At 66.2% G+C, this 111,536-nt stretch carries 106 protein-coding genes, 1 tRNA gene and 1 pseudogene (2 of these 108 cut by a window edge); 71 read left to right on the forward strand and 37 right to left on the reverse strand.

Features of this window, described 5'->3' with window-relative positions:
* A protein-coding gene (locus BLR75_RS03580) for a glutaredoxin family protein (RefSeq protein ID WP_084310162.1) crosses the window boundary here: on the forward strand, positions 1-122 show its 3' portion. 118 nt of this gene lie to the left of the window's left edge; 122 of the gene's 240 nt are visible here — the last part of the coding sequence; its start codon lies beyond the left edge, outside the window; the stop codon is at positions 120-122.
* Positions 123-215: 93 nt separating this feature from the next.
* Here the strand turns inward: BLR75_RS03580 and BLR75_RS03585 are convergent.
* The 3 genes from BLR75_RS03585 to mobA form a co-directional block, all read right to left on the reverse strand.
* Positions 216-292 (reverse strand) — tRNA-Pro (locus BLR75_RS03585).
* 143 nt (positions 293-435) lie between these two features.
* A complete protein-coding gene (locus BLR75_RS03590) occupies positions 436-657 on the reverse strand; it encodes a YgdI/YgdR family lipoprotein (protein ID WP_084309992.1) in 222 nt (73 codons plus the stop codon).
* Between the two features lie 91 nt (positions 658-748).
* Complete coding sequence (gene mobA, locus BLR75_RS03595; protein ID WP_084309993.1) at positions 749-1,336, reverse strand: molybdenum cofactor guanylyltransferase MobA; 588 nt, start codon at positions 1,334-1,336, stop codon at positions 749-751.
* A gap of 70 nt (positions 1,337-1,406) precedes the next feature.
* Here mobA and moaB point away from each other — a divergent pair, with 70 nt between their 5' ends.
* Both moaB and BLR75_RS03605 read left to right on the forward strand, forming a co-directional pair.
* On the forward strand, positions 1,407-1,946 hold the full coding sequence (gene moaB, locus BLR75_RS03600) for a molybdenum cofactor biosynthesis protein B (RefSeq protein ID WP_084309994.1): 540 nt from the start codon (positions 1,407-1,409) through the stop codon (positions 1,944-1,946).
* Positions 1,943-3,160, forward strand: a complete 1,218-nt coding sequence (locus tag BLR75_RS03605) for a molybdopterin molybdotransferase MoeA (protein ID WP_084309995.1) — start codon at positions 1,943-1,945, stop codon at positions 3,158-3,160. The genes moaB and BLR75_RS03605 overlap by 4 nt, the downstream gene beginning before the upstream one ends.
* 131 nt (positions 3,161-3,291) lie before the next feature.
* On the opposite strand, the gene gliR is transcribed toward BLR75_RS03605, so the two are convergent.
* On the reverse strand, positions 3,292-4,311 hold the full coding sequence (gene gliR / locus BLR75_RS03610; protein WP_084309996.1) for an AraC family transcriptional regulator GliR: 1,020 nt from the start codon (positions 4,309-4,311) through the stop codon (positions 3,292-3,294).
* A gap of 110 nt (positions 4,312-4,421) precedes the next feature.
* Here gliR and BLR75_RS03615 point away from each other — a divergent pair, with 110 nt between their 5' ends.
* The 5 genes from BLR75_RS03615 to BLR75_RS03635 all read left to right on the forward strand — a co-directional run bounded on the left by BLR75_RS03615 (position 4,422) and on the right by BLR75_RS03635 (position 11,205).
* Entirely contained in the window at positions 4,422-6,017 is a 1,596-nt protein-coding gene (locus BLR75_RS03615; RefSeq protein ID WP_084309997.1) for an FAD-binding oxidoreductase, read from the forward strand.
* A gap of 4 nt (positions 6,018-6,021) precedes the next feature.
* Positions 6,022-7,602 carry a glycerol-3-phosphate dehydrogenase/oxidase gene (locus tag BLR75_RS03620; protein ID WP_084309998.1) on the forward strand — a complete coding sequence of 527 codons (1,581 nt, stop codon included), beginning with the start codon at positions 6,022-6,024 and terminating at the stop codon, positions 7,600-7,602.
* 183 nt (positions 7,603-7,785) lie between these two features.
* The gene (locus BLR75_RS03625; protein ID WP_084309999.1) at positions 7,786-9,345 is read left to right on the forward strand and encodes an FGGY-family carbohydrate kinase; all 1,560 of its coding nucleotides are present in this window, start codon (positions 7,786-7,788) and stop codon (positions 9,343-9,345) included.
* 67 nt (positions 9,346-9,412) lie between these two features.
* Complete coding sequence (gene yegS / locus BLR75_RS03630; RefSeq protein ID WP_084310000.1) at positions 9,413-10,321, forward strand: lipid kinase YegS; 909 nt, start codon at positions 9,413-9,415, stop codon at positions 10,319-10,321.
* Between the two features lie 74 nt (positions 10,322-10,395).
* On the forward strand, positions 10,396-11,205 hold the full coding sequence (locus BLR75_RS03635) for an MOSC domain-containing protein (RefSeq protein WP_084310001.1): 810 nt from the start codon (positions 10,396-10,398) through the stop codon (positions 11,203-11,205).
* A 184-nt stretch (positions 11,206-11,389) separates the two neighbouring features.
* Here BLR75_RS03635 and BLR75_RS03640 read toward each other — a convergent pair whose 3' ends face one another.
* Positions 11,390-13,318 (reverse strand): transglycosylase SLT domain-containing protein, encoded by a 1,929-nt coding sequence (locus tag BLR75_RS03640; RefSeq protein ID WP_084310002.1) that lies wholly within the window; start codon positions 13,316-13,318, stop codon positions 11,390-11,392.
* Between the two features lie 163 nt (positions 13,319-13,481).
* On the opposite strand from BLR75_RS03640, the gene BLR75_RS03645 reads away from it, so the two are divergent.
* On the forward strand, positions 13,482-15,395 hold the full coding sequence (locus BLR75_RS03645; protein WP_084310003.1) for an ATP-binding cassette domain-containing protein: 1,914 nt from the start codon (positions 13,482-13,484) through the stop codon (positions 15,393-15,395).
* A 46-nt stretch (positions 15,396-15,441) separates the two neighbouring features.
* Here BLR75_RS03645 and BLR75_RS03650 read toward each other — a convergent pair whose 3' ends face one another.
* A complete protein-coding gene (locus BLR75_RS03650; protein ID WP_084310004.1) occupies positions 15,442-15,882 on the reverse strand; it encodes a universal stress protein in 441 nt (146 codons plus the stop codon).
* Between the two features lie 81 nt (positions 15,883-15,963).
* Between BLR75_RS03650 and BLR75_RS03655 the strand changes: the two genes are divergently transcribed.
* The 7 genes from BLR75_RS03655 to BLR75_RS03685 all read left to right on the forward strand — a co-directional run bounded on the left by BLR75_RS03655 (position 15,964) and on the right by BLR75_RS03685 (position 24,151).
* Positions 15,964-16,404 (forward strand): hypothetical protein, encoded by a 441-nt coding sequence (locus BLR75_RS03655; protein ID WP_245726097.1) that lies wholly within the window; start codon positions 15,964-15,966, stop codon positions 16,402-16,404.
* A 371-nt stretch (positions 16,405-16,775) separates the two neighbouring features.
* Positions 16,776-18,923 (forward strand): fatty acid oxidation complex subunit alpha FadB, encoded by a 2,148-nt coding sequence (gene fadB, locus BLR75_RS03660; RefSeq protein ID WP_084310006.1) that lies wholly within the window; start codon positions 16,776-16,778, stop codon positions 18,921-18,923.
* 30 nt (positions 18,924-18,953) lie between these two features.
* On the forward strand, positions 18,954-20,129 hold the full coding sequence (gene fadA / locus BLR75_RS03665) for an acetyl-CoA C-acyltransferase FadA (protein WP_084310007.1): 1,176 nt from the start codon (positions 18,954-18,956) through the stop codon (positions 20,127-20,129).
* Between the two features lie 153 nt (positions 20,130-20,282).
* Entirely contained in the window at positions 20,283-20,546 is a 264-nt protein-coding gene (locus BLR75_RS03670) for a DUF1653 domain-containing protein (RefSeq protein ID WP_090415984.1), read from the forward strand.
* 80 nt (positions 20,547-20,626) lie between these two features.
* Positions 20,627-23,233 carry a type I DNA topoisomerase gene (gene topA / locus BLR75_RS03675; RefSeq protein WP_084310008.1) on the forward strand — a complete coding sequence of 869 codons (2,607 nt, stop codon included), beginning with the start codon at positions 20,627-20,629 and terminating at the stop codon, positions 23,231-23,233.
* Positions 23,234-23,299: 66 nt separating this feature from the next.
* On the forward strand, positions 23,300-23,821 hold the full coding sequence (locus tag BLR75_RS03680; protein ID WP_084310009.1) for a DUF6586 family protein: 522 nt from the start codon (positions 23,300-23,302) through the stop codon (positions 23,819-23,821).
* Positions 23,822-23,914: 93 nt separating this feature from the next.
* A complete protein-coding gene (locus BLR75_RS03685; protein ID WP_084310010.1) occupies positions 23,915-24,151 on the forward strand; it encodes a hypothetical protein in 237 nt (78 codons plus the stop codon).
* Positions 24,152-24,154: 3 nt separating this feature from the next.
* Here BLR75_RS03685 and sulA read toward each other — a convergent pair whose 3' ends face one another.
* Both sulA and lexA read right to left on the reverse strand, forming a co-directional pair.
* Positions 24,155-24,619 carry an SOS-induced cell division inhibitor SulA gene (gene sulA / locus BLR75_RS03690; protein ID WP_084310011.1) on the reverse strand — a complete coding sequence of 155 codons (465 nt, stop codon included), beginning with the start codon at positions 24,617-24,619 and terminating at the stop codon, positions 24,155-24,157.
* A 19-nt stretch (positions 24,620-24,638) separates the two neighbouring features.
* Positions 24,639-25,250: a transcriptional repressor LexA gene (gene lexA, locus BLR75_RS03695; protein ID WP_084310012.1), complete on the reverse strand. Its 612-nt coding sequence runs from the start codon at positions 25,248-25,250 to the stop codon at positions 24,639-24,641.
* A 252-nt stretch (positions 25,251-25,502) separates the two neighbouring features.
* On the opposite strand from lexA, the gene BLR75_RS03700 reads away from it, so the two are divergent.
* The 4 genes from BLR75_RS03700 to BLR75_RS03715 are packed head-to-tail and all read left to right on the forward strand — an operon-like array spanning position 25,503 to position 28,527.
* Positions 25,503-26,204 (forward strand): TetR/AcrR family transcriptional regulator, encoded by a 702-nt coding sequence (locus BLR75_RS03700; RefSeq protein WP_084310013.1) that lies wholly within the window; start codon positions 25,503-25,505, stop codon positions 26,202-26,204.
* A gap of 43 nt (positions 26,205-26,247) precedes the next feature.
* The gene (locus BLR75_RS03705) at positions 26,248-26,772 is read left to right on the forward strand and encodes a L,D-transpeptidase (protein ID WP_084310014.1); all 525 of its coding nucleotides are present in this window, start codon (positions 26,248-26,250) and stop codon (positions 26,770-26,772) included.
* Between the two features lie 9 nt (positions 26,773-26,781).
* Entirely contained in the window at positions 26,782-27,780 is a 999-nt protein-coding gene (gene nagZ / locus BLR75_RS03710) for a beta-N-acetylhexosaminidase (protein ID WP_084310015.1), read from the forward strand.
* A gap of 9 nt (positions 27,781-27,789) precedes the next feature.
* Complete coding sequence (locus tag BLR75_RS03715) at positions 27,790-28,527, forward strand: S-methyl-5'-thioinosine phosphorylase (RefSeq protein ID WP_084310016.1); 738 nt, start codon at positions 27,790-27,792, stop codon at positions 28,525-28,527.
* A 25-nt stretch (positions 28,528-28,552) separates the two neighbouring features.
* On the opposite strand, the gene BLR75_RS03720 is transcribed toward BLR75_RS03715, so the two are convergent.
* Positions 28,553-31,153 (reverse strand): glycosyltransferase, encoded by a 2,601-nt coding sequence (locus tag BLR75_RS03720; protein ID WP_084310017.1) that lies wholly within the window; start codon positions 31,151-31,153, stop codon positions 28,553-28,555.
* A 206-nt stretch (positions 31,154-31,359) separates the two neighbouring features.
* Here BLR75_RS03720 and tcdA point away from each other — a divergent pair, with 206 nt between their 5' ends.
* Complete coding sequence (tcdA, locus tag BLR75_RS03725; protein ID WP_084310018.1) at positions 31,360-32,157, forward strand: tRNA cyclic N6-threonylcarbamoyladenosine(37) synthase TcdA; 798 nt, start codon at positions 31,360-31,362, stop codon at positions 32,155-32,157.
* A 319-nt stretch (positions 32,158-32,476) separates the two neighbouring features.
* Here the strand turns inward: tcdA and BLR75_RS03730 are convergent, their stop codons facing one another.
* The 5 genes from BLR75_RS03730 to BLR75_RS03750 form a co-directional block, all read right to left on the reverse strand.
* Positions 32,477-32,887, reverse strand: a complete 411-nt coding sequence (locus BLR75_RS03730; protein ID WP_084310019.1) for a SufE family protein — start codon at positions 32,885-32,887, stop codon at positions 32,477-32,479.
* Positions 32,884-34,089: an aminotransferase class V-fold PLP-dependent enzyme gene (locus BLR75_RS03735; RefSeq protein WP_084310020.1), complete on the reverse strand. Its 1,206-nt coding sequence runs from the start codon at positions 34,087-34,089 to the stop codon at positions 32,884-32,886. The genes BLR75_RS03730 and BLR75_RS03735 overlap by 4 nt, the downstream gene beginning before the upstream one ends.
* Before the next feature lie 75 nt (positions 34,090-34,164).
* Positions 34,165-35,199, reverse strand: coding sequence for a 2,3,4,5-tetrahydropyridine-2,6-dicarboxylate N-succinyltransferase (dapD, locus tag BLR75_RS03740; protein WP_084310021.1), 1,035 nt, complete (start codon positions 35,197-35,199; stop codon positions 34,165-34,167).
* Positions 35,200-35,224: 25 nt separating this feature from the next.
* Positions 35,225-35,848, reverse strand: a complete 624-nt coding sequence (locus BLR75_RS03745; RefSeq protein WP_084310022.1) for a LysE family translocator — start codon at positions 35,846-35,848, stop codon at positions 35,225-35,227.
* Positions 35,849-35,858: 10 nt separating this feature from the next.
* Complete coding sequence (locus BLR75_RS03750; RefSeq protein WP_084310023.1) at positions 35,859-36,206, reverse strand: ArsC family reductase; 348 nt, start codon at positions 36,204-36,206, stop codon at positions 35,859-35,861.
* Positions 36,207-36,420: 214 nt separating this feature from the next.
* Here BLR75_RS03750 and BLR75_RS03755 point away from each other — a divergent pair, with 214 nt between their 5' ends.
* Positions 36,421-36,636: a hypothetical protein gene (locus BLR75_RS03755; RefSeq protein ID WP_084310024.1), complete on the forward strand. Its 216-nt coding sequence runs from the start codon at positions 36,421-36,423 to the stop codon at positions 36,634-36,636.
* Between the two features lie 173 nt (positions 36,637-36,809).
* Here BLR75_RS03755 and dapC read toward each other — a convergent pair whose 3' ends face one another.
* The 3 genes from dapC to map all read right to left on the reverse strand — a co-directional run bounded on the left by dapC (position 36,810) and on the right by map (position 41,626).
* The gene (gene dapC / locus BLR75_RS03760) at positions 36,810-38,006 is read right to left on the reverse strand and encodes a succinyldiaminopimelate transaminase (RefSeq protein ID WP_084310025.1); all 1,197 of its coding nucleotides are present in this window, start codon (positions 38,004-38,006) and stop codon (positions 36,810-36,812) included.
* 11 nt (positions 38,007-38,017) lie between these two features.
* A complete protein-coding gene (locus tag BLR75_RS03765) occupies positions 38,018-40,720 on the reverse strand; it encodes a [protein-PII] uridylyltransferase (RefSeq protein WP_084310026.1) in 2,703 nt (900 codons plus the stop codon).
* A 123-nt stretch (positions 40,721-40,843) separates the two neighbouring features.
* On the reverse strand, positions 40,844-41,626 hold the full coding sequence (gene map, locus BLR75_RS03770; protein WP_084310027.1) for a type I methionyl aminopeptidase: 783 nt from the start codon (positions 41,624-41,626) through the stop codon (positions 40,844-40,846).
* Between the two features lie 266 nt (positions 41,627-41,892).
* Here map and rpsB point away from each other — a divergent pair, with 266 nt between their 5' ends.
* The 24 genes from rpsB to ispD all read left to right on the forward strand — a co-directional run bounded on the left by rpsB (position 41,893) and on the right by ispD (position 69,072).
* A complete protein-coding gene (rpsB, locus tag BLR75_RS03775; protein ID WP_084310028.1) occupies positions 41,893-42,633 on the forward strand; it encodes a 30S ribosomal protein S2 in 741 nt (246 codons plus the stop codon).
* 125 nt (positions 42,634-42,758) lie between these two features.
* Positions 42,759-43,628 (forward strand): translation elongation factor Ts, encoded by an 870-nt coding sequence (gene tsf, locus BLR75_RS03780; protein WP_084310029.1) that lies wholly within the window; start codon positions 42,759-42,761, stop codon positions 43,626-43,628.
* Between the two features lie 204 nt (positions 43,629-43,832).
* Positions 43,833-44,570 (forward strand): UMP kinase, encoded by a 738-nt coding sequence (gene pyrH, locus BLR75_RS03785; protein ID WP_084310030.1) that lies wholly within the window; start codon positions 43,833-43,835, stop codon positions 44,568-44,570.
* Between the two features lies 1 nt (position 44,571).
* Complete coding sequence (gene frr, locus BLR75_RS03790) at positions 44,572-45,129, forward strand: ribosome recycling factor (RefSeq protein WP_084310031.1); 558 nt, start codon at positions 44,572-44,574, stop codon at positions 45,127-45,129.
* Positions 45,130-45,145: 16 nt separating this feature from the next.
* Positions 45,146-45,907, forward strand: a complete 762-nt coding sequence (uppS, locus tag BLR75_RS03795; RefSeq protein WP_084310032.1) for a polyprenyl diphosphate synthase — start codon at positions 45,146-45,148, stop codon at positions 45,905-45,907.
* The gene (locus tag BLR75_RS03800) at positions 45,901-46,716 is read left to right on the forward strand and encodes a phosphatidate cytidylyltransferase (protein ID WP_084310033.1); all 816 of its coding nucleotides are present in this window, start codon (positions 45,901-45,903) and stop codon (positions 46,714-46,716) included. The genes uppS and BLR75_RS03800 overlap by 7 nt, the downstream gene beginning before the upstream one ends.
* Entirely contained in the window at positions 46,713-47,903 is a 1,191-nt protein-coding gene (gene ispC / locus BLR75_RS03805; protein WP_084310034.1) for a 1-deoxy-D-xylulose-5-phosphate reductoisomerase, read from the forward strand. Before BLR75_RS03800 ends, ispC begins: the two co-directional genes overlap by 4 nt.
* Positions 47,904-47,916: 13 nt before the next feature.
* Entirely contained in the window at positions 47,917-49,269 is a 1,353-nt protein-coding gene (rseP, locus tag BLR75_RS03810; RefSeq protein ID WP_084310035.1) for an RIP metalloprotease RseP, read from the forward strand.
* A gap of 74 nt (positions 49,270-49,343) precedes the next feature.
* Positions 49,344-51,734, forward strand: coding sequence for an outer membrane protein assembly factor BamA (gene bamA / locus BLR75_RS03815; RefSeq protein ID WP_084310036.1), 2,391 nt, complete (start codon positions 49,344-49,346; stop codon positions 51,732-51,734).
* A gap of 55 nt (positions 51,735-51,789) precedes the next feature.
* A complete protein-coding gene (locus tag BLR75_RS03820; protein WP_084310037.1) occupies positions 51,790-52,293 on the forward strand; it encodes an OmpH/Skp family outer membrane protein in 504 nt (167 codons plus the stop codon).
* Between the two features lie 2 nt (positions 52,294-52,295).
* Positions 52,296-53,354: a UDP-3-O-(3-hydroxymyristoyl)glucosamine N-acyltransferase gene (gene lpxD, locus BLR75_RS03825; RefSeq protein ID WP_084310038.1), complete on the forward strand. Its 1,059-nt coding sequence runs from the start codon at positions 52,296-52,298 to the stop codon at positions 53,352-53,354.
* A 48-nt stretch (positions 53,355-53,402) separates the two neighbouring features.
* Complete coding sequence (gene fabZ, locus BLR75_RS03830) at positions 53,403-53,843, forward strand: 3-hydroxyacyl-ACP dehydratase FabZ (RefSeq protein ID WP_084310039.1); 441 nt, start codon at positions 53,403-53,405, stop codon at positions 53,841-53,843.
* The gene (gene lpxA / locus BLR75_RS03835; RefSeq protein ID WP_084310040.1) at positions 53,840-54,616 is read left to right on the forward strand and encodes an acyl-ACP--UDP-N-acetylglucosamine O-acyltransferase; all 777 of its coding nucleotides are present in this window, start codon (positions 53,840-53,842) and stop codon (positions 54,614-54,616) included. Before fabZ ends, lpxA begins: the two co-directional genes overlap by 4 nt.
* A 2-nt stretch (positions 54,617-54,618) precedes the next feature.
* Complete coding sequence (gene lpxB, locus BLR75_RS03840) at positions 54,619-55,752, forward strand: lipid-A-disaccharide synthase (RefSeq protein ID WP_084310041.1); 1,134 nt, start codon at positions 54,619-54,621, stop codon at positions 55,750-55,752.
* Positions 55,752-56,363: a ribonuclease HII gene (gene rnhB, locus BLR75_RS03845; protein WP_084310042.1), complete on the forward strand. Its 612-nt coding sequence runs from the start codon at positions 55,752-55,754 to the stop codon at positions 56,361-56,363. The genes lpxB and rnhB overlap by 1 nt, the downstream gene beginning before the upstream one ends.
* Before the next feature lie 170 nt (positions 56,364-56,533).
* A complete protein-coding gene (locus tag BLR75_RS03850; protein ID WP_084310043.1) occupies positions 56,534-57,946 on the forward strand; it encodes an alanine/glycine:cation symporter family protein in 1,413 nt (470 codons plus the stop codon).
* 109 nt (positions 57,947-58,055) lie between these two features.
* Complete coding sequence (dnaE, locus tag BLR75_RS03855) at positions 58,056-61,586, forward strand: DNA polymerase III subunit alpha (protein ID WP_084310044.1); 3,531 nt, start codon at positions 58,056-58,058, stop codon at positions 61,584-61,586.
* Positions 61,587-61,703: 117 nt separating this feature from the next.
* A complete protein-coding gene (gene accA / locus BLR75_RS03860; protein WP_084310045.1) occupies positions 61,704-62,654 on the forward strand; it encodes an acetyl-CoA carboxylase carboxyl transferase subunit alpha in 951 nt (316 codons plus the stop codon).
* A gap of 71 nt (positions 62,655-62,725) precedes the next feature.
* Positions 62,726-64,039, forward strand: a complete 1,314-nt coding sequence (tilS, locus tag BLR75_RS03865; protein ID WP_084310046.1) for a tRNA lysidine(34) synthetase TilS — start codon at positions 62,726-62,728, stop codon at positions 64,037-64,039.
* Positions 64,040-64,206: 167 nt separating this feature from the next.
* The gene (locus tag BLR75_RS03870; RefSeq protein ID WP_084310047.1) at positions 64,207-65,835 is read left to right on the forward strand and encodes a CTP synthase; all 1,629 of its coding nucleotides are present in this window, start codon (positions 64,207-64,209) and stop codon (positions 65,833-65,835) included.
* A 2-nt stretch (positions 65,836-65,837) separates the two neighbouring features.
* Positions 65,838-66,683 (forward strand): 3-deoxy-8-phosphooctulonate synthase, encoded by an 846-nt coding sequence (gene kdsA / locus BLR75_RS03875; protein ID WP_084310048.1) that lies wholly within the window; start codon positions 65,838-65,840, stop codon positions 66,681-66,683.
* A 45-nt stretch (positions 66,684-66,728) separates the two neighbouring features.
* On the forward strand, positions 66,729-68,018 hold the full coding sequence (gene eno / locus BLR75_RS03880) for a phosphopyruvate hydratase (protein WP_084310049.1): 1,290 nt from the start codon (positions 66,729-66,731) through the stop codon (positions 68,016-68,018).
* A gap of 62 nt (positions 68,019-68,080) precedes the next feature.
* Positions 68,081-68,365: a cell division protein FtsB gene (ftsB, locus tag BLR75_RS03885; protein ID WP_084310050.1), complete on the forward strand. Its 285-nt coding sequence runs from the start codon at positions 68,081-68,083 to the stop codon at positions 68,363-68,365.
* Positions 68,362-69,072, forward strand: coding sequence for a 2-C-methyl-D-erythritol 4-phosphate cytidylyltransferase (gene ispD / locus BLR75_RS03890; RefSeq protein ID WP_084310051.1), 711 nt, complete (start codon positions 68,362-68,364; stop codon positions 69,070-69,072). Before ftsB ends, ispD begins: the two co-directional genes overlap by 4 nt.
* 373 nt (positions 69,073-69,445) lie before the next feature.
* Here the strand turns inward: ispD and yedF are convergent, their stop codons facing one another.
* The 3 genes from yedF to BLR75_RS03905 all read right to left on the reverse strand — a co-directional run bounded on the left by yedF (position 69,446) and on the right by BLR75_RS03905 (position 71,862).
* Positions 69,446-69,694 (reverse strand): sulfurtransferase-like selenium metabolism protein YedF, encoded by a 249-nt coding sequence (yedF, locus tag BLR75_RS03895; RefSeq protein ID WP_084310052.1) that lies wholly within the window; start codon positions 69,692-69,694, stop codon positions 69,446-69,448.
* The gene (gene yedE, locus BLR75_RS03900) at positions 69,648-70,886 is read right to left on the reverse strand and encodes a selenium metabolism membrane protein YedE/FdhT (protein WP_084310053.1); all 1,239 of its coding nucleotides are present in this window, start codon (positions 70,884-70,886) and stop codon (positions 69,648-69,650) included. The genes yedF and yedE overlap by 47 nt, the downstream gene beginning before the upstream one ends.
* Before the next feature lie 70 nt (positions 70,887-70,956).
* Positions 70,957-71,862 carry a LysR substrate-binding domain-containing protein gene (locus BLR75_RS03905; protein WP_084310054.1) on the reverse strand — a complete coding sequence of 302 codons (906 nt, stop codon included), beginning with the start codon at positions 71,860-71,862 and terminating at the stop codon, positions 70,957-70,959.
* Between the two features lie 208 nt (positions 71,863-72,070).
* Here BLR75_RS03905 and BLR75_RS03910 point away from each other — a divergent pair, with 208 nt between their 5' ends.
* From BLR75_RS03910 to rpoS, 8 genes are all read left to right on the forward strand, one after another.
* The gene (locus BLR75_RS03910; protein ID WP_084310055.1) at positions 72,071-73,183 is read left to right on the forward strand and encodes an S-(hydroxymethyl)glutathione dehydrogenase/class III alcohol dehydrogenase; all 1,113 of its coding nucleotides are present in this window, start codon (positions 72,071-72,073) and stop codon (positions 73,181-73,183) included.
* Positions 73,184-73,235: 52 nt separating this feature from the next.
* Entirely contained in the window at positions 73,236-74,081 is an 846-nt protein-coding gene (fghA, locus tag BLR75_RS03915; RefSeq protein WP_084310056.1) for an S-formylglutathione hydrolase, read from the forward strand.
* A 54-nt stretch (positions 74,082-74,135) separates the two neighbouring features.
* On the forward strand, positions 74,136-74,609 hold the full coding sequence (ispF, locus tag BLR75_RS03920; protein ID WP_084310057.1) for a 2-C-methyl-D-erythritol 2,4-cyclodiphosphate synthase: 474 nt from the start codon (positions 74,136-74,138) through the stop codon (positions 74,607-74,609).
* Positions 74,606-75,664 carry a tRNA pseudouridine(13) synthase TruD gene (gene truD, locus BLR75_RS03925; RefSeq protein WP_084310058.1) on the forward strand — a complete coding sequence of 353 codons (1,059 nt, stop codon included), beginning with the start codon at positions 74,606-74,608 and terminating at the stop codon, positions 75,662-75,664. Before ispF ends, truD begins: the two co-directional genes overlap by 4 nt.
* The gene (gene surE, locus BLR75_RS03930) at positions 75,652-76,404 is read left to right on the forward strand and encodes a 5'/3'-nucleotidase SurE (protein WP_084310059.1); all 753 of its coding nucleotides are present in this window, start codon (positions 75,652-75,654) and stop codon (positions 76,402-76,404) included. Before truD ends, surE begins: the two co-directional genes overlap by 13 nt.
* 29 nt (positions 76,405-76,433) lie before the next feature.
* Positions 76,434-77,069: a protein-L-isoaspartate(D-aspartate) O-methyltransferase gene (locus BLR75_RS03935; RefSeq protein ID WP_090416000.1), complete on the forward strand. Its 636-nt coding sequence runs from the start codon at positions 76,434-76,436 to the stop codon at positions 77,067-77,069.
* A gap of 88 nt (positions 77,070-77,157) precedes the next feature.
* Complete coding sequence (locus BLR75_RS03940) at positions 77,158-77,976, forward strand: peptidoglycan DD-metalloendopeptidase family protein (protein WP_371858104.1); 819 nt, start codon at positions 77,158-77,160, stop codon at positions 77,974-77,976.
* A gap of 95 nt (positions 77,977-78,071) precedes the next feature.
* Complete coding sequence (gene rpoS / locus BLR75_RS03945) at positions 78,072-79,076, forward strand: RNA polymerase sigma factor RpoS (RefSeq protein ID WP_084310062.1); 1,005 nt, start codon at positions 78,072-78,074, stop codon at positions 79,074-79,076.
* A 414-nt stretch (positions 79,077-79,490) separates the two neighbouring features.
* Here the strand turns inward: rpoS and fdxA are convergent, their stop codons facing one another.
* Complete coding sequence (gene fdxA / locus BLR75_RS03950; RefSeq protein WP_074985513.1) at positions 79,491-79,814, reverse strand: ferredoxin FdxA; 324 nt, start codon at positions 79,812-79,814, stop codon at positions 79,491-79,493.
* A gap of 66 nt (positions 79,815-79,880) precedes the next feature.
* Positions 79,881-82,454: a DNA mismatch repair protein MutS gene (mutS, locus tag BLR75_RS03955; RefSeq protein ID WP_174688556.1), complete on the reverse strand. Its 2,574-nt coding sequence runs from the start codon at positions 82,452-82,454 to the stop codon at positions 79,881-79,883.
* 80 nt (positions 82,455-82,534) lie between these two features.
* On the opposite strand from mutS, the gene BLR75_RS03960 reads away from it, so the two are divergent.
* The 3 genes from BLR75_RS03960 to recX all read left to right on the forward strand — a co-directional run bounded on the left by BLR75_RS03960 (position 82,535) and on the right by recX (position 84,680).
* A complete protein-coding gene (locus tag BLR75_RS03960; RefSeq protein ID WP_084310063.1) occupies positions 82,535-83,047 on the forward strand; it encodes a CinA family protein in 513 nt (170 codons plus the stop codon).
* An 86-nt stretch (positions 83,048-83,133) separates the two neighbouring features.
* Entirely contained in the window at positions 83,134-84,195 is a 1,062-nt protein-coding gene (gene recA / locus BLR75_RS03965) for a recombinase RecA (RefSeq protein ID WP_084310064.1), read from the forward strand.
* Positions 84,196-84,203: 8 nt separating this feature from the next.
* Complete coding sequence (recX, locus tag BLR75_RS03970) at positions 84,204-84,680, forward strand: recombination regulator RecX (protein ID WP_084310065.1); 477 nt, start codon at positions 84,204-84,206, stop codon at positions 84,678-84,680.
* A 134-nt stretch (positions 84,681-84,814) separates the two neighbouring features.
* Here the strand turns inward: recX and BLR75_RS03975 are convergent, their stop codons facing one another.
* Together BLR75_RS03975 and BLR75_RS03980 are read right to left on the reverse strand one after the other, a co-directional pair.
* On the reverse strand, positions 84,815-85,894 hold the full coding sequence (locus tag BLR75_RS03975; protein ID WP_084310066.1) for an LOG family protein: 1,080 nt from the start codon (positions 85,892-85,894) through the stop codon (positions 84,815-84,817).
* Between the two features lie 83 nt (positions 85,895-85,977).
* Positions 85,978-87,381, reverse strand: coding sequence for an MBL fold metallo-hydrolase RNA specificity domain-containing protein (locus BLR75_RS03980; protein ID WP_084310067.1), 1,404 nt, complete (start codon positions 87,379-87,381; stop codon positions 85,978-85,980).
* Between the two features lie 123 nt (positions 87,382-87,504).
* Between BLR75_RS03980 and BLR75_RS03985 the strand changes: the two genes are divergently transcribed.
* Positions 87,505-89,910, forward strand: coding sequence for a phosphoketolase family protein (locus tag BLR75_RS03985; RefSeq protein WP_084310068.1), 2,406 nt, complete (start codon positions 87,505-87,507; stop codon positions 89,908-89,910).
* A gap of 45 nt (positions 89,911-89,955) precedes the next feature.
* Here the strand turns inward: BLR75_RS03985 and BLR75_RS03990 are convergent, their stop codons facing one another.
* Complete coding sequence (locus BLR75_RS03990; protein ID WP_084310069.1) at positions 89,956-90,168, reverse strand: DUF3820 family protein; 213 nt, start codon at positions 90,166-90,168, stop codon at positions 89,956-89,958.
* Positions 90,169-90,173: 5 nt separating this feature from the next.
* Positions 90,174-90,581 (reverse strand): quorum-sensing-regulated virulence factor family protein, encoded by a 408-nt coding sequence (locus tag BLR75_RS03995; RefSeq protein WP_084310070.1) that lies wholly within the window; start codon positions 90,579-90,581, stop codon positions 90,174-90,176.
* Between the two features lie 213 nt (positions 90,582-90,794).
* Between BLR75_RS03995 and BLR75_RS04000 the strand changes: the two genes are divergently transcribed.
* Positions 90,795-91,511 carry a tRNA-uridine aminocarboxypropyltransferase gene (locus BLR75_RS04000; RefSeq protein ID WP_084310071.1) on the forward strand — a complete coding sequence of 239 codons (717 nt, stop codon included), beginning with the start codon at positions 90,795-90,797 and terminating at the stop codon, positions 91,509-91,511.
* On the opposite strand, the gene BLR75_RS04005 is transcribed toward BLR75_RS04000, so the two are convergent.
* Positions 91,488-92,399: a DMT family transporter gene (locus BLR75_RS04005; protein ID WP_084310072.1), complete on the reverse strand. Its 912-nt coding sequence runs from the start codon at positions 92,397-92,399 to the stop codon at positions 91,488-91,490. The two genes, BLR75_RS04000 and BLR75_RS04005, sit on opposite strands and share 24 nt — an antisense overlap.
* 198 nt (positions 92,400-92,597) lie before the next feature.
* On the opposite strand from BLR75_RS04005, the gene erdR reads away from it, so the two are divergent.
* A complete protein-coding gene (gene erdR / locus BLR75_RS04010; protein WP_084310073.1) occupies positions 92,598-93,248 on the forward strand; it encodes a response regulator transcription factor ErdR in 651 nt (216 codons plus the stop codon).
* Positions 93,249-93,330: 82 nt separating this feature from the next.
* Positions 93,331-93,702: a diacylglycerol kinase gene (locus BLR75_RS04015; protein WP_090415985.1), complete on the forward strand. Its 372-nt coding sequence runs from the start codon at positions 93,331-93,333 to the stop codon at positions 93,700-93,702.
* Positions 93,703-93,899: 197 nt separating this feature from the next.
* Here BLR75_RS04015 and BLR75_RS04020 read toward each other — a convergent pair whose 3' ends face one another.
* A complete protein-coding gene (locus tag BLR75_RS04020; RefSeq protein WP_084310074.1) occupies positions 93,900-94,826 on the reverse strand; it encodes a LysR family transcriptional regulator in 927 nt (308 codons plus the stop codon).
* A gap of 223 nt (positions 94,827-95,049) precedes the next feature.
* On the opposite strand from BLR75_RS04020, the gene fpr reads away from it, so the two are divergent.
* Positions 95,050-95,826, forward strand: a complete 777-nt coding sequence (fpr, locus tag BLR75_RS04025; RefSeq protein ID WP_084310075.1) for a ferredoxin-NADP reductase — start codon at positions 95,050-95,052, stop codon at positions 95,824-95,826.
* Between the two features lie 106 nt (positions 95,827-95,932).
* Here the strand turns inward: fpr and BLR75_RS04030 are convergent, their stop codons facing one another.
* Positions 95,933-96,355, reverse strand: a complete 423-nt coding sequence (locus tag BLR75_RS04030) for a VOC family protein (RefSeq protein WP_084310076.1) — start codon at positions 96,353-96,355, stop codon at positions 95,933-95,935.
* 60 nt (positions 96,356-96,415) lie between these two features.
* Between BLR75_RS04030 and BLR75_RS04035 the strand changes: the two genes are divergently transcribed.
* A complete protein-coding gene (locus BLR75_RS04035; RefSeq protein WP_084310077.1) occupies positions 96,416-96,718 on the forward strand; it encodes a heme-binding protein in 303 nt (100 codons plus the stop codon).
* Between the two features lie 7 nt (positions 96,719-96,725).
* On the opposite strand, the gene tsaA is transcribed toward BLR75_RS04035, so the two are convergent.
* Positions 96,726-97,424 carry a tRNA (N6-threonylcarbamoyladenosine(37)-N6)-methyltransferase TrmO gene (tsaA, locus tag BLR75_RS04040; protein WP_090415986.1) on the reverse strand — a complete coding sequence of 233 codons (699 nt, stop codon included), beginning with the start codon at positions 97,422-97,424 and terminating at the stop codon, positions 96,726-96,728.
* Between the two features lie 39 nt (positions 97,425-97,463).
* Positions 97,464-97,835, reverse strand: a complete 372-nt coding sequence (locus BLR75_RS04045) for a DUF2784 domain-containing protein (protein ID WP_084310079.1) — start codon at positions 97,833-97,835, stop codon at positions 97,464-97,466.
* 93 nt (positions 97,836-97,928) lie between these two features.
* Here BLR75_RS04045 and BLR75_RS04050 point away from each other — a divergent pair, with 93 nt between their 5' ends.
* Complete coding sequence (locus tag BLR75_RS04050; protein WP_084310080.1) at positions 97,929-98,720, forward strand: helix-turn-helix transcriptional regulator; 792 nt, start codon at positions 97,929-97,931, stop codon at positions 98,718-98,720.
* 29 nt (positions 98,721-98,749) lie between these two features.
* On the opposite strand, the gene BLR75_RS04055 is transcribed toward BLR75_RS04050, so the two are convergent.
* The 4 genes from BLR75_RS04055 to BLR75_RS26290 all read right to left on the reverse strand — a co-directional run bounded on the left by BLR75_RS04055 (position 98,750) and on the right by BLR75_RS26290 (position 102,603).
* Positions 98,750-99,979 carry an acyl-CoA dehydrogenase family protein gene (locus BLR75_RS04055; protein WP_084310081.1) on the reverse strand — a complete coding sequence of 410 codons (1,230 nt, stop codon included), beginning with the start codon at positions 99,977-99,979 and terminating at the stop codon, positions 98,750-98,752.
* 35 nt (positions 99,980-100,014) lie between these two features.
* Entirely contained in the window at positions 100,015-100,926 is a 912-nt protein-coding gene (locus tag BLR75_RS04060; protein WP_084310082.1) for an SMP-30/gluconolactonase/LRE family protein, read from the reverse strand.
* 270 nt (positions 100,927-101,196) lie between these two features.
* Complete coding sequence (locus BLR75_RS04065; protein ID WP_084310083.1) at positions 101,197-101,658, reverse strand: YehS family protein; 462 nt, start codon at positions 101,656-101,658, stop codon at positions 101,197-101,199.
* Between the two features lie 369 nt (positions 101,659-102,027).
* Positions 102,028-102,603, reverse strand: a complete 576-nt coding sequence (locus BLR75_RS26290) for a hypothetical protein (protein WP_139206988.1) — start codon at positions 102,601-102,603, stop codon at positions 102,028-102,030.
* Positions 102,604-102,810: 207 nt separating this feature from the next.
* Between BLR75_RS26290 and BLR75_RS26925 the strand changes: the two are divergent.
* Positions 102,811-103,046, forward strand: a pseudogene (locus tag BLR75_RS26925) (phage integrase N-terminal SAM-like domain-containing protein).
* Between the two features lie 218 nt (positions 103,047-103,264).
* Here BLR75_RS26925 and rimO read toward each other — a convergent pair.
* On the reverse strand, positions 103,265-104,587 hold the full coding sequence (gene rimO / locus BLR75_RS04075; protein ID WP_084310084.1) for a 30S ribosomal protein S12 methylthiotransferase RimO: 1,323 nt from the start codon (positions 104,585-104,587) through the stop codon (positions 103,265-103,267).
* Between the two features lie 223 nt (positions 104,588-104,810).
* Here rimO and BLR75_RS04080 point away from each other — a divergent pair, with 223 nt between their 5' ends.
* Positions 104,811-106,721, forward strand: a complete 1,911-nt coding sequence (locus tag BLR75_RS04080) for a potassium transporter Kup (protein ID WP_084310085.1) — start codon at positions 104,811-104,813, stop codon at positions 106,719-106,721.
* Between the two features lie 145 nt (positions 106,722-106,866).
* On the opposite strand, the gene BLR75_RS04085 is transcribed toward BLR75_RS04080, so the two are convergent.
* On the reverse strand, positions 106,867-107,076 hold the full coding sequence (locus BLR75_RS04085) for a DUF6316 family protein (RefSeq protein WP_084310086.1): 210 nt from the start codon (positions 107,074-107,076) through the stop codon (positions 106,867-106,869).
* 258 nt (positions 107,077-107,334) lie between these two features.
* Here BLR75_RS04085 and BLR75_RS04090 point away from each other — a divergent pair, with 258 nt between their 5' ends.
* The 5 genes from BLR75_RS04090 to ssuB all read left to right on the forward strand — a co-directional run.
* The gene (locus tag BLR75_RS04090) at positions 107,335-107,973 is read left to right on the forward strand and encodes a peroxiredoxin (RefSeq protein WP_084310087.1); all 639 of its coding nucleotides are present in this window, start codon (positions 107,335-107,337) and stop codon (positions 107,971-107,973) included.
* Positions 107,974-108,145: 172 nt separating this feature from the next.
* Positions 108,146-109,111: a sulfonate ABC transporter substrate-binding protein gene (locus tag BLR75_RS04095; RefSeq protein ID WP_084310088.1), complete on the forward strand. Its 966-nt coding sequence runs from the start codon at positions 108,146-108,148 to the stop codon at positions 109,109-109,111.
* 182 nt (positions 109,112-109,293) lie between these two features.
* The gene (ssuD, locus tag BLR75_RS04100) at positions 109,294-110,442 is read left to right on the forward strand and encodes an FMNH2-dependent alkanesulfonate monooxygenase (RefSeq protein ID WP_084310089.1); all 1,149 of its coding nucleotides are present in this window, start codon (positions 109,294-109,296) and stop codon (positions 110,440-110,442) included.
* Positions 110,443-110,559: 117 nt separating this feature from the next.
* A complete protein-coding gene (ssuC, locus tag BLR75_RS04105; protein WP_084310090.1) occupies positions 110,560-111,351 on the forward strand; it encodes an aliphatic sulfonate ABC transporter permease SsuC in 792 nt (263 codons plus the stop codon).
* Positions 111,348-111,536, forward strand: the start of a protein-coding gene (gene ssuB / locus BLR75_RS04110; protein ID WP_084310091.1) for an aliphatic sulfonates ABC transporter ATP-binding protein. The gene runs 618 nt beyond the window's last position; only the first 189 of its 807 coding nucleotides appear in the window; the start codon lies at positions 111,348-111,350; its stop codon lies beyond the right edge, outside the window. The genes ssuC and ssuB overlap by 4 nt, the downstream gene beginning before the upstream one ends.

Genomic DNA, 111,536 nt, shown 5'->3' on the forward strand with positions numbered 1-111,536 from the left:
AGCGGGAGGAGTGGGTAGAGCGCTACGGACTGCTCATACCGGTCCTGCGCCGCTGCGATACCGGGGCGGAACTGAACTGGCCGTTCGACGCCGAGCAGGTGGCCGATTTCCTCAGCCGCTGAAGAAGGGGCCGGCGCGGGTGACCGGGCCGGCAGCCTGCCATGAAAAATCGCAGGCAATAAAAAACCCGCCGTTGAGGCGGGTTTTTCGGGATTTGGTCGGAGCGACTGGATTCGAACCAGCGACCTTCTCGTCCCGAACGAGACGCGCTACCAAGCTGCGCTACGCTCCGTTTGATGGCGCGCATTCTACCGAAAAACTTTTGATGCACAAGGGGTTAGCGAAATTTTTTTTGCTGGCGGTTTTTTCACCAGCGGAAAAAACGACGCCCCGCGGGATGCTGGCATCCGGCGGGGCGTGCTGGAGAAGGACGGGTCAGAGTTCCTTCACGGTGCGGACCTGGTCCTTGTTGACGCGGACTTCCTTGCCGTCCAGCTGCTGGAATTCATAGAAGCCGGATTCGTCGTCGTAACGGGGAGTGTCGACCGCCTGGATCTCGCGCCCGTCGTTCAGGGTGATGACGGTGGGGCTGGAGCAGCCAGCGAGTGCGCCGAGGCCCAGGGTCAGCAGAAAGGCCGGAAGCAGCCGTTTGTTCATCGGTATATCTCCTGTGGAAACCGGGGCAAATAGATACCCAATTCCGACCGAAGTTCCCCGGCCCGAGTTCCAGGCTTTTCCTAAAAACGCTCTAGCCCGGTCTTTGCAGCAGCTCGGGCGTGTTCAGATTGGCCAGTCGCGGGTCGTCCGCGGCGCAGTCCACGGGCTGCACGCCGAAGCGCAGGAACACGTGGCGCGGGCTGCGCTCGCCGCGTTGCCAGGCTTCCTCCACGTGGGGGGCGATGGCCCGCGGCAGTAGGCAGAACAGCGGCTCCCACTGCGCGCCGGTGCGCAGCATCTGCACCCGGTCCGGCGCGGCGAGGGCGGAGCGGCGCAGGCTGTCGAGAAGAGCGCGATCCAGCCGCGGCGCGTCGCAGGGCAGCACCAGCAGCCAGGGGTGACGGGCCGCGGCCAGGCCGGCGCGGATGCCGGCGAGCGGGCCGGGGAAGTCGGCGCTGTCGTCGCTGACCAGGCGGTCGGCGAAGGCCGCATAGCGCTCGGCGTTGCGGTTGCAGGAGATGATCAGGTCGTCGGTCAGCGGCCGCACCAGATCGTGCAGATGGCTGACCAGGGGACGCCCGCGCCACTCCAGCAGCCCCTTGTCCTGTCCGCCCATGCGCTGGCCGCGGCCGCCGGCGAGAATCAGCACGGAGCAGGGCGGGAAGAGGGCGTCGGGCATGGCGGAGTCTCCGGAAAGGGCCTGTGATATAACACCCCGGATTCCCACCTCACAAGCAATGGAGCGCTCCATGAGCCACAAGGCCGAGCAGGCATTCGTGCCGCTGAACATCGCTGTCCTCACCGTCAGCGATACCCGCACGCTGGAAACCGACACCTCCGGCCAGCTGTTCGTCGATCGCCTGCAGGCCGCCGGTCACAACCTGGCCGCGCGCGTGCTGCTGAAGGACGACCTCTACCGCATCCGCGCCCAGGTCGCCGCCTGGATCGCCGAGGATGACGTGCAGGTGGTGCTGGTCACCGGCGGCACCGGCTTCACCGGCCGCGACAGCACCCCCGAGGCCGTCGCCTGCCTGCTGGACAAGATGGTCGATGGCTTCGGCGAACTGTTCCGGCAGATTTCCGTGGCCGACATCGGCACCTCCACCGTGCAGTCCCGCGCCCTGGCCGGCATGGCCAACGGCACCCTGGTGTGCTGCCTGCCGGGCTCCACCAACGCCTGCCGCACCGCCTGGGACGGCATCCTCGCCGAGCAGCTGGACGCCCGTCACCGCCCGTGCAATTTCGTCGCGCACCTGAAGCCGCTGCCGCTGTGCGAGAGCCGCGGATGAGCGGCTGCTGCGACAAGCCCGGCCTGCTGCCGGTCGAACAGGCCCTGGAGCGCCTGCTGGCGCTGGCCGAACAGGCGCCGATCGGCGAAGTGGAAAGCGTCCCGCTCAACCAGGCGGACGGCCGCGTACTGGCCGAGCCGCTGCTCGCCGGCCTCGACCTGCCGCCCTGGCCGAACAGCGCCATGGACGGCTACGCGCTGCGCCATGCCGACTGGCAGGGCGAGGCGCTGGCGGTGAGCCAGAAGGTCTTCGCCGGCCAGTCGCCGCAGCCGCTGCAGCCGGGCACATGCGCGCGCATCTTCACCGGCGCGCCGGTGCCGGAAGGCGCCGATACGGTGGAGATGCAGGAAAACGTCGAACTGCTGGACGACGGCCGCGTGTCGTTCCGCGAGCCGCTGAAGGCCGGCCAGCATATCCGCCCGATGGGCCAGGAAACCCGCAAGGGCGACTGCGTGCTGGATGCCGGGACCCTGCTGGGGCCGATCACCATCGGCCTCGCCGCGACCCTCGGCCAGGCCGAGCTGCGCGTGCGCCGGCGGCCGCGGGTGGCGCTGCTGTCCACCGGCGACGAACTGGTCGAACCGGGCATGCCGCTGGGCGCCGGGCAGATCTACAACAGCAACCGCTACCTGCTGCGCAACTGGCTGGTCCGTCTGGGCTGCGAAGTGATCGACGCCGGTATCCTCCCCGACGACCTGGCGCGTACCCGCGAAGCCCTCGGCGCGCTGGCGGATGTCGACCTGATCCTCAGCACCGGCGGCGTTTCGGTCGGCGAGGCGGATTATCTCGGCCAGGCCCTGCGCGAAGCCGGCGAGCTGGCGTTGTGGAAGCTGGCGATCAAGCCGGGCAAGCCGCTGACCGTCGGCCATTACCAGGGCGTACCGGTGATCGGCCTGCCGGGCAATCCGGCCTCGGGACTGGTGACCTTCGCCCTGCTGGCGCGCCCCTACCTGCTGCGCCGCCTCGGCGTGCAGACGGTCGAACCGCTGGGCTTCAGCGTTCCGGCCGGCTTCAGCTGGAGCAAACCGGGCAACCGCCGCGAATACCTGCGCGCGCGCCTGGAGAACGGCCGCGCCGTGCCCTATTTCAACCAGAGCTCCGGCGTGCTGCGCAGCGCCGCCTGGGCCGAAGGGCTGGTGGAAGTGCGCGAGGGCAGCACGCTGGCGGAAGGCGATGCGGTGACCTTCATTCCGTTCAGCGAAGTGTTGGGCTGATCGGATCGCATACACGCACGCTCCCGCTCTTCGTAGGAGCGAGCTTGCTCGCGAACCCCGGATGTACAAGCGGGCCATGCCCGCGAATCGCACGCATGGCGTGCGCCTCCTGAGCGCCAGCAAGCTCGCTCCTACAGGGATTGGCGCTGCTGGCGATATTCCCCGGGCGTCCGTCCGGTCCACGCCTTGAAGCTGCGGTGGAACGAGCGCGGCTCGCTGAAGCCCAGGCGCAGGGCGATTTCCTGGATCGGCAGGTCGCTGTCCGCCAGGTATCGCCCGGCCAGTTCCTGGCGCAGCTCGTCGAGAATCCGCTGGTAGCTGGTGCCGGCCTGCTGCAGGTGGCGCTGCAGGGTGCGCAGGTTCATGCCGAAGCGCTCGGCGACGCGCTCCTTGCGCGGCAGGCCGTCCTTCAGCAACTGACGCAGCGTATTGCGGACCTGTTGCGGAAACGGCTCGTCGCCATCCAGTTCGGCGATCAGCGATGCCGCGTGTTCCTCCAGGGTGCGCAGCAGATCGGGATCGGCCTGGCGCAGCGGCTGGGCGAGCAGTTCCAGCGGCACCAGCAGCGCGTTGCAGGATTGCCGGAAGCGCACCGGGCAGCCGAACAGCCGCTGGTACTCGCCAATATCCACGTCCGGCTGCCCATGCTCGAACCAGACTTCCCGCGGCGACGCCTCGCTGTCGGCGATCCAGCGCGCGTACAGCAGCCAGGATGCCAGCACGTTTTCCACCATGTGCCGGCGGACTTCACCCGGCCGGTGGCGGCAATCCCAGATCAGTCGAACGTGGTCGTCGTCCGGCTCCAGACGGCTTACGCCCATGTCGCCGACAAGTTTTTCGTAAGGCACGATGCGCGCCATCGCCTCGCCGAGATTGGCGCAGTTCATGGTGATGTAGCCGAGCACGCTCCACGAGCCGGGCTGCACGAACTGCGCGGCGCGAAGGCCGAACAGCGGATCGCCGGAGCGCTCGCTGAGCTGGCCGAGCAGGCGTTCGTGGGCCTCGCCGGGCAGGCGCTGGCGGTTGTCGTCGAGCTGGGCGCGGGTCAGGCCGATGGATTGGAGGATGACGTCGATATCCATGCCGAGGCGCTCGGCATGGCGCAGATAGCGGTGCAGGGCGGGAACGGAGGTCTGGCCGAGGCTATGCATTCTTCTTGTGTCCCGATCGGCAACTCATGCTGTCCTGATCCGCCAGTGACAGGCGCGGGCGGCTGGCTAGTATAGGCAGCCATCGGGACGCATCGGAACAGGAGTGCAGCATGCGACGCTGGAACGGATGGGGCGAGGAAAGCACCTGGGTGGAACTGCCCGCCACGGGGCGCGAATTCCTCGGCGAACGGGTCGGCCCGGGCAGTCCGCTGCCGGACGCCAGTCTCGACAGCGTGCTGGCCAAGGTGCCGCCGTCGCGCCTGCCCGAGCACCCGCTGATCGTCCGCGAGGCGCGCGATCGCGTGCTGCACGCCCGCGGCCAGAGCCTGCCGGACTGGCTGGCGATGCGCGAAGGCGAGTTCGGCGTGTTCCCCGATGGCGTCGCCTATCCACAGACCGCCACGCAGATCCGCGAACTGCTGCAGTTCGCCGAAATCCACGACTGCCTGCTGATTCCCTATGGCGGCGGAACCTCTGTCGCAGGGCATATCAATCCGCCGGACGCAGCCCGGCCGGTGCTGACCGTCTCCCTGGAACACATGAACCGTCTGCTGGAGCTGGACGAGGAAAGCCTGGTCGCCACCTTCGGCCCCGGCGCCAATGGCCCGCAGGTGGAAAGCCAGCTGCGCGCACGCGGCTTCACCCTCGGGCATTTCCCGCAGTCCTGGGAGCTGTCCACCCTCGGCGGCTGGGTCGCCAGCCGCTCCAGCGGCCAGCAGTCTCTGCGCTACGGGCGCATCGAGCAGCTGTTCGCCGGCGGCACCCTGGAAACCTTCGCCGGCAGCCTGGAAATCCCCACCTTCCCGGCATCCTCCGCCGGGCCGGACCTGCGCGAGCTGGTGCTCGGCTCGGAAGGCCGCTTCGGCATCATTTCCGAGGTGAAGGTGCGGGTCAGCCGGCTGGCCGATGACGAGCGCTTCTACGCGGTGTTCCTGCCCGACTGGGAGCAGGCGCTGCGGGCCATCCGCACTCTCGCCCAGGCGCGCGTGCAACTGTCCATGCTGCGCCTGTCGAACCCCGTCGAGACCGTCACCCAGCTCGCCCTGGCCGGGCACCCGCGGCAGATCGCCTGGCTGGAGCGCTACCTGAACTGGCGCGGCGCGGGGGAGGGCAAGTGCATGCTGACCTTCGGCGTCACCGGCTCGCGGGCGCAGAATGCCGCCGCCCTGCGCATCGCCCGCAATCTGCTGGGCGAATTCGGCGGCGTGTTCACCGGCACGCTGCTCGGACGCAAATGGGCGGAGGGCCGCTTCCGCTTTCCCTACCTGCGCGAAACCCTGTGGCAGGCCGGCTACGTGGTGGACACCCTGGAGACCGCCACCGACTGGTGCAACGTCGACAACCTGCTCGGCCGCATCGAAACGAGCCTGCGCAACGGGCTGGCGGACGAGGGCGAGCGGGTGCACGTGTTCACCCACCTGTCCCACGTCTATGGCGAGGGATCGAGCATCTACACCACCTACGTGTTCCGCCCGGCGGCGAGCTACGCGGCAACCCTGGAGCGCTGGCGCCGGCTCAAGTACGCCGCCAGCCAGGCGATCGCCGACAACCGCGGCACCATCAGCCACCAGCACGGCGTCGGCAAGGATCACGCGCCCTGGCTCGTGGCGGAAAAGGGCGAGTTGGGGATGGCGGCGCTGAAGGCCATGGCCACGCATTTCGACCCGGCCGGGCGCCTCAATCCCGGCACGCTGCTGCAGGACTGACGCCATGCCGGCCTGGAACGCCGCCTGGCGCGAACGGGCGCTGCCGGAACTGGCGGCGCGGGAATGGGACCTGGTCGTGGTCGGCGGCGGCATCAGCGGCGCCGGCATCCTCCTCGAAGCGGCACGGCGCGGCTGGCGTTGCCTGCTGGTCGAGCAGCGCGATTTCGCCTGGGGCACGTCGAGCCGCTCGTCGAAGATGGTCCACGGCGGATTGCGCTACATCGCCAAGGGCCAGTTCGGCCTGACCCGCGATTCGGTGCGCGAACGCCAGCGCCTGCTGGCCGAGGCGCCGGGGCTGGTCGAGCCGCTGAGCTTCATCCTGCCGCACTACCGCGGCGAATTTCCCGGGCCACGGGTATTCGGCGGCCTGCTGACGCTGTACGACGCGCTGGCCGGCCGGCGCGACCATCGCTTCCATCCGCGCCAGCAACTGCGCTACCTGGCGCCGGGCCTGCGCGAGGACGGCCTGCTCGGCGGCAGCCAGTTCGCCGATGCGGTCACCGACGATGCGCGGCTGGTGCTGCGCGTGCTGGACGAGGCGCGGGCCGAGGGCGGGGAAGCGCTGAACGGCATGCGCGTGGTCGAGCTGATCCGCGAGAACGGCAAGGTCTGTGGGCTGGTCGCCGAGGATCGCGAAAGCGGTGAGCGCTTCCACCTGCATGCCGGCGCGGTCGTCCTGGCCACCGGCGCCTGGGCTGAAAACCTGCGCCAGCCCGGCGGCGGCGAGCGCATCCGCCCGCTGCGCGGCAGCCACCTGCTGCTGCCGGCCTGGCGCCTGCCGGTGGCGCACGCCTTCAGCTTCATGCACGGCGAGGATCGCCGGCCGGTGTTCGTCTTCCCCTGGGAGGGCGCCACGGTGGTTGGCACCACCGATCTCGATCACGACGAGAGCCTCGACCAGGACGCGCGCATCAGCCGGCGCGAGTTCGACTACCTGCTGGCGGCCTGCGCCCAGCAGTTTCCCGGCGCCCGGATCTGCGCGGAGGATGTGCTCTCGACCTGGGCCGGCGTGCGCCCGGTGGTCAGCGATGGCGCGACTAAGAAGCCGTCCGACGAGAAGCGCGAGCATGTGCTGTGGACGGATCCGGGCTGCGTGACGCTGGCGGGCGGCAAGCTCACCACCTTCCGCCTGCTCGCCCTGGAAGTGCTGCGCGCCTGCGCGCCGATGCTCGGTCGTGAGCTGGAGGAGCGCGGCGATGCGCTGTTCTTCGCGCCCGCATCGGTGGACTGCCCGGGATCGAGCGCAGCGCAAGTGCGGCGTCTGGCTGGCCGTTATGGCCGCGCCCTGCCCAGGCTGGCCGCTCTGCTGAAGGAGTTGGGCCTGGGGAAGGTCGGCGACACCGACTATCTATGGGCGGAACTGGCCTGGGCGGCGGAAGGCGAGCTGGTGCTGCATCTGGACGACCTGCTGCTGCGCCGCACCCGGCTTGGCCTGCTGCTGCCGCATGGCGCGGCGGATGAGTTGCCGGCCGTCCGGGCGATCTGCCAGCCGCGCCTCGGCTGGGACGATGCGCGCTGGGAGCGGGAAGAGCGGGAGTATCTGGAATTATGGCGACGCTGCTACAGCCTGCCGGTGACGGGGTGATGTACGACTATGTACGACTGTAGGGCGAATGAAGCGGAACGCTTCATCCGCCGATGGAGCTGTGCCATGCGTTGGCGGATAACGCTGGCGCGTTATGCACCCTACATCCCGGATGGGTATCGGTAGGATGGGTTGAGCGAAGCGATACCCATCGGTGGAACAGACAACGATAAGGACCGCATCTTGAGCGAACCGAACTACCTGCTCGCCATCGACAACGGCACCCAGAGCGTGCGCGCGCTGCTGTTCGACCTGCAGGGCAACCTGCTGGGCAAGGGGCGGGTGGAGCTGGAGGCCTATCGCTCGCCGCAGCCCGGCTGGGCGGAGCAGGACCCGGAGTACTACTGGCAGAAGCTCGGCGAAGCCTGCCAGGCATTGTGGCGCAGCGTCGATATCGACCGCAGCCGGGTCCGCGGAGTGGCGCTCACCACCCAGCGCGCCACGGTCATTCATGTCGACGAGGAAGGCCGGCCGCTGCGCCCGGCCATCGTCTGGCTGGACCAGCGCCGGGCGGATGTGGAGGGGCGCATCAGGGGACCCTGGGGCTGGCTGTTCAGGCTGGCCGGGGCGGAAGGGGCTGTGGATTATTTCCGCAGCCAGGCGGAGGTCAACTGGGTCGCCCAGCAGCAGCCGGAAATCCATGCGCGTACGCACAAGGTGCTGCTGCTCTCCGGCTATCTCACCCACCGGCTGTGCGGGCGCTTCGTCGATTCGCTGGCGAGCAGCGTCGCCTACCTGCCGCTCGACTACAAACGCCTGCGCTGGGCCGGGCCGCGCGACTGGAAGTGGCAGGCGGTGAAGGTCCGCCGCGAGCAGTTGCCGGAGCTGTTCAAACCCGGCGAACGACTCGGCAGCATCAGCGCCGAGGCCAGCCGGCACACCGGCATTCCCGAGGGGCTGCCACTGATCGCCGCGGGTGCCGACAAGGCCTGCGAAGTGCTCGGCGCCGGCGCCATCGAGCCGAACGTGGCCTGCCTGTCCTACGGCACCACGGCGACCATCAACACCACCCGCAGCCGCTACCTGGAGACCATCCCGCTGATCCCGCCCTATCCGGCGGCGATTCCCGGTCGCTTCAACACCGAGGTGATGATCTACCGCGGCTTCTGGATGGTCAGCTGGTTCAAACGCGAGTTCGGCCTGCGCGAGATGCAGCGCGCCGGGGAGCTGGGCATCGAGCCGGAACAGCTGTTCGACGAGCTGGTGCAGTCGGTGCCACCCGGTTCCATGGGGCTGATGCTGCAGCCCTACTGGACGCCGGGCATCCGCGAGCCGGGGCTGGAAGCCAAGGGCGCGATCATCGGTTTCGGCGACGTGCACACCCGCGCGCATATCTATCGCGCCATCCTCGAAGGCCTGGCCTACGCGCTGCGCCAGGGCAAGGAGCGCATCGAGAAGCGCTCCGGCACGCGCATCGAGCGCCTGCGTGTGGCCGGCGGCGGTTCGCAGAGCGACGCGGCGATGCAGCTCACCGCCGACATCTTCGGCCTGCCGGCGGAGCGCCCGCATGTGTACGAGGCGTCCGGGCTGGGCGCGGCCATCGACTGCGCGGTGGGGCTGGGCCTGCACGCGGATTTCCCCACGGCGATCGCGGCGATGACCCGCGTCGGCGAGGTCTTCCATCCGCGGCCCGAGGCGCAGCGCACCTACGAACGGCTGTATCGCGAGGTCTACCTGCGCATGTACCGCCAGTTGAAGCCGCTGTACCGCAGCATCCGCGAGATCACCGGCTATCCGGCCTGAAAGGCGCGGAGTTTCCTGGCACCCGCGACGGTCCATAGTGAATGCACCGCGAAAAGGGGGACGAGCGATGACTGAACGCAAGGCGATGCTGGTGCTGCACGGCAAGCAGGCGGCCAACGAACAGGTGCGCGAGGCGGTGCAGGCCCGGCGCGAGGCCGGCTGGGAACTGGCCGTGCGGGTCACCTGGGAGAACGGCGACGCCGCGCGGATCGTCGGCGAGGCGCTGGCTGCCGGGTATCCGACATTGATCGCCGGCGGCGGCGACGGCACCGCCCGCGAAGTGGCCGAGGCGCTGGCGCAGGCGGGTGCGCCGGCCAGCCTGGCGCTGCTGCCGCTGGGCACGGCCAACGATTTCGCCCGCGCCGCCGGCATCCCGCTGGAGCCCGACGCGGCGCTGGCGCTGCTGGATGCGCCGGCCTGTCCGGTGGACATGGGCGAGGTGGAGGGGCGGCTGTTCCTCAACATGGCGACCGGCGGCTTCGGCTCGAAGGTCACCGCCAATACGCCCGAGGACCTGAAGAAGGTCCTCGGCGGCCTGGCCTACCTGCTCACCGGCCTGACGCGCTTTCCCGAGGTGCACGCCGCCGAGGGGCATTTCCGCGGGCCGGATTTCGACTGGAGCGGCGAATTCCTCGCCCTCGGCATCGGCAACGGTCGCCAGGCCGGCGGCGGGCATCTGCTCTGTCCGCTGGCGCTGGCGGATGACGGCCTGCTCGACGTGAGCATCCTGCCGACCCCGCAGGACATGCTCGGCACCCTGGGCGCGCTGCTCGGCGGCGGGCTCGGCAACGACGACCTGTTCATCCGCGCGCGCCTGCCGTGGCTGGAACTGGATGCCGGCGAAGGGCTGGACGTGAACCTCGACGGCGAGCCGCTGGAGGCGCAGCGCATGCGCTTCTCGGTGCGCCCCGCGGCCTTGCGCCTGCATCTGCCGGCCGATTCGCCGCTGCGCTCGGACACTCCGGCGCTGCCCTGAACGGAGCGGCTTGCCGCTCCGCCCGGGGCGCCGTATAAGGGCGTTTTGTCGCTTGCCAGAAAGGACGCCGCCCCATGTTCAGCCTCAGCGCGCTTTACCGCTACCCGCTCAAGTCCGGCCAGTACGAGCCGCTGCAGGACATCCGCCTGGACGCCCTGGGGCTGGAAGGCGATCGCCGCTGGATGGTGGTGGAGGCGGGCAACGGGCGCTTCCTCACCCAGCGCCTGCTGCCGCAGATGGGGCGCATCCAGGCGCGCTGGATGGACCAGGGCCGGGCGCTGCAGCTGCGCGCACCGGGCATGCCGGAGCTGGACGTGCCGGTGCCGGGCGTCGATGACGACCTGCGCGGCGTGACCATCTGGCGCGACAGCCTGCTGGTGCCGGATGCCGGCGACGCGGCGGCGCAGTGGCTGAGCGCCTTCCTCGAACGGCCGTGCCGCCTGGTGCAGGTTCCCGAGCAGCGCGCGCGGCAGGTCGATACCGCCTATGCCGAGCCGGGCGAGAAGGTGCATTTCGCCGACGGCTTCCCGCTGCTGCTGATCGGCCAGGCGTCGCTGGACGATCTTTCCGCCCGCGTCGGCCGGCCGCTGGAGATGGAGCGCTTCCGCCCGAACCTGGTGGTCAGCGGCGCCACGCCCTTCGCCGAGGACGGCTGGAAGCGCATCCGCATCGGCGAACTGGAATTCCGCGTGGCCAAGCCCTGCTCGCGCTGCATCCTCACCACCATCGACCCGCACACCGGCGAACGCTCCGCCGACCGCGAACCCATGACCACCCTCAGGACCTACCGCCAGCGCGATGGCGAGCTGCACTTCGGGCAGAACCTGGTCGCGCTGGGCAGGGGCGAGCTGAAGGTGGGGATGGCGGTCGAAGTGCTGGAATAACCGGCGCTGCCGCTCTTTCGCTTTTTGTAGGAGCCAGCTTGCTGGCGATCCACCGTGCGAACCGGCAGCTCTCAGGGTGCCGGTAATTCCGGGATCGCCAGCAAGCTGGCTCCTACAGGTCCGGCAGAGGATTCAACCGTAGAATGGAAAACCGCGAAGCGTTTTCCACCAATCCCGGCTCGACTCACATCTCGTCGAAGAACCGCTCGTGCCAGTCCACCAGCGGCTGCGGGGCGTTGAGTTTCTGGCCGTAGATCACCGAGTAGGACAGCACGTTCTGCACGTACTGGCGGGTCTCGTCGAAGGGGATGGTTTCCACCCAGACGTCGAACGACAGGTGCCTGGTGTTGCGCAGCCATTGCCGCACGCGGCCGGGGCCGGCGTTGTAGGCGGCGGTGGCGAGCACGCGGTTGCCGTTGAACTGGCCGTGGATCTGGCTGAGGTAGGCGGCGCCGAGCTGGATGTTCAGGTCGGGCACGATCAGCTGCTGCGGCGAGCCCAGCGGGATGCCGAACTTGCGCGAGGTTTCCCTGGCGGTGGCCGGCATCAGCTGCATCAGGCCGGTGGCGCCGACGCTGGAGCGCGCGTCGGTCATGAACGCGCTTTCCTGGCGGGTGATGGCGAACACCCAGCTCGAATGCAGGCCGCGGGCGTTCGCCTCGCGCACCAGGCTGTCGCGGTGCGCCATGGGGAAGCGGATTTCCAGGTCGTCCCAGTACTGCGCCTGGCTGATCGAGCGGATCGCCGGGAAGTACCAGCGCATGTCGTAGGCCAGCTTGGCCTGGGCCAGCAGTTCGTCATGACTGAATAACCGCGCGGCGTGATACCACTCGCGCCGGGCGTTGATCACCTCGCCACGGTTGTAGAACTCCATGGCGCGCCGGGTGCTGGCGGCGTTGCGCACGCGCTGCATGGTGCGCGGATCGGGCGAGACCGGGCGGTTGTTCAGCTTGTAGGGCGCGTTGATGCGGTCGGCGGCGAGGAAGCCGTAGAAGTCGCGTTCCTGGGAAACCGGCTGGTAGAGGCTGACGGCGGCCTTGTTCTGCGGCTGCGCCAGTTGCAGCGAGCGCGCCTGCCAGTAGCGCCAGCGGTTGGTGTCGGCGAGGTCCTTGGGCAACTGGCGGGTCAACTGGTAGGCGTCGTCCCAGCGGCCGAGGCGCAGCAGCAGGCGCAGGCGCCATTCGGTGACGGTGTTGTCGCGCAGCTGCGGGTCGTACTTGGTCATCAGCGGCAGGGCGCGCGGGTCGAAGCTCTTGGCCAGGCTGAGGCCGATTTCCCGGGCGATGGCGACCTTCTCGTCGCTGGAGAACGGCAGGATGCCGGCGTAGTAGTCGAGCAGGTCCAGCGCCCGTTCCGGATTCTGCCTCGCCAGCCGGCGCAGGCCGAGGCCGACGATGTCGGCGGTGACGTGGTCGCGGCGGGCGAAGCGGTCGGTCTGGCCGACAAGCGACGGATTCTGCGCGACCTTGATCATCAGCTCGCCGCGCTCGCCGAGGGTCGGCAGGCGCCGCGAGAGGGTGGTCGCCAGCCCGTAGTTGCGCGCCTGGGCGGCCAGCTTGAGGCGTTGCCAGACCTTTTCCTCGGTCATCTGGCCGTCGGCCTGCCAGAGGCCGAACAGGGTGTCGCAGGCGTCCGGCTGCGACTTGCCGACCAGCCACAGGCGCTCGGCGGTGGCGTAGCCGTCCTGCTTCTGGCCGCGGGTGATCTGGTACTGGCCGTAGCGGCAGTCCAGCTCGGTGAAGTTCATCTTCGGGTCGTAGTAGTTGACGAAGGTCTGCCAGTCGCCGCGTTCGGCCGACCAGCGCAGCCAGCGCAGCTTGAGCCAGTTGATCTGCGGCAGGTCGCCGTGTTCGGTGAGGAAGCGCTCGATCTCCTCGTTGCTGGCGTACTTCAGGCGGTTGGTCAGCTCGTCGTAGGCCAGGTAGGGTTCCAGCGGATAATCGGCGAGCGCCTGGCGATAGCGCATGTACGGGCCGCTGTCGCCCTTGCCCAGGGCCTTCCTGGCCTCGTCGTACATCTGGCGCTGCTGAGTGAGGGAGGCGGCGTGGGTCGTTTCCACGGCGGCCAGGCTGAAGAACAGGCAGGAAATCAGGGTAACGAGACGACCGCGCATGGTACTTCCGGACAGGTGAACTACGAGGACGCCGGATACCAGCGTCAGCTTGGTTAAGCTTAGCCTGTTGCGTGATCGCGGAGAAAGATTCGCCGGCCGCTCGGCGCTCTGACTTTCGGCCGCTTTCCCGTACACTGCGCGGCCAGTTTTCCGGAGATCGCCCATGACCCTGCTGAAGTTCACCGATGTGTCTCTCGCCTTTGGCGCCATGCCGCTGCTGGACAAGGTGTCCTGGCAGATCGCCAGGGGAGAGCGGGTGTGCATCATCGGCCGCAACGGCACCGGCAAGTCGAGCATGCTGAAGCTGGTGAAGGGCGAGCAGATGCGCGATGACGGCGACATCTGGCGGGCTCCTGCGCTGAAGATCGGCGAACTGCCGCAGGAACTGCCGCGCGCCGACGAGCGCACGGTGTATGACGTGGTCGCCGAAGGGCTCGCCGAAGTCGGTGAGCTGATCGCCCGCTACCACCACCTCAGCCTGCATATCGAGAACGACGACGATCTGGCGAAGCTGGCCCGCGTCCAGCAGGAGCTGGAAGCCCGCGACGGCTGGCGCCTGCAGCAACTGGTGGAAAGCACCCTGAGCCGCCTGCAGCTGCCGGCGGACAAGACCCTGGCCGAGCTTTCCGGTGGCTGGCGCCGCCGCGTGCTGCTGGCCCAGGCGCTGGTGGCCGAGCCCGACCTGCTGCTGCTCGACGAACCGACCAACCATCTCGACATCGGCGCCATCGCCTGGCTCGAGGAGGCGCTGGCCGGTTTCCCCGGCGCGGTGCTGTTCATCACCCACGACCGTGCCTTCCTGCAGGCGGTGGCCACCCGCATCCTTGAACTGGACCGTGGCCACCTGATCGACTGGAACGGCGACTACGCCAGCTTCCTGGTGCACAAGGAACAGCAACTGGCGGCGGAAGAGGCGGCCAACGCGCTGTTCGACAAGCGCCTGGCCCAGGAAGAAGTGTGGATTCGCCAGGGCATCAAGGCCCGCCGGACCCGCAATGAGGGCCGCGTGCGCGCCCTGAAGGCGATGCGCTCCGAACGCTCCGAACGCCGCGAGCGGCAGGGCAAGGCGAGCTTCCAGCTGGAAGGCGCGGAGAAATCCGGCAAGCAGGTGATAGTCGCCGAGAAGGTCAGCTTCGCCCATCCGGGCGGCGAGCCGCTGATCCGCGATTTCTCCCTGGTGCTGCAGCGCGGCGACCGCATCGGCCTGCTCGGCGCCAACGGCACCGGCAAGACCACGCTGCTCAAGCTGCTGCTCGGTGAGCTGGAGCCGACCAGCGGCAGCATCAAGTTCGGCACCAAGCTGGAAGTCGCCTATTTCGACCAGTTGCGCCTGCAACTGGAGCCGGAAAAGACCGTCATCGACAACATTTCCGAAGGCCGCGAGTTCATCACCATCGACGGCCAGAACCGCCACATCCTCAGCTATCTCGGCGACTTCCTGTTCACCCCGCAGCGGGCGCGCACGCCGGTGAAGGCGCTGTCCGGCGGCGAGCGCGCGCGCCTGCTGCTGGCCAAGCTGTTCAGCAAGCCGGCCAACCTGCTGGTGCTCGACGAACCGACCAACGACCTCGACGTGGAAACCCTGGAGTTGCTGGAGGAAGTGCTGCTCGGCTTCCAGGGCACCGTGCTGATGGTCAGCCACGACCGGGCCTTCCTCGACAACGTGGTGACCAGCACCCTGGTGTTCGAGGGCGAAGGGCGCGTGCGCGAATACGTCGGCGGCTACCAGGACTGGCTGCGCCAGGGCGGCTCGCCGCGCCTGCTGGGCGTGGGCGAGCTGAAGGACACGGCGGAAAAGGCCGAGCCGGCTGCCGCCGCGCCGGTCGCGCAACCCACCGCCAGCGCCGCGCCGGAAGCGAAGAAGAAGCTCAGCTACAAGCTGCAGCGCGAGCTGGATGCGATTCCCGGGCAGATCGAGAAGCTGGAGGCGGAACTGGCGGCGCTGCAGGAAGAAACCGCGTCGCCGACCTTCTACCAGCGGCCGCAGGAAGAGACGCGCATCGCCCTGGAGCGCCTGACTTCGCTGCAGCAGGAACTGGACCGGCTGATCGAGCGCTGGGCCGAACTGGAAGACTGAGAAGGGAAGGGCGGCAGGCTCTCTCGAAGAGCCTGCCGCCAGCGAGTCACTCGTGTTTCTGCAGGCGCACGGCGAGTACGTCGCACGGCGCACCATGCAGCACGTCGTTGGCGGTGGAGCCGAGCAGCAGGGCGAGGCCGTGGCGGCCGTGGCTGCCGACCACGATCAGGTCGCAGGTCTGTTCCGCGGCCAGGCGGTGGATTTCCTGGCGCGGCTGGCCGTAGACCAGGTGGCATTGCGACGTGGTGATCTGCGGATAGCTGACGGTGAACTGGTGCAGGCGCTCCTTGGCCTGGTCGAACTGCTGCTGCTGGAGCATCGACAGGTCCATCGGCACGTCACCGCCGAAGGCCATGGCCATGGGTTCCACCACATGCACCACCGACAGCTTCGCTTGCGTGCTGGTGGCCAACGCGACGGCTCGCTTCATCACCGGATCGCACTCTTCGGTGAGATCGACTGCGACGAGAATGTGTTGGTAGAGCATGGAGCGTCTCCTTCTGGGGACTGAATAAGTACAAGTATGGCCTTGTCGGCCGCACATGGCCTGCCTGGCCGGAGAATTGCCGTGACGAACACCTGGATCCTGATCCTGCTCCTCGGTCTGTTGCTCAGTCCGCTGGCCTGGCTGCTGCCTTCGCGCAACCAGCGCGGGCAGATGGCACTGCGCCTGGAAGCGCGGCGCCTGGGCCTGGCCATGCAGCTCTCGCGCCAGGAATGGCCGCACTGGCTGGAACAACAGCCGCCGGTGTCCTGCGCCCAGTACCACCGCGGCCGCAGCAAGGGCCGCAGCGACGCCTGGCAGTACTGGCAGAGCGCTCCCGGCCAGTGGCTGGACCGCTGGCGCGAGGATAGTGCCGCGCCCGAGCTGGCCAGCGCATTGGCGAATCTGCCGAAGGACGTCTACATGGTCGAGGCGACGCCCCAGTACATCGCACTCTACTGGGGCGAACGCGGCGACAGCGCCGATCTGCAGCGGATCGCCGACTTCCTTTCCCGCCACGCCTGATCCCGCCGTCCGCCCGGTTCCCGCCGGGCTTTGCATCCCCCTCGGTTTCCTACACTTCGTCCTACAGGCTCCAGGCCTTGCAAGGGACCGTGCGGTCATTTCCGAACGCCTCGGTCCAGAGGCATTCCTGCCATTTCCCCGCCTCTTTGTGCCGATTGACAATCGGACGCTTTTCCACGATGGTGTTCGCACCCGAATCAAACGGGCGTATGAATCGAGCGTTTGTATCGCGTGGAACGCTCGGAATACAGCCCGGCTATCGCGTCGGCGGGTATGCCGCAGGCCTCGGGACTATGCTCGGCAAAGCCGGCAGGCCCGGTAAACGGCGTCCGATGTGCAAGTCAAAGCTACCTTAGCGTGGAGATCAGTTGATGATTTACCAAGGTAAAGCCATCACGGTTAAGGCTCTTGAAAACGGCATGGTCGAGCTGAAGTTCGACCTCGAGGGCGAGTCCGTCAACAAGTTCAACCGGCTCACCCTGAACGAACTGCGTCAGGCCGTGGACACCCTCAAGGCCGACCCGTCCGTGAAGGGCGTGCTCGTGACCAGCGGCAAGGACGTCTTCATCGTCGGCGCCGACATCACCGAATTCGTCGAAACCTTCAAGCTCCCCGATGAAGAACTGCTGGCCGGCAACCTCGAAGCCAACAGGATCTTCAGCGACTTCGAAGACCTCGCTGTCCCGACCGTAGCCGCGATCAACGGCATCGCCCTCGGCGGCGGCCTGGAAATGGCCCTCTCCGCGGACTTCCGCGTGATGAGCAGCAACGCCGTGATCGGCCTGCCGGAAACCAAGCTGGGCATCTACCCGGGCTTCGGCGGCACCGTGCGCCTGCCGCGCCTGATCGGCTGCGACAACGCCGTCGAGTGGATCGCTTCCGGCAAGGAGAACAAGGCCGAGGACGCGCTGAAAGTGCGTGCCGTCGATGCCGTGGTCGCTCCCGAGCAACTGCGCGCCGCCGCCCTCGACCTGCTGCGGCGCGCCATCGCCGGCGAGCTCGACCACAAGGCCCGCCGCCAGCCCAAGCTGGAGAAGCTGAAGCTCAATGCCATCGAGCAGATGCTCGCCTTCGAGAGCGCCAAGGGCTTCGTCGCCGGCCAGGCCGGTCCGAACTACCCGGCGCCGCTGGAAGCCATCAAGACCATCCAGAAGGCCGCCAACTTCACCCGCGACAAGGCGCTGGAAGTCGAGGCCCAGGGCTTCGTCAAGCTGGCCAAGACCTCGGTCGCGGAGAGCCTGATCGGCCTGTTCCTGAATGACCAGGCGCTCAAGCACAAGGCGAAGATCCACGACGAAGCCGCCCGCGACATCAAGCTGGCCGCCGTGCTCGGCGCCGGCATCATGGGTGGCGGCATAGCCTACCAGTCGGCGGTGAAGGGCACCCCGATCCTGATGAAGGACATTCGCGAGGAAGCCGTGCAGCTCGGCCTGAACGAGGCCTCCAAGCTGCTCGGCAAGCGCGTCGAGAAGGGCCGCCTGACCCCGGCGAAGATGGCCGAGGCGCTGAATGCGATTCGTCCGACACTGTCCTACGGCGATTTCGGCAACGTCGACATCGTGGTCGAGGCCGTGGTCGAGAACCCGAAGGTGAAGCAGGCCGTGCTCGCCGAAGTGGAAGGCCAGGTGAAGGAAGACGCGATCCTCGCCTCCAACACCTCGACCATCTCCATCAGCCTGCTGGCCAAGGCGCTGAAGCGTCCGGAAAACTTCGTCGGCATGCACTTCTTCAACCCGGTGCACATGATGCCGCTGGTGGAAGTGATCCGCGGCGAGAAGTCCGGCGAAGTGGCCGTCGCCACCACCGTCGCCTACGCCAGGAAGATGGGCAAGAGCCCGATCGTGGTCAACGACTGCCCGGGCTTCCTGGTCAACCGCGTGCTGTTCCCGTACTTCGGCGGCTTCGCCAAGCTGCTCGGCTTCGGCGTCGACTTCGTGCGCATCGACAAGGTCATGGAGAAGTTCGGCTGGCCCATGGGCCCGGCCTACCTGTCCGACGTGGTCGGCATCGACACCGGCCACCACGGCCGTGACGTGATGGCCGAGGGCTTCCCGGAGCGCATGGCGGTCGAGGGCAAGACCGCCGTCGACGTGATGTACGAGGCCAACCGCCTGGGCCAGAAGAACGGCAAGGGCTTCTACGCCTACGAGACCGACAAGCGCGGCAAGCCGAAGAAGGTCACCGACCCGCAGGCCTACGAGATCCTCAAGCCGATCGTCAGCGAGCAGCGCGAGCTGAGCGACGAGGACATCGTCAACATCATGATGATCCCGCTGTGCCTGGAAACCGTGCGCTGCCTGGAGGACGGCATCGTCGAGAGCGCCGCCGAGGCCGACATGGGCCTGATCTACGGCATCGGCTTCCCGCCCTTCCGTGGTGGTGCGCTGCGCTACATCGACTCCATCGGTGTGGCCGAATTCGTCGCCCTGGCGGACAAGTACGCCGACCTGGGGCCGCTGTACCAGCCGACTGCGAAACTGCGTGAAATGGCGGCCAACGGCCGGAAATTCTTCGGTTGAGTGCGGAACGATTAGAGCGAGAGTGAATTTATGAGCCTGAATCCGAGAGACGCTGTCATTGTCGACTTCGGCCGCACCCCGATGGGTCGTTCCAAGGGCGGCATGCACCGCAACACCCGCGCCGAGACCATGTCCGCGCAGCTGATCAGCAAAGTGCTGGAACGCAACGCGAAGGTCGACCCGGCGGAAGTCGAGGACGTGATCTGGGGCTGCGTCAACCAGACCCTGGAGCAGGGCTGGAACATCGCGCGCATGGCGTCGCTGATGACCCAGATCCCGCACACCAGCGCCGGCCAGACCGTCAGCCGCCTGTGCGGCTCGTCGATGAGCGCGCTGCACACCGCCGTGCAGGCGATCCAGACCGGCAACGGCGACGTCTTCGTCGTCGGCGGCGTCGAGCACATGGGCCACGTCGGCATGATGCACGGCGTCGACCCGAACCCGCAGCTGGCGCTGTATGCCGCGAAGGCCTCGGGCATGATGGGCCTGACCGCCGAGATGCTCGGCAAGATGCACAACATCAGCCGCGAGGCCCAGGACCAGTTCGGCTACCGTTCGCACCAGCTGGCGTGGAAGGCCACCCAGGAAGGCCGCTTCAAGGACGAGATCATCCCGATGGAAGGGTATGACGAGAACGGCTTCCTGAAGGTCTTCGACTTCGACGAGACCATCCGCCCGGAAACCACCGTGGAAGGCCTGGCCGAGCTGAAGCCGGCGTTCAACCCGAAAGGCGGCACCGTGACCGCGGGCACCTCCTCGCAGATCACCGACGGCGCTTCCTGCATGATCGTGATGTCCGCCCAGCGCGCCCAGGACCTCGGCATCCAGCCGCTGGCCAAGGTGCGCGCCATGGCCGTGGCTGGCGTCGATCCGGCGATCATGGGCTACGGTCCGGTGCCGTCCACCAGGAAGGCGCTCAAGCGCGCCGGCCTGAGCATCGAGGACATCGACTTCGTCGAGCTCAACGAAGCCTTCGCCGCCCAGGCCCTGCCGGTGCTGAAGGACCTCAAGCTGCTGGACAAGATGGAGGAGAAGGTCAACCTGCACGGCGGCGCCATCGCCCTCGGCCATCCGTTCGGCTGCTCCGGTGCGCGCATCTCCGGCACCCTGCTGAACGTGATGAAGCAGCGTGGCGGTACCCTCGGCGTGTCCACCATGTGCGTGGGCCTCGGCCAGGGCATCACCACTGTCTTCGAGCGCGTCTAAGCTAAACCGGGTGAACGAGCCGGGGCCTTGTGCCCCGGCTTTTTGTTTCATGATCCGTTTGCCCTGTGCGAATCGGATGAACGCGGAAGCCGGGATTGCCCGGCACGCACTCAAGCTGCAGAATCGCCGCTTTTTTGCCGGAGGAGGCGGAACATGCCATTGCAGACGGGACTCTATCGACACTACAAGGGGCAGCACTACCGCGTCGTCGGGTTGGCCCGGCACTCGGAAACCGAGGAAGAACTGGTCATCTACCAGGCGCTGTACGGCGAATTCGGTCTCTGGGCGCGTCCGCTGCGCATGTTCACCGAGGCGGTGGAAGTGGACGGCGAACTGGTTCCGCGCTTTGCTCTGGTGAGCGCGGAAGAGGACCCGCTGGGCTTGACCCAGGTCGTCTCCGGGGAAGGCCAAGCTTGACCTCGGTGCGAACGCCACTATATATAGCGGCGCCTCCCTCCTTTTAATTTCATCTATTCGACGCAGGAATCTTCCGATCCATGGGTAAATCGCTGGTCATCGTGGAATCACCGGCCAAGGCCAAGACCATCAACAAGTACCTGGGCAGCCAGTACGTGGTGAAGTCGAGCATCGGCCACATTCGCGACCTGCCCACCAGTGGTTCGTCGGCTTCGAAGGAACCTGCGGCCAAGGGACGCAAGAGCACGGCCGAAGCGCCGGCGCTGTCGCCCAAGGAGAAGGCCAAGCGCCAGCTGTTCGCGCGCATGGGCGTCGACCCCGAGCACGGCTGGAAGGCCAAGTACGAGATCCTGCCCGGCAAGGAAAAGGTCATCGACGAACTGCGCCGGCTGGCCAAGGATGCCGACACCATCTATCTCGCAACCGACTTGGACCGCGAAGGGGAGGCCATCGCCTGGCACCTGCGCGAGGCCATCGGCGGCGATGACGGTCGCTACAAGCGCGTGGTGTTCAACGAGATCACCAAGAAGGCGATCCAGGAAGCCTTCTCCAGCCCTGGCGAACTCGACATCAACCGGGTGAACGCGCAGCAGGCGCGGCGCTTCCTCGACCGCGTGGTCGGCTACATGGTGTCCCCGCTGCTGTGGCAGAAGATCGCCCGCGGCCTCTCCGCCGGCCGCGTGCAGTCGGTGGCGGTGAAGCTGGTGGTCGAGCGCGAGAAGGAAATCCGCGCCTTCGTGCCGGAAGAATACTGGGAAGTGCACGCCGACCTCGGCTCGCCGAAGGGCGAGAAGGCCCGCTTCGAAGTGGTGCGCGAGAAGGGCGAGGCGTTCAAGCCGCTCAACGAAGCCCAGGCCATGGCTGCCCTGGAGAAGCTCAAGGCGTCCGCCTACAGCGTCGCCAAGCGCGAGGACAAGCCGACTTCCAGCCGCCCCTCGGCGCCGTTCATTACCTCCACCCTGCAGCAGGCGGCGAGCAACCGCCTCGGCTTCGGCGTGAAGAAGACCATGATGATGGCCCAGCGTCTCTACGAGGCCGGCTACATCACCTACATGCGTACCGACTCGACCAACCTGTCGGCCGACGCCATCGACATGGTGCGCGGTTTCATCGACAGCGAGTTCGGCACGAAATACCTGCCGGCCAAGCCGAACTTCTATTCCAGCAAGGAAGGCGCCCAGGAAGCGCACGAGGCGATCCGCCCGTCCGACGTCAACCTGCGGCCGACCCAGCTGTCCGGCATGGAGCGCGACGCCGAGCGCCTGTACGACCTGATCTGGCGCCAGTTCGTCGCCTGCCAGATGCCGCCGGCGGAATACCTGTCGACCACCGTCAGCGTCGCCGCCGGCGACTTCGAGCTGCGCGCCAAGGGCCGCATCCTCAAGTTCGACGGCTACACCAGGGTGCTGCCGCAGCAGAGCAAGCCGGGCGAGGACGACGTGCTGCCGGTCATGAACCAGGGCGACGCGATGAAGCTGCTCAAGCTCGACCCGAGCCAGCACTTCACCAAGCCGCCGGCGCGCTATTCCGAAGCCAGCCTGGTCAAGGAGCTGGAGAAGCGCGGCATCGGCCGTCCGTCCACCTATGCGGCGATCATCTCGACCATCCAGGAGCGCGGCTACGTCACCACCCATAACCGCCGTTTCTACGCCGAGAAGATGGGCGACATCGTCACCGAGCGCCTCGACGAGAGCTTCGCCAACCTGATGAACTACGGCTTCACCGCCGCCATGGAAGAGCACCTGGACGACGTGGCCCAGGGCGAGCGCGACTGGAAGCACCTGCTCGACGAGTTCTACGGCGACTTCAAGAAGAAGCTGGAACTGGCCGAGGGCAGCGATGCCGGCATGCGCGCCAACCAGCCGACGCTGACCGACATCCCCTGCCGCGAGTGTGGCCGGCCGATGATGATCCGCACCGCCTCCACCGGCGTGTTCCTCGGCTGCTCCGGCTATGCGCTGCCGCCGAAGGAGCGCTGCAAGGCGACCATCAACCTCATCCCGGGCGACGAGATCGCCGCGGACGACGAGGGCGAGTCGGAATCCCGCGTCCTGCTCAACAAGCACCGCTGCCCGATCTGCAGCACGGCGATGGACGCCTATCTGCTGGACGAGAAGCGCAAGCTGCACATCTGCGGCAACAACCCGGACTGCGCCGGCTACGAGATCGAGGAAGGCCAGTACCGCATCAAGGGCTATGAAGGCCCGAGCCTGGAATGCGACAAGTGCGGCAGCGAGATGCAGCTCAAGACCGGCCGTTTCGGCAAGTTCTTCGGCTGCACCAATCCGACCTGCAAGAACACCCGCAAGCTGCTGAAGAACGGCGAGCCGGCACCGCCGAAGATGGATGCCATCCGCATGCCCGAGCTGAAGTGCGAGAAGGTCGACGACGTCTACGTGCTGCGCGACGGCGCCTCCGGCCTGTTCCTCGCCGCCAGCCAGTTCCCCAAGAACCGCGAGACCCGCGCCCCGCTGGTCAGCGAACTGCTGCCGCACAAGGACGAGCTGGATCCGAAGTACCACTTCCTGCTCTCCGCGCCAGCGAAGGACCCGGATGGCCGCCCGGCGGTGATCCGCTTCAGCCGCAAGACCAAGGAGCAGTACGTGCAGTCCGAGGTCGAGGGCAAGCCCACCGGCTGGCGCGCCTTCTACGACGGTGGCAAGTGGAAGGTCGAGGACAAGCGCTGACGCATGGTGCGCCCCGCCTGGCGGGGCGATGCCATAATGCCGAAGGACTTTCATGAGGGCGTTGTGATGGCGCAGGAACTCTATACCCGTACCAACCAGAAGCTGTATTTCGCCGGCCTGGCCCTGGAAGCCTGGCGCAAGGCCGAAGCGGCGCGCCCGATGAACGCCCAGGCGCTGATCCAGGCCGAACGCGAAGCGGCGCTGTTCCACCTGTACGGCGCGGTCCTGGGCATCGCCCACGAGATCGCCGGCTACTACCGGCTGCCCCAGGCCGGTGCGCCGCGGGTCGAGCAACTGCTCAACAAGGAAGTGCTGGCCGCCGCGCCGAGTCCGGAGCTGGCCGAACTGGTCGAACTGGCGCAGCAGCCGGAAGCCTGGCTCGGGCAGTTGCTGGCGGGCTACGCCGGGCTGTTCGTGCCGCCGAGCGAGCCGAAGAAGGCCAAGGCTGATCCGACCCAGCCGCTGATCCAGGCCGTCAGCCTGGATGATGAGGCGCCCGAGCCGCTCAGCCATGTCGAACTGGAAGAGTGGCGCAAGTCCCTGAAGGAAATGGTATTGCGCTTCCGCGCCAGCCTGACCGAGCTTTGACGGCCCTGCCACAGGGCAGGCCAGCGGCAGATGTACTAGGGCGTCGAGGTTGCGGCTGTTACAATACGCGTTCTGCTCTGGAGAACGCCTGCTATGCCAACCTCATTTCTGGAAATCGTGGAGTTGCCCGACGGGCGCATCGTCTTGCGCCGCGCGGATGACGAGGAGGCGCTGGTGACGCTGGAGTTCTCCGCCGATGCCAAGAGCTTCCTGCATGGCCAGCACATCGAGATCGCCAAGGCGATGTTCAATATCGGCGTGCAACTGGCCGGCCGTCTCGCCGAAGGCGGCGACGTGATGCCGGAAGACGCCCCCCGCGTCCTGCACTGATTCCTATCCCAGACGGATATTCAGACTTTTCGCCTGCCCGGCCAGGGCAGCGCGGGACAGTTGCTCGCGCGTGCTGCTGCCCGGGTCCTGTAGCCAGCTGACCACCGTGTGGCTGCGGCCCAGGCGCAGGGCTTCGCAGCTCAGGCTCAGCGCCGCCGCCTGATCGCGGGCCTGCAACAGCAGGATGCGCTCGCGGTTCAGTCCGGCCTTGCGCAGCCAGTCGTGGGTCAGGGCGGCAGGCGGGGCGATCAGCGTCAGCCAGCGGCCATCCTCTTCCTCGCTCAGTTCCCTGAGTACCGGCGCCAGCAGCGTCAGGCATTGCCCGGGCAGGCCGTGCAGCGATATCTCGCTGAAGGCGTGGGTCGGGTTTTCCGGCTGCGGCTCGGGCAGCGGCATGTCGCCGCTGGCCCAGAGCGCTTCCTGGAACAGGGGGAGTTGCGGCAGGTTCAGCGGATGTGGGTGCTGCATGGCGACTCCTGTGGGACGGTCAGCGGCGGATGACGCCGACGCTCAGCCCTTCGATGGTCAGTTCCTGTTCCTTGAGGTCCACCTCGATCGGTGCGAACTCGGGGTTCTCCGCGATCAGCCAGACCTTGTTGCCTTCGCGCTTGAAGCGCTTCACGGTGACGTCCTCGCCGAGGCGGGCGACGACGATCTGGCCGTTGCGCGCTTCCCGCGTGACATGCACGGCCAGCAGGTCGCCGTCGAGGATGCCGACGTCCTTCATGCTCATGCCGCGTACCCGCAGCAGGTAGTCGGCGCGCGGGTTGAAGAATTCCGGATTGATCCGGCAGGAGTCCTCGACGTTCTGCTCGGCGAGGATCGGCGCACCGGCGGCGACCCGGCCGATGATCGGCAGTTCGCCTTCGTTCGCCGCGCTCGGCTCGAAGCCGGGGATGCGGATGCCGCGCGAGGCGCCCGGGGTCATTTCGATGGCGCCCTTGCGCGCCAGGGCCTTCAGGTGTTCTTCTGCGGCGTTGGGGGATTTGAAGCCGAGTTCCTGGGCAATCTCCGCCCGGGTGGGGGGATAGCCGTTGGCCTCCAGGCAGCGCTTGATGAAGGCGAGGATCTCGGATTGACGCGGCGTCAGCTTCAGCATGTCCCTTCTCTGTTTTTTTATACAGTTGCTGGGATTATATACAGTGAATGCCGGCTGGCAACGAACAATTTGCCGACCTGGAGAATGGATGTAACTCCTTGTCTGCAGGAAACGTCTTCTGGGAAATTCGAAATATCGATTTCCCTGCATCGATTCCGGTGATGCTTCTGTCGGGAATGTCCGGTAGCGTGCTTGACAAAGAGACTTTATGAAACGTATGTTTCAAACAAGTGTTTGTCAGGCGGAGTAGCCATGGCCCAGTCAGAAACCGTCGAACGCATCCTCGATGCCGCTGAACAGCTGTTCGCGGAAAAGGGCTTCGCGGAGACTTCGCTGCGCCTGATCACCAGCAAGGCCGGGGTGAACCTGGCCGCGGTGAATTACCATTTCGGCTCGAAAAAGGCGCTGATCCAGGCGGTCTTCTCGCGCTTCCTCGGGCCTTTCTGCGCCAGTCTCGAAAAGGAACTGGACCGACGCCAGGCCCGGCCGGACGCGCCGCGCGCAACCCTGGAAGAGCTGCTCGAACTGCTCGCGACCCAGACCCTGGCGGTCACGCCGCGCAGTGGCAACGACCTGTCGATCTTCATGCGCCTGCTGGGGCTGGCGTTCAGCCAGAGCCAGGGGCACCTGCGCAAGTACCTCGACGAGGTGTACGGCAAGGTGTTCCGCCGCTACCTGGCGCTGGTGAACGAAGCCGCTCCCCGTCTCCCCCCCATCGAGCTGTTCTGGCGCATCCACTTCATGCTCGGCGCCGTCGCCTTCAGCATGTCCGGGATCAAGGCGCTGCGCGCCATCGCCGAGAACGACTACGGGGTGAGCACCTCGATCGAGCAGGTGATGAAGCTGATGGTGCCGTTCCTCGCCGGCGGCATGCGCGCCGACAGCGGCGTGACCGACGCCGCCCTGGCCGAGGCCCAGCTCAAGCCGAAGAACAAGGTCCCGGCCAAGGCCTGACCACGCTGGGCGCAGCCTGGCCGATCGGCTAAGCTAGCCGCCCATGGATACCCTCGATTTCCTGCATATTTCCCTTGCGGATCAGATGCTTTACGGCTTTTCCGGAGAGCGTCTGGTACTGCGCATGAGCGTTTCCACCGCGGCCAACGGAGCGGGTGAACGCAACGGTTCCGGCTGCACCCCGCGCGGCCTGCACCAGGTCCGCGCGAAGATCGGCGCCGGGCTGCCCAGCGGAGCGGTACTGCGCGGCCGGCGCTGGACCGGCGAGGTCTGGACGCCGGAACTGCACCAGGCATTCCCCGGGCGCGACTGGATACTCACCCGCATCCTCTGGTTGAGCGGCCGCGAGCCCGGACGCAACCGCCTGGGCGACGTGGACACCTTCCGCCGCTACATCTACCTGCACGGCACGCCGGACAGCGAGCCCATGGGCGTGCCCGGCTCCCACGGCTGCGTGCGCATGCGCAACGACGACCTGCTGGAACTCTTCCCCCGCGTGCCCCTCCATTGCCCGGTGCGTATCGAAGAAGCGCCCTGTCCCGAGTGGCGCGCGACCGACATCGATTAAGGAATTCACATGCAAGGCTCTCTGATGCTCGACATCGGCGGCACCTGGCTGACCGCCGAGGACCGCCGGATCCTGCGCCATCCCGAGGTGGGCGGGCTGATCGTCTTCGCCCGCAACATCGAACACCCGCGCCAGGTGCGCGAACTCTGCGCGGCCATTCGCGCCGTGCGTCCGGACCTGCTGCTGGCGGTGGACCAGGAAGGTGGCCGCGTGCAGCGCCTGCGCCAGGGCTTCGTCAGGCTGCCGGCGATGCGCGCCATCGCCGACAACGCCAATGCCGAGCGCCTGGCCGAGCAGTGCGGCTGGCTGATGGCGACCGAGGTGCTGGCCTGCGGGCTGGACCTCAGCTTCGCCCCGGTGCTCGACCTCGATCACCAGCGCAGCGCCGTGGTCGGCAGCCGTGCCTTCGACGGCGATCCGCAGCGCGCCGCGCAACTGGCCGGCGCCTTCATCCGCGGCATGCACGCCGCCGGGATGGCCGCGACCGGCAAGCATTTCCCAGGACACGGCTGGGCCGAGGCGGATTCCCACGTGGCGATCCCCGAGGACGAGCGCAGCCTGGAGCAGATCCGCGCCAGCGACCTGATTCCGTTCCGGCAGCTCTCCGGGCAGCTCGACGCGCTGATGCCGGCGCATGTCATCTATCCACAGGTCGACGCGCAGCCGGCGGGCTTCTCGCGGCGCTGGCTGCAGGACATCCTGCGCGGCGAACTGGGCTTCGACGGGGTGATCTTCAGCGACGACCTGTCCATGGCCGGCGCCCACGTGGCCGGTGACGCCGCCAGCCGCATCGAGGCGGCGCTGTCGGCCGGCTGCGACATGGGGCTGGTGTGCAACGACCGCGCCGCCGCCGAACTGGCCCTGAGCGCCCTGCAGCGCCTGAAGGTCACCGCGCCGGCGCGTCTGGCGCGGATGCGCGCGCGCAACTGGCCGGGCACCGAATGCAAACAGTCGCCGCGCTGGCAACAGGCGGTGGCCGAGCTGCGCACGGCTCAACTGATCGACTGAGGACTTGAAATGACTGTCTACGCCATCATCGGCGGCACCGGCCTGACCCAGCTGGAAGGCCTGACCCTGAAGGATTCCCTGCCGCTGGATACCCCCTACGGCGCGCCCTCGGCGCCGGTCCAGCGCGGCGAGTATGCCGGCCGCGAGGTGCTGTTCCTCGCCCGCCACGGCCACCCGCATCGCTTCCCGCCGCACCAGGTCAACTACCGCGCCAACCTCTGGGCGCTCCAGCAGGCCGGCGCCGAGGCGGTGCTGGCGGTGAACGCGGTCGGCGGCATCCATGCGGCCATGGGCAGCGGCCACCTCTGCGTGCCGCACCAGATCGTCGACTACACCTGGGGCCGCGAGCACACCTATTTCGAGGGCGACATCAACCACGTCACCCACATCGACTTCAGCCATCCCTATGACGAAAGCCTGCGCCAGCAGCTGATCGGCGCGCTGCAGGCGCTGGGCCTGCCGCACAGCAGCCACGGCGTCTATGCCGCGACCCAGGGCCCGCGCCTGGAGACGGTGGCGGAGATCGCCCGCCTGGAGCGCGACGGCTGCGACATCGTCGGCATGACCGGCATGCCCGAGGCGGCGCTGGCCCGCGAACTGGAGCTGCCCTACGCCTGCCTGTCGCTGGTGGTGAATCCGGCGGCCGGCAAGTCCAGCGGCATCATCACCATGGAAGAGATCGAGCAGGCCCTGCACGAGGGCATCGGCAAGGTCCGCGCGGTGCTCGCCCGAGTACTCGGCGCCTGATTCCACCAGGCGCCGCCTTCCCGCCTCAACCGGCCTGCGCCGAGCCGCTCAGCGCCTCCTCCTCGTGCGGCTTCGGCGCCGAGGAGAGCAGGGCCATCACCAGCGCGGCCAGGTATGGCAGCGACTGCACCAGCAGCATGCAGACCCAGAACATCAGGTCCGGGCTGCGCTGCGGCTGGACCAGCACTATCCCCAGCGCCGCGCCCCACAGCAGCAGCATGATGAACACCTCTTCGCGGGCCTCCGCCAGCGCCACCAGGATGCCGTGGTTGGAGGCCATCTTCGGCGTGCGGAAGAACGGGATGGTTCTGGTGAACGCCCCGTAGAGCACCGCCTTGGCGATGGTGTGCGACAGCGCCAGGCCGGCGACGGCCGCCTGGAACGAGCGCGCCAGCCCCACGCCGACGGCGCGGCGGTAGAGGAACATGATCTTGCCGAACTTGAAGAAGAACAGCGCCAGCGGCGGGATGGCGAAGATCATCAGCGGCGGGTCGACCCGCTGCGGGACGATGATCATCGCCGCCGACCAGAGCAGCGCGCCGATGGTGAAGAAGATGTTCATGCCGTCGGCGATCCACGGCAGCCAGCCGGCGACGAAGTGGTAGCGCTGGCCCATCTTCAGCTCCGAATCCTTGCCGAGGAACAGGCTGCGGGCGTGGCCCTTCATGATCTGGATGGCGCCGTAGGCCCAGCGGAAGCGCTGCTTCTTGTAGTCGATGAAGGTGTCCGGCATCAGCCCGCGGCCGAAGCTCTGGTGCGAGTAGGCGGCGGAATAGCCCTTCTCGAACACGCGCAGGCCCAGCTCGGCGTCCTCGCAGATGGTCCAGTCGGCCCACTGCAGTTCGTCCATCACCGTGCGGCGGATCATGGTCATGGTGCCGTGCTGGATGATCGCGTCGCGGTCGTTGCGGGTGACCATGCCGATGTGGAAGAAGCCCTTGTACTCGGCGTAGCAGAGCTTCTTGAAGGCGCTTTCCTCGCCGTCGCGGTAGTCCTGCGGCGACTGCACCACGGCGATCTTCGGATCGGCGAAGTGCGGCACCATGTGCTTCAGCCAGTTGCGGTCGACGCAGTAGTCGGAGTCGATCACCGCGATCACGTCGGCGTCCGCCGCGGTGTGCGGCAGGATATGGTTCAGCGCGCCGCCCTTGAAGCCGGCCAGTGGCGCGACGTGGAAGAAGCGGAAGCGCGGGCCGAGCTGTTCGCAGTAGGCCTGCACCGGTTCCCACACGGCCGGGTCCCTGGTGTTGTTGTCGATGATGATGACTTCGAAGTCCGGGTAGTCGAGGTTGGCCAGGGCGTCGAGGGTCTGCTTCACCATCTCCGGCGGCTCGTTGTAGCAGGGCACGTGGATCGATACCTTGGGCCGGTAGCCGGTGTCCTCCAGCACCGGCTGGAACGGCCGGCGGCGCGTGCGCACCCATACCGTCTCGGCCAGCTCGTGGGCCTCGGTGAGCAGTACGATGAACACGCCGAGCGCGCCGATGCCGAGCAGGGCGCCGACGGTCAGGCTGAACCAGGTGCTGTACTGCTGGCTGTAGTCGTAGCCGATCCACACCAGCACCGAGCCGGCGACGAAGGCGACGAAGGTCAGGAAGGTGCGGCCGCGCTGGCGCAGGGCGCTGCTGTCGATCATCAGCAGGGTCAGGGCGAGCAGCGCCAGCACCACCGAGGCCACGGCCAGCACCCGCCATTGCGGGATCGCCACCACCGGCCCGTCGAAGCTGAACTTCGGCTGCCGCGCGGCGTTGTACACGCCCCAGTAGGCGCCCACCGAACCTTCCTCGGTAGCCTTCCACGGCTGGTCGAAGGCTTCGATGACGAAGTAGTTGTAGCCCTTGGCGTTCAGCTCGTGCAGCAGGGTGCGCAGGTAGATGGCCTGGTCGGCCTGGGTGGCGTTCGCGCCGCCGCGCATGCGGCCGTTGCTCGGCCAGCCGACCTCGGACAGCAGCAGCGGCTTCTTCGGGAACAGCTGCCGCAGGTCCCTGGCGCGCTCGAGGACGAAGTCGGTGGAGTCCTCCATGGGGATGAACTCCCAGTAGGGCAGCACGTGGGCGGCGATCAGGTCGACGTGGCGGGCCAGCTCCGGATATTCCTGCCAGATGTGCCACTGCTCGGAAGTGCTCACCGGCACCTTCACCGCGGCGCGCACCCGGTCGAGATAGCCGATCAGCTTTTCGGGGGTGACCTCGCGGCGGAACAGCGCTTCGTTGCCCACCGTCACCCGCACCACGCTGCGCGAGTCGTTGGCCAGCTCGATGGCCTTGGCGATCTCGCGCTCGTTGCGTTCCTCGTCCTTGCTGATCCAGACGCCGAGGGTCACGCGCAGGCCGAACTCCTCGGCCAACTGCGGGATGTCCGCCAGGGTGCCTTCCACCGAGTAGGTGCGGATGCTTTCGGTGCGCTTGCTGACCAGCTCCAGGTCCTTGCGGATTTCCTCGTCGCTCGGGTACTGGTTCTTCTGCGGAGCCTGGTTCAGGCGGAACGGCGAGAAGGAGAAGCCGGAAATCTGCTCGGGCCAGTCGGGCGCGCTGACGGGGCGGTTGATCAGCGCCCAGAAGCCGGTGAACAGCGCCGCCAGGGCGACTATCACCACCAGATTGAGACCGAGTTTGCTTGCAGGCATAGGGCGATGGATTCTCTGGTCGGGAGGGGCGGCCGGCATGCTACCCCGCGTCCCCGGGACTGTATAGCACCCGCCCGGCGGTGGGCGCGGGCTCGGGGGATTGGATCGCCAGGGCTTAGAATGGTTGCTTCGAGCAAGGTTGCAGGGGCCGACGCGGGAGCCGCTTCCCTATAGAATGCGCGGCCGGTTTTCTGGAGGGGTGGAATATGCAGTTGGACGATCAGCGTTTCGGTGGCATCGCCCGCCTGTACGGGCGCGAAGGCCTGCAGCGCCTGGCTGCCAGCCATGTGGCGGTGGTCGGTATCGGCGGCGTCGGCTCGTGGGCGGCCGAGGCGCTGGCGCGCAGCGGGATCGGCGAGATTTCCCTGTTCGACCTGGACGACGTCTGCGTGACCAACACCAACCGGCAGATCCACGCCCTCGATGGCGCGGTGGGCAAGCCCAAGGTCGAGGCGATGGCCGAGCGCATCCGCGCGATCAACCCGGCCTGCCGGGTGCATGCCGTGGCCGACTTCGTCACCCGCGAGACCATGGCCGACTACATCACCCCGGAAATGGACGCGGTGATCGACTGCATCGACAGCGTGGCCGCCAAGGCGGCGCTGATCGCCTGGTGCAAGCGGCGCAAGATTCTCATCGTCACCACCGGCGGCGCCGGCGGGCAGGTCGACCCGACGCAGATCCAGGTCGCCGACCTGAACAAGACCTTCAACGACCCGCTGGCGGCCAAGGTGCGCTCGACCCTGCGTCGCGACTATAACTTCTCGCGCACTCCGGGGCGGCATTACAGCGTGCCCTGCGTGTTCTCCACCGAGCAGCTGCGCTACCCGAAGCCGGACGGCACGGTGTGCCAGTCGAAGAGCTTCGTCGGCGAAGGCGTGAAGCTGGACTGCGCCGGTGGTTTCGGCGCGGTGATGATGGTCACCGCGACCTTTGGCATGGCCGCGGCGGCGCGGGCTGTGGACAAGCTGGTGGCCGGCGCGCGGCGGCCATCGGAGCGGTAGGAACTCCAGGGGCGGCGGCCGTCGGGGCGGAGGCGGTCCGTAGGGTGGATGGTGATTTTCCATCCACCATGTCGAGGTTCCGTGCCGAGTGATGGCGGATAACGCTGGCGCGTTATGCGCCCTACCCGGATGTCCCGTCGAAGCGTAGGGGCCATGCCCGCGACCGGTCGCGCCCAGGTGCGCTCCTACAGGGGAGGGCTGGCCAGCGTGGAGCTATGTCTCGTAGGGTGGATGAGGCTTTTTTCATCCATCGTTGCGCGGCCATGGTGGATCGATGGATCTTATCCACCCTACGCATGGCTCCACGGCGCAGGTTGAATTACGTACCGGCAGTCAGTTCGCGCATGCGCTTGAGCACGGCATTCAGGCCGTTGCTGCGCGACGGCGAGAGCTGGCGGCCGAGGCCGAGCTGGTTGAACCAGTCGGCCAGGTCGATTTGCGCCAGCTCGTTGCCATCAAGCCCGTCGACTCTGGCCAGCAGAACCGCCAGCAATCCGCGCAGCAGGCGCGCATCGCTGGTCGCGCGGAAGTGCCAGGCAGTGTCGTGGCGCTCGGCGACCAGCCAGACCAGGCTTTCGCAGCCATGCACGCGGTTGTCGTCGGTGCGTTCAGCGTCGTCCAGTGGTTCCAGGCGCTCGCCCCACTGCATCAGCAGGCGCGCGCGCTGTTCCCAGCCGGGTTCGCGGGAGAAGGCCTGCAGGGCTTCCCCGGCAGCGGCGGGCAGGCTCATCGCAGCAGCTCCAGGGCGCGGTCGAGGGCGTTGAAGAAGCGCTCCAAATCGCTGGAGTCGTTGTACAGGCCGAGGGAAACCCGTACCGCGCTGCCGACGCCGAGGCTCTTCAGCAGCGGCATGGCGCAGTGATGGCCGGTGCGTACGGCGATGCCCTGCTCGGTGAGCAGGTGCGACAGATCGGCGCTGTGCACGCCGTCCACGGTGAAGCTGGCCAGCGCGATCTGCGGCTCGCCGAGGATGCTCACGCCATCGCGGGCTTCCAGCCCGGCGAGCAGGGCGGCGTGCAGGAAGTCCTCATGGGCGGCCACTTCCACTTCGTCCTGCGCCATCAGCCAGTCCAGGCTGGCGCCGAGCCCGATCACCGCGTCGATCGGCGGGGTGCCGGCCTCGAAGCCCATAGGCGCGGCGTGGAACTCGGCCGTCTGGTAGTCCGCCACGCGCACCATCTCGCCGCCGAACTGCCAGTGCGCCAGGCGTTCCAGCGCTTCCGGCCGTCCCCAGAGCACGCCGAGGCCGTCCGGGCCGTAGAGCTTGTGACTGGAGAAGGCGTAGAAGTCGAAGCCCAGTGCCGACAGGTTGTGCCGGCCATGGACCGCGCCCTGCGCACCATCCACCACCGTCAATGCACCTTGGGCGCGGGCCAGGGCGAGCAGCTCCGGCAGCGGCTGCCAGGTGCCGAGCACGTTGGACAGCTGGCTGACCGCCAGCAGCTGGGTGCGCGGGCCGATCAGGCGGGCGGCTCCCGCCAGGTCGACGATGCCGCGGTCGTCCAGCGGCAGCACCACCAGTTCCAGGCCACGGCGTTGTGCCAGGCGCTGCCAGGGCAGCAGGTTGGCGTGGTGTTCCAGGGCGCTGATGACGATCTGCCCGCCGGGCCGGAGCTGGGCCTCCAGGCCATAGGCCAGCAGGTTGATGGCCTCGGTGGTGCCGCTGGTGAAGACGATCTGCGCCGGGCTGCCGCCGTTCAGCCAGTTGGCCAGCTTGCCGCGGGTCGCCTCGAAGGCGCGGGTGGCGCGTTCGCCGGGCAGGTGCTGGGCACGATGCACGTTGGCCGCGCCGGTGCGGTAGTAGGTGCACAGCGCATCGATCAGCGCCTGCGGCTTCTGCGCCGTGGCGGCGCTGTCGAGGTAGGTCTGGCCTTCGGCGGCGAAAGCGGCGAGGGCGGGGAAGGCGGAACGCCAGGGAGAGGTGAGAGCCATAAGCTACGAGCCTCAGGCTGCAAGTCAGGGCTGCGGGGTGACTTGCAGCTTATGACTTGCAGCCCGTGGCTTCCATCAGTTGTTCGCGTGCAGCGCTTCGTTCAGCTCGACGGCGGTCTTGTTGGTCTTGCACTCCACCGCGCCGGTCTGCGAATTGCGGCGGAACAGCAGGTCCGGCTGGCCGGCCAGGTCACGGCCCTTGACCACCTTGACCAGCTCGTTCCGGTCGTCCAGCATGGCGACCTTGGTGCCGGCGGTGACGTACAGGCCGGCTTCGACGATGTTGCGGTCGCCCAGCGGGATGCCGATGCCGGCGTTGGCGCCGATCAGGCAGCCTTCGCCGACGCTGATGACGATGTTGCCGCCGCCGGACAGGGTGCCCATGGTCGAGCAGCCGCCGCCGAGGTCGGAGCCCTTGCCGACGAACACGCCGGCGGAGACGCGGCCTTCGATCATGCCCGGGCCTTCGGTGCCGCCGTTGAAGTTGACGAAGCCTTCGTGCATCACGGTGGTGCCTTCACCGATGTAGGCGCCCAGGCGCACGCGGGCGGTATCGGCGATGCGCACGCCGGCCGGGACCACGTAGTCGGTCATTTTCGGGAACTTGTCCACCGAGAAGACTTCCAGCAGTTGGCCCTTCAGGCGTGCTTCCAGTTGCAGCTCGGCCAGTTCTGCGAGGTCGACGGCGCCCTGGTTGGTCCAGGCGACGTTCGGCAGCAGGGCGAAGATGCCGGCGAGGTTCAGGCCGTGCGGCTTGACCAGGCGGTGGGAGAGCAGGTGCAGCTTCAGGTAGGCCTCGGGCGTCGAGGACGGACCCGCGTCTTCGGCGAGCAGGGTGGCGACCAGCGGCTTCTGGCTTTCCGCCAGGCGGTTGAGCAGGGCGGACTGGGCGGCATCGACGCCCTTCAGCGCGTCGGCCAGCTGGTAGGCCTGCTGGGTGCTGAAGGCGATGGCCTGGTTGCCGCCTTCGTAGGCGAGCAGCGGAGCGACGGCGGCGACGACTTCGGCGGCGGGATTGAGCAGCGGCTGCTGGTAGAAGACTTCCAGCCAGGCGCCCTGGCGGTTCTGGGTGCCGACACCGAAGGCCAGGCTGAACAGGGATTGGGACATGGATGATTCCTCGAAATGAAAGGGGTCAGGCCGGACGGCGGCTGAGCAACAGGCCCAGGCCGGCGCTGCCGAGCAGCGCGGCACAACCACGGTTGAACAGGCGCCGGGCGCGAGCGCCGGCGAGCAGCTTGCCGAGATGAACCCCGGCGAGCCCGTAAAGGGCGATGGCCAGCCATTCCAGGACCAGGAAGGCTGCGCCGAGCTGGGCGAACTGGGCGCCCACGGGTTGCCGCGGATCGACGAACTGCGGCAGGAAAGCGGTGAAGATCAGGATTGCCTTCGGGTTGCCCGCCGCCACCCAGAACTCCTGGCGCGCCAGGCGCCAGAGGTTGGCGGAAGCCTGCCCATCGCCGGCGACGAGCGGCTGCGCCGGTGCGCGCCAGAGCTGCAGCGCCAGCCACAGCAGGTAGGCGGCGCCGCCGACCTTGATCGCCAGGAACAGCCAGGCAGAAGCCTGCAGCACCAGCGCCAGCCCGGAGGCGGCGAGCGCCAGCATGCCGGCGAAGGCCAGCAGACGGCCGCTGCCGGCAAGGCTGGCGCGGGGCAGGCCGAAGCGCGCGGCATTGTTCAGCGACAGCAGGTTGTTCGGTCCCGGCGCCATGTTCAGGGCGAAGCAGGCGGGGAGGAACAATGCCCAGGAGATCGTCACCGGACAGTCCTCAGCTCAATGCCTGGGCATAGGCGTCGGGCTTGAAACCGACCAGGGTACGCTCGCCGAGGTCGAGCACCGGGCGCTTGATCATCGACGGCTGGGCGAGCATCAGCTCGATGGCCTTCGCCTCGTCGAGATCGGCCTTCTGCGCGTCGTCGAGCTTGCGGAAGGTGGTGCCGGCGCGGTTCAGCACGGTTTCCCAGCCGTGCTCGCGGCACCACTGCTGCAGGTGCTCGCGGTCGATGCCGCTGGCCTTGTAGTCATGGAAGGCATAGTCGACGCCACGTTCTTCCAGCCAGGTGCGGGCCTTCTTCATGGTGTCGCACGCCTTGATTCCGTAAATCGTGTAAGCCATTTCGTTCCTGGGTTCAGGCGATGCCGAAACCTCGTCCTCGATATCCTGGAAAGTCGGTCGGCGATTATGCCATGGGCTGCCGCATTCGCACGTCAAAGCGTCCCTGCGCTGCGGTAAATTGCCTCATGTGCCGTTTGTCCGAACCCAAGTCACTGAAATCTCTCGGAAATATTGTTGTCCTATGGTGCACGCAGTTTTCAGAAGGAGTATCGAAGTGCACCGCGCAACGAAAAACCTGCGCAAGGTCCTGGATTCCGTGGCGGCCAGCAACGAGGCGGCGGCGATCGAGGCCATGCGGGCGGCGGACCAGATAAAGGACGAACTGCTGCGCCAGCGCCTGCTCAAGGCGGTCCATGAGCTCAACCAAGGCGCCGCCGAGCTGCGCAGGGTCCGGGAGGATGTGCCCGGCCGGGAGATCAGGCTGGCCTGAGACAGCCGCTCAAGAAAAGCCGGCGACGATTCGCCGGCTTTTCTTTTCCCTGGTCGAAACAGATGGGGATCAGCGAAACGTAGGGTGGATGGCGCTTTTCCATCCACCATTCCGGGGCCGCCTGCGCGGCCGTGGTGGATCGGTGAAGCGTGATCCACCCTACGGAGTCCTGCTTAGAGGGACTGCACGAAGGTACGGATCCGCTCCGCCGCTTCCACGCACTCCGCCAGCGGCGCGACCAGCGCCATGCGCACCCGGTTGGCGCCCGGGTTCTCGCCATCCACCTCGCGCGAAAGATAGGAACCCGGCACCACGGTGACGTGCTGGCGGGCGAACAGTTCGCGGGTGAATTCGGTGTCGCTCACCGGCGTCTTCGGCCACAGGTAGAAGCTGCCGTCCGGGCGTTGCACGTCGAGCACGCCGGAAAGGATCTGCAGCACCGCATCGAACTTCTCGCGATAGAGCACGCGGTTGGCGCGCACGTGGACCTCGTCGTCCCAGGCGGCGATGCTGGCCAGTTGGGTCTGCACCGGCATGGCGCAGCCGTGGTAGGTGCGGTAGAGGAGGAATTTCTTCAGCACCTCGGCATCGCCGGCGACGAAGCCGGAGCGCAGGCCCGGCAGGTTGGAGCGCTTGGACAGGCTGTGGAACACCACGCAGCGGCGGAAGTCCGAGCGACCCAGTTCGGCGCAGGCGGTGAGCAGGCCGGGCGGCGGGTTGTGCTCGTCGAAGTACAGCTCGCTGTAGCACTCGTCGGCGGCGATGACGAAATCGTGCTGGTCGGCCAGGGCGATCAGCTTCTTCAGGGTTTCCAGCGGCACCAGCGCGCCGGTGGGGTTGCCCGGGGAGCAGAGGAAGAGGATCTGGCAGCGCTGCCAGACGTCCGCCGGCACCGCGTCGAAGTCCGGATTGAAGCCGTTCTCCGCGCGGCACGGCAGGTAGTGCGGCTGGGCGCCGGCGAGCAGCGCCGCGCCTTCGTAGATCTGGTAGAAGGGGTTGGGGCTGACCACCAGGCCGTTGGCTTCGCGATCGACCACCGCCTGGGTGAAGGAGAACAGCGCCTCGCGGGTGCCGTTCACCGGCAGCACGTGGCGGGCGGCATCCAGCCAGCCGGCCGGGACCCTGAAGCGGTTTTCGCACCAGCGAACGATGGCCTCGCGCAGGGCGGGAAGGCCGGCGGTGGTCGGGTAGACCGCCAACTGGTCGAGGTTGGCGCTCAGGGCTTCGGCGACGAAGCTCGGCGAGCGGTGCTTGGGCTCGCCGATGGACAGGGCGATCGGCTTCAGCCCGGCCGGCGGCTGGGCGCCCGCCAGCAGGGCGCGGAGCTTTTCGAAAGGATAGGGCTGAAGCAGGTCGAGGGCGTGGTTCATGCGGCTTCTCTTCAGATGCTGATACGGACGGGCATGGTGTCCTGCCCGTTGGCCTGTGACAGTTGTTCGACCAGCGCCGCTTGCAGGCGCTGGCAGAGTTCCGGATCGGAAAGCGGCTGGTTGCGCGCGTCGGTGACGAAGAACACGTCTTCCACCCGTTCGCCGAGGGTGGCGATCTTGGCGTTCTGCACCGACAGGTCGAAGTCGAGGAAGATGCGCCCGACCCGCGCCAGCAGGCCCGGGCGGTCGGGGGCGGTCAGTTCGAGCACGCTGACCTGGCGCATCGCATCGGTGGAAATGGTCACCCGCGGCTCGAAGGCGAAATGCTTGAGCTGGCGCGGTACGCGGCGCTGGATGATCGACGGGTATTCGTCCGGGTTCTTCAGCACGTCGACCAGGCCCTGGCGAATCTCGGCGATCCGCTGGGGATCGTCGCCGATCGAGCCGCCGTCGGCATCCAGCACTATGTAGGTGTCGAGGGTGAACTGGCTGGTCGAGGTGATGACCCTCGCGTCCTGGATGTTCAGGTTGAGCTGGTCCATCGCCGCCACGGTCACGGCGAAGAAGTCGTGCTGGTCGGCGGCATAGATGAAGATCTGCGTGCCGCCCTCGAATTCGCGCTGGGTGATTTCCTTGATCAGCACCAGCGGCGCGCCATCGTGCGGGTGCTGGAGGATCGCCTCGGTGTGCCAGGCCACGTCGCTGGCGGTGTGGCGCAGGAAGTAGTCGTCGCCGAGCTGGCTCCACAGCTGCTCGGCGTCGTCCTGGTCGGTGCCGCTGCGCACCAGGATGTCGATCGCCGCGCTCTGCGTCTGGCGGATCTGCTCCTCGCGGTCCACCGGGTTCTCCAGGCCGCGGCGCAGGGCGCGCTTGGTCTCGGTGTAGAGCTGGCGCAGCAGGCTGGCGCGCCAGGAGTTCCACAGGCTCGGGTTGGTGGCGTTGATGTCGGCCACGGTGAGCACGTAGAGGTAGTCCAGGCGGGTCTGGTCGCCGACCAGCTGGGCGAAGTCGAAGATCACCTGCGGGTCGGAAAGGTCCTTGCGCTGGGCCGTGGTGGACATCACCAGGTGGTTCTTCACCAGCCATGAGATCAGGTGGGTGTCCCACTGCGGCAGCTGGTGCCGCTGGCAGAAGCGCTCGGCGTCGTCGGCGCCCAGCTCCGAGTGGTCGCCGCCGCGGCCCTTGGCGATGTCGTGGTAGAGCCCGGCGAGGTAGATCAGCTCGGGCTTGGGCAGGCGCTCCATGATCTTGCTGGCCAGCGGGTACTTTTCCGCCATGTCCGGACGCTGCAGCTTGCGCAGGTGCTTGATCAGGTTGAGGGTGTGCGCGTCCACCGTATAGATGTGGAACAGGTCGTGCTGCATCTGTCCGACGATCTGGCCGAACTCCGGCAGGTACAGGCCGAGGATGCCGTAGCGGTTCATCCGCCGCAGGTTGCGGTGGATGCCCTCGCGGCACCTGAACAGCTCGATGAACAGGCTGGTGTTGCGGATGTCGTGGCGGAAGTCTTCGTCGATCAGGTGCCGGCTGTCGCGCAGCAGGCGGATGGTGTCGGTACGCAGGCCCTTGATGGTCGGGTTCTGCGCCAGCAGCACGAAGACTTCCAGCAGGGCGAACGGGGTGCGCTTGAAGACGTTCGGGTGGGTCACTTCCAGGTAGCCGTCGCGCAGCTGGAAACGGCTGTTCAGCGGCTGGATATGGCCCTTCTCGCCGACCCGCAGGATCACTTCCTCGAAGTGTTGCATGATCAGGTCGTTGAGCTCGGAAATCGCCATCACCACCCGGTAGTACTTCTGCATGAACAGCTCGACGGCCAGCTTGGCGTTGTTGCCTTCGTAGCCGAGCAGGCTGGCGATGCGCCGCTGGTGGTCGAACAGCAGGCGGTCCTCGGCGCGCCCGGCGAGCATGTGCAGGGCGTAGCGGACCTTCCAGAGGAATTCCTGGGAGGAGGCGAGGGTGCTGCACTCGCTTTCCACCAGGAAGCCTTCCTTCGCCAGGGCGTGCAGGTTGAGGCTGCCGAAATGCCGGCGGGCCACCCAGAGCAGGGTCTGCAGGTCGCGCAGGCCGCCGGGCGAGCCCTTGATGTTGGGTTCGAGGTTGTACTCGGTGTCGTTGTACTTGGCGTGGCGGTGGATCTGCTCCTTGCGCTTGGCCAGGTAGAACTGCCCGCTCGGCCACATGTGCTCGGTGCTGGTGGCTTCCAGCATGCGCAGGCGCAGGCTGTCGGGGCCGGAAATGGTGCGGCACTCCATCAGGTTGGTGACCACGGTGAGGTCGGCGCGCGCCTCCTCGGCGCATTCGTTCACCGAGCGCACGCTCTGGCCGACTTCCAGGCCGATGTCCCAGAGCAGGGTGAGGAAGCCCTCGATCGGCTCGCGGAAGGCTTCCTGGTCCTCGCTGTCGAGCAGGACGAGGATGTCGATGTCCGAATGCGGGTGCAGTTCGCCGCGCCCGTAGCCACCCACGGCGACCAGCGCGATGTCGGCGTCGTCGCCCCAGTCGAAGCGCTGCCAGGCCTGCTGCAGGATCTGGTCGACGAACCAGGCGCGGTCCTCGATCAGGCGGCGGATGTCGCGTCCGCCGAGAAAGCGGGCGTTGAGCACTTCGTCGGCCTGGCGAATGGCCTTCTTGAAGGCGGCGATGGGGCTGGACTTGAGGGCCAGTTCCGCCTGGAACTGCCCACGGTCGAACAATTCGGGATCCACCTGGGGCATTGGCGGCCTTCCTTTGGGCTGGGGGAGGAGGGCAGGGGCAGGCTGCGTGCCGGGCGTGGCCTGGCGCAGCGCCGGGCTGGGCTTTCTACGTTCTACCCAGCCGTCGGCGATATTGCAAACCGGTCAGGCCGAAGTGCGCGGGAACGTCTCGTCGTTGCGCAGGGTGAGGATCTCGTAGCCGTCGGCGGTGACCAGCACGGTGTGCTCCCATTGCGCGGACAGCTTGCGGTCCTTGGTGATGGCGGTCCAGCCGTCGCCGAGCAGGCGGGTTTCCGCGCGGCCCTGGTTGATCATCGGCTCGATGGTGAAGGTCATGCCTTCCTTCAGTTCCATGCCGGTGCCGGCGCGGCCGTAGTGCAGCACCTGCGGCTCCTCGTGGAACACCTTGCCGATGCCGTGGCCGCAGTATTCGCGGACCACCGAGAAGCCGTTCTTCTCGGCGTACTTCTGGATCACTTCGCCGATGTCGCCGAGGCGCGCGCCCGGGCGGACCAGGGCGATGCCCTTGTACAGGCATTCCTGGGTGATCTGGCAGAGGCGGTCGGCCCATTCCGGGGTCTTGCCGACCAGGAACATCTTGCTGGTGTCGCCGTGGTAGCCGTCCTTGATCACCGTGATGTCGATGTTGACGATGTCGCCGTCCTTCAGCGGCTTGTCGTTGGGGATGCCGTGGCAGACGACGTGGTTGATCGAGGTGCAGATCGACTTGGGGAAGCCCTTGTAGTTCAGCGGCGCCGGAATGGCCTTCTGCTCGTTGACGATGTAGTCGTGGCAGATGCGGTCCAGTTCGTCGGTGGTGACGCCGGGCTTGACGTGCTCGCCGATCATTTCCAGTACTTCGGCGGCCAGGCGGCCGGCGATGCGCATTTTCTCGATTTCATCGGGCGTCTTGATGGTGACGGTCATGGGAGCTCTCGGACGCAGGCGGAAAAGCCGGTATCTTATCAGTTTCCGGCCTCTTTTATGAGTGGTGCCATCATCCAGGCCCGCTTCGGGCCGGTAGCCGAGGGGCGCTTTCTGTGGTATAAAGCGCCCCGCTTTGGAGGCTGTGAGTCATCCGGAGCACTAAACCCACACATGCATCGACACGATGGCCTGGGTGCCTTCCGACTGAATCGGGGGTTGGTCATTGGGATGCATGGAGGCCCAACCCGACTTATAGAGGAATCATCATGTCCCAAGTCAACATGCGCGATATGCTGAAGGCCGGTGTGCACTTCGGCCACCAGACCCGTTACTGGAACCCGAAAATGGGCAAGTTCATTTTCGGCGCGCGCAACAAGATCCACATCATCAACCTGGAAAAGACTCTGCCGATGTTCAACGAGGCCCTGACCTTCGTTGAGCGCCTGGCCCAGGGCAAGAACAAGATCCTGTTCGTCGGCACCAAGCGTTCCGCCGGCAAGATCGTTCGCGAAGAAGCTGCCCGTTGCGGCATGCCGTATGTCGACCACCGCTGGCTGGGCGGCATGCTGACCAACTACAAGACCATCCGTCAGTCGATCAAGCGCCTGCGCGAACTGGAAACCCAGTCCCAGGACGGCACCTTCGCCAAGCTGACCAAGAAAGAAGCCCTGATGCGCAGCCGTGATCTGGAAAAACTGGATCGCAGCCTGGGCGGCATCAAGGACATGGGTGGCCTGCCGGACGCGCTGTTCGTGATCGACGTCGACCACGAGCGCATCGCCATCACCGAAGCCAACAAGCTGGGCATCCCGGTCATCGGCATCGTCGATACCAACAGCAGCCCGGAAGGTGTTGACTACGTCATCCCGGGCAACGACGACGCCATCCGCGCCGTTCAGCTGTACCTGGGCTCGATGGCCGAAGCCGTTCTGCGCGGTCGTCAGAACGCTCAAGGCGGTGCTGACGAGTTCGTCGAAGAAGCGCCGGCCGAATCCGCCGAAGGCTGATCGCGGGACGTCCAGACGTCCGACGGTGCGCAGGAAGGGGGCTAGGCCCCCTTTTTGCCACCCCTGAATTCCCGCCCGGCCCGCCGGGCGATCTGGTTTTGAGAGCAACTCAAGAGGGTTTCGAAATGGCAGAGATTACTGCAGCACTGGTCAAGGAACTGCGCGAGCGTACCGGCCAGGGCATGATGGAATGCAAGAAGGCGCTGGTAGCTGCCGGTGGCGACATCGAGAAGGCCATCGACGACATGCGCGCTTCCGGTGCCATCAAGGCTGCCAAGAAGGCCGGCAACATCGCCGCCGAAGGCTCCATCGCCGTCAAGGTTTCTGAAGACGCCAAGGCTGCCACCATCATCGAAGTCAACTCGCAGACCGACTTCCTGGCCCTGCAGGACGACTTCAAGGGCTTCGTCGCCGCCAGCCTGGACAAGGCTTTCGAGCAGAAGCTGACCGACGTGGCTCCGCTGGTCGCCGAACAGGAATCCGCTCGCGAGGCGCTGGTAGCCAAGTGCGGCGAGAACGTCAACATCCGTCGTCTGGCTCGCGCCGAAGGCGACGTGGTTGGTGCCTACCTGCACGGTCACCGCATCGGCGTTCTGGTCACCCTGAAGGGCGGCAACGTCGAGCTGGCCCGTGACATCGCCATGCACGTGGCTGCCAGCAACCCGGCCGTTCTGAGCCCGGCCGACGTCTCCGAAGAGCTGGTCGCCAAGGAAAAGGAAATCTTCCTGCAGCTGAACGCCGACAAGATCGCCGGCAAGCCGGAGAACATCGTGGAGAACATGGTCAAGGGCCGTATCTCCAAGTTCCTCGCCGAAGCCAGCCTGGTCGAGCAGGCCTTCGTCAAGGATCCGGAAGTCAAGGTCGGTGATCTGGCCAAGAAAGCTGGCGCCGAAATCGTTTCCTTCATCCGCTTCGAAGTGGGCGAGGGCATCGAGAAGGTCGAGGCCGACTTCGCTGCCGAGGTTGCTGCTCAAGTAGCCGCTTCCAAGCAGTAAGACAGTCAGCGACTGTCGCCCCGCAAGAGGCTGCCCGCTCACGCGCGCGGCCTCTTCGTCAAACTGGGGAGGCCATCGGGGCGGCTTCCACGGCGCATGCCCGCACGGCGGGTCGCAGGCGCCGCAAGCCTGGCTGGTCCATGCTTCCGAAATCGGCACCATGAGGGTGCCTAGCATTCAAAATCGCCGCAGGAGAAAAAGGTCATGGCTCAGCAGTTGGGCTCTCGTCAACCTCGCTATAAACGCATTCTTCTAAAACTGAGCGGCGAAGCCCTGATGGGATCTGAAGAGTTCGGCATCGATCCGAAGGTGCTGGACCGCATGGCGCTGGAAATCGGCCAGCTGGTCGGCATCGGCGTCCAGGTCGGCCTGGTGATCGGCGGCGGCAACCTGTTCCGCGGCTCGGCGCTGTCCGCCGCCGGCATGGACCGGGTGACCGGCGACCACATGGGCATGCTCGCCACCGTAATGAACGCACTGGCCATGCGCGACGCCCTGGAGCGTTCGAACATCACGGCCATCGTCATGTCGGCCATCACCATGGTCGGCGTCACCGATCACTACGATCGCCGCAAGGCCATGCGTCACCTGGCCAGTGGCGAGGTGGTGATTTTCTCCGCCGGTACCGGCAATCCCTTCTTCACCACCGATTCGGCCGCCTGCCTGCGGGCGATCGAGATCGATGCCGACGTGGTTCTCAAGGCGACCAAGGTCGACGGCGTGTACACTGCCGATCCTTTCAAGGACCCGAACGCCGAGAAGTTCGACCGTCTGACCTATGACGAAGTGCTTGATCGCAAGCTGGGCGTGATGGACCTGACCGCCATCTGCCTGTGCCGCGACCAGAAGATGCCGCTGCGGGTGTTCAACATGAACAAGCCGGGCGCGTTGCTGAATATTGTTGTTGGTGGTGCGGAAGGCACCCTGATCGAGGAGGATTGAGATGATCAACGAGATCAAGAAGGACGCCCAGGAACGCATGGGCAAGAGCCTGGAAGCCCTGGGCCACGCTTTCGCCAAGATTCGTACCGGCCGTGCTCACCCGAGCATCCTGGACAGCGTGATGGTCTCCTACTACGGCGCTGACACTCCGCTGCGCCAGGTGGCCAACATCACCGTCGAGGACTCCCGCACCCTGGCCCTGAGCGTGTTCGACAAGAGCATGATCCAGGCCGTGGAAAAGGCCATCATGACCTCGGACCTGGGCCTGAACCCGGCTACCGCCGGCACCACCATCCGTGTGCCGATGCCGGCCCTGACCGAGGAAACCCGCAAGGGCTTCACCAAGCAGGCCCGCGCCGAAGCCGAGCAGGCCCGCGTTTCCGTGCGCAACATCCGTCGCGATGCCCTGGCCCAGCTGAAGGACCTGCAGAAAGAGAAGGAAATCAGCGAGGACGACGAGCGCCGCGCCGGCGACGAGATCCAGAAGCTGACCGACAAGTTCGTCGCCGAGATCGAGAAGGCACTGGAAGCCAAGGAAGCGGACCTGATGGCCGTCTGACGGCCGGGCCTACGTCATGGACAAGACCAAGCAAGCGATGCCTGTGGCCGTGCCCCGTCACGTGGCGATCATCATGGACGGCAACAACCGCTGGGCGAAGAAGCGCCTGATGCCGGGCGTTGCCGGGCACAAGGCCGGGGTGAGCGCGGTTCGCTCGGTGATCAAGACCTGCGTCGAGGCGGGCGTCGAGGTGCTGACGATTTTCGCGTTTTCCAGCGAGAACTGGCAGCGCCCGGCCGACGAGGTCGGCGCGCTGATGGAGCTGTTCCTCATGGCCCTGCGCCGCGAGGTCCGCAAGCTCAGCGAGAACGGCATCCGCCTGCGCGTGATCGGCGATCGCGCGCGCTTCCATCCGGAGCTGCAGGCAGCGATGGTCGAGGCCGAGAACCTGACGGCGGGCGGCACGCGCTTCCTGCTCCAGGTGGCGGCGAACTACGGCGGCCAGTGGGACATCACCCAGTCCGCCCGGCATCTTGCGCGCGAAGTCCAGGCCGGGCGCCTGACGCCGGAGCAGATCACCCCCGAGCTGCTCCAGCGCAACCTGGTCACCGGCGACCTGCCGCCGCCCGACCTGTGCATCCGCACGGGCGGCGAGCGTCGCATCAGCAACTTCCTGCTCTGGCAGCTGGCCTACGCCGAGTTGTACTTCTCCGATCTGTACTGGCCGGACTTCAAGCGCGCCGCGATGCGCGAAGCCCTGGCCGACTATGCCTCACGCCAGCGTCGCTTCGGCAAGACCAGCGAACAGGTCGAGGCCGAGGCGCGTACTTCATGCTGAAACAACGAGTCATCACGGCGCTGGTGCTGCTGCCCATCGCCCTCGGTGGTTTCTTCCTGCTCGACGGTGCGGCGTTCAAGCTGTTCATCGGCTTGGTGGTGGCGCTGGGCGCCTGGGAGTGGGCCCATCTGTCCGGCTATGGCCGGCAGGTCGAGCGCTGCGCCTACGCCGGCGTGGTCTGCCTGCTGATGCTGGTGTGCGCCCTGCTGCCGCAACTGGCGGGTGCGGTGCTGCTGCTCGCGCTGTTCTGGTGGCTGCTGGCCACGGTGATGGTGCTGACCTACCCGGACAGCAGCTATTTCTGGGGCGGCCGCTGGCGGCGCCTGGCGATCGGCCTGCTGGTGCTGGTTCCGGCCTGGCAGGGGCTGGTGGTGCTCAAGCAGTGGCACCTGGACAACTGGCTGATCGTGGCGGTGATGGTGCTGGTCTGGGCGGCCGACATCGGCGCCTATTTCTCCGGCAAGGCCTTCGGCAAGCGCAAGCTGGCGCCGCGCGTCAGCCCCGGCAAGAGCTGGGAAGGCTTCTATGGCGGTCTTGCGCTGAGCCTGGCGATCACCTTCGGCGTCGCCATCTATTTCAACTGGAGCGTGCGCGGTCTGCTCCTGGCGCTGCCCTGCGCGGCGCTGGTGGTCGCCCTGTCGGTGGTCGGCGACCTGACCGAAAGCATGTTCAAGCGCCAGGCCGGCCTCAAGGACAGCAGCAACCTGCTGCCCGGCCACGGCGGGGTGCTCGATCGCATCGACAGCCTGACCGCGGCGATTCCGGTCTTCACCGTCCTGCTCTGGGCCACCGGCTGGGGGACGCCATGAGCAATGTGCAACAGGTCTGCGTGCTGGGCGCCACCGGTTCCATCGGCCTCAGCACTCTGGATGTGCTGGCGCGTCATCCGGATCGCTACCGGGTCTTCGCGCTGAGCGGTTTTTCCCGTCTGGCCGATCTCGAAGCCCTGTGCGTGCGTCATCGGCCGCGTTTCGCCGTGGTTCCCGGCGAGGATGCGGCGCGCCACCTGCAGGGCGTGCTGCAGGGGATGGGGCTGGATACCCGTGTCCTGGCCGGCGAAGCCGGGCTCTGCGAAGTCGCCGGGCATCCCGATGTCGACGTGGTGATGGCGGCGATCGTCGGCGCGGCCGGCCTCAAGCCGACCCTGGCGGCGGTGCAGGCCGGCAAGCGCGTCCTGCTGGCCAACAAGGAAGCCCTGGTGATGTCCGGGGCGCTGTTCATGGATGCGGTCAGGGCCAGCGGCGCGGTGCTGCTGCCGATCGACAGCGAGCACAATGCGATCTTCCAGTGCCTGCCTTCCGACTACGCGCGGGGGTTGTCCGCCGTGGGCGTGCGCCGAATCCTGCTGACCGCTTCCGGCGGTCCGTTCCGCCAGACGCCGCTGGAGGAGCTGGAGCGGGTGTCGCCCGAGCAGGCCTGCGCCCATCCGAACTGGTCGATGGGGCGGAAGATCTCCGTCGACTCGGCCAGCATGATGAACAAGGGGCTCGAGCTGATCGAGGCCTGCTGGCTGTTCGACGCCCAGCCGGCGCAGGTCCAGGTGGTGATCCATCCGCAGAGCGTGATCCATTCGCTGGTCGACTACGTGGACGGCTCGGTGCTGGCGCAGTTGGGCAATCCGGACATGCGCACCCCCATCGCCCACGCCCTGGCCTGGCCGCAGCGGATCGACTCGGGCGTTTCGCCTCTCGATCTGTTCAGCGTCGCCCGTCTCGATTTCCAGGAACCCGACGAGCAGCGTTTCCCCTGCCTGCGCCTGGCGCGCGAGGCGGCGGAAGCGCGGGGCAGCGTGCCGGCCATGCTGAACGCGGCCAATGAAGTGGCGGTTGCGGCATTTCTCGAGCGGCGGATTCGCTTCACCGAGATCGCGGTTATCATCGAGGAGGTGTTGAACCGCGAGCCCGCCGCTTCGGTCGAAACACTCGAAGCCGTGCTGGCAGCGGACCAGCGGGCACGCGGTGCGGCGCAGGAATGGTTGCGCCAACGCGGGCGTTAATCCGGAGGTAGCGATGAGCGCGCTATACATGGTCGTCGGGCTGCTGGTTGCCCTGGGCGTCCTGGTCACCTTCCACGAGTTCGGCCATTTCTGGGTCGCCCGCCGTTGCGGGGTGAAAGTCCTGCGCTTCTCGGTAGGCTTCGGCACGCCGCTGGTGCGCTGGTACGACCGGCATGGCACCGAGTTCGTGGTCGCCGCCATCCCCCTGGGCGGCTACGTGAAGATGCTCGACGAGCGCGAGGGCGACGTACCGCCGGAGCTGCTCGAACAGGCATTCAACCGCAAGAGCGTATTGCAGCGGATCGCCATAGTGGCGGCCGGGCCGGTCGCCAACTTCCTGCTGGCGATCCTGTTCTTCTGGGTTCTGGCGATGCTCGGCAGCCAGCAGATCAGGCCGGTGATCGGCTCGGTCGTGCCGGACAGCCCGGCGGCGGTCGCCGGGCTTGCCGCAGGGCAGGAACTGGTGGCGGTGGACGGCGAGCCCGTCGACGGCTGGGGCGCGGTCAATCTGCAACTGGTCCGCCGCCTCGGTGAAAGCGGCGAACTGCGGGTGACGGTGCGCGAGTCCGGTTCGAGCGTCACCGAGGTATACCGGCTGCATATCAGCGCCTGGCTGAAGAATGCCGACAATCCCGATCCCATTGCCGGGCTCGGCATCCAGCCGTGGCGGCCCGCGGTGCCGCCGCTGGTGGCGCAACTGGACGACAAGGGGCCGGCCAAGGCTGCCGGGCTGGCGGTAGGCGACCTGCTGGTGCGGGTCGACGGGCAGGCTGTGGATGACTGGCAGCAGGTGGTCGACCGGATTCGTGCCCGCCCCGCTGAAAGGGTGATCCTGAGCGTACGACGCGGTGGCGAAGAGCGCGATATCGCCCTGACTCTCGGTGTCAGGGGAGAAGACAAGGCACGTACAGGTTATCTCGGTGCCGGTGTCGCGGGCGGCGAATGGCCCGCGGAAATGCTTCGCGAAGTGAGCTACGGACCGGTCGCCGCAGTGGGGGAGGCACTCTCCCGAACCTGGTCGATGAGTCTGCTAACTCTTGATTCTCTAAAGAAAATGGTGCTCGGGCAGCTCTCGGTAAAAAACTTGAGCGGGCCGATAACCATTGCTAAAGTGGCGGGCGCTTCGGCTCAGTCCGGCGTAGGGGAGTTCCTGCATTTCCTCGCCTACCTGAGTATAAGTTTGGGGGTTCTCAACCTGTTGCCGATTCCCGTTCTAGATGGCGGGCATCTGCTGTTCTACCTGGTCGAGTGGGCGCGTGGCCGTCCATTGTCCGAGCGGGTCCAGGCTTGGGGAATGCAGATCGGCATCAGCCTTGTGGTGGGGGTCATGTTGTTGGCCTTGGTCAACGATCTGAGTCGACTGTAACTTGCCGTTGAATTTCGGATCTGCCGCCTCATGCGGCAGATTCTTTATTTGCCAGATGGAATAAAAAGGACTCCATGAAACGCTTTCTGTTATCCGCGGCCATTTCCGCGACGATGATCGCCCAGGTTCACGCCGAGTCCTTCACAATTTCCGATATCCGGGTCAACGGACTGCAACGGGTATCCGCCGGTAGCGTGTTCGCTGCCCTGCCGCTGAACGTGGGCGACCAGATCGACGACCGCCGCCTGGTCGAAGCGACCCGCTCGCTGTTTCGCACCGGCTTCTTCCAGGACATCCAGCTCAATCGAGACGGCAACGTCCTGATCGTCAACGTCGTCGAGCGTCCGTCCATCTCCACCATCGAGATCGAAGGCAACAAGGCGATCACCAAGGACGACCTGATGAAGGGCCTGAAGCAGTCGGGCCTGGCGGAAGGCGAGATCTTCCAGCGTGCCACCCTCGAAGGTGTGCGCAACGAGCTGCAGCGCCAGTACGTCGCCCAGGGCCGCTATTCCGCGGTGATCGAGACCGAGGTCATTCCCCAGCCGCGCAACCGCGTCGCGCTGAAGATCAACATCAACGAGGGTACGGTCGCCGCCATCGCCCACGTCAACGTGGTCGGCAACACGGTGTTCTCCGAAGAGGAACTCACCGACCTGTTCGAGCTGAAGACCACCAACTGGCTGTCGTTCTTCAAGAACGACGACAAGTATTCCCGCGAGAAGCTGTCCGGCGACCTGGAGCGTCTGCGTTCCTACTACCTGGACCGCGGCTACATCAACATGGACATCGCCTCGACCCAGGTGTCCATCACCCCGGACAAGAAGCACGTCTACATCACCGTCAACGTCAACGAAGGTGACAAGTACAGCATTCGCGACGTGCGCCTCAGCGGTGACCTGAAGGTTCCGGAGGAAGAGGTCAAGAAACTCCTGCTGGTGAAGCAAGGCCAGGTGTTCTCGCGCAAGGTGATGACCACCACCTCCGACCTGATCACCCGCCGCCTGGGCAACGAGGGCTACACCTTCGCCAACGTCAACGGCGTGCCGGAAGCCCACGAGGAAGACAAGACCGTCACCGTGACCTACGTGGTCGACCCGGGCAAGCGCGCCTACGTCAACCGCATCAACTTCCGCGGCAACACCAAGACCGAAGACGAAGTGCTGCGCCGCGAGATGCGCCAGATGGAGGGCGGCTGGGCGTCGACCTACCTGATCGACCAGTCCAAGCGCCGCCTCGAGCGCCTCGGCTACTTCAAGACGGTCAACGTCGAGACTCCGGCAGTGCCCGGCACTGACGACCAGGTGGACGTGAACTACAGCGTGGAAGAGCAGCCGTCCGGCTCGATCACCGCCAGCGTCGGTTTCGCCCAGAGCGCCGGCCTGATCCTCGGCGGCTCGATCAGCCAGAACAACTTCCTCGGTACCGGCAACAAGGTCAGCCTCGGCCTGACCCGCAGCGAATACCAGAGCCGCTACAACTTCGGCTTCGTCGACCCCTACTGGACCGTCGATGGCGTCAGCCTCGGCTACAACGCCTTCTACCGCGAGACCGACTACGACGAGCTGGATGTCGACGTTTCCAGCTACTCGGTCAACAGCCTCGGCGCCGGCGTGAGCATCGGCTATCCGATCAGCGAGACGTCGCGCCTGACCTACGGTCTGACCGCCCAGCGCGACGAGATCGACACCGGTTCGTTCACCGTTGACGAGATCTTCGACTTCATCGAGAAGGAAGGCGACAGCTTCACCAACTTCAAGGCGTCCGTCGGCTGGTCCGAATCGACCCTGAACAAGGGCGTGCTGGCCAACCGCGGTCATTCGCAGAGCCTGGTGCTGGAAACGACCATCCCGGGCAGCGACCTGTCGTTCTACAAGCTCGACTACCGCGGCCAGATCTTCGCGCCGCTGTCCGACAACTACACCATGCGCTTCCACACCGAGCTGGGTTACGGCGACGCCTACGGTTCCACCGAGCGCCTGCCGTTCTATGAGAACTACTTCGCCGGCGGCGTGAACTCCGTGCGCGGCTTCAAGGACAGTTCCCTCGGCCCGCGCAGTACGCCGAGCAAGGTCACCCAGCCGCTCGACCCGAACTTCCCCGAAGGTCCCGACGCCCAGGGGCGCTTCACCGACCCGGACCAGGATCCCGAAGCCTTCGGTGGTAACATCCTGATCACTGGCGGCGCCGAGCTGCTGTTCCCGATGCCGTTCGTCAAGGACCAGAGCCAGCTGCGCACCGTGCTGTTCTGGGACGTGGGTAACGTGTTCGACAGCGACTGCCCGCTGTCCACCACCCAGGGCTGCGACGGGGTGAAGATGAGCGAACTCGCCAGCTCGGTGGGTGTGGGCCTGACCTGGATTACCGCCCTCGGCCCGCTGAGCTTCAGCCTCGGCATGCCGATCAAGAAGCCGGACAATGCCGAGACCCAGGTCTTCCAGTTCTCCCTGGGGCAGACTTTCTGATTGCTTATTGGCCGTTTCGTCGTAAAGACAGTCCTAATTCCTGCAGGAGTACATCGTGCGTAAGTTGACCCAGTTCGTTCTGATCACCGCGGCCTTGATGGCGACCCCGGCATTCGCCGACATGAAGATCGCGGTGCTCAACTATCAGATGGCGCTCCTCGAATCCGATGCGGCCAAGCAGTACGCCGTGGATGCCGAGAAGAAATTCGGCCCGCAACTGAACAAGCTGAAGAACCTGGAGAAGGACGCCAAGGCCCTGCAGGACAAGCTGGTCAGCGGTGGCAGCAAGATGTCCCAGGCCGATCGCGAGAAGGCCGAGCTGGATTTCAAGCAGAAGGCGCGTGACTTCCAGTTCCAGTCCAAGGAACTGAACGAGTCCAAGGCCGCCGCCGACCGCGAGATGCTGAAGAAGCTGAAGCCGAAGCTGGATCAGGCCGTCGAGGAAACCATCAAGAAGGGTGGTTATGACCTGGTGCTCGAGCGCGGTGCAGTGGTCGACGTGAAGCCGCAGTACGACATCACTCGCCAGGTCATCGAGCGCATGAACCAGCTGCGTTGATCATGACCGCGCCTACCTTTTCCCTGGCCGATCTGGCCGCGCAGCTCGGTGCCGAGCTGCGCGGCGATGCAACCCTGGTGATCCGGGGGCTGGCCACGCTGCAGGATGCGGCGCCGGATCAGCTGAGCTTCCTGGCCAACCCGCAGTACCGCAAGTTCCTTCCCGGCAGCCAGGCGGGCGCCGTCCTGCTGACGGCAGCCGATGCCGACGGCTACGCCGGCAACGCGCTGGTGGTGGCCAATCCCTATCTGGCCTACGCCAGCCTTTCCCATCTGTTCGATCCCAAGCCCAGGGCCGCGGCCGGAATCCATCCGACGGCGATAGTCGACAGCTCTGCCAGCGTCGATCCGAGCGCCAGCGTCGGCCCCTACGTGGTGATCGAGGCGGGCGCCAGCATCGGCCCGGGCGTCACGCTCGGCGCCCACTGCTTCATCGGCGCGCGCAGCAGCATCGGCGAAGGCGGCTGGCTGGCCCCGCGCGTGACCCTCTACCACGACGTCAGGATCGGCAAGCGCGTGAGCATCCAGTCCGGCGCCGTGCTTGGCGGCGAGGGCTTCGGTTTCGCCAACGAGAAGGGCGTCTGGCAGAAGATCGCGCAGATCGGCGGCGTCAGCATCGGCGACGACGTCGAAATCGGCGCCAACACCACCATCGACCGTGGCGCGCTTTCCGACACCCTGGTCGGCAACGGCGTCAAGCTCGACAACCAGATCATGATCGCGCACAACGTGCAGATCGGCGACCACACCGCCATGGCCGGCTGCTGCGGGATTTCCGGCAGCGCCAAGATCGGCAGCCACTGCATGCTGGCCGGCGGCGTCGGCCTGGTCGGACACATCGAAATCTGCGACAACGTTTTCGTTACCGGCATGACCATGGTGACCCGCTCGATCACCGAGCCGGGCTCCTATTCGTCCGGTACCGCCATGCAACCCGCGGCCGAGTGGAAGAAAAGCGCCGCGCGCATACGTCAACTGGATGACATGGCCCGTCGTCTGCAGCAGCTGGAAAAACGCCTGGCTGCCGTGACCTCGGATGGAGACACTCCATCAGATGCGTGAGCAGCGCATTTTTTGGCGTTCCCTTTTTTTGAACAGGCTCCCCTGAACATGATGGACATCAACGAGATTCGCGAATACCTGCCTCATCGCTATCCTTTCCTGCTGGTGGATCGGGTGGTGGAGCTGGACATCGAGGGCAAGCGCATTCGCGCCTACAAGAATGTCAGCATCAATGAGCCGTTCTTCAATGGCCATTTCCCGCAGCACCCGATCATGCCCGGTGTACTGATCATCGAGGCCATGGCCCAGGCTGCCGGGATCCTCGGCTTCAAGATGCTCGATGTGAAGCCGGCCGACGGCACCCTGTACTACTTCGTCGGCTCCGACAACCTGCGTTTCCGCCAGCCGGTGCTGCCGGGCGACCAGTTGAACCTGCATGCGCAGTTCATCAGCGTCAAACGCGGAATCTGGAAGTTCGACTGCCATGCGACCGTCGATGAGAAGCCGGTCTGCTCGGCCGAAATCATCTGTGCGGAACGCAAACTATGAGTTTGATCGATCCTCGCGCCATCATCGACCCCCGCGCAACGCTGGCTGACGACGTCCAGGTAGGTCCCTGGTCCATCGTCGGCCCGGATGTGGAGATCGGAGAAGGTACGGTGATCGGTCCTCACGTGGTGCTCAAGGGCCCCACGAAGATCGGCAGGCACAACCGGATTTTCCAGTTCTCCAGCGTCGGCGAGGACACTCCCGACCTGAAGTACAAGGGCGAGCCTACCCGGCTGGTCATCGGCGATCACAACGTGATCCGCGAAGGGGTGACCATCCACCGCGGGACCATCCAGGATCGTTCCGAGACCACCATCGGCGATCACAACCTGCTGATGGCCTACGTGCATATCGGTCACGACAGCGTGATCGGCAATCACTGCATCCTGGTCAACAACACCGCGCTGGCCGGCCACGTGCACGTCGACGACTGGGCGATCCTTTCCGGCTACACCCTGGTCCACCAGTTCTGCCGGATCGGCGCGCACAGCTTCTCCGGCATGGGCAGCGCCATCGGCAAGGACGTGCCGGCCTACGTCACCGTCTTCGGCAACCCGGCCGAGGCGCGCAGCATGAACTTCGAGGGCCTGCGCCGTCGCGGTTTCAGCGCCGAGGCGATCCAGGCGCTGCGCCGCGCCTACAAGGTGGTCTATCGCCAGGGGCTGACCGTCGAGGAAGCGCTGGCCGAACTGGCCGCCGCTGCCGACGAGTTCCCCGAAGTCGCCGTATTCCGCGATTCCATCCAGAACGCCACGCGCGGCATCACCCGCTGACCATGGCCGCGCCGTTGCTCGTCGCCCTGGTCGCCGGCGAGGCGTCCGGGGACATCCTCGGCGCCGGCCTGATGCAGGCTCTCAAGGCTCGCCATCCGGACATTCGTTTCATCGGAGTCGGCGGCCCGCGCATGCAGGCGGAAGGGCTCGATCCGTATTTCCCGATGGAGCGCCTGGCGGTGATGGGCCTGGTCGAGGTGCTTGGCCGCCTGCCCGAGCTGCTGCGCCGCCGCAAGGACCTGATCCGCACCCTGATCGACGCCCGTCCCGACGTGTTCATCGGCATCGATGCCCCGGACTTCAACCTCGGCGTCGAGCTGAAGCTGCGCCGCGCCGGCATTCGCACCGTGCACTACGTCAGCCCTTCGGTATGGGCCTGGCGGCAGAAGCGCGTGCTGAAGATTCGCGACGCCTGCGACCTGATGCTGACGCTGTTCCCCTTCGAGGCGCGCTTCTACGAAGAGCATTCGGTGCCGGTGCGTTTCGTCGGCCACCCGCTGGCCAACACCATTCCCCTCGAGGCGGACCGGAGCGCCGCGCGCGCGCAGCTCGGCCTTTCCCCGGAGGCCCCGGTGGTCGCGCTGATGCCGGGCAGCCGCGGCGGCGAAGTGGGCAAGCTCGGCGCGCTGTTCCTCGACAGCGCCGAACGCCTGCTGCAGCGGCGCCCGGAGCTGCGTTTCGTGTTGCCGTGCGCCAGTCCCGAGCGGCGCGCGCAGGTCGAGCAGATGATCGACGGTCGCAAGTTGCCGCTGCAATTGCTCGACGGGGCGTCCCACGAGGCCCTGGCGGCCTGCGATGCGGTGCTGATCGCGTCCGGCACCGCTACCCTCGAGGCGCTGCTCTACAAGCGGCCGATGGTGGTCGCCTACAAACTGGCGCCGCTCACCTACCGCATCCTGCGGCGGCTGGTGAGGAGCCCGTATTTCTCGCTGCCCAACCTGCTCGCCGGGCGCGCCCTCGTACCCGAACTGATCCAGGATGCGGCCACCGCCGACGCCCTGGCGCAGACGCTGCTGCCGTTGCTGGACGATGGCAGCGTACAGACCGATTCCTTCGACGCCATCCACCGGGCGCTGCGCCAGGATGCCTCGGCGCAGGCGGCGGAGGCGGTACTCGACCTGCTGGAGAAGCGCTGATGCAGATGGGCCTGGATTTCACCCTGGTCGAGGAACTGGTCGCCGGTGTCGACGAAGTCGGGCGCGGGCCGCTGTGCGGGCCGGTGGTCACGGCGGCGGTGATCCTCGATCCGGCCCGGCCGATCCAGGGGCTGAACGACTCCAAGAAGCTTTCCGAGGCGCGCCGCGAGGCGCTGTTCGAGGAGATTCGCGAGAAGGCCCTGGCCTGGTGCATCGCCCGCGCCGAGGTGCATGAAATCGACCGGCTGAACATCCTGCACGCCACCATGCTGGCGATGCAGCGCGCGGTCGAGGGCCTCAGCGTCACGCCGAAGCTGGCGCTGATCGACGGCAACCGTTGCCCCAAACTGAAGGTGCCCAGCGCGCCGGTGGTCAAGGGCGACAGCCAGGTGCCGGCGATCGCCGCCGCGTCGATCCTGGCCAAGGTCAGCCGCGACCGGGAGATGCAGGAGATGGAGCTGCTCTATCCCGGCTACGGCATCGGCGGGCACAAGGGCTACCCGACGCCGGTGCACCTCGAAGCGCTGAAGCGCCTGGGGCCGACGCCGATTCATCGCCGCTCCTTCGCGCCGGTGCGCGAGCTGCTGGAGCCCGCCGGCGCGATCCTCTGATTTCCGCCTGACTGCCTGAGCGCTGTTTTCGCCCGCCGGTTCCGCGGCGGGCACTCCTTCCGTGCGTCAAATCCGCCGCTTTTCGCCGGCTACACTCCCAGGGGAAAGCCGATCCCGGCCGACGGGCCGTCGAATGGACAAGCCGCGACCTGCGGCACGGGAGATATCACATGCAAGAAGCTGCCACGCTGACCGTCGACTTTCTCAACGGGCTGATCTGGGGAAAGATCCTGATCTGGCTGCTGGTGGGTTGCGGTCTCTACTTCAGTGTCCGCCTCGGGCTGATCCAGTTTCTCCACTTCGGGCATACCTTCAGCGTGCTGAAGGGCAGCCGCAACGCCGACGAATCCGGCATTTCCTCCTTCCAGGCGCTCTGCACCTCCCTCGCTGCGCGGGTCGGCACCGGCAACGTGGCGGGGGTTGCCGTGGCCATCTCGCTGGGCGGACCGGGTGCGGTGTTCTGGATGTGGATGATCGCCCTGGTGGGGATGGCCACCGGTTTCGTCGAGGCGACCCTGGCGCAACTGTTCAAGGTGCGTGACGACAGGGGGCAGTATCGCGGCGGGCCGGCCTACTACATGGAGAAGGGCCTCGGCGCGCGCTGGATGGGCGTGCTGTTCTCGCTGTTCCTGATTCTCACCTTCGGTTTCGTCTTCAACTCGGTGCAGGCCAACACCATCACCGGCGCCATGCAGGGGGCCTTCGGCCTGCCGACCTGGCTGGCCGGCATCGCAGTGGTGATCCTTACCGCCCTGATCATCTTCGGCGGCCTGCGCTCCATCGCGCGTTTCTCCGAGCTGGCCGTGCCGTTCATGGCGGTGGCCTACCTGCTCATGGCGATCGGCATCATTCTGGTCAATCTCGACGAGCTGCCGGGCGTGCTTTCGCTGGTCGTGCAGAGCGCCTTCGGCTGGCACGAGGCGGCGGCCGGCGGCATGGGCGCGGCGATCCTCAACGGCTTCAAGCGCGGCCTGTTCTCCAACGAGGCGGGGATGGGCTCGGCGCCCAACGCCGCGGCCTCGGCCGCTCCGTACCCGCCGCACCCGGCGTCCCAGGGCTACGTGCAGATGGCCGGGGTATTCATCGATACCATCCTGATCTGCACCGCGTCGGCGGCCATCATCCTGCTTGCCGGCGACCAGCCGGGCGAGGGCGTCATGCTGGTGCAGAATGCGCTGACCAGCCAGGTCGGCGACTGGGGCAAGTATTTCCTCGCGGTGATCATCCTGTTCTTCGCCTTCACCTCGATCGTCGCCAACTACTTCTACGCGGAGAACTGCCTGGTGTTCCTCGAACACAACCACCCGGCCGGCCTGCTGATCTTCCGCCTGGCGGTCCTGGTCATGGTGATGTTCGGCGCGATGGCGTCGCTGCCGTTCGTCTGGAACCTCGCCGACGTTTCCATGGGGCTGATGGCCATCACCAACCTGATCGCGATCCTGCTGTTGTCCAACCTGGCCTTCAAGCTGGCGCGCGACTACAACGCCCAGCGCAAGGCGGGAAAACTGCCGACCTTCGATGCCACCCAGTATCCGGAAGTGCTGGAGAAACTGGAGCCGGGCATCTGGGATTCACGCAAGTGATGCGGCTCCACGCGCCGGCGTCGCCGCCGATGCGCTCCAACCTGTAGCTTTGCGGACAGGCCCGGTACAATCCGGGCCTTGTCGTTTTCGCGCCCTGCATAGGAACCCCATGACCGTATCCTTCGTCCACCTGCGTCTGCACACCGAGTTCTCCCTGGTCGACGGTCTGGTGCGGGTCAAGCCGCTGGTCAAGGCCGTGGCCGGAGCAGGGATGCCGGCGGTGGCGGTCACCGACCAGAGCAACATGTGCTCGCTGGTGAAGTTCTACAAGGCCGCCATGGGCGCCGGTGTGAAGCCGATCTGCGGTGCCGACATCTGGCTCGCCAGCACCGACGAGGACGGTCCGCTCAGCCGCATGACCCTGCTGGCGATGAACGCGCGGGGCTACCGCAATCTCACCGAAATGATCTCCCGCGGCTGGAGCGACGGCCAGCGCAACGGCGAGATCATCATCGAGCGCGAGTGGGTGAAGGAGGCCGCCGAAGGCCTGATCGCCCTGTCCGGCGCCAAGGAAGGAGAGATCGGCCGCGCCCTGCTGGAGGGCGACCCGGCCCGCGCCGACGCCCTGCTCGCCGAATGGCAGGCGGTGTTCCCCGAGCGCTTCTACCTGGAGGTGCAGCGCACCAGCCGGGTCAACGACGAGGAGCATGTGCACGCCGCCGTCGCGCTGGCCGAACGCAGCGGCGTACCGCTGGTGGCGACCAACGACGTGCGCTTCATCAAGCAGGACGACTTCGATGCCCACGAGACCCGCGTGTGCATCGGCGAAGGCCGCGCGCTCGACGATCCGCGCCGTTCGCGCAACTACTCCGACCAGCAGTACCTGAAGTCGCCGGCGGAAATGGCCGAACTGTTCAGCGACCTGCCGGAGGCCCTGGAAAACACCGTCGAGATCGCCCGGCGCTGCAACATCGAGGTGCAACTGGGCAAGTACTTCCTGCCCAACTTCCCGATCCCCATCGAAGGGATGGACATCAACGACTACCTGCGCCACGTCTCCTACGAGGGCCTGGAAGAGCGCCTGGCCGTGCTCTGGCCGAAGGAAACCACGCCGGACTACGAGGAAAAGCGGCAGATCTACATCGACCGCCTGGAGTTCGAGCTGGGTACCATCATCCAGATGGGCTTCCCCGGCTACTTCCTGATCGTGATGGACTTCATCAAGTGGGCCAAGAACAACGGCGTGCCGGTGGGCCCCGGCCGGGGCTCGGGCGCCGGCTCGCTGGTGGCCTACGTGCTGAAGATCACCGATCTCGATCCGCTGGCCTACGACCTGCTGTTCGAACGCTTCCTCAACCCCGAACGGATCTCCATGCCCGACTTCGACGTCGACTTCTGCATGGAAGGCCGCGACCGGGTCATCGACTACGTGGCCGACGCCTACGGGCGCAACGCGGTGAGCCAGATCATCACCTTCGGCTCGATGGCGGCGAAGGCGGTGGTGCGCGACGTGGCGCGGGTGCAGGGCAAGTCCTACGGCCTGGCCGACAAGCTGTCGAAGATGATCCCCTTCGAAGTCGGCATGACCCTGGACAAGGCCTACGAGCAGGAGGAAATGCTCCGCGACTTCCTCAAGTCCGACGAGGAAGCCCAGGAAATCTGGGACATGGCCCTGAAGCTGGAAGGCATCACCCGCGGCACCGGCAAGCACGCCGGCGGCGTGGTGATCGCGCCGACCAAGCTCACCGACTTCGCGCCGATCGCCTGTGACGAAGAGGGCGCCGGCCTGGTGACCCAGTTCGACAAGGACGACGTCGAGGCCGCCGGCCTGGTGAAGTTCGACTTCCTCGGCCTGCGTACCCTGACCATCATCAAGTGGGCGATGGAGATCATCCATCGCATCCAGCGCAAGGCCGGCGAAGAGAACCTCGTCGACATCGACCGCATCCCGCTGGACGACAAGAAGACCTACGACCTGCTGCAGCGGGCGGAAACCACCGCGGTGTTCCAGCTCGAATCCCGCGGCATGAAGGAGCTGATCAAGAAGCTCAAGCCGGACTGCCTGGAAGACCTCATCGCACTGGTGGCGCTGTTCCGTCCCGGCCCGCTGCAGTCGGGCATGGTGGACGACTTCATCAACCGCAAGCACGGTCGCGCGGAGGTTTCCTATCCGCACCCGGACTACCAGTACGCCGGCCTGGAGCCGGTGCTCAAGCCCACCTACGGCATCATCCTGTACCAGGAACAGGTGATGCAGATCGCCCAGGTCATGGCCGGCTACACCCTCGGCGGCGCCGACATGCTGCGCCGTGCGATGGGCAAGAAGAAGCCCGAGGAGATGGCCAAGCAGCGCGGCGGCTTCATCGAGGGCTGCGCGAACAACGGCATCGACGGCGAACTGGCGGGCAACATCTTCGACCTGGTGGAGAAATTCGCCGGCTACGGCTTCAACAAGTCGCACTCGGCCGCCTACGGCCTGGTCTCCTACCAGACCGCCTGGCTGAAGACCCACTACCCGGCGCCCTTCATGGCCGCGGTACTCACCGCGGATATGCAGAACACCGACAAGGTGGTGACGCTGATCGAGGAGTGCCGCAGCATGAAGCTGCGCATCCTCGCCCCGGACGTGAACAACTCCGAGTTCCGCTTCACCGTCGACGACGATGGCCAGATCGTCTACGGCCTGGGCGCGATCAAGGGCGTCGGCGAGGGTCCGGTGGAAGCCATCACCGAGTGCCGTGCCGAGGGCGGACCGTTCAAGACGCTGTTCGACTTCTGCGACCGCGTCGATCTCAAGCGCATCAACAAGCGCACCCTGGATGCGCTGATCCGCTCCGGCGCGCTGGACCGCCTGGGCCCGTACTTCCATGAGGAGGTCAAGGCCTACCAGGCCAACGTCGACCGCAATCGCGCGGTACTGCTGGCGGCCATGGAAGAGGCGATCCAGGCGGCCGAGCAGACCGCGCGCAGCCACGACAGCGGGCACATGGACCTGTTCGGCGGCCTGTTCGCCGAGCCCGAGGCCGATGTCTACGCCAACCATCGCAAGGCCAGGGAGCTGAACCTCAAGGAGCGCCTGAAAGGGGAGAAGGACACCCTCGGCCTCTACCTCACCGGCCACCCGATCGACGAGTACGAGAGCGAGGTGCGGCGCTTCGCCCGCCAGCGCATCGTCGAGCTGAAGCCGGCGCGGGACACCCAGACCGTGGCCGGCCTGATCGTCAACCTGCGGGTGATGAAGAACAAGCGCGGCGACAAGATGGGCTTCGTCACCCTCGACGACCGCTCCGGACGCATCGAGGCCTCGCTGTTCGCCGAGGCCTTCGCCGCCAACCAGGCGCTGCTGCAGACCGATGCGCTGGTGGTGATCGAGGGCGAGGTCAGCCTGGACGACTTCTCCGGCGGCCTGCGCCTGCGCGCCAAGCGCGTGATGGGCCTGGAGGAGGCGCGCACCGGCCTGGCCGAGAGCCTGCGGGTGAAGGTCCATGCCGATGCATTGAAAGGCGATCGCCTGCGCTGGCTGGCCGATCTGTGCACGCGCCACCGCGGCAGTTGCCCGGTGACCGTCGACTACACCGGCAACGAGGCACGCGCCTTGCTGCAATTCGGCGACGCCTGGAAGATCGATCCCGCGGATGCGCTGATTCAGGCATTGCGTGACCAGTTCGGACGCGACAACGTCTTCCTCAACTACCGCTAGCGCGGGAGGCGGCGAAAAGCCGCTCTTGCGCCAGCCTCGACCCTGAGCGCCCGATGCCGTAAGGTAGGGCGCCGAACGGACCAGGCCCAGCCGCCATTAGTGCACGACGGATAGCCCATGAACCCGAATTTCCTCGATTTCGAACAGCCGATCGCCGACCTGCAAGCCAAGATCGAAGAGCTGCGTCTGGTCGGCAACGACAACGCTCTGAACATCACCGACGAAATCTCCCGTCTCGAGGAGAAGAGCAAGGCGCTCACCGAGAACATCTTCGGTAACCTCTCCAGCTGGCAGATCGCCCAGCTCGCCCGTCATCCGCGCCGTCCCTATACCCTGGACTACATCAACCTGCTGTTCACCGAGTTCGAGGAACTGCACGGCGACCGCCACTTCTCGGACGACCCGGCGATCGTCGGCGGCGTGGCCCGCTTCGACGACCAGCCGGTCATGGTCATCGGCCACCAGAAGGGCCGCGAAGTGCGCGAGAAGGTTCGCCGCAACTTCGGCATGCCGCGTCCGGAAGGCTATCGCAAGGCCTGCCGCCTGATGGAAATGGCCGAGCGCTTCAAGATGCCGATCCTCACCTTCATCGACACCCCCGGCGCCTACCCGGGCATCGATGCCGAGGAGCGCGGCCAGAGCGAAGCGATCGCCTGGAACCTGCGGGTGATGGCGCGCCTGAAGACCCCGATCATCTCCACCGTGATCGGCGAAGGCGGTTCCGGCGGTGCGCTGGCCATCGGCGTCTGCGACAACCTGAACATGCTGCAGTACTCCACCTACGCGGTGATCTCGCCGGAAGGCTGCGCCTCGATCCTCTGGCGCACCAACGAGAAGGCCCCGGAAGCGGCCGAGGCGATGGGCATCACCGCCGAGCGCCTGAAGGACCTGGGCATCGTCGATACCGTCATCGACGAGCCGCTGGGTAGTGCCCACCGCGCTCCGGAAGCGATGGCCGCGAACATTCGCGACGCGCTGAAGTCCCAGCTCGCCTCGCTGAAGGCGCTCAGCACCGACGAACTGCTGGCCCGCCGCTACGACCGCCTGATGAGCTACGGCATGGTCTGATCCCGCCGGGAGTCATGGATGGCAGGCAGCGTATATTCTTGCTGCCTGCCCACCGACTTCCTTCCGCTCCGATGTCCCTCGAATCCCGCCTGCTCGAAACCCTCTCTCCCTGGCGCACCGCGCCGGCCTGGCGTGTCGGATTTTCCGGCGGACTGGATTCCACCGTTCTCCTGCATCTTCTGGCGCGGCTCGCGCGACGCGAGAGCCTGCCGCCGATCTCCGCCATCCATGTGCACCACGGCCTGCAGGCTGTCGCCGACGCCTGGCCGGGGCATTGCCAGCGGTTCTGCGACTCCCTCGGCGTGCCCTTGCTGGTCGAGCATGTCGAAGTTGGCAAAGGCGCCAGCCTGGAGCGCGCGGCGCGGGATGCGCGCTATGCGGCGTTCATCCGCAACCTGCAGGCCGGCGAATGCCTGCTCACCGCCCAGCATCGCGACGACCAGGCTGAAACCGTGCTGTTCCGCCTGTTCCGTGGCGCCGGTGTGCGCGGCCTGGCGGGGATTCCCGCTGTTCGCCGGTTGGGGCGTGGAATCTTGCTGCGGCCGCTGCTCGACGTATCGCGGGCGGAGCTGGAAGCCTACGCCCGGTCCCGCGGGCTGAGCTGGATCGACGACCCTTCCAATACCGACAGCGGCTTCGATCGCAATTACCTCCGTCGGGAAGTGCTGCCGGTGATCGCCCGGCGCTGGCCGCAGGCATCGGCGAATATCGCCCGCAGCGCGGCGCACCTGGCCGAGTCCGAGGCGCTGCTCGCGGAGCTGGCGCAACTCGATCTGGTTGCCGCCGATGCGTGCGCCAGCCATGGCGGCTGGGGCGTGCCGTCGCTGTGCATGGAGTCGTTGCGCCAGCTCGGCGAGGCGCGCCAGCGCAATGCGCTGCGCAACTGGCTGGCGCCCTGGACGGCGATGCCCGACAGCGCGCACTGGGACGGCTGGGTCGCGTTGCGCGATTCGGCGCGGGATGCGCAGCCGGTGTGGCGTCTCGCCGCTGGCGAGCTGCACCGCGCGCAGGGTCGGCTCTGGTGGCTTTCCGGCGACTGGCTGCGGGCGCCCGCCGATCCGCCGGGCTGGACGGACCCGCGCGTGCCCCTGGCATTGCCCGGCAATGGCTTGTTGCGTTTTTCCGGCGAGCCGCCGCAAGGCGCGCTCGAAGTGCGCTACCGGCGCGGCGGCGAAATGCTGGAGCTGCCGGGAAGAGGGCGGCGGGATATCAAGCGCCTGCTCAACGAGGCCGGCGTGCCGGTATTCCTGCGCGGCCGCCTGCCGCTGCTCTGGCGATCCGACGAGTTGCTCGCGGTCGCCGGGCTGCCATTCCTGCGCTCCGTTTCCGACGCAACCTGGACGCTGCTCTGGGAGGCGCCGACGAATGACCCGGGTTTGAGCTGAAACGCCCTTTCCGGTAGACTACGCTCCCGTCTTGTACCGCTCCCGCCGATTCCCCCGGAATCAGTGGGAGTTCGCTATTGATCACGACCTTTGTCGTGAACCGGGCTCCGGCCCAATCTTCTTCCCCGGCGGCAGAGCCGCCTAAACGCAGACATTCAGGGCTTTTCATGACGCGCTACATCTTCGTCACGGGTGGTGTTGTTTCTTCATTGGGGAAAGGCATCGCCTCGGCTTCCTTGGCTGCCATTCTGGAAGCGCGTGGCCTGAAGATCACGATGCTCAAGCTGGATCCCTACATCAACGTCGATCCGGGCACCATGAGTCCGTTCCAGCACGGTGAAGTGTTCGTCACCCACGACGGCGCCGAGACTGACCTCGACCTGGGCCATTACGAGCGCTTCGTTCGTACCACCATGACCCAGAACAACAACTTCACCACCGGCCGCGTCTACATGGACGTGCTGCGCAAGGAGCGTCGTGGCGACTACCTCGGCGCCACCGTGCAGGTGATCCCGCACATCACCGACGAGATCAAGCGTCGCATCATCAAGGGCGCCGGCGATGCCGACGTGGCCCTGGTGGAAGTCGGCGGCACCGTGGGTGACATCGAGTCGCAACCCTTCCTCGAGGCGATCCGCCAGCTGCGCGTGGAAGTCGGAGCCAAGCGCGCGATGCTGATGCACCTGACCCTGGTGCCGTACATCGCCACCGCCGGCGAGACCAAGACCAAGCCGACCCAGCATTCGGTCAAGGAGCTGCGCTCCATCGGCCTGCAGCCGGACATCCTGGTCTGCCGCTCCGACCATCCGGTCGACGTGTCCTCGCGCCGCAAGATCGCGCTGTTCACCAACGTGGAAGAGCGCGCGGTGATCTCCCTGGAAGACGTCGACACCATCTACCGCATTCCGTCCGTCCTGCACGCCCAGGGCGTGGATGACATCGTGGTCGAGCGCTTCGGCCTGGAATGCCGTCCGGCGGATCTGTCCGAGTGGGACCGCGTGGTCGACGCCAAGCTCAACCCCGAGCGCGAAGTCACCATCGCCATGGTCGGCAAGTACATGGAACTGCTGGATGCCTACAAGTCGCTGATCGAAGCCATGACCCACGCCGGCATCCAGAGCCGCACCAAGGTCAACCTGCGCTACATCGACTCGGAAGACATCGAGCAGCAGGGCACCGGCCTGCTCGACGGCGCCGACGCCATCCTGGTCCCGGGCGGCTTCGGCCTGCGCGGCGTGGAAGGCAAGATCACCGCCGTGCAGTACGCCCGCGAGAACAAGATTCCCTACCTCGGCATCTGCCTCGGCATGCAGGTGGCGGTCATCGAGTACGCCCGCAACGTGCTGGGCTGGAAGGACGCCAACTCCACCGAGTTCGACAAGTCCAGCGGACATCCGGTGGTCGGCCTGATCACCGAGTGGCAGGACGCCACCGGCGCCACCGAAGTGCGCACCGAGAGCTCCGACCTCGGCGGCACCATGCGCCTGGGCGCCCAGGACTGCCAGCTGCTGGCGGATACCCTGGTGCACCAGTGCTATGGCAAGGACGTCATCGTCGAGCGCCACCGCCACCGCTACGAAGTGAACAACAACCTGCTGCCGCAACTGCAGGACGCCGGCCTGAAGGTTTCCGGCCGTTCCGGCGACGGCGCCCTGGTCGAAGTGGTCGAGGCCCCGGATCATCCGTGGTTCGTCGCCTGCCAGTTCCACCCGGAATTCACTTCCACGCCGCGTGACGGGCACCCGCTGTTCAGCGGCTTCGTCAACGCCGCGCTGACCTACGCTGGGAAGGCCTGATCATGGTGCAGAAGATCGTTCGCGTCGGCGATATCGAGATTGGCAACGACCTGCCGTTCGTGCTGTTCGGCGGCATGAACGTGCTGGAGTCCCGCGACCTGGCGATGAAGGTCTGCGAGGAATACGTGCGGGTCACCGAGAAGCTCGGCATCCCCTACGTGTTCAAGGCCAGCTTCGACAAGGCCAACCGTTCCTCGATCACCTCGTTCCGCGGCCCGGGCATGGAAGAGGGGCTGAAGATCTTCGAGGAGATCAAGAAGACCTTCAAGGTGCCGGTCATCACCGACGTCCACGAGCCGTTCCAGGCCGCCCCGGTGGCCGAGGTGTGCGACATCATCCAGCTGCCGGCCTTCCTCTCCCGGCAGACCGACCTGGTCGTGGCGATGGCCAGGACCAACGCGGTGATCAACATCAAGAAGGCGCAGTTCCTCGCCCCGCAGGAAATGCAGCACATCCTGCGCAAGTGCGAGGAAGCCGGCAACGACCGCCTGATCCTCTGCGAGCGTGGTTCCTCCTTCGGTTACAACAACCTGGTGGTGGACATGCTCGGCTTCGGCATCATGAAACAGTTCGAATACCCGCTGTTCTTCGACGTGACCCATGCCCTGCAGATGCCGGGCGGTCGCGCCGACTCCGCCGGCGGCCGCCGCGCCCAGGTCACCGACCTGGCCAAGGCCGGCCTCAGCCAGGGGCTGGCCGGACTCTTCCTCGAGGCCCATCCGGACCCGGAAAACGCCAAGTGCGACGGCCCGTGCGCGCTGCGACTGAACAAGCTCGAAGCCTTCCTGTCCCAGCTCAAGCAGCTGGATGACCTGGTGAAGAGCTTCCCCGCAATCGAGACTGCCTGATTTTCTAGCTCGCCCCGTTTAACAATCCTTGGAGTGCATACAAGAATGGCAAAGATCGTCGACATCAAGGGCCGTGAGGTCCTGGACTCCCGCGGCAACCCGACCGTTGAAGCGGACGTGATCCTGGACAACGGCATCGTCGGCAGCGCCTGCGCCCCGTCCGGTGCTTCCACCGGTTCCCGCGAGGCTCTCGAACTGCGCGATGGCGACAAGAGCCGTTACCTGGGCAAGGGCGTGCTGAAGGCCGTGGGCAACATCAATGGTCCGATCCGTGACCTGCTGCTGGGCAAGGACGCGGCCGACCAGAAGGCCCTGGACCGCGCGATGATCGAACTCGACGGTACCGAGAACAAGGCCAAGCTGGGCGCCAACGCCATCCTCGCCGTGTCCCTGGCTGCCGCCAAGGCCGCTGCCCAGGCCAAGGGCGTGCCGCTGTACGCGCACATCGCCGACCTGAACGGCACTCCCGGCCAGTACTCCATGCCGGTTCCGATGATGAACATCATCAACGGCGGCGAGCATGCCGACAACAACGTCGACATCCAGGAATTCATGGTCCAGCCGGTCGGCGCCAAGACCTTCGCCGACGCCCTGCGCATGGGCGCCGAGATCTTCCATCACCTGAAAGCCGTGCTGAAGGCCCGTGGCCTGAACACCGCCGTGGGTGACGAAGGTGGCTTCGCGCCGAACCTGGCTTCCAACGAAGACGCCCTGGCCGCCATCGCCGAAGCCGTCGCCAACGCCGGCTACAAGCTGGGCGACGACGTGACCCTGGCCCTGGACTGCGCTTCCAGCGAATTCTTCAAGGACGGCAAGTACGACCTGGAAGGCGAAGGCAAGGTGTTCGACGCCGCCGGTTTCGCCGACTACCTGGCCGGTTTGACCCAGCGCTACCCGATCATCTCCATCGAAGACGGCATGGACGAGTCCGACTGGGCCGGCTGGAAAGGCCTGACCGAGAAGATCGGCGCCAAGGTGCAGCTGGTCGGCGACGACCTGTTCGTCACCAACACCAAGATCCTCAAGGAAGGCATCGAGAAGAGCATCGCCAACTCGATCCTGATCAAGTTCAACCAGATCGGCTCGCTGACCGAGACCCTGGAAGCCATCCAGATGGCCAAGGCCGCCGGCTACACCGCGGTGATCTCGCACCGTTCCGGTGAAACCGAGGACTCGACCATCGCCGACCTGGCCGTAGGCACCGCCGCCGGCCAGATCAAGACCGGCTCGCTGTGCCGTTCCGACCGCGTATCCAAGTACAACCAGCTGCTGCGCATCGAAGAGCAGCTGGGCGCCAAGGCGCCGTACCGCGGTCGCGCGGAATTCCGCGGCTAAGGCTAGTCTGGTACGTTGAAGGGGTGGCAGGAGCCACCCCTTTTCTTCATTAGGAGCCCGACTTGAGGTTACGCAGTCCCTACTGGCTGTTCCTGGTGCTGAGCCTGCTGCTTGCGGGGCTGCAGTATCGCCTGTGGATCGGCGACGGCAGCCTGGCGCAGGTGCGCGAACTGCAGAAGCAGATCGCCGACCAGCAGGGCGAGAACGAGCGCCTGCTCGAGCGCAACCGCATCCTCGAAGCCGAAGTGGCCGAGCTGAAGAAAGGCACCGAGACCGTCGAGGAGCGTGCCCGCCACGAACTCGGCATGCTCAAGGACAAGGAAACCCTGTTCCAGTTGGCCCAATGAAATTCCGCGACATTTCCTTTCCGGCCTTCTGGGCCGTGATACCCGCCGCGGGCATCGGCTCGCGCATGCGCGCCGACCGGCCCAAGCAGTATCTCGAACTCGCCGGCCGCAGCATCCTCGAACGCACCCTCGATTGCTTCCTCGGTCATCCCGGCCTGAAGGGGCTGATCGTCTGCCTGGCGCCGGACGATCCCTGGTGGCCGACCCTGGCCTGCGCCGGCGATCCGCGCATCATCCGTGTCGACGGCGGCAGCGAACGCGCCGACTCGGTACTCAACGGCCTGCTTCGCCTGAACGAAATGGGCGCCGCCAGCGACGACTGGGTGCTGGTCCACGATGCGGCGCGTCCCAATCTGTCGCGCAGCGATCTCGACCATCTGCTCGGTGAGCTGGACGATGATCCGGTGGGGGGGCTGCTGGCCGTCCCCGCGCGGGATACCCTGAAGCGCGCCGACAGCGACGGTCGGGTCAGCGAAACCATCGACCGCAGCGTGGTCTGGCTGGCCTACACCCCGCAGATGTTCCGCCTCGGCGCGCTGCACCGGGCGCTGGCCGATGCGCTGGTGGCGGGCGTGGCGATCACCGACGAGGCGTCGGCCATGGAGTGGGCAGGACAGGCTCCGCGTCTGGTCGAAGGGCGCGCGGACAATATCAAGGTCACCACGCCGGAAGACCTGCAGCGGTTGCAGCGCAATTTCTCCCGCTGAAGATCGCTGCAATGCAAAAGCCGACCAAACAGGTCGGCTTTTTTGTGCATGGCATTTCGTGTAGGGCGAATGAAGCGGAACGCCTCATCCGCCGATCAGCCCATGTGCCGGGGCTCGGCGGATAACGCTGGCGCGTTATGCGCCCTGCGGTGGTGGCTACAGGAGGAGGCTGTAGGAGCGGGCCATGCCCGCGAATTGCTCTTGCCGCATCAGGTCGCGGGCATGGCCCGCTCCTACACAGAATTCGCGAGCAAGCTCGCTCCTACAGGTACGTTCCCGCTCTTCGTAGGACCGAGGGGGACGCCCAGTCCTTGCTCGCGAACAAAATGCACTGAGATACCAAGACAGTTGCTCCTACAAAAAGCCCAGAGTCTTACCCCGCCAACGGCACCTCGATCAGGAAGCGGAACAGCGCGCCATGGTGCTCCACCGGCAGGCAATGGTAGCCATGGCGCGTGGTGTCCTCGGGAATGCCATGCACCGACTGCGAGCAGTCGGTGATCACCTCCAGCAGTTCCCCCGGCTTCATGGTCGCCAGGGTTTCCAGGGTGGCGATGGCGTTGTAGGGGCAGTGTTCACCGCGCAGGTCGAGCGACAGTGTCGGTGCTTTCTTTTCGGTCATGGGTAGTGTTCCTGAAGCGGGTGAAACGGTTGGCGTTGAGCTGGACCAGCAGCATGCAGATGCCCAGGCCGGCGAAGGTGATCAGCAGGCCTCCGGCGGGGCCGAAGCTCTGCAGCAGGTTGAGTTTGGGATAGGGCAGGGCGAGGCTGGTGCCGAGCTGGTCCCAGTAGGCCGCCACCAGCGTGCCGCCGATGACGTTGCCGACCCCGACCACCCAGAAATGCACCTGGCCCTCCATCGAACGGTACATCCAGCCGGTCTCGCAGCCGCCGGCGAGGACGATGCCGATGCCGAACAGCACGCCGCCGATCACCGCGTTCGGCCCCATCCAGAAGATCTTCGGTGGCAGGCCCTGGTGGATCGCGGCGAAGGTACCGACGCAGGCCGCCGCCATGCCGAGCAGGATGCCGAGGGCCGCCTTGGTCCGGCCGGTGGTCCAGAGGTCGCGGGCGGCGCTGGTGAAGCAGATCTGCGCGCGCTCGATCAGGCCGCCGAACAGCAGGCCGAACAGGCAGGCCATGCCCAGCACCAGGGAAACCTCGAAGCGCCAGGCGGCGAACAGCGCGGCCACGGCCAGCACGCCCATGCCCAGGCGCCATTGCAGGCGGGCGCGGCGGGCGAGTTTGTCGGCGTCCGGCAGGGCGCTGGCGCCGCTGCTGATCTTCAGCGGCGTGCGCAGCATCGGCAGGAGGCTGAGCTTCACGCCGAACCAGGCGCCGATCACCGTCGACAGCATGAACGCCCAGGCATGCACCGAGAACATCGGAATGCCGGTGAAGAAGGCGGCGAGGTTGCAGCCCATCGCCAGGCGCGCGCCGAAGCCGGCGATGATGCCGCCGATCAACCCCTGCAGCAGGCGCCGCTTGCTGGTCGGCCAGCGCAGACTGACGTTGCCGGCCCAGAGCGCGCAGCACAGCGCGCCGAGGAACATGCCGACGATCATCACGCCGTCGACGCGGTCCAGCGGCGTGCCCTGCAGGCCGATGAGTTTGAAGTAACTCCATTCCTGCGTCGGCACGCCGAACCAGGACAGCACGTGGCCGCCCCAGCGGGTGAATTCGCCGGTCACCGCCCAGAAGGTGCCGGTCATGGCGAAGTAATAGGCGGAAGCTACGCCGAGGGCCACCAGCGTTGGCAGCGGCGACCAGAAGCGCAGCAGATAGCGTTCGCGGAATTCGGAAAGGAGGGACATCGGGGCGTCCTTGTCGTGGGAGGGTCGGGAAACCGGAAATTCTAGCCGGATTGGCGCTGCCGGGGTTGCCTCAGGGCAGCGCCGTCTCGCTCTGGACCGGGTGAATGCGCTGCAGCTCGAGCTTGAGGAAGTCCACCAGCTGACGCACTTTCGGCGACAGGTGCCGCTGCTGCGGATACAGCGCCCACACCGCCGTGTTCGGCGGCCGGTGCCGTTCCAGCAGCGATACCAGGCGCCCGCTGCGCAGGTGTTCGAGCACGTAGTAGTCGGGCAGCTGGCACAGGCCGAAGCCGCGCAGTGCGGCGTCCAGCACCGCCTGGCCGCTGTTGCAGCGCCAGTTGCCCTGGACCCGGTGCTGCGTTTCGCGGCCGTCCTCGAGGAATGTCCACTGGTCGCTGCTGCCGATCAGGCAGTTGTGCTGCGCGAGATCGCCCGGCGATTGCGGCCGGCCGTGGCTTTCCAGGTACTCCGGGGTAGCGCAGAGATACATCACCCGCGGCGCGATGCGAGTGGCGACCAGCCGCGAATCGCTCAGGCGGCCGAGGCGAATGGCGAGGTCGAAGCCCTCGTGGAGCAGGTCGAGCTGGCGGTTGGACAGTTCGATCTCCACCCGCAACTGCGGATGTTCCGCCATGAAGGCGTTCACCTGCGGCACCACGTAGCGTTCGCCGTAGGCCACCGCGCAGGTCATGCGCAGCAGGCCCTTGGGCTCGGCGGAGAGGTCGCTGACCACGCGCAGCGCTTCCTCGCGGGCGTCCTGCAGACGCTGGCAGTGCTGCAGGAAGGTCTGCCCGGCTTCGGTGAGCGAGACCTTGCGCGTGCTGCGGTAGAGCAGGCGGGCCTGCAGGCGTTCCTCCAGCCGGGCGATCTGCCGGCTGACGTGCGAAGAGGAAACCCCCAGGCGCTGCGCCGCGGCGGTGAACTGGCCGGTCTCGGCCACGGCGACGAATTCGTCCAGCCCTTCCCATCGATTCATGGCTATTATCCCTGGATGGCAATAATGTTTTGATTATTGCCTGATTATTCGCTCAAACGGGGTTTTCTACACTTTCAAGGTTGGGAGGCCTGCGCCTTCTTCCGACGAACTCGCCAGGCGGGTTCCGTCGCCCGGTTTCGATCGGCCCCGTGCCGGTCCGCGTTCGCCCAGGCGGGCGCCTTCAATCCATGCTCAGGAGTTTCGAGAGATGATCAAGTCCCGTGCCGCCGTCGCCTTTGCCCCCAACCAGCCGTTGGAGATTGTCGAAGTCGACGTGGCTCCGCCGAAGGAAGGCGAGGTGCTGGTGCGCATCACCGCCACCGGCGTCTGCCATACCGATGCCTATACCCTCTCCGGCGCGGATTCGGAAGGCGTGTTCCCCTGCATCCTCGGCCACGAGGGCGGCGGCATCGTCGAGGCGGTCGGCCCCGGCGTGACCTCGCTGGCGGTGGGCGACCACGTGATCCCGCTGTACACCCCGGAATGCCGCGAGTGCAAGTTCTGCAAATCCGGCAAGACCAACCTGTGCCAGAAGATCCGCGCCACCCAGGGCAAGGGCCTGATGCCGGACGGCACCACGCGCTTCTCCTACAAGGGCGAGCCGATCTACCACTACATGGGCTGCTCGACCTTCTCCGAGTACACCGTGCTGCCGGAAATCTCCCTGGCGAAGATTTCCAAGGATGCGCCGCTGGAGAAGGTCTGCCTGCTCGGCTGCGGCGTCACCACCGGCATCGGTGCGGTGCTGAACACAGCCAAGGTGGAAGAGGGCGCCACGGTGGCGGTGTTCGGTCTCGGCGGCATCGGCCTGGCGGCGATCATCGGCGCGAAGATGGCCAAGGCCGGGCGGATCATCGCCGTCGACATCAACCCGGACAAGTTCGCCATCGCCAGGCAACTGGGCGCCACCGACTGCGTCAACCCGAAGGACCACGACAAGCCGATCCAGGACGTGATCGTCGAGCTGACCGACGGCGGCGTGGACTACTCCTTCGAGTGCGTCGGCAACGTCAACCTGATGCGCGCGGCGCTGGAGTGCTGCCACAAGGGCTGGGGCGAGTCGGTGATCATCGGCGTGGCCGGCGCGGGGCAGGAAATCAGCACCCGTCCGTTCCAGCTGGTCACCGGGCGCGTCTGGCGCGGTACCGCCTTCGGCGGCGTGCGCGGCCGCACCGAGCTGCCGAGTTACGTCGAGAAGGCGCAGAAGGGCGAAATCCCGCTGGATACCTTCATCACCCACACCATGGGTCTTGAAGACATCAACAAGGCCTTCGACCTGATGCATGAAGGCAAGAGCATCCGCTCGGTCATCCATTACTGAGTGCCTGGCGGGGAAGGCATTGCGCCTTCCCGCCGACTGACTGGGAGGCTCCATGACTCTTGAACTCGTTTCCAGCACCAAGAGCTTCGGCGGTTGGCACCAGCGCTACCGCCACCGCTCCGAGGTGCTGGGCTGCGACATGACATTCGCCATCTACTTGCCGCCGCAGGCCGAGCCGGAAGCGGCCCTGCCGGCGCTCTACTGGCTTTCCGGCCTGACCTGCACCGACGAGAACTTCATGCAGAAGGCCGGCGCCCAGCGCGTCGCCGCCGAACTCGGCCTGGTGCTGGTCGCTCCGGATACCAGTCCGCGCGGCCCGGATGTGCCGGGCGACCCGGATGGCGCCTGGGATTTCGGCCTCGGCGCCGGCTTCTACCTCAACGCCACCCAGGAACCCTGGGCACGGCACTACCGCATGCACGACTACGTGGTGCACGAACTGCCCGCGCTGATCGAGGAGAACTTTCCGGTCTCCAGCCGCCGCGGCATCAGCGGGCACTCCATGGGCGGGCATGGCGCGCTGGTCTGTGCGCTGCGCAACCCGGGGCGCTACCTGTCGCTGTCGGCGTTCGCGCCGATCAGCCATCCCGGCGACTGCCCGTGGGGGCAGAAGGCGTTCTCCCGCTATCTGGGCGAGGACCGCGCAGCCTGGGTCGAATGGGATGCCTGCGAACTGCTGGCGAAGGCCGGCGAACGCCTGCCGATGCTGGTCGACCAGGGCGAGCGCGACGACTTCCTCGCCGTGCAGCTCAAGCCGGAAGCGCTGCGCCAGGCGGCCGAGGCTGCCGGTCATCCGCTGACCCTGCGCCTGCAGCCGGGTTATGACCACAGCTACTACTTCATCGCCAGCTTCATCGAGGATCACCTGCGCCACCATGCGGCGACGCTTTGTCGCTGAGCTGCCGGCGCATCCGGTAGAATCGACGCCCTGTACCACACAGGGCGTTTTCTCATGCGTATCGGCCACGGCTACGACGTGCATCGCTTCGGCGAGGGCGATTTCATCACCCTTGGCGGCGTGCGCATTCCCCACAAGTTCGGGCTCATCGCCCATTCCGACGGCGACGTGCTGCTGCATGCATTGTCGGACGCGCTGCTCGGCGCCTGTGCGCTGGGCGACATCGGCAGGCACTTCCCGGATACCGATCCGCAGTTCAAGGGCGCCGACAGCCGCGCGCTGCTGCGCCACGTGATGTCGCTGGTCTCCGCCAGGGGCTGGAAGGTCGGCAACGTCGACGCCACCATCGTCGCCCAGGCGCCGAAGATGGCCCCGCACATCGAGGCGATGCGCGCCAACATCGCCGCCGACCTCGGTGTCGAGCGGGACCAGGTCAACGTGAAGGCGACCACCACCGAGAAGCTCGGCTTCACCGGGCGCGAGGAGGGCATCGCGGTGCACTCGGTCGCGCTGCTGGTCCGCGCATGACCGAGCTGGAACTGCTGGGCCCGCGCGCCCATGGCGAACCTTGCGGTCGCGCGGTGCTGAAGGCCGTGGCCGAGGATTTCCAGGTCGACGAGGTGCTGGACATTCCGCTGGAAGGCGAGGGCGAGCATCTCTGGCTGTGGGTGGAGAAGCGCGGCCTGAACACCGAGGAGGCCGCTCGTCGTCTGGCGCGCGTGGCCGGCGTGCCGCTGCGGATGATCAGCTATGCCGGGCTGAAGGATCGCCAGGCGCTGACCCGCCAGTGGTTCAGCCTGCATCTGCCGGGCAAGAGCGATCCCGATTTCTCCGCCGCGGAAGACGATGCGCTGCGCATTCTTCGTCAGGCAAGGCATCGCCGGAAGCTGCAGCGCGGCGCGCATTCGGCCAACGGTTTCACCCTGCGCCTGACTGCGCTGCAGGCCGATCGCGATGCGCTGGAGCAGCGTCTGCAGCGCATCGCTGCGCAAGGCGTGCCGAACTATTTCGGCACCCAGCGTTTCGGTCATGACGGCGGCAACCTTTTCGACGCTCGCGGTTTCGCCGAGCGTGGCAGCCTACCGGAGCAGCGCAACCTGCGTTCGCGGCTGCTTTCGGCGGCGCGCAGCTACCTGTTCAACCGCGTGCTCGCGCAGCGGGTGGCGGCGGGCAGTTGGGCGCAGGCGCAGGAAGGCGATCTGCTGGCGTTCACCGACAGCCGCAGCTTCTTCCCGGCGACCCAGGCCGACTGCGGCGACCCGCGCCTGGCCGCGCTGGACCTGCATCCCACCGGGCCGCTCTGGGGCAAGGGCGAGTCGCCCGCCGGCGGCGTGGCCGGCGACATCGAGCGCGCGCTGCAGGCGGCCGAGCCGGAGCTGTGCCAATGGCTGGCGGCAGTGGACATGGCGCACGAACGGCGCATTCTGCGCCTCCCCATCCAGGGGCTGGCATGGCATTATCCGGCCCCTGACATTCTGCAACTGGAATTCGTCCTGCCGGCGGGCTGCTTCGCCACCGTGGTCGTGCGCGAACTGGTAGACCTGGCGCCGGCGGGGCAGATGGAAACTCAATGCGCATACTGATTGCCAACGACGACGGGGTTAACGCACCCGGTATCGCCGCGCTCTACGACGCGCTGGCCGGTCAGGCCGAGTGTGTCGTGATCGCGCCCGACCAGGATCGCAGCGGAGCGAGCAGTTCGCTGACGCTGGATCGGCCGCTGCATCCGCAGCGTCTCAGCAATGGCTTCATCAGCCTCAACGGCACGCCCACCGACTGCGTCCACCTGGGCCTCAACGGCCTGCTGGAGGATCAGCCGGACATGGTGGTCTCCGGCATCAACCTGGGCGCCAACCTGGGCGACGACGTGCTCTATTCCGGCACCGTGGCGGCGGCCATCGAAGGACGCTTCCTCGAACGCCCGGCGTTCGCTTTCTCGCTGCTGTCGCGCCTGCCGGACAACCTGCCGACGGCGATGCACTTCGCCAGCCTGCTGGTCGCCGCCCACGAACGGCTCGACCTGCCGCCACGCACGGTGCTCAACGTCAACGTGCCGAACCTGCCACTGGAACGCATCCGCGGTATCCAGCTGACGCGCCTTGGCCACCGCGCCCGTGCCGCCGCTCCGGTGAAGGTGGTGAACCCGCGTGGCCGCGAGGGCTACTGGATCTCCGTGGCCGGCGATGCCGAGGATGCCGGCGAGGGCACCGACTTCCATGCGGTCATGCAGGGCTACGTGTCGGTCACGCCGTTGCAGCTGGACCGTACCTTCCATGAGGCGTTCAATTGTCTGGGAGACTGGATCGGAGGACTGGGTCAATGACCGATGAGCTGATGCGCCGTGGTATCGGCATGACTTCGCAGCGCACTCGGGAACGCCTGATCCAGCGTCTCTACGAGGAGGGGCTGTCCAACGCCAGGGTCCTCGAGGTCATTCGCCGCACGCCGCGCCACCTGTTCGTCGACGAGGCCCTGTCGCATCGGGCCTACGAGGACACCGCACTGCCCATCGGCCACAACCAGACCATCTCGCAGCCGTTCATGGTCGCGCGCATGACCGAGCTGCTGCTGGCCGCCGGTCCGCTGGACAAGGTGATGGAGATCGGCACCGGTTCCGGCTACCAGACCGCCGTGCTGGCGCAACTGGTGGAACGGGTGTTCTCGGTGGAACGCATCCAGCCCCTGCAGGATCGCGCCAAGGAGCGCCTCGGGGAGCTAAATCTGCGCAATGTTGTCTTTCGTTGGGGCGATGGCTGGGAAGGCTGGTCGGCCCTGGCGCCGTACAACGGCATCATCGTCACCGCCGCCGCGGCGGAAGTGCCGCAGTCGCTGCTCGATCAGCTGGCGCCAGGTGGCCGCCTGGTGATTCCGGTGGGCGGCGGCGAGGTCCAGCAACTGATGCTGATCGTGCGCAACGAAGATGGCTTCAGCCGCCAGGTGCTGGACTCCGTGCGTTTCGTTCCTTTGCTCCACGGACTGCAGAACTGATTCGTCGCCGGCGGCTGAGCACCGGCTGATTTCATGGATTAAGGGGGAAGGGGTGAGCTCGAGCGCAACCCTGTGGCAACGGAACTGGATCAAGGCTGGCGCACAAACCCTGCTGGCGGTATCCATTTGCACCTTGTTGGCGGCCTGCAGCTCTTCGGGTGGCGGCGCCAGCGTCGTCGATCGCAACGACAGCGTCGCCCGCAAGCCTGCCGTGACTTCCGGCCAGTACCGCGTGCGGCCGGGTGATACGCTGTATGCCATTGCCTTCCGCTACGGCTGGGACTGGAAGGCGCTGGCCGCGCACAACAACATCCCCGCTCCCTATACCATCCGCCCGGGCCAGCAGATCCGCTTCGGCAGCCGCTTCAGCTCCTCTGCGCCGTCCGTCGCCAAAACATCGCCGTCCGTCGCGCCAGTGGCCCCCGCCAAGCCGGCTTCCACTACTGCGGCAGCAGCGAGCAAGCCCTCTTCGACGGCAATCGCCACTGCCCCGCAATCTTCCGTCGGCAGCGCCGCTTCGCCTTCCGCCGCCGGTATGGCGGGCTGGGTCTGGCCGGCGAACGGAACGCTTATCGGTCGTTTTTCCTCAAACGGAAGTTTGAATAAAGGGATTGATATAGCCGGACAATTGGGCCAGCCTGTTCTGGCTGCGTCGAATGGTACGGTTGTGTACGCCGGTAGTGGTTTGCGGGGCTACGGCGAACTCGTGATCATCAAGCACAGCGATACCTACGTAAGCGCCTACGGTCACAACCGCAGGCTGCTGGTGCGGGAAGGGCAACAGGTCAAAGTCGGTCAGAACATTGCCGAAATGGGCTCCACGGGAACGGACCGGGTGAAGCTGCACTTCGAGATTCGCCGCCAGGGCAAGCCTGTAGATCCTCTGCAATACCTGCCACGTCGTTGACTTCGGCTGTTCCCCAGCGTGGGTGAGCGGGCTCCGGTGTCCCAAGGATATGGACACACCTGGGCTTGTTGTCGAACTCAGCAAGGGATAACGACATGGCACTCAAAAAAGAAGGGCCGGAGTTTGACGTCGATGACGAGGTGCTTCTCCTGGAGCCCGACATCATCCTTGAAGAGACGCTTGCCGAAGAGCGGGTTTCGCTTCAGGTCACTCCCAAAGCCACCTCTCTCTCCTCACTCAAGCAACACAAGCATATCGACTACAGCCGCGCGCTGGACGCCACGCAGCTGTATCTCAACGAAATCGGTTTCTCTCCACTGCTGACTCCCGAAGAGGAAGTCCATTTCGCGCGCCTCGCGCAGAAGGGCGACCCGGCCGGGCGGCGGCGGATGATCGAGAGCAACCTGCGCCTGGTGGTGAAGATCGCCCGGCGCTACGTCAACCGGGGGCTTTCGCTTCTCGACCTGATCGAGGAGGGCAACCTGGGGCTGATCCGGGCTGTCGAGAAATTCGATCCGGAGCGCGGCTTCCGCTTCTCCACCTACGCGACCTGGTGGATCCGGCAGACCATCGAGCGGGCGATCATGAACCAGACTCGCACCATTCGGCTGCCGATCCATGTGGTCAAGGAACTCAACGTCTATCTTCGCGCCGCCCGCGAGCTGACCCACAAGCTGGACCACGAGCCGTCGCCGGAAGAGATCGCCAATCTTCTGGAAAAGCCGGTGGAAGAGGTCAAGCGGATGCTCGGGCTCAACGAGCGTGTCACCTCGGTGGACGTGTCGCTGGGGCCGGATTCGGACAAGACCCTCCTCGACACCCTCACCGACGACCGGCCGACCGACCCCTGCGAACTGCTGCAGGACGACGACCTCAGCGAAAGCATCGACCAGTGGCTGTCCGAACTGACCGACAAGCAGCGCGAGGTGGTGATCCGTCGCTTCGGTCTGCGCGGCCATGAGAGCAGCACACTGGAAGAAGTGGGGCAGGAAATCGGCCTGACCCGCGAGCGCGTGCGGCAAATCCAGGTCGAAGCGCTCAAGCGCCTGCGGGAAATCCTCGAGAAGAACGGCCTGTCGAGCGACGCATTGTTCCAGTAATGTGAGCGAGACCACAAAAAAGCCCGGATCGTTCCGGGCTTTTTTATTCATGCCATGTAAGTCATTGCTTACACGTGTTGTACGTTTTCGCCGATATCTCCCCCGTATGGCTTTTTCGCTTTTTTCAAGTCTCTGCTTTTGAAGGGAAATTCATTTTGGCGTGATGGTGTTCACGTTCCTTGCATCCCTTTCGCCCCTTGTGCCGTAAAGCTATAGGACTAATATCGATCCTGCGTACAGGGAAAAACGCAGGCCGACAGGGACTTCGGTCGGGACATCGCCGGAAGCGATTCATCAGGAAGATGAATAGGGAACAAATGGAATAGGGAAAAAAGAGTGGGCGGGTTCAACCCCGCCCCTTTTTTTGCCCGCAGAAAATGAAAGGCCCGCACATTGGCGGGCCTTCGATGGAGATCAGCGCTCCAGGTGCTTCAGTTTGTCGGCGACGCCATCCCACTCCTCGGCGTCCGGCAGCGAATCCTTCTTCTCGGTGATGTTCGGCCACACTTCGGCCAGATCCTTGTTCAGCTCGATGAATTCCTGCATGTTCTCCGGGACCTCGTCCTCGGAGAAGATCGCCTGGGCCGGGCATTCGGGCTCGCAGAGCGCGCAGTCGATGCACTCGTCCGGATGGATGACCAGGAAGTTCGGGCCTTCGTAGAAGCAGTCCACCGGGCAGACTTCCACGCAGTCGGTGTATTTGCACTTGATGCAGTTGTCGGTGACGACGAAGGTCATTTTCTAATTTTCTCCTCAGGCGGGCGGCTAAGCGCGCGCGATTCTAGCAGCTTGTTCGGCTGTCCGTCAGATTCGCATCTTCCATGCATATAACAAATCCAGCGCCTGACGCGGGGTAAGGTCGTCGGGGCGGACCCGCGAAAGCTCGTCTATGACCGGATGCGGCAGGCTGGCGAACAAGTCATTCTGCACCGGCGCCGCGTCGTGGGAATTGACCGGCCGCGGCAGTTCATGGGGCAGGCTGGTGGTTTCCAGGCGGGCGAGGTGCTCGCGGGCGCGCAGGATCACCGGCCCGGGTACCCCGGCCAGTTGCGCGACGGCCAGGCCGTAGCTCTGGCTGGCCGGTCCCGGCAGCACGTGGTGCAGGAAGACGATGCGCTCGTTGTGCTCGGTGGCGTTGAGATGCACGTTGGCCACCGCCGGCTCGCTTTCCGGCAGCACGGTCAGCTCGAAGTAGTGGGTGGCGAACAGGGTGAAGGCGCGCAGGCGGGCCAGGTGTTCCGCCGCCGCCCAGGCCAGCGACAGGCCGTCGAAGGTACTGGTGCCGCGGCCCACCTCGTCCATCAGCACCAGGCTGCGATCAGTGGCGTTGTGCAGGATGTTGGCCGTCTCGCTCATTTCCACCATGAAGGTGGAGCGGCCGCCGGCGAGGTCGTCCGAGGAGCCGATGCGGGTGAAGATGCGGTCCACCAGCGACAGCTCGCAGCGTGCCGCCGGGACGAAGCTGCCGATGTGCGCCAGCAGCACGATCAGTGCCGTTTGCCGCATGTAGGTGGATTTACCGCCCATGTTCGGGCCGGTGATCACCAGCATGCGGGTGTCTTCGTCGAGCGTCAGGTCGTTGGCGACGAAGGGGGTGTCGAGCACCTGCTCCACCACCGGATGGCGGCCCTGCTCGATCAGGATGCCGGACTCCTCGACGAAGCGCGGGCGATTCAGGTCGAGGTTGAGCGCGCGTTCGGCGAGGTTCGCCAGCACGTCCAGTTCGGCCAGGGCGGCGGCGGTGTCCTGCAGCGGCGCGAGCTGGGCGATCAGCAGTTCCAGCAGCTCCTCGTACAGCTGCTTTTCCCGAGCCAGGGCGCGGCTCTGGGCGGACAGCGCCTTGTCCTCGAAAGCCTTCAGCTCCGGGGTGATGAAGCGCTCGGCGCCCTTCAGGGTCTGGCGGCGGATGTAGTCGGCCGGCGCCTGCTCGGCCTGCACCCGCGGCAGTTCGATGTAGTAGCCGTGGATGCGGTTGTAGCCGACCTTCAGGTTGGGCAGGCCGGTGCGGGCCTTCTCCCGTGCCTCCAGGTCCATCAGGTACTGGCCGGCGTTTTCGCTGAGGGTCTGCAGTTCGTCCAGTTCGGCGTCGTAGCCGCGCTTGATCACGCCGCCGTCGCGGATCACCGCCGGCGGGTTGTCGATGACCGCCCGGGCCAGCAGGTCGGCCAGTTCCGGATAGGTGCGGATGCTGATGGCCAGCTCGCCGAGATGCGGCGCTTCCAGTTCGAGCATGCCGCGCTGCAGCTCGGGCAGGGCGGCCAGCGCGTCGCGCAGTCGCGCCAGATCGCGCGGGCGGGCGTTGCGCAGGCCGATACGGGCGAGGATGCGCTCGACGTCGCCGATTTCCTTGAGCTGCGGCTGCAGGGTTTCGAAGCGGTAGCGCTCCAGCAGGCAGGCGATGGATTCCTGGCGCGCCTCCAGTACCGCGCGGTCGCGTAGCGGACGGTTCAGCCAGCGGGTCAGCAGGCGGCTGCCCATGGCGGTCTGGCAGCGGTCGACCACGGACTGCAGGGTGTTGTCGCGGCCGCCGGAGAGGTTGGTGTCCAGTTCCAGGTTGCGGCGGCTGGCACCATCGAGGATCACCGTGTCGTCCAGGCGCTCATGGCGCAGGCTGCGCAGGTGCGGCAGGGCGGTGCGCTGGGTTTCCCTGGCGTAGGCCAGCAGGCAGCCGGCAGCGCCGATGGCGAGGGTCAGTTCGTGGCAGCCGAAGCCCTTCAGGTCCTGGGTGCCGAACTGCTGGCAGAGGCTCTTGTGCGCCGAATCGCGGTCGAAGTCCCAGGGTGCGCGACGGCGCACGCCGCGACGCTTCTCGGCCGGCAGGCCCTGCGGCCAGTCGTCGGGAATCAGCAGCTCGGCGGGGTTCAGGCGCTCCAGTTCGGCCAGCAGGCTTTCCCAGCCGCGGATTTCCTGGACGCTGAAACGGCCGCTGGTGATGTCCAGCACGGCCAGGCCGAACAGCCGCTCGTCGCCGAGCACGGCGGCCAGCAGGTTGTCGCGGCGCTCGTCGAGAAATGCTTCGTCGCTGACCGTGCCGGGAGTGATGACTCGCACCACCTGGCGCTCCACCGGCCCCTTGCTGGTCGCCGGGTCACCGATCTGCTCGCAGATCACCACCGACTCGCCGAGCTTCACCAGCTTGGCCAGGTAGCCCTCGGCGGAGTGGAAGGGGATACCGGCCATCGGGATGGCGTTGCCTGCCGACTGCCCGCGCGCGGTCAGGGTGATGTCGAGCAGCTTGGCGGCTTTCTTCGCGTCTTCGTAGAAGAGTTCGTAGAAGTCGCCCATGCGGTAGAACATCAGCTGATCCGGGTGCTGGTTCTTCAGCCGGAAGTACTGTTGCATCATGGGTGTGTGGGCGGAGAGGTCGCTCTGGGTCATTGCGGGTGGCGGTCCGGCTTTCATATGCAAAAGCGCGTAGTGTACGGTATCCGCCACCTTCTTTGGCCCCTGGAGGCGTCGTGTCCATCAGTGAATCCGCGATCACCGAACTGTCCGCCCGCCTCGGTTCGAAACTGCTCGCCCGGCAGTTGCAGGTGAGTACCGCCGAGTCCTGCACCGGCGGCGGGATCGCCGAGGCGATCACGCGGGTCGCCGGCAGTTCTGCCTGGTTCGAGGCCGGTTACGTCACCTATTCCAACCGTCAGAAAACCCTCCAGCTCGGTGTGCCGGAACAGCTGTTCGGCGAGGTCGGCGCGGTCAGCCGGGAGGTGGTCGAGGCCATGGCACGTGGTGCCTGCGAACGCAGCGGCGCGCATTTCGCCGTGGCGGTGAGCGGCATCGCCGGGCCGGATGGCGGTTCGGCGGAAAAGCCGGTCGGCACCGTCTGGCTGGCCTGGGCCGATGGCGAAAAGACCTTCGCCGAGAAGCGTCTGTTCGCCGGCGATCGGGCCACCGTACGCCAGCAGACGGTGGCAGCCGCTCTGGCCGGCCTGCTCCGGCTGGCCGACGGGGAAAATCCTTTGCAGGGGTAGGCGACCGCCTTGCCCTGTGGAATAATACTGTCTAATTATACAGTTGTTCGTGGCCGTCCGGCCGCTCTGACTTCGTGAGGAATTCAATGGACGAGAACAAGAAGCGCGCCCTGGCCGCGGCTCTGGGACAGATCGAACGCCAATTCGGCAAGGGCGCGGTGATGCGCATGGGCGACCATGAGCGCCAGGCCATTCCGGCCATTTCCACCGGCTCGCTCGGCCTGGACATTGCTCTCGGCATCGGCGGCCTGCCGAAAGGCCGTATCGTCGAAATCTACGGTCCGGAATCCTCGGGCAAGACCACCCTGACCCTGTCGGTCATCGCCGAAGCCCAGAAGCAGGGCGCCACTTGCGCCTTCGTCGACGCCGAGCACGCGCTGGACCCGGACTACGCCGGCAAGCTGGGCGTCAACGTCGACGACCTGCTGGTCTCGCAGCCGGACACCGGCGAGCAGGCCCTGGAAATCACCGACATGCTGGTGCGCTCCAACGCGGTCGACGTGATCATCGTCGACTCCGTGGCGGCCCTGGTGCCGAAGGCCGAAATCGAAGGCGAGATGGGCGACGCCCACGTTGGTCTGCAGGCCCGCCTGATGTCCCAGGCGCTGCGCAAGATCACCGGCAACATCAAGAACGCCAACTGCCTGGTCATCTTCATCAACCAGATTCGCATGAAGATCGGCGTGATGTTCGGCAACCCGGAAACCACTACCGGCGGCAACGCGCTGAAGTTCTACGCCTCGGTCCGCCTGGACATCCGCCGCACCGGCGCGGTGAAGGAAGGCGACGAGGTGGTCGGTAGCGAAACCCGCGTCAAGGTGGTGAAGAACAAGGTGGCGCCGCCGTTCCGTCAGGCCGAGTTCCAGATCCTCTATGGCAAGGGCATCTACCGTACCGGCGAGATCATCGACCTGGGCGTACAACTGGGGCTGATCGAGAAGTCCGGTGCCTGGTACAGCTACCAGGGCAGCAAGATCGGCCAGGGCAAGGCGAATGCCGCCAAGTATCTGGAAGAGAATGCGGAAGCCTGCGCGGTGCTGGACAAGGCCATCCGCGAGCAGCTGCTGAAAAACCAGCCGGCTCCGACCAAGGCCGAGCTGGCCGCCGCCGAGGCAGCCGAGGCCGCTGAAGCCGACCTCGACTACTGATACCCGCCATGCCGGTCGTGCTCGACAATCCCGTCGCCGTGCGGCGGGCCGCCATGGACCTCCTGGCGCGTCGCGAACACGGTCGCGCCGAGTTGTCCCGCAAGCTGCGCCAGCGCGGGGCAGCCCAGGAACTCATAGACCCCGCCCTCGACCGTCTGGCCGAGGAGGGGTTGCTCAACGAATCCCGCTATCTGGAAAGCTTCATCGCCAGCCGTGCCCGCAATGGCTACGGTCCGCTGCGCATTCGCCAGGAACTGGCCCAGCGCGGCCTGGCGCGCAATGAGATCGAAAGGGCGCTGGATACGGCGGAGGTCGACTGGTTCGCCCAGCTGCGCGAGACGTGGCGACGCAAGTTCGCTGGACGCGCGCCGACGGACCCGAAGGAGCGCGCCCAGCAGGGACGCTTCCTCGCTTATCGCGGCTATTCGCAGGAGGCCATCGGCCGCCTGCTGAGTGGGCGCGGCGATCCGGACGAATACGAATGAATGAGAAGGCACCCAAGCGGGTGCCTTTTTTGTCAAAGCGTATGGAGGATGCAATCCGGCCGGTTCTTCGCACCGAAATGGCGGGTTGTACCCGCCCTACGGATTTTCTCCGGTAATCCGCAAAGAACCTTTTTTCATTGAGTGCCAGCCCAGTTTTCCTTCAGGTTGATGTAGTTGACCAGCTCCCGCAGCCGGCCGTGGTCGCGCCCGTTGAAGGTGAAGGCCAGGCGCGTGAGATGGGCGAATTCCGGTTCGTCTTCTTCCAGTTCGCTGTAGGGCTGCTGCTGGAATCCACCGCTCAGGTAGATGTCCGGGAAGGCGTCGTGCAGGTGGTTCAGGGCTTCCGGCTTCAGCGGATGGTTCAGGCGTATGACGAAGCGGTCCTGCAGCCAGCGGCTGGAGTGGAAGTTGCTGTAGAACTGGGCGATTTCGGCGGCGGCATCCTCCGCGCGGTGTACCAGGCGGACCAGATGCATGTCGCTGGCGAGGATGTAGCGGTTGTCTTCCAGCTGTTCCTTCATGAATTTCAGCGCCTGTTCCCAGTAATGGCCGCCCGGCTGGTCGAGCAGCACGATCGGCACCAGCGGGCTCTTGCCGGTCTGGATCAGGGTCAGCACTTCCAGCGCTTCGTCCAGCGTGCCGAAGCCGCCGGGGCAGAGCACCAGCGCGTCGGCCTCCTTGACGAAGAACAGCTTGCGCAGGAAGAAGAAGTGGAACGACAGCAGGTTGGTGGAGCCCTCGACGGTGTGGTTGGCCTGCTGCTCGAAGGGCAGGGTGATGTTGAAGCCGAGGCTGTTTTCCAGCCCCGCGCCCTCGTGGGCGGCGGCCATGATGCCGCCGCCGGCGCCGGTGATCACCATCATGTCGTAGCGTGCCAGCGTGGCGCCGAGTTCCCGGGCCAGGGAATACAGGGGGTGGTCCTCGGGCGTGCGCGCGGAGCCGAAGACGGTGACCTTGCGGCGGCGCTTGAACTGTTCCAGGGTGCTGAAGGCGCGCTCCATCTCGCGCAGGGTCTGCAGCATGATCTTGGCGTCCCAGCGGTTGCGGTCGGCCTGCGCCATGCGCGTCACGGTGGTGAGCATTTCGCGATACAGCGGCAGGTTCGGGCTGCCGCCGGGTACGGCCAGGGTCGAGAGTTCGTCTATTTTCTGCGCCAGCTCGGCACCGCTGGTCTGGAAGTGTCTGGAGAGATAGTCGTCGGGCTCATAGGGCATGTTGATACTCCTTGTTCATCAACCCCTTGGAAGCGGTCACGCCAGTCTGACATGGCGAATGTGACAGTCAGTGAGACCCCCTGTCAGATGGCAATGCGGTCCCCCGGTTCCGGAATGTTGGCGCGCCAGCTGAGGCGATCGAGGATGGCGGCCTGCAGGGTGTCCATCTTTTCTCGCTCGCCATGTATCAGGTATAGCTCGGGTTTCTGCTCGAAGTGTCCAACCCACTGAATTAATTGCGATTGTCCTGCGTGTGCGGAGAATCCGCCGAGGGTGTGGACCTTCGCCCGCACGGCGATGCGCTGGCGCAGGATGCGCACGGTGTCCGCGCCGTCGACTATCGCGCGCCCCAGGGTGCCCCTGGCCTGGAAGCCCGGGAACACCAGGTGGCACTCCTTGCGCCAGAGGTTGTGCTTGAGGTGGTGGACGATGCGCCCGCCGGTGCACATGCCGCTGCCGGCGATGATGATGGCGCCGCTTTCGATGCGGTTGATGGCCATGGATTCGTCCGGGCTCTGGGTGACGCGCAGGGGCGGCAGCCATTCGCCGATGCGCGCGGTGCCGGTGCCGCGGATGTACTCGCGGTCCGTATCGGAGAACTCATTGGAATGCTGCAGGTAGATCTCGTTGGCCCGGCTGGCCATCGGGCTGTCGAGGAAAACCATCTTCTGCGGCAGGCGTCCCTCCTGGTAGAAGCGGCCGAGGTAGAAGAGCAGGTCCTGGGTGCGGCCGACGGCGAAGGCGGGAATCAGCACGTTGCCGCCATCCTTGTGGGCCTGTTCGAGGATGCCGGCCAGTTCCTCCAGCGTGTCGTTGTTGTCGCGGTGGTCGCGGTCGCCGTAGGTCGATTCGAGCAGCACCACGTCCGCGCGCGACAGCGGCGTCGGCGTGCGCATCAGCGGCGAGCAGGTATTGCCGAGGTCGCCGGAGAACACCATGCGGCGGGTCAGGCCCTGTTCGTGGATTTCCAGTTCGACGATGGCCGAGCCAAGGATGTGGCCGGCGTTGTGGAAGGTCACGCGGATGCCCTTGGCGACCTCGATGGTGCTGCCGTAGCTGACCGGGCGGCGCTGCTTGAGCGCCGCGGCGGTGTCCTCGACCGTATACAGCGGCGTGACCGGCGGGCGGCCGAGGCGCGCGCGCCAGCGGCTTTCCCATTCCGCATCCTTTTCCTGGATGTTCGCCGAATCCATCAGCATCAGTTCGAGCAGGTCGCAGGTCGACTGGGTGGCATAGATCGGGCCCCGGTAACCCTGGCTGGCCAGGCGCGGCAGTAGTCCGCTGTGGTCAAGGTGGGCGTGGGAAAGCACCACTGCGTCCAGGCTGGTGGGATCGAACGGGAACTTCGCCCGGTTGCGTTCCATATCGTTGCGCATCCCCTGGCGCATGCCGCATTCCAGCAAAACCCGGACGCCCTCGCGGGTTTCCAGCAGATAACAGGAGCCGGTGACTTCCTGGATTGCGCCGATGAAAGTGAGCAGGGCCATGATGCCTCCTTGTTCAGACAGGTCTTCAGCCTCGCGTACTGGGGCGGGAATGGCCTTGATACATATCACCGCCCCTCTGTCCGGGGCGCCTAGACTTTCTCTATACCCCGAGGAGAGTCCAGGATGTCCCAGATATTGCCCAGTCCGGAGGAGCTGGCCGCCCATGCGGCCGCCGAACCGGCATTCGCGGAATGGTCGCGTGGCCGCGGTCCGCTTCAGCATAGTCCGGCGACCCAGGCGGCAGTCTTCCGCATGGCCCACCAACTGGTCCAGGGCGGCCAGCAGTGCGATCTCGCGTCCGTCTATCGGCTGCTGCAGGCGCTGGACCGGCTGACCTGCGCCGGCATGTGGCTGGTCGTGCACATGACCTATGCCTGGCGCGTGCGTCTCGATGGAACCCCGCTGCAGGCGGCGGATTTCAAGGAAAGCCCGGAAGGCCATACCGGCGGTGCGCTGAACATGGTGCCGGCCTACGCCGGCTACCTGGCACTGAACGCGCTGAGCCGCAGCACCCGCGGCTGGCTGATGGGCCAGGGTCACTGCGTGGCGGCGATCGATGCGCTGAACGTGCTGACCGGCAACCTGCATCCGGAACAGGCGCAGGCCTACGCCGGCGGCGAGGCCGGGCTGAGCCGGCTGGCGCAGGACTTCTACAGCTACGCCCAGGCCGCCGACGGCAGCGTCGCCGTGCCGCTGGGCAGCCACGTCAATCCGCACACCGCCGGCGGCATCGCCGAGGGCGGCTACCTGGGCTTCGCCGAACTGCAGTACGCGCACATGCCGCTGCCCGGCGAGACCCTGGTCGCCTTCCTCTCCGATGGCGCCGCCGAGGAGCAGCGCGGCAGCGACTGGATACCGCGCTGGTGGCGTTCGGAAGACAGCGGCGTCGCACTGCCGGTGATGATCGCCAACGGCCGACGCATCGAGCAGCGTACCGAGCTGGGTACCCACGAAGGGCTGGAGGGATTCAAGCAGCACCTGCGGCGTTGCGGCTTCGACCCGCTGACCTTCGACGGCCGCGACCCGGCCGCCTTCGTCTGCGCGCTGTGGGAAATGGAGCAGCGCCTGCAGCACCGCGTGGGCGAGAAGGACCGCGGCATCCTCGAATATCCGTTGCCGATCCCCTACGGCATCGCGGAAACGGTCAAGGGCTTCGGTTTCTACGGCGCCGGCAGCAACGCCGCGCACAACCTGCCGCTGCCGGGCAGCCCGGCGACGGACGCGCATGCGCTGGAGCTGTTCAACCAGCATGCGGCGCAGCTGTGGGTCGCGGAGGACGAGTTGGCCGCCGCCTGCGCGCTGTTCGCCGGCGCGCGCCAGGGCCGCCTGCTGGAGCGCGACAATCCGCTCGCCGTGCGGCGTCCCATCGAGCCGTCGATACCCGAGCTGAAATACCGCGGCGACATCTGTTCGCCGATGGCGGCGCTGGACCGCTTCTTCGTCGACCTGTGCGCGGCCAACCCCGACCTGCGCGCGCGGGTGGGCAATCCGGACGAGCTGGCCAGCAACCGCCTGGGCGGCGTGCTGAAGGCGCTGAAGCACCGGGTCTGCTCGCCGGAGAGCGAACTCGAAGCGGTGGACGGACGGATCATCACCGCGCTGAACGAGGAAGCGGTGGTCTCCGCCTGCCTGGCCAACCAGGGCGGGATCAACCTGGTCGCCAGCTACGAGGCGTTCTGCGTGAAGATGCTCGGCGCGGTGCGGCAGACGCTGATCTTCGCCCGCCAGCAGAAGGAGGCCGGGCGCCCGGCGGGCTGGCTCGGCTGGCCGCTGGTGGCCACCTCGCACACCTGGGAGAACGGCAAGAACCAGCAGTCGCACCAGGACACCACCTTCTGCGAGGCCCTGCTCGGCGAGATGAGCGACATGGTGCGGGTGCTGTTCCCGGCCGACCACAACAGCGTCCTGGCGCTGCTGCCGGACATCTACCGCAGCCGCGGCCAACTGGCCTGCATGGTGATCCCCAAGCGCGAGCGGCCGGTGGTCTTCGACCAGGCCCAGGCCGAACAGCTGGCGCGGGACGGGGCCATCGTGCTGGAAGAGCGTCCCGGCAACCAGCCGCTGCTGCTGATCGCCAACGGCAGCTACCAGCTCGCCGAGATGCGCCGCGCCGCCGCACGGCTGGAGGAGGGCGGCTATCCCTACCGGCTGGTCTACCTGCAGGAACCGGGACGCTTCCGCGCGCCGCGCGACAACTGGGAGCTGAAGACGGTCGCCGACGAGGCGCTGATGGCGCGCCTGTTCCCCGACAGCCATGCGCGGCGGGTGCTGCTGACCCACATGCGCCCCGAGGTGGCGCGCGGGCATCTCTGGCCGATCCTGCCGGATGCGCTGAAGACCTCGGTGCTGGGCTATCGCAACCGCGGCGGCACGCTGGACGAGGCGGGCATGCTGTTCGCCAACCGCGCCTGCTGGGCGGATGTGCTGGCGGCCTGCGCGCGCCTGCTGGACGTGCCGCGCAGTGCATTGCTGACGGCCGAGGAGGCGGCCGCGGTGGGCGGCAAGGGCGATCCGCGGGCGCTGCGCTGAAGGTGTGAAGATGGATGCCGGGCTCCGCTCGGGGCCCGGCGCTGGTCAGCGTTTCAGCGGCTTGATCAGGCCATCCAGGCCGTCGATCTTCAGTTCCAGGGTGAGCTGCATCAGTCGCCCCAGCTCACCCGGCGGAAAGCCCTTCTTGTAGAACCACAGCAGATACTCTTCCGGCAGGTCCACCAGCATCCGCCCCTGGTACTTGCCGAAGGGCATCGGCGTGCGGGCGATCCTGAGCAGGTGTTCCTTCTCCAGCATCGGCGTCATTTCTGCAGCTTGATCTTGCAGCTGCCGGCGTCGAAGCGTTCGGTGGCGACCGGGCGGTTGGTCTTGTACTCGGTGAAGCTGTAGGTGAGGATCGCGCCGCGGGCGAGCAGCTGGCGGTAGCCGGTGTTGCTGCAGACGCTGTCGCCCAGTTGGCTGCGCACGCTGTCGGGGTTTTCGCGCATGCGTTCGGCGTGGCTGGCGCGGACGCTGAGGTGGTTGATCAACTGGTTGCCGTCCACCGTGTAACCCTGGTCGAGGATGTCCTCGTTGATCGCGCGCGGGGTGCCCTCGCTGCTTTCCTTGGCGACCTTGTTCAGCGTCTCGCTCAGCTCGTAGTCCTTCAGCGATGCGCCATGGGCGGCGGGGAGAACGAGGCAGAGTGCGAGGGCGGTGAGGCGCAGCATGGGAATCTCCTGGGGGAATGGTGCGGGTTCGACCAGCGGTCACGAACTAGGTTCGCCGGCGAGCGCCGCGTATTGTCGCCTGAAACCGCCGCCATGCCGAGCGCCGATTCGGCGGAGCCGGCATGGCGGCCTCTGGTACAATTCGAGGCTCGCTTTCCTGCCCCCGTTCGAGCCTTCGATGTTCCCGATCCATTCCACCCGCATGGTCCGGCCATGAGCCACGCCGTTGCCCGCCTGCGCGCCGAGCGCCTGGCCCGCTGCCTGAAACCCTTCTACGCCCGCGGTTCGCGGTCGCCGCGCTGCCCCGGCTGCCGGCTGCGGCCGAACTACTGCATGTGCGCCTGGCGCCCGCGGGTGCAGACGGATTCGGCGATGTGCCTGGTGATGTTCGATACCGAGCCGCTGAAGCCGAGCAACACCGGCTGGCTGATCGCCGAGACCGTGCCCGACACCTGGGCCTTCGGCTGGTCGCGCATCGAGGTCGATCCGGCGCTGCTAGCGCTGCTCGACGATCCGCAGTGGCAGCCCTACGTGGTGTTCCCCGGCGAGTTCGTGGCGCCGGAGCGCGTGGTGCAGAGCGTCGAGCCGCAGCCCGGCAAGCGTCCGCTGTTCATCCTGCTCGACGCCACCTGGACCGAGGCGCGCAAGATGTTCCGCAAGAGTCCCTATCTGGAGCGCTTCCCGGTGCTCAGCCTGACGCCGGAGCAGCTGTCGCGCTACCGCCTGCGCCGCTCCAAGCGCGACGATCACCTGTGCACCGCCGAAGTGGCCGCGCTGTGCCTCGGCCTGGCTGGCGACCAGCGCGCGGCGGACGCGCTGGATGCCTATCTGGATGTGTTCAGCGAACGCTATCTCGGCTCCAAGGGCCAGCAGCCGCTGGACGAGCAGAGCCCGGCGCACCAGTCCCTACGGCCGTTCCTCGGCGAGTGACGGCTGCGGCGCCTTGAGCGCCGGCTTCTGCGGCCACAGCTGCGCCACCAGCATGCCGGCGAGCATCAGCGCGCAGCCCAGGTAGCCGCGCAGGTGCAGGCTTTCGTCGAGGAACAGCGCGCCGGCGATGGCGGCGAACACCGCCTCCAGGGAAAGGATGATCGCCGCGTGGGAGGCGATGGCGTGCTTCTGCGCCACGACCTGCAGGGTATAGCCGATGCCCACCGCCACCAGGCCGCCGTAGAGCAGGGCGGGACCGGCCTGCATGATGGCGTCCAGGTGAATCTCCTCGAAGATCACCGCCATGATCAGGCTGAATACGCCGCAGACGACGAACTGCAGGAAGGACAGGCGGATCGGGTCGTAGCGGCTGGCGAAGAAGCCCACCAGCAGCACGTGCACGCCCCAGACGAAGGCGCCGGCCAGTTGCAGCCAGTCGCCCGAGGCGACGTGGAAGTTCTCGCCGACGCTGAGCAGGAACATGCCGACCACCGCCAGGCAGGCGCCCAGCCAGGTGCCGAGGCCGGTGCGGTGGCCGAGCGCCAGGCCGAGCAGCGGCACGATGATCACGTACAGGCCGGTGATGAAGCCGGAGTTGGTCACGCTGGTGAACAGCAGGCCGACCTGCTGCAGGTTGATGCCGATGGTCAGCGCCGTGCCCAGGGCCACGCCGCCCAGCAGCAGGCCGCGGTTGAAGGGCTGCGGAGCCGTGGCGCCGCGGCGCAAGACCAGCGGCAGCAGGACCAGGGCGCCGATGCAGAAGCGCAGGCCGGAGAACAGGAACGGGCCGATCGCGTCCATGCCCACGCGCTGGGCCACGAATGCCGCTCCCCAGATCATCGCGGTGATCAGCATCAGGATGTCGGCGCGCAGGGCTTGGGTTTTCATGGAAGTCTCGCGGAAAAAAAGCGCAACTTTGCCGCAACGGTCAGAATTTGGAAAGCCGCCGGGCGGCGTTCCCCGCCGATTCCCGGCAGACGTTCATTGTCGACTTTGCGTACAATGCGCCACCAGTGTTCCTACCCCTCAGTGCTGGCTAAGCTGTCATCCATGGCTTGGCCGGAGTGCACCCACCAAGGACATGACATGGCATCCTACGAGATCCTCATCGCTGACGATCACCCGTTGTTCCGCAGTGCCCTGCAACAGGCCCTGACCCTCGGGCTCGGACCCGACGCACGTCTGGTGGAGGCGGCGAGCATCGCGGAGCTGGAGGCCAGGCTCAACGAGAAGGCCGACTGGGATCTGGTCCTGCTCGACCTGAACATGCCCGGCGCCTACGGCTTCTCCGGGCTGGTGCTGCTGCGCGGGCAGTATCCGCAGATTCCGGTAGTGATGATCTCGGCCCAGGAGGACGCCGCCGTGGTGCAGCGTTCGCGGGAGTTCGGCGCCAGCGGTTTCATTCCCAAGTCCAGCGACTTGACCACCCTGCAGCAGGCGGTGCGTGCCGTGCTCGACGGCGACGTCTGGTGGCCGCCGCAGGCCGATGCGGTGACCGAGCTGAGCGAGGAGGCGCGCGCCGCCAGCGCCGGCCTGTCGAGCCTGACGCCGCAGCAGTTCCGCGTGCTGACCATGGTCTGCGAAGGCCTGCTGAACAAGCAGATCGCCTACGAGCTGAGCGTCTCCGAGGCCACCGTGAAGGCCCACGTCACGGCGATCTTCCGCAAGCTCGGCGTGCGCACCCGCACCCAGGCCGCGCTGCTGCTGCAGCAGATGGAATCGGTGCCGGGCGCCTGATTCACATTCTGTCGCGGTCTCCCGGCTTCATTTTCGACGCGCCTGGTTTAGAGTGCGTCGTCCTTCCAGCAGAGAACCCCTCGTGTCGACCTCTCCATTCAAAGGCCGCACCGGCCTGAAGCGCATCTTCAATGCCGCCGGCTACTCCATGGCCGGCTTCGTCTCCGCCTTCCGCGGCGAGGCCGCGTTCCGCCAACTGGTGCTGCTGAACGTGGTGCTGATCCCGCTGGCCTTCTTCGCCGACGTGACCCGCGGCGAGCGCGCGCTGATGATCGGCGTGTGCCTGCTGGCGCTGATCGTCGAGCTGTTCAACTCGGCCATCGAGGCGGTGGTCGACCGCATCTCCCTCGAACGCCACCCGCTGTCGAAGAACGCCAAGGACATGGGCAGCGCCGCCCAGTTCGTGGCGCTGACGCTGATCACCGCGGTGTGGGGCGTGATCCTGCTGGGTTGAGTCCGCCCGTTCGTCTACGGCGTCTGACGTCGCTCGGCCGTACCTGTAGGAGCCAGCTTGCTGGCGATCCCGGACTTACCGGCAACCACCGAGCAGTCGGTCGAGATGGATGATCGCCAGCAAGCTGGCTCCTACACAAAGCGGCAGCGCTTGGTCGCGGGGTGGAAATCGCCAAGTATTTCCCCCATCCATGCCACTCAGGGAATCAACGGCAGCACGATCTCGTCGCTGCGGCTGATCCCGGCGGTTTCGCAGCGGCACAGGTCGAGGAACTCGCGCATGGCGCTGGTCTGGTACTTCTGCTTGTGCCAGATGAAATAGAACTGTCGGCGCAGGTCCAGCTCCGGGGTTTCCACCGGCACCAGGCTGCCGCGGCGGAAGGCGTCGCGCAGGGCCAGGCGCGAGATGCAGCCGATGCCGAGGCCCGACTCCACCGCGCGCTTGATCGCTTCCGTGTGTTCCAGCTCCAGGCGGATATTCAGTGGTTCGCGGTGATGGCGCATGGCCTGGTCGAAGGTCAGCCGCGTGCCAGACCCCTGTTCGCGGAGAATCCAGGCTTCCTCGCTGAGCCGGCCGATATCCGCCCTGCCGGTCCGGGCCAGCGGATGCTGCGGCGCGCAGAACACCACCAGTTCGTCTTCCATCCAGGACTGCACTTCTATATCCGGATGCTGGCAATCGCCTTCGATCAGTCCGAGGTCCAGTTCGTAGTGGGCGACCTGCTGCACCACGTGGGCGGTGTTGTGCACGTGCAGGCGCACCCGGCAGTCCGGCTGGCGCTGCATGAAGCGGCCGATCAGCAGGGTGGCCAGGTAGTTGCCGATGGTCAGGGTGGCGCCGAGGTCCAGTGAGCCGAAGGTGCTCTTGCCGTTGAGCAGGTTCTCGATTTCCCCGCCGCGGTCGAGCAGCGCCACAGCCTGGGGCAGCAACTGGCGGCCGAGGGCGTTGAGGGTGAGGCGCTTGCCGGCGCGGTCGAACAGCCGGCAGTCGAACTGCCGCTCCAGTTCGCCGAGCGAGGTGCTGGTGGCCGACTGCGACATCGACAGCGCCTCGGCGGCGCGGGAGACGCTTTCCTGCTGGGCCACCGCGACGAACACTTCCAGTTGGCGCAGGGTGAATTTCATGGCGGAGGCTCCGACAGAGAGGGGCGCGACATTCCGTCGCTAGGGTGAAAAGGGAACTGCCGATACCCTTTTGCGCGCGACAGCGGCGCCCTTATCTGCGTTTTGGATTAGCAATATCCAGATAATTTATTTTGCGGATATTGTCGCCGCCTATAAAATGTCGCGCAATCGCGCCACGTCCGGGTTTCGCTGGGGTGCGCCACGTATTCTGTAGGAGACCTTGATGAGCAACCTGTACACCGAGCGCGTTCTCAGCGTGCACCACTGGAACGACACTCTCTTCAGCTTCAAGACCACCCGCAACCCGGGGCTGCGCTTCAAGACCGGTCAGTTCGTGATGATCGGCCTGGAAGTCAACGGTCGTCCGCTGATGCGCGCGTACAGCATTGCCAGCCCGAACTACGAAGAGCACCTGGAGTTCTTCAGCATCAAGGTTCCGGACGGCCCGCTGACCTCGCGCCTGCAGCACCTGAAGGAAGGCGACGAGCTGATGGTCAGCCGCAAGCCCACCGGCACCCTGGTCCTCGACGACCTCAAGCCGGGCAAGAACCTCTACCTGCTCAGCACCGGCACCGGCATGGCGCCGTTCCTCAGCGTGATCCAGGACCCGGAAGTCTACGAGAAGTTCGAGAAGGTCATCCTGGTCCACGGCGTGCGCTGGGTCAGCGAGCTGGCCTACGCCGACTTCATCACCAAGGTCCTGCCGGAGCACGAGTTCTTCGGCGACATGGTCCGCGAGAAGCTGATCTACTACCCGCTGGTCACCCGTGAAGAGTTCCGCAACATGGGCCGCCAGACCGACCTGATGCGCAGCGGCAAGCTGTTCGCCGACATCGGCCTGCCGCCGATGAACCCGCAGGACGACCGCGCCATGATCTGCGGCAGCCCGAGCATGCTGGACGAGACCAGCGCCGTGCTGGACGGCTTCGGCCTGCAGATTTCCCCGCGCATGGGCGAGCCGGGCGACTACCTGATCGAGCGCGCCTTCGTCGAGAAGTAAGCCGAGCTGATCGGTCGAAAAACGCCGCGATTCCCCTGGGAGCGCGGCGTTTTTTTATGAGCCGAATTTCTGCCTGGTGCCTGGCTCCCTCGGTCCTACATGTGCTTCAAGCCAGGCGCTGGCCGGATACCGCCGGGTGGTACAGCGGCTGCACCTTGTTCCCCGCCGGGTCGAGCAGGTGGAAGCTGTGCGCGCCGTCGCCATGGGCGAACGGGCGGTCGAGCAGGGTCACGCCCAGCGCCTTCAGGTACTCGTACCAGGCGTGCAGTTCCTCCACGCTGTCGACGATGAAGCCATAGTGGTCCATGGTCTGCAGGCCGTTGCTCGCGGCGGCGCCGCGACCGAGGGAGAGGTTGTCGTTGCCGCAGGTGAGGTAGACCAGGTCCTCGTTGGCGCGGTTGAGCACCTGCATGCCCAGTACGTCGACGTAGAAGCGCTCGCACTCTTCCAGGTTCGGCACCAGCAGGGCCAGGTGGCGCAGGCCGTTCAGGCGGCTGGGACGGGCAGGGCGGTCGGTGAGATCGGACATGAGACTGATTCCTTTTTTGTATACAATATTTCTTTAAATCTAAGACAAAAGGAATCGCCTGTGTACTGCATATTTATCAGGACCCGCCTCAAGCCCGGCTGCGCCGATGCCTTCATCGAGGCGATCAAGCCCAACGCCGCCGCCTCCGTGGAGACCGAGCCCGGTTGCCTGGTGTTCGACGTTTCCCGCGACCGGGTCGATCCGGACGTGGTGTATCTCTACGAGATCTACCGCGATGACGAGGCCTACGAGGCGCACACCCGCACCGCGCATTTCCGCGACAGCCGGCCGCTGGTGGAGCCGCTGATCCTCGAACAGGAAGTCTTCGAGAGCGATGCGCTGGCGTTGAACCCGCTGCGCTGAGGCGTTTTCAGTCGTCGCCGCGCTGGATGTCCAGCACGCGGATCAGGCCGGGGCGTGGATAGTGCCAGTGCACGTCCACATCCCACAGCCGGGCGCCGTAGCGGCGTTCCGGAGTGGGCACCTGATAGGCCGGGCGCGGGTCCTGGGCCAGGCACTGTTCGATCAGCTCGACCACCGGTTCGCCGAGGCGCAGGCCGTGTTCACGGGCCTGGGTGAGGGCGGTGTCCGTCCACTCCACGGGAATCGGCGCCGGAGGCGCCTCGGCGATCGCGTTGCTGGCGCCGGGCACGGCGTCGGCGTAGGGCACGTAGGGCTTGATATCCAGCACCGGCGTGGCGTCCAGCAGGTCGATACCGGACAGCCACAGGCGCCCCGGCTCGACCTTCTCCAGCTTCACCACCGACTGGCCGATGCCATTGGGCCGGTGCGTCGCGCGGGTGGCGAATACCCCCATCGAACGATTGCCACCCAGCCGTGGCGGACGCACCTTCAGTCGCGGCTTGTCTTCCAGCGCCTGGTGGAAGAGGAAGATCAGCCACACGTGGCTGACCTGCTCCAGGCCCTCGACCGCTTCCGGCTGGTCGAAGGGCGGCAGCAGTTCCAGCACGCCGCGGGCGGCCGGAGCCAGTTGCGGCTGGCGCGGGATGGCGAATTTCTCCTTGAAGCAGGAGCGGACGTAACCGATGGGGCTGACGGAATGGGACATGCTGGCCGGCGCTGAAGACGAGGCGGCCATGTTAGCCGATCAGGGCGCGGGACGCCGCCGGCGCAACAGCAGCCAGCCGTAGAGCGCGCCGTTGAACAGCACGACGATCAGGCCGAACGCCAGTTGCATGCCGTCGGTGAGGTTGCCGGGATAGATCAGCGGGAGCAGGTAATGCTCGATGAATCCACCGGCATAGCCTTCCGCCCCGGCCCGCCGGCGCAGTTGGTTTTCCAGCGGCGTGAGCGGGCAGATGCCATGGGAGAACTCGATGTACGCGCCCCAGGCCGCGGCCGGCAGGTGCAGCCAGGCCAGGCGCGGCCAGCGCAGCAGCAGGAAGGCGCCGAGCATGACGAAGAGGATGAAGGCCAGGTGCAGGAGCAGGGTGGCGCTGGCGGCGAGGTGGTAGAGCACGCTGGGCTCCTCGGCGGATGCGGATCCTGTGCGGATTATCGCTCCCGCCCGGCCCGATCCGGATAGAACAAGAAGAAACGGAGGACACAGACAATGACCACGCAGCTTTCCGGGCCGCCGGCTTCGGTGGAGATGATCGGACGGATCATCGAGGCGTCGGTCCAGGCGCGGACCAGCCGTTCGCTGGACGTGGCGCTGGATGGCCTGCTCGATGTCGGACGCATCATCGGCCTGCCCAACCCCACCTTCATCGACAACGTCGTTCACGAGCGTCACCACGAGGAGCTGCATGCCTGCCTCGGCCTGCCGCGGGAGATGCTGCGCTGGTGGCGGGCCGAGACGATCAACGCCAAGCAGCGTGACGTGCTGCGCACCCGCCAGGAGCGCATGCCATTCGTCAGCACTCTGCTCGATGGTACGGACGCCGACCTGAGCCCGCTGGATCGCTCGCTGCGCGAGGTCCACCGCCAGTACGGCATCGCCTCGAACATCATCGTGCCGGTGCACCTGCCCGGCGGCGTCACCTCGCTGGTGGGCTGGACGAGCACCGAAGCCGGCGCCGCCTGGCAGGTGAGCGAGGGCACCTACGGTGCGCTGCTGGCGGTGGCGTACTCCTTCATCGACACCCTCGAAGCGCACAAGGGCAGCCCGTGCAGCGCACCGGCCCGCGAGCGGCTGAGCAACCGCGAGCGGGAGTGCCTGCGCCATGTCGCCGCCGGCTACAGCATGAAGGAGGTGGCGAAGGCGCTGGCACTGTCGCCCTACACCGTGCGCGAGTACCTCGGCAACGCCTCGCGCCGCCTCGGTGCGCGGAGCCTGCCGCAGTTGGTCTCGCTGGCCTGGCAGCGCGGCGAGATCGACGGCGATCTCCCGGTGGGCGGATAACCCACCCGGTCGACCGCCGCCCGGGAGCATTAGCGGTACTTGTCGAACTCGAAGCGCGCCAGGGTGCGGTTGTGCACCTCGTCCGGGCCGTCGGCTATGCGGACGGTGCGGGTCACCGCGTAGAGATGGGCGAGATGGGTGTCCTGGCAGACCCCGGCGCCACCGAAGGCCTGGATCGCGTCATCGATGATCCGGCAGGCCATGCGCGGCGCGGCGACCTTGATCATGGCGATCTCCGCGCGCGCCACCTGGTTGCCGTTGCGGTCCATCATGTCGGCGGCCTTCAGGCACAGCAGGCGATTCATCTCGATGTCGATGCGCGCCTCGGCGATGCGCTGTTGCCAGATGGACTGCTCGGACAGCCGGCGGCCGAAGGCGACGCGGCTGAGCAGGCGCCTGCTCATCAGTTCCAGCGCCCGTTCGGCGACGCCCACCACGCGCATGCAGTGGTGGATGCGGCCCGGCCCGAGGCGGCCCTGGGCGATCTCGAAGCCGCGTCCCTCGCCGAGCAGCAGGTTACCCACCGGCACCCGTACGTCCTTCAGGATCACCTCGCCGTGGCCGCGCGGCGCATGGTCGTAGCCGAACACCTTGAGCATGCGGGTGACCGTCACGCCGGGGCTGTCCATCGGCACCAGGATCATCGACTGCTGGCGGTACGCCGAGGCGTTCGGATCGGTCTTGCCCATCACGATGGCGACCGCGCAGCGCGGGTCGCCGACCCCGCTCGACCACCACTTGCGGCCATTGATCACGTAGTGGTCGCCGTCGCGGACGATGCTGGTCTCGATGTTGGTGGCGTCCGAGGAGGCCACCTCCGGCTCGGTCATCAGGAACGCCGAGCGGATCTCGCCGTTCATCAGCGGCGTCAGCCAGCGCCGCTGTTGCTCGGCGCTGCCGTAGCGCAGCAGCACCTCCATGTTGCCGCTGTCCGGCGCCGAGCAGTTGAACAGCTCGGGCGACCAGGACACCTTGCCCGTTTCCTCGGCGACCAGCGCGTATTCGAGATTGCTCAGCCCGGGGCCTTCGAAGTGGTATTCGTTCACCTTGCTGCCGTGGGACGGCGGCATGAACAGGTTCCACAAGCCGGCCTCGCGCGCCTTGCGCTTGAGTTCCTCGACCACTGGTATGGTCTTCCAGCGGTCGCCCTCGTCGACTTCCGCTTCGTAGCGGTGCTCGGCGGGGTAGACGTGTTCCTGCATGAAGGCGGCGACGCGGTCGCGCCAGTGGGTCTGTGTTGCGGAGAGAGAGAAATCCATCGCTGTGCTTCCGTGATGTCAGGTTGGGGCGGGCTTCAGGCGTAGTGGGCGAGGCGCAGCCCCGGGCGTTCCCAGCGGGTGCGGACCAGCTTGCCGGTGGTCGACAGGGTGATCCACGCATCGCGCATGTCCGCGCCGCCGAAGCAGATGTTGGTGGTGATGACGTCCGGGAAAGCGAAGTGCTCGACGGCGCCGGTCGCCGGGTCGATCGAGGCGATGCCGTGGTTTTCCACCAGCGCGGCGACGCAGACGCGCCCGTCGGCGGTCACCGCCAGCGAATCGAGCCACTGGCGGCCCGGGAACGAGGCGACCACCCGTCCGGGCGCGGGCCAGGCCGGTGCCGCTTCGCCGGCGCCGGTGAGGTCGAAGGCGAGCACCACGCGCTCGCTGGTCAGGGCGACGTAGAGGGTCCTGCCATCCGGGGAGAGGCCGCAGCCATTCGGTCGCAGCAGCCCGCGCGCCAGGGCGCGGATCGAGGAACCGTCGGCCCTGGCGTAGAACACGCCGCCGACATCCACCTCGTGCTCGCGGCTCTTGCCGCAGTCGGTGAAGTAGAAGCCGCCCTGGTCGTCGAACACCAGGTCGTTCGGCCCCTTCAGCGGAATGCCGTCGCAGTTGTCGTAGAGGCGTTCGATGCGGCCGGTCTCCAGGTCGACCACCTCGATGCGGCCGCCGGAGTAACCGGCCGGCTGGCGCCCCGGGAACAGCAGGCCGTCGTGCTCGGTCCAGGCGAAACCGCCGTTGTTGCAGACGTAGACGCGCCCGTCGGGGCCGATCGCCGCACCGTTCGGGCCGCCGCCGAGTTCGGCGACGGTCTCCTTGCTGCCGTCCGGCAGGACGCGGGTCAGCCGCCCGGCCTCGATCTCGACGACGATGACCGAGCCGTCCTCCATCCAGATGGGGCCTTCGGGGAAGCGCAGGCCTTCCGCGACGATTTCATAGTCCATTTCTTGTTCTCCAGGTGATGACTCAGGCGTCGTAGGTCAGCGTGGCGTCGAAGCAGTGGATCGCCACGGTTGCAGGGGGGAGGGCATGCATGGATGTCTCTCCTGGCGAAGCGGCACGGGAGGACTCTATGAAGCGGCGGACGGCCTCAACAATCCCTGCAAAATGAGGGATTGTGCAGCGGCCAGAAACGCGAAAGCCCCGCGGGGCGGGGCTTTCGATAGGGGTTCAGTCGCCGGTGGACATCGTAGTGGCTACCGGCCTCGCTGCCGTCAACTGCGCAAGCGCTGGGTCAGCCCCTTGAGGAAGTTGCGCAGCAACTGGTCGCCGCAGGTGCGGTAGTTGCTGTGACCGGGCTTGCGGAACAGCGCACTCAGCTCGGGCTTGGATACCGGAAAGCCTGCGTCATCGAGAATTGCGTGCAGGTCTTCTTCCTTCAGCTCGAACGCCACGCGCAGCTTTTTCAGGACAATGTTGTTGGTCATCGGCAGTTCGATGGGCGGCGTCGGACGGCTCTCGTCGCGGCCACGACGGTGGACGATCAGACCATCGAGAAAGTGCGCGAGGACATCGTCGCCGCAAGGGCGGAAGTCCGCTTCGTCATCGCGCTTGAGGAAGGCGACGGCATCCTGCTTGTCGATCTCCATTCCCCCCAGGCGAGTGATGTCGGCGATGCCGGCGTCGCTGATATCGAGCATGTAGCGCACGCTGCGCAGTACATCGTTGTTGATCATCGTGTTTTCCTCGGAAGGATGGCGCAGCGCCCGGTGCGGGAGTGACGCTCCCGCCACGGAAAGAGAAAGCCCCGCGCTTGGCGGGGCATCCGGTGAATGATATCAGCTCGGTCCTCGATCGCAGCACTCGGCGAGGGGGCGAAGACAGCATGCGGGTTCCAGGTGCCGCAATGGGGCGAGCGAACTATCCAAACAGAATTGTCTTGGGGGCAGTTCGAAACACTCCTGGCCGATTCGCCGTTGCCGGGCCTTGTCGGGAATGCATTTTGGTAGTGCCTGGGCAGATGACTTTCGCCGATGCTGAGCGTCTGGTTAAGGGGCGGGCTTTAGCCCGTCCCAGCGAACGAAGTGAGCGATTTGAGCGTATTGTTAGGTTGCCTCTTCGATAAGTTGGATCTGGCTGAACCACGGCTCTTGTTGCAAGGGGTACTTAGACAGTACGGAGTTGTACTTGAATCCTAACTCCCCTCCGAAATGCTCAGCAATAGTCTTTGAGGCTTCAACTCCTGAGAATAGCGCTGATCGTGCCATTTCCAAGGAGGTTAGTGCTGAGCTTTTATGTATGGTGGCATTGCGCCGATCTTTTAGTCTGTGCGCGGACTTTAGTGGTTCTTGTGTTAGGTCAAAAGGATAACCGGTTAAAATTTCTGGCCATGTTTTGAATGCATGCCAGAAGCTTGCCTTTTCAAGTGATCTTTCTATTTCGATAAATTGAGTTTTACTCTGTTTAATCACGGATTTTACGCACTGGAAGAATATTATTTCAACAAGCTGATGTGCGGCTAGCAGCACCATTTGAGAAAGAGGGCCATGATGTACCTCGGCTTGGTACTGAAAAGCTGGTAGCTCATTTTTTAATAACCAATGTGCCCCAATGTATGTTTCCGACCACGCATCTAGATTTAGCCAGCCTGAAGTGGTTGTGTTATTGATATTCTTGGCCATGGCAGCTACCTAACTATAAATAGACACCAACTGGTGTAATAACGCTTTCACAGGTCTGGTGGATAACCTTCCTGCCGTCTTGTCCATCGCCGCGTGGCTCGGCCATCGTAGTGGTTGGATGACTGCGTAAGGGAGTTATGCACCATGGATGGAAAGCCCAGGTTGCTCGATCAGGTTCGCGAGCAGATACGTTTGAAACACTACTCGATGCGTACGGAGCGAGTCTATTGCGAATGGGTGAAGCGTTTCATCCGTTTTCATGGCTACCGCCACTCGTTGGAGATGGGGCGGCGGAGGTTGAAGCATTTCTTTCCGATCTTGCCGGACGCGGCAATGTTTCTGCTTCCACGCAGAACCAGGCGCTCGCCGCGTTGCTGTTTCTCTATGAGCAGGTCCTCAAGCTGGACCTGCCCTGGCTCGGTGAAGTTGTCCGGGCCAAGTAGCCTGCTCGCTTACCGGTGGTATTGAGCATCACCGAAGTACCTCATTTGCATGGGGAACTATGGTTTATTGCGAGTTTGTTGTATGGCTCGGTTGATGGAGGCAATGCGTTTGCGGGTCAAGGATGTGGATGATGTCGCAAGAAAAAGCCCTGCACGTCGGCAGGGCTTTTGGGGCTGGGGGCCGGGCAGTCGAAGCGCGGCAGGTCCGAGTCGGGGGCTTAGGCCAGCTCAGCCCACAGATCGTACTCGTCGGCGTCGGTAATGCGCACACGCACCTTGTCGCCCGGCTTCACGTCAAAGGTGTCGACGTAGACGGCGCCGTCGATTTCCGGGGCGTCGGCCCAGGAGCGGCCGACCGCGCCTTCGTCGTCCACTTCGTCGATCAGCACGTCGATTTCCTTGCCGATCTTCAGCTGCAGGCGCGCGGCGGAAATCGCCTGCTGGTGCGCCATGAAGCGTTCCCAGCGGTCCTGCTTGACGTCGTCCGGCACCGGCTCCAGGCCCAGGTCGTTGGCCGGGGCGCCTTCCACCGGGGAGTACTGGAAGCAGCCGACGCGGTCGAGCTGGGCTTCGGTCAGCCAGTCGAGCAGGTACTGGAAGTCTTCCTCGGTCTCGCCGGGGAAGCCGACGATGAAGGTGGAGCGGATGGTCAGCTCCGGGCAGATCTCGCGCCACTTCTTGATGCGGGCGAGGGTCTTGTCCTCGAAGGCCGGGCGCTTCATGGACTTCAGCACTTTCGGGCTGGCGTGCTGGAAGGGGATGTCCAGGTAGGGCAGCAGCTTGCCTTCGGCCATCAGCGGGATCACGTCGTCGACGTTCGGGTACGGGTAGACGTAGTGCAGGCGCACCCACACGCCCATGCCCGACAGCGCCTGGCACAGCTCCAGCATGCGGGTCTTGACCGGCTGGCCGTCCCAGAAGTCGAGCTTGTACTTGAGGTCGACGCCGTAGGCGCTGGTGTCCTGGGAGATCACCAGCAGTTCCTTGACGCCGGCCTTGACCAGGCGCTGGGCCTCGCTGAGGACGTCGCCGACCGGGCGGCTGACCAGCTTGCCGCGCATCGACGGGATGATGCAGAAGCTGCAGCTGTGGTTGCAGCCTTCGGAAATCTTCAGGTAGGCGTAGTGGCGCGGGGTGAGCTTGATGCCCTGCGGCGGCACCAGGTCGATCAGCGGGTTGTGCTCGGCCTTCGGCGGGACGACTTCGTGAACGGCGCTGACCACCTGCTCGTACTGCTGCGGGCCGGTCACGGCCAGCACGCTCGGGTGCACGTCGCGGATGCTGTTCTCGGATACGCCCATGCAACCGGTGACGATCACCTTGCCGTTCTCGGCGATGGCCTCGCCGATGGCGTCCAGCGATTCGGCCTTGGCGCTGTCGATGAAGCCGCAGGTGTTGACCACCACGACATCGGCATCCTCGTAGGTCGGCACGATCTCGTAACCTTCCATGCGCAGCTGGGTGAGGATGCGTTCGGAATCTACCGTGGCTTTCGGACAACCAAGGGATACGAACCCGACTTTGGGCGTTGCGGTGGACATGGGTGGCTAACCTCTAAGGGCGCGCTGGCGGCGCCTCTGATCAAAAAGTGCGCAATTCTACCGGCAGGCCGCGTGCTTGACCAGTCTCCCGTGGACGAACGTGCACGCCGGTAATTGGCGGAAACTCCCTCTATAGTGATTGCTGGGAGCGCAGGGCGGCTCTTGCATCGACAGGACTGCCGGAGCAGGATGCGCCGAATTTTTCCGGGGGGAAGCACAGCAAATGTCCGATGCAGCGGCCGGTTCTGCCGAGAACCATGAGGAACACCAGCATCATTCTTCGGCAGTCGGGTTGATCGTGGCGGCGACCGGGGTGGTCTACGGCGATATCGGCACCAGTCCGCTGTACACCCTCAAGGAAGTGTTCAACGGCGGCTACGGGGTGTCGCTCAGCCACGACGGCATCCTCGGCGTGCTGTCGCTGATCTTCTGGTCGCTGATCTGGGTGGTGTCGCTGAAGTACGTGCTGTTCGTCCTGCGCGCCGACAACGAAGGCGAGGGCGGGGTGATGGCGCTGACCACCCTGGCGCTGCGCGCCGCGCTGCCCTATCCGAAGCTGCGCGCGGTGCTGGTGATCTTCGGCCTGATCGGCGCCGCGCTGTTCTACGGCGACAGCATGATCACCCCGGCGATCTCGGTGCTCTCGGCGATCGAGGGCCTGGACATCGCCTTCGAAGGCATCGGCCACTGGGTGGTGCCGCTGGCGCTGATCGTGCTGGTCGCCCTGTTCCTCATCCAGAAGCACGGCACCGCGCGCATCGGCAGGCTGTTCGGGCCGGTGATGGTGGTGTGGTTCCTGGCCCTCGGCGCGCTCGGCCTGTACGGCATCTGGCAGCACCCGGAAGTGCTCAGGGCGACCAATCCGGCCTGGGCGGTGAATTTCTTCATCGCCCACCCGGGCGTCGGCGTGGCGATTCTCGGCGCCGTGGTGCTGGCGCTGACCGGCGCCGAGGCGCTGTATGCCGACATGGGCCACTTCGGCCGCAAGCCGATCGCCCGCGCCTGGTTCATCCTGATCCTGCCGTCGCTGGTGCTGAACTACTTCGGCCAGGGCGCGGCGATCCTGTTCGACCCGGAAGCCGCGCGCAACCCGTTCTACCTGCTGGCGCCGGGCTGGGCACTGCTGCCGCTGGTGGGACTGGCCACCGCCGCCACGGTGATCGCCTCCCAGGCGGTGATTTCCGGCGCCTTCTCCCTGACCCAGCAGGCCATCCAGCTCGGCTACGTGCCGCGCATGTTCATCCAGCACACCTCGCACCACGAGCAGGGGCAGATCTACATCGCCGGGGTGAACTGGGCGCTGATGGTGGCGGTGGTGCTGCTGGTGATCGGCTTCGAATCCTCCGGCGCGCTGGCTTCGGCCTACGGCGTGGCGGTGACCGGCACCATGCTCTGCACCACGGTGCTGCTCAGCGTGGTGATGCTGCTGCTGTGGCGCTGGTCGCCGCTGGTGGCGGTGCCGCTGATGCTCAGCTTCCTGCTGGTGGACAGCCTGTTCTTCGCCGCCAACCTGCCGAAGGTGCTGCAGGGCGGGGTGTTCCCGGTGATCGCCGGGACCGTCCTGTTCATCCTGATGACCACCTGGAAGCGCGGCCGGCAGCTGCTGATGGACCGCCTCGACGAAAGCGCGCTGCCGCTGCAGCTGTTCATCGCCAGCCTGCGCGCCGACCCGCCGCACCGGGTCAAGGGCACCGCGGTCTTCCTCACCGCTCGTGAGGACGTGGTGCCCCATGCGCTGCTGCACAACCTGCTGCACAACCAGGTGCTGCACGAGCAGGTGGTGCTGCTCACCGTGGTCAGCGAGGACACCCCGCGGGTGCCGCCGGACCGGCGTTTCGAGGTGAGCGCCTATGGCGATGGCTTCTTCCGGGTGATCCTGCATTTCGGCTTCGTCGAGGAGCCGGACGTGCCGGGGGCGCTGAAGCTCTGCCACCTGAGCGACCTGGACTTCAGCCAGATGCGTACCACCTACTTCCTCAGCCGGGAGACGGTGATCCCGTCGAAACGCATCGGCATGGCGCGCTGGCGGGAGGGGCTGTTCGCCTTCCTGCTGAAGAATGCCAACGGCAACCTGAGGTATTTCAACCTGCCGCTGAACCGGGTGATCGAGCTGGGGACGCAGGTGGAGATCTGAGGGATGGGCCGCTTTTCGTAGGAGCCGGGGTTCGCGAGCGAGCTCGCTCCTGCAGGTCCGGCGCGCGTTCGGGGCGCCGCAAATGCCGCAAATAAAGAAAGGCCCCGACCAATCGGACCGGGGCTTTTCTTTTCATCTTACGCCGCTAGCGCAGGCTCCGCGCGTAGATTCCCGCCGCCTGCTGCATCCTGTCGATGTACTGCTGCACTTCGCGTTCGGCATCGAAACGGGTGTAGAACGGGCCTTCCAGAGTCCCTTCGCGGGTGGTGAAGAAATACTGGCCATTGACCGAGCAGATGCGGTCGCTTCGGTAGTAGTGGCGCGGTTCGGTATCGCTCGCCCGTTTCCCAAACATGAGGACCACTCCCCCACAAGAGGGTGCATATACCCAAAGTCTAAGTCGTGCGCCTTGCACGGCAGGAGCCATTCGACGAACGGCGGCAAGCTGTATCAGCGCTGAAACAGCCGGGACGAACCAAAACCCTTCGCTATGCTGAGAGCGCACCCTGGCTGAGTTATTTGGATTTTGGTTATAAGAAAATCTAAATTTATTCTTTTTAATAAGAAAAAGCCTTGTGCATAGTTAGCCCACCACGAACAAGGAGTGCTACCCATGAGCCTGAGACTCGGCGACATCGCCCCCGATTTCGAACAGGATTCCAGCGAAGGCCGCATTCGCTTCCACGAATGGCTCGGCGACAGCTGGGGCGTGCTGTTCTCCCATCCGGCGGACTTCACCCCGGTATGCACCACCGAACTCGGCCTGACCGCCAAGCTCAAGGGCGAATTCGCCCAGCGCGGCGTGAAGGTGCTGGCGCTGTCGGTGGACCCGGTGGCATCCCACGTGAAGTGGATCGATGACATCAACGAGACCCAGGACACCCAGGTCAACTTCCCGATCATCGCCGACGCCGACCGCAAGGTTTCCGAGCTGTACGACCTGATCCACCCGAACGCCAACGACACTCTCACCGTGCGTTCGCTGTTCATCATCGATCCGAACAGGAAGGTGCGCCTGATCATCACCTATCCGGCGAGCACCGGGCGCAACTTCAACGAGATCCTGCGGGTGATCGACTCGCTGCAGCTCACCGACAACCACAAGGTCGCCACGCCGGGCAACTGGCAGGACGGCGACGAAGTGGTGATCGTGCCCTCGCTGCAGGACGAGGAGGAAATCCGCCAGCGCTTCCCGAAAGGCTACCGCGCGGTCCGCCCCTATCTGCGCCTGACGCCGCAACCGAACCGCTGATCTTTTCCAGGCCGCCCAGGCGGGCGGCCGATGTTTCCACCACGAGCAGGGTATTCGGCCGGTTCGCCGGCCCATTTTTTCCTGCCCCGCAAACCCACATCTCTGCACCTTACTGGCCGGACAACCGGCGAGCAGGTCGACCACCACGACACTCAATGCAAAGGAGAGCGCCATGCGCACTATCACTTTGCGTCGGAGTCTGGCCGCCCTGTTCGCCGCGGCCATCACTTTCGGCGCCATCACCCAGGCCCAGGCCGAAACCCTGCGGATCGGCTATCAGAAGTACGGCACCCTGGTGCTGCTCAAGGCCCGCGGCACGCTGGAGAAGCGCCTCGCGGACCAGGGCATCAGGGTGCAATGGACCGAATTCCCCGGCGGCCCGCAGCTGCTCGAAGGGCTGAATGTCGGCAGCATCGACTTCGGCGTCACCGGCGAGACCCCGCCGGTGTTCGCCCAGGCCGCCGGCGCCGACCTGCTCTACGTCGCCCACGAGCCGCCGGCGCCGACCAGCGAGGCGATCCTGGTGGGGAAGGATTCGCCGATCAGCTCCGTCGCCGAGCTCAAGGGCAGGAAGGTCGCGCTGAACAAGGGCTCCAACGTGCACTACCTGCTGGTGCGCGCACTGGAGAACGCCGGCCTGAAATACAGCGACATCCAGCCCGTCTACCTGCCGCCGGCCGACGCCCGCGCCGCCTTCGAACGCGGCAGCGTCGACGCCTGGGTGATCTGGGACCCGTACCAGGCCGCCGCCGAGAAGCAGCTGTCGGCCAGGACCCTGATCGACGGCAAGGGGCTGGTCGACAACCACCAGTTCTACCTCGCCACCCGTACCTACGCGCAGAAGCACCCGCAGGTGATCACCACCCTGGTGGACGAAGTGCGCCAGGTCGGCGAGTGGTCGCAGGGCAACCCGCAGCAGGTCACCGACCAGGTCGCTCCGCTGCTCGGCCTGCCGGCGGACATCACCCTCACCGCGGTCAAGCGCCAGGGCTACGGCGCGCAGTTCATCACCCCCGAGGTGGTGCAGGCGCAGCAGAAGATCGCCGACACCTTCACCCAGCTGAAGCTGATTCCCAAGCAACTGAGCATCAGGGATGTGGTGTGGACGCCGCCGGCCAAGGTCGCTACCAGCAACTGAACCGCTTTTCGTAGGAGCGAGGGGGACGCCTAGTCCTTGCTCGCGAACCCGCCCGGCTTCCGAGCTGCCGGGGAATTTGTTCGCGAGCAAGCTCGCTCCTACAAAAAAAGCAGCACGACGTATACGAATCCCTTCATCGCGCGGCTACGCCATGCCGGCGCGCTTAAATTGGAGTTAAAGCGATGAGCCTCAACCTCTTCTGGTTCCTGCCCACCCACGGCGACGGCCATTACCTTGGCACCGCCGAGGGCGCCCGCGCGGTCGACCACGGCTACCTGCAGCAGGTCGCCCAGGCCGCCGACCGCCTCGGCTTCGGCGGCGTGCTGATTCCGACAGGACGTTCCTGCGAGGATTCCTGGCTGGTCGCCGCCTCGCTGATCCCGGTCACCCAGCGCCTGAAGTTCCTCGTCGCGCTGCGCCCGGGGATCATTTCGCCGACCGTGGCGGCGCGCCAGGCGGCGACCCTCGACCGTCTTTCCAACGGCCGCGCGCTGTTCAACCTGGTCACCGGCGGCGACCCGGACGAACTGGCCGGCGACGGCCTGCACCTGAACCATGAAGAGCGCTACGAAGCCTCCGTCGAATTCACCCGCATCTGGCGCCGCGTACTGGAGGGCGAGACCGTCGACTACGACGGCAAGCACATCCAGGTAAAGGGCGCCAAGCTGCTCTATCCGCCGATCCAGCAGCCGCGCCCGCCGCTGTATTTCGGCGGTTCCTCGGAGGCCGCGCAGGACCTCGCCGCCGAGCAGGTCGAGCTGTACCTGACCTGGGGCGAGCCGCCGGCCGCAGTGGCCGAGAAGATCGCCCAGGTGCGCGAGAAGGCCGCGCAGCAGGGCCGCAGTGTGCGCTTCGGCATCCGCCTGCACGTGATCGTGCGCGAAACCAATGAAGAGGCATGGCAGGCCGCCGACCGCCTGATCAGCCATCTCGACGACGACACCATCGCCCGCGCCCAGGCTTCCCTGGCGCGCTTCGACTCGGTGGGCCAGCAGCGCATGGCCGCCCTGCACGGCGGCAAGCGCGACAAACTGGAAGTCAGCCCCAACCTCTGGGCCGGCGTCGGCCTGGTGCGCGGCGGCGCCGGCACCGCGCTGGTCGGCGACGGCCCGACCGTGGCGGCGCGGGTGAAGGAGTATGCCGAGCTGGGCATCGATACCTTCATCTTCTCCGGCTACCCGCACCTGGAAGAGTCCTACCGGGTCGCCGAACTGCTCTTCCCGCACCTCGACGTCGCCCGTCCGGCGCAACCGGAAAGCCGCGGCTACGTCAGCCCGTTCGGCGAGATGGTGGCCAACGACATCCTGCCGAAGGTGGCGGCGGCGAGCTGAGGGAGCAACGGGATTCCCACGTTCGCGGGAGTCCAGAAAACCATGTAGGAGCGGGTCATACCCGCGACCCGTTTACCTGTCGCGGGCATGGCCCGCTCCTACAGAGAGAGTTGAGCAATGGCAAATAAGCACGTGAATTCAATTGCCCAGCGCCTCGCGCCCTGGGCCCTGCCGGTGGCGCTGGTCGCCATCTGGCAACTGGCGGTGGAAACCGGCTGGCTGTCCAGCCGCATCCTGCCGGCGCCGAGCGCGGTGGTCGCGGCCGGCTACCAACTGGTGCAGAGCGGCGAGCTCTGGCGGCACCTGGCGATCAGCACCTGGCGCGCCGCCATCGGTTTCGCCATCGGCGGCGGCATCGGCCTGGCGCTGGGCCTGGTCACCGGCCTGTCGAAGTGGGGCGAGCGCTTCCTCGACAGCTCGGTGCAGATGATCCGCAACGTCCCGCACCTGGCGCTGATCCCGCTGGTGATCCTGTGGTTCGGCATCGACGAGTCGGCGAAGATCTTCCTGGTCGCCCTCGGCACGCTGTTCCCCATCTACCTGAACACCTACCACGGCATCCGCAACATCGACCCGGGGCTGCTGGAGATGGCGCGCAGCGACGGCCTGTCCGGCTTCGGCCTGTTCCGCCAGGTGATCCTGCCCGGCGCGCTGCCGTCGATCCTGGTCGGCGTGCGCTTCGCCCTCGGCTTCATGTGGCTGACCCTGATCGTCGCCGAGACCATTTCCGCCAACGCCGGCATCGGCTACCTGGCGATGAACGCCCGGGAGTTCCTGCAGACCGACGTGGTGGTGCTGGCGATCCTGCTCTATGCCGTGCTCGGCAAGCTCGCCGACGTTTCCGCCCGCGGCCTGGAGCGCGTCTGGCTGCGCTGGCACCCGGCCTATCGCAAGGGAGGTGCCGCATGAACGCGGTGAACAACGCACTGCTCAGGCAGGGCATCCCGCTGGCGCTGGAAGGCGTGGTGAAGCGCTTCGGCGAGCGCGAGGTGCTCAGGGGCATCGACCTGCACATTCCCGCCGGCCAGTTCGTCGCCATCGTCGGCCGCAGCGGCTGCGGCAAGAGCACCCTGCTGCGCCTGCTCGCCGGGCTC

Source organism: Pseudomonas jinjuensis, from assembly GCF_900103845.1.
In the GTDB taxonomy this organism is placed as follows: Bacteria; Pseudomonadota; Gammaproteobacteria; order Pseudomonadales; family Pseudomonadaceae; genus Pseudomonas; species Pseudomonas jinjuensis.

Excerpts from the sequence above, each read along its gene's own strand:
- BLR75_RS03590 (WP_084309992.1), bottom strand. The coding sequence starts at position 657 with ATGAACAAACGGCTGCTTCCGGCCTTTCTGCTGACCCTGGGCCTCGGC.
- mobA (WP_084309993.1), bottom strand. The coding sequence starts at position 1,336 with ATGCCCGACGCCCTCTTCCCGCCCTGCTCCGTGCTGATTCTCGCCGGC.
- moaB (WP_084309994.1), top strand. The coding sequence starts at position 1,407 with ATGAGCCACAAGGCCGAGCAGGCATTCGTGCCGCTGAACATCGCTGTC.
- BLR75_RS03605 (WP_084309995.1), top strand. The coding sequence starts at position 1,943 with ATGAGCGGCTGCTGCGACAAGCCCGGCCTGCTGCCGGTCGAACAGGCC.
- gliR (WP_084309996.1), bottom strand. The coding sequence starts at position 4,311 with ATGCATAGCCTCGGCCAGACCTCCGTTCCCGCCCTGCACCGCTATCTG.
- BLR75_RS03615 (WP_084309997.1), top strand. The coding sequence starts at position 4,422 with ATGCGACGCTGGAACGGATGGGGCGAGGAAAGCACCTGGGTGGAACTG.
- BLR75_RS03620 (WP_084309998.1), top strand. The coding sequence starts at position 6,022 with ATGCCGGCCTGGAACGCCGCCTGGCGCGAACGGGCGCTGCCGGAACTG.
- yegS (WP_084310000.1), top strand. The coding sequence starts at position 9,413 with ATGACTGAACGCAAGGCGATGCTGGTGCTGCACGGCAAGCAGGCGGCC.
- BLR75_RS03635 (WP_084310001.1), top strand. The coding sequence starts at position 10,396 with ATGTTCAGCCTCAGCGCGCTTTACCGCTACCCGCTCAAGTCCGGCCAG.
- BLR75_RS03640 (WP_084310002.1), bottom strand. The coding sequence starts at position 13,318 with ATGCGCGGTCGTCTCGTTACCCTGATTTCCTGCCTGTTCTTCAGCCTG.
- BLR75_RS03645 (WP_084310003.1), top strand. The coding sequence starts at position 13,482 with ATGACCCTGCTGAAGTTCACCGATGTGTCTCTCGCCTTTGGCGCCATG.
- BLR75_RS03650 (WP_084310004.1), bottom strand. The coding sequence starts at position 15,882 with ATGCTCTACCAACACATTCTCGTCGCAGTCGATCTCACCGAAGAGTGC.
- fadB (WP_084310006.1), top strand. The coding sequence starts at position 16,776 with ATGATTTACCAAGGTAAAGCCATCACGGTTAAGGCTCTTGAAAACGGC.
- fadA (WP_084310007.1), top strand. The coding sequence starts at position 18,954 with ATGAGCCTGAATCCGAGAGACGCTGTCATTGTCGACTTCGGCCGCACC.
- BLR75_RS03670 (WP_090415984.1), top strand. The coding sequence starts at position 20,283 with ATGCCATTGCAGACGGGACTCTATCGACACTACAAGGGGCAGCACTAC.
- topA (WP_084310008.1), top strand. The coding sequence starts at position 20,627 with ATGGGTAAATCGCTGGTCATCGTGGAATCACCGGCCAAGGCCAAGACC.
- BLR75_RS03680 (WP_084310009.1), top strand. The coding sequence starts at position 23,300 with ATGGCGCAGGAACTCTATACCCGTACCAACCAGAAGCTGTATTTCGCC.
- BLR75_RS03685 (WP_084310010.1), top strand. The coding sequence starts at position 23,915 with ATGCCAACCTCATTTCTGGAAATCGTGGAGTTGCCCGACGGGCGCATC.
- sulA (WP_084310011.1), bottom strand. The coding sequence starts at position 24,619 with ATGCAGCACCCACATCCGCTGAACCTGCCGCAACTCCCCCTGTTCCAG.
- lexA (WP_084310012.1), bottom strand. The coding sequence starts at position 25,250 with ATGCTGAAGCTGACGCCGCGTCAATCCGAGATCCTCGCCTTCATCAAG.
- BLR75_RS03700 (WP_084310013.1), top strand. The coding sequence starts at position 25,503 with ATGGCCCAGTCAGAAACCGTCGAACGCATCCTCGATGCCGCTGAACAG.
- BLR75_RS03705 (WP_084310014.1), top strand. The coding sequence starts at position 26,248 with ATGGATACCCTCGATTTCCTGCATATTTCCCTTGCGGATCAGATGCTT.
- nagZ (WP_084310015.1), top strand. The coding sequence starts at position 26,782 with ATGCAAGGCTCTCTGATGCTCGACATCGGCGGCACCTGGCTGACCGCC.
- BLR75_RS03715 (WP_084310016.1), top strand. The coding sequence starts at position 27,790 with ATGACTGTCTACGCCATCATCGGCGGCACCGGCCTGACCCAGCTGGAA.
- BLR75_RS03720 (WP_084310017.1), bottom strand. The coding sequence starts at position 31,153 with ATGCCTGCAAGCAAACTCGGTCTCAATCTGGTGGTGATAGTCGCCCTG.
- tcdA (WP_084310018.1), top strand. The coding sequence starts at position 31,360 with ATGCAGTTGGACGATCAGCGTTTCGGTGGCATCGCCCGCCTGTACGGG.
- BLR75_RS03730 (WP_084310019.1), bottom strand. The coding sequence starts at position 32,887 with ATGAGCCTGCCCGCCGCTGCCGGGGAAGCCCTGCAGGCCTTCTCCCGC.
- BLR75_RS03735 (WP_084310020.1), bottom strand. The coding sequence starts at position 34,089 with ATGGCTCTCACCTCTCCCTGGCGTTCCGCCTTCCCCGCCCTCGCCGCT.
- dapD (WP_084310021.1), bottom strand. The coding sequence starts at position 35,199 with ATGTCCCAATCCCTGTTCAGCCTGGCCTTCGGTGTCGGCACCCAGAAC.
- BLR75_RS03750 (WP_084310023.1), bottom strand. The coding sequence starts at position 36,206 with ATGGCTTACACGATTTACGGAATCAAGGCGTGCGACACCATGAAGAAG.
- dapC (WP_084310025.1), bottom strand. The coding sequence starts at position 38,006 with ATGAACCACGCCCTCGACCTGCTTCAGCCCTATCCTTTCGAAAAGCTC.
- BLR75_RS03765 (WP_084310026.1), bottom strand. The coding sequence starts at position 40,720 with ATGCCCCAGGTGGATCCCGAATTGTTCGACCGTGGGCAGTTCCAGGCG.
- map (WP_084310027.1), bottom strand. The coding sequence starts at position 41,626 with ATGACCGTCACCATCAAGACGCCCGATGAAATCGAGAAAATGCGCATC.
- rpsB (WP_084310028.1), top strand. The coding sequence starts at position 41,893 with ATGTCCCAAGTCAACATGCGCGATATGCTGAAGGCCGGTGTGCACTTC.
- tsf (WP_084310029.1), top strand. The coding sequence starts at position 42,759 with ATGGCAGAGATTACTGCAGCACTGGTCAAGGAACTGCGCGAGCGTACC.
- pyrH (WP_084310030.1), top strand. The coding sequence starts at position 43,833 with ATGGCTCAGCAGTTGGGCTCTCGTCAACCTCGCTATAAACGCATTCTT.
- frr (WP_084310031.1), top strand. The coding sequence starts at position 44,572 with ATGATCAACGAGATCAAGAAGGACGCCCAGGAACGCATGGGCAAGAGC.
- uppS (WP_084310032.1), top strand. The coding sequence starts at position 45,146 with ATGGACAAGACCAAGCAAGCGATGCCTGTGGCCGTGCCCCGTCACGTG.
- BLR75_RS03800 (WP_084310033.1), top strand. The coding sequence starts at position 45,901 with ATGCTGAAACAACGAGTCATCACGGCGCTGGTGCTGCTGCCCATCGCC.
- ispC (WP_084310034.1), top strand. The coding sequence starts at position 46,713 with ATGAGCAATGTGCAACAGGTCTGCGTGCTGGGCGCCACCGGTTCCATC.
- rseP (WP_084310035.1), top strand. The coding sequence starts at position 47,917 with ATGAGCGCGCTATACATGGTCGTCGGGCTGCTGGTTGCCCTGGGCGTC.
- bamA (WP_084310036.1), top strand. The coding sequence starts at position 49,344 with ATGAAACGCTTTCTGTTATCCGCGGCCATTTCCGCGACGATGATCGCC.
- lpxD (WP_084310038.1), top strand. The coding sequence starts at position 52,296 with ATGACCGCGCCTACCTTTTCCCTGGCCGATCTGGCCGCGCAGCTCGGT.
- fabZ (WP_084310039.1), top strand. The coding sequence starts at position 53,403 with ATGATGGACATCAACGAGATTCGCGAATACCTGCCTCATCGCTATCCT.
- lpxA (WP_084310040.1), top strand. The coding sequence starts at position 53,840 with ATGAGTTTGATCGATCCTCGCGCCATCATCGACCCCCGCGCAACGCTG.
- lpxB (WP_084310041.1), top strand. The coding sequence starts at position 54,619 with ATGGCCGCGCCGTTGCTCGTCGCCCTGGTCGCCGGCGAGGCGTCCGGG.
- rnhB (WP_084310042.1), top strand. The coding sequence starts at position 55,752 with ATGCAGATGGGCCTGGATTTCACCCTGGTCGAGGAACTGGTCGCCGGT.
- BLR75_RS03850 (WP_084310043.1), top strand. The coding sequence starts at position 56,534 with ATGCAAGAAGCTGCCACGCTGACCGTCGACTTTCTCAACGGGCTGATC.
- dnaE (WP_084310044.1), top strand. The coding sequence starts at position 58,056 with ATGACCGTATCCTTCGTCCACCTGCGTCTGCACACCGAGTTCTCCCTG.
- accA (WP_084310045.1), top strand. The coding sequence starts at position 61,704 with ATGAACCCGAATTTCCTCGATTTCGAACAGCCGATCGCCGACCTGCAA.
- tilS (WP_084310046.1), top strand. The coding sequence starts at position 62,726 with ATGTCCCTCGAATCCCGCCTGCTCGAAACCCTCTCTCCCTGGCGCACC.
- BLR75_RS03870 (WP_084310047.1), top strand. The coding sequence starts at position 64,207 with ATGACGCGCTACATCTTCGTCACGGGTGGTGTTGTTTCTTCATTGGGG.
- kdsA (WP_084310048.1), top strand. The coding sequence starts at position 65,838 with ATGGTGCAGAAGATCGTTCGCGTCGGCGATATCGAGATTGGCAACGAC.
- eno (WP_084310049.1), top strand. The coding sequence starts at position 66,729 with ATGGCAAAGATCGTCGACATCAAGGGCCGTGAGGTCCTGGACTCCCGC.
- ispD (WP_084310051.1), top strand. The coding sequence starts at position 68,362 with ATGAAATTCCGCGACATTTCCTTTCCGGCCTTCTGGGCCGTGATACCC.
- yedF (WP_084310052.1), bottom strand. The coding sequence starts at position 69,694 with ATGACCGAAAAGAAAGCACCGACACTGTCGCTCGACCTGCGCGGTGAA.
- yedE (WP_084310053.1), bottom strand. The coding sequence starts at position 70,886 with ATGTCCCTCCTTTCCGAATTCCGCGAACGCTATCTGCTGCGCTTCTGG.
- BLR75_RS03905 (WP_084310054.1), bottom strand. The coding sequence starts at position 71,862 with ATGAATCGATGGGAAGGGCTGGACGAATTCGTCGCCGTGGCCGAGACC.
- BLR75_RS03910 (WP_084310055.1), top strand. The coding sequence starts at position 72,071 with ATGATCAAGTCCCGTGCCGCCGTCGCCTTTGCCCCCAACCAGCCGTTG.
- fghA (WP_084310056.1), top strand. The coding sequence starts at position 73,236 with ATGACTCTTGAACTCGTTTCCAGCACCAAGAGCTTCGGCGGTTGGCAC.
- ispF (WP_084310057.1), top strand. The coding sequence starts at position 74,136 with ATGCGTATCGGCCACGGCTACGACGTGCATCGCTTCGGCGAGGGCGAT.
- truD (WP_084310058.1), top strand. The coding sequence starts at position 74,606 with ATGACCGAGCTGGAACTGCTGGGCCCGCGCGCCCATGGCGAACCTTGC.
- surE (WP_084310059.1), top strand. The coding sequence starts at position 75,652 with ATGCGCATACTGATTGCCAACGACGACGGGGTTAACGCACCCGGTATC.
- BLR75_RS03935 (WP_090416000.1), top strand. The coding sequence starts at position 76,434 with ATGACTTCGCAGCGCACTCGGGAACGCCTGATCCAGCGTCTCTACGAG.
- rpoS (WP_084310062.1), top strand. The coding sequence starts at position 78,072 with ATGGCACTCAAAAAAGAAGGGCCGGAGTTTGACGTCGATGACGAGGTG.
- fdxA (WP_074985513.1), bottom strand. The coding sequence starts at position 79,814 with ATGACCTTCGTCGTCACCGACAACTGCATCAAGTGCAAATACACCGAC.
- mutS (WP_174688556.1), bottom strand. The coding sequence starts at position 82,454 with ATGACCCAGAGCGACCTCTCCGCCCACACACCCATGATGCAACAGTAC.
- recA (WP_084310064.1), top strand. The coding sequence starts at position 83,134 with ATGGACGAGAACAAGAAGCGCGCCCTGGCCGCGGCTCTGGGACAGATC.
- recX (WP_084310065.1), top strand. The coding sequence starts at position 84,204 with ATGCCGGTCGTGCTCGACAATCCCGTCGCCGTGCGGCGGGCCGCCATG.
- BLR75_RS03975 (WP_084310066.1), bottom strand. The coding sequence starts at position 85,894 with ATGCCCTATGAGCCCGACGACTATCTCTCCAGACACTTCCAGACCAGC.
- BLR75_RS03980 (WP_084310067.1), bottom strand. The coding sequence starts at position 87,381 with ATGGCCCTGCTCACTTTCATCGGCGCAATCCAGGAAGTCACCGGCTCC.
- BLR75_RS03985 (WP_084310068.1), top strand. The coding sequence starts at position 87,505 with ATGTCCCAGATATTGCCCAGTCCGGAGGAGCTGGCCGCCCATGCGGCC.
- BLR75_RS03990 (WP_084310069.1), bottom strand. The coding sequence starts at position 90,168 with ATGCTGGAGAAGGAACACCTGCTCAGGATCGCCCGCACGCCGATGCCC.
- BLR75_RS03995 (WP_084310070.1), bottom strand. The coding sequence starts at position 90,581 with ATGCTGCGCCTCACCGCCCTCGCACTCTGCCTCGTTCTCCCCGCCGCC.
- BLR75_RS04000 (WP_084310071.1), top strand. The coding sequence starts at position 90,795 with ATGAGCCACGCCGTTGCCCGCCTGCGCGCCGAGCGCCTGGCCCGCTGC.
- BLR75_RS04005 (WP_084310072.1), bottom strand. The coding sequence starts at position 92,399 with ATGAAAACCCAAGCCCTGCGCGCCGACATCCTGATGCTGATCACCGCG.
- erdR (WP_084310073.1), top strand. The coding sequence starts at position 92,598 with ATGGCATCCTACGAGATCCTCATCGCTGACGATCACCCGTTGTTCCGC.
- BLR75_RS04020 (WP_084310074.1), bottom strand. The coding sequence starts at position 94,826 with ATGAAATTCACCCTGCGCCAACTGGAAGTGTTCGTCGCGGTGGCCCAG.
- fpr (WP_084310075.1), top strand. The coding sequence starts at position 95,050 with ATGAGCAACCTGTACACCGAGCGCGTTCTCAGCGTGCACCACTGGAAC.
- BLR75_RS04030 (WP_084310076.1), bottom strand. The coding sequence starts at position 96,355 with ATGTCCGATCTCACCGACCGCCCTGCCCGTCCCAGCCGCCTGAACGGC.
- tsaA (WP_090415986.1), bottom strand. The coding sequence starts at position 97,424 with ATGTCCCATTCCGTCAGCCCCATCGGTTACGTCCGCTCCTGCTTCAAG.
- BLR75_RS04050 (WP_084310080.1), top strand. The coding sequence starts at position 97,929 with ATGACCACGCAGCTTTCCGGGCCGCCGGCTTCGGTGGAGATGATCGGA.
- BLR75_RS04055 (WP_084310081.1), bottom strand. The coding sequence starts at position 99,979 with ATGGATTTCTCTCTCTCCGCAACACAGACCCACTGGCGCGACCGCGTC.
- BLR75_RS04060 (WP_084310082.1), bottom strand. The coding sequence starts at position 100,926 with ATGGACTATGAAATCGTCGCGGAAGGCCTGCGCTTCCCCGAAGGCCCC.
- BLR75_RS04065 (WP_084310083.1), bottom strand. The coding sequence starts at position 101,658 with ATGATCAACAACGATGTACTGCGCAGCGTGCGCTACATGCTCGATATC.
- BLR75_RS26290 (WP_139206988.1), bottom strand. The coding sequence starts at position 102,603 with ATGGCCAAGAATATCAATAACACAACCACTTCAGGCTGGCTAAATCTA.
- rimO (WP_084310084.1), bottom strand. The coding sequence starts at position 104,587 with ATGTCCACCGCAACGCCCAAAGTCGGGTTCGTATCCCTTGGTTGTCCG.
- BLR75_RS04080 (WP_084310085.1), top strand. The coding sequence starts at position 104,811 with ATGTCCGATGCAGCGGCCGGTTCTGCCGAGAACCATGAGGAACACCAG.
- BLR75_RS04085 (WP_084310086.1), bottom strand. The coding sequence starts at position 107,076 with ATGTTTGGGAAACGGGCGAGCGATACCGAACCGCGCCACTACTACCGA.
- BLR75_RS04090 (WP_084310087.1), top strand. The coding sequence starts at position 107,335 with ATGAGCCTGAGACTCGGCGACATCGCCCCCGATTTCGAACAGGATTCC.
- BLR75_RS04095 (WP_084310088.1), top strand. The coding sequence starts at position 108,146 with ATGCGCACTATCACTTTGCGTCGGAGTCTGGCCGCCCTGTTCGCCGCG.
- ssuD (WP_084310089.1), top strand. The coding sequence starts at position 109,294 with ATGAGCCTCAACCTCTTCTGGTTCCTGCCCACCCACGGCGACGGCCAT.
- ssuC (WP_084310090.1), top strand. The coding sequence starts at position 110,560 with ATGGCAAATAAGCACGTGAATTCAATTGCCCAGCGCCTCGCGCCCTGG.